Origin of the sequence: Marinobacter sp. LQ44 (assembly GCF_001447155.2) — a bacterium.
Classification (GTDB): domain Bacteria; phylum Pseudomonadota; class Gammaproteobacteria; order Pseudomonadales; family Oleiphilaceae; genus Marinobacter.
Genome location: NZ_CP014754.1, coordinates 2,403,235 through 2,517,252 on the forward strand (window position 1 = coordinate 2,403,235; position 114,018 = coordinate 2,517,252).

Consider the following 114,018-nt stretch of genomic DNA (forward strand, 5'->3'; position numbering starts at 1 on the left):
GAGTCCGAAGACCTGCCAGGGATCAGAAGCCCCCCATGGGTTTCTGGACTGCACCTTCGCGATTCAAGGGTGAGCAGATTGGTCAGGCCTGCCTGTATTCGGGGCAAGGTGTGCCACTGCGTTCGCGAGGGTGAAACGGAACCAACGCGAATTCAGGAGAGCACCATGACAGCCACTGCCATTGCCGAACCCCCGGCCCCCGCTACCGATACCCAATCCCTTCAAGTTATTAAACGCAACGGCACCCTGGTTGGATTCAATCCCGCCAAAATCAGTGTGGCGGTGACCAAAGCGTTCCTGGCCGTGGAAGGCGATAAAGCCGCCGGCTCTGCCCGCATCAACGACGCCGTGCATCGGGTAACCGAACAGGTGGTGCAGGCCATCAGCCGGCGCCTGAAAGCCGGTGGCAAAGTGCATATTGAAGACATTCAGGACCAGGTGGAACTGGCCCTGATGCGGGCCGAAGAGCAAAAGGTGGCCCGGGCTTACGTGCTCTACCGGGAAGAACACGCCCGCAAGCGCGCCAGTGAAGAACCGGTGGAAGCGCACCCGCACCTGACCGTGAAAAAGAGCGACGGTAGCATCGCGCCGCTGGATCTGGGACTGATGAAACAGCAGGTAGAGCAGGCCGCCACCGGGCTGGACGGCATTGACGGCGAATCCCTGGTGGAAGACGCCCTGCGCAACCTGTACGACGGTATCGAGGGCACCGAAGTGCTGACCGCGCTGATCATGACCGCCCGGGGCCGCATTGAGCGGGAACCGGACTACAGCGCCGTGACCGCCCGCCTGCTGCTGGAACAGCTGCGGCTGGAAGCCGCCGAGGCCCTGGGCCTGCCCCGCAACCAGACGCTGGCGGAGACTTATCCACAGGCGCTGACAGCGTTTATCCACGCCGGTATCCGCTACGAATTGTTGGACGAAGCCCTGGCGGCCTTTGATCTGGAACGCCTGGCCGAAGCCCTGAAGCCCGAGCGGGATCTGCAATTTGGCTTCCTCGGCCTGCAAACCCTGTACGACCGCTACTTCCTGCACTGGAACAAAGCCCGCCTGGAACTGCCCCAGGTGTTCTTCATGCGTGTGGCCATGGGCCTGGCCCTGCGGGAAGACGATCCCAACGCCCGCGCCATCGAATTCTACAACCTGCTGTCCAGCTTTGATTACATGGCCAGCACGCCCACCCTGTTCAACAGCGGCACCCGCCATTCCCAGTTGTCCTCCTGCTACCTGACCACCGTGCAAGACGACCTGGAAGGCATCTACGGCGCCATCAAGGATAACGCGCTGCTCTCCAAATGGGCCGGCGGCCTGGGCAACGACTGGACGCCAGTACGTGCGCTGGGCTCCCACATCAAAGGCACCAACGGCCAGAGCCAGGGCGTGGTGCCCTTCCTGAAAGTGGTCAACGACACCGCGGTGGCGGTGAACCAGGGCGGCAAGCGCAAAGGCGCCGTGTGTGCCTACCTGGAAAGCTGGCACCTGGACATCGAAGAATTCCTGGAACTGCGCAAAAACACCGGCGACGAACGCCGCCGCACCCACGACATGAACACCGCCAACTGGGTGCCGGATTTGCTGATTGAGCGCATGCGCGAAGACCGCGACTGGACCCTGTTTTCCCCAAGCGATGCGCCAGACCTGCATGACCTGTACGGCAACGCCTTCCGGGAACGCTACGAGCATTACGAAGCGCTGGCGGAGCAAGGCAAGATCAAGCTGTTCAAGAAAATCCCCGCCAAGCAGCTGTGGCGCAAAATGCTCACCGTGCTGTTTGAAACCGGCCACCCCTGGATCACCTTCAAAGACCCCTGCAACCTGCGTTCCCCGCAGCAGCACCAGGGCGTAGTGCACAGCTCCAACCTGTGCACCGAAATCACCCTGAACACCAGCGCCGACGAAATCGCCGTATGCAACCTGGGCTCGGTCAACCTGGCCGCCCACATCGCCAACGGCGAGCTGGACGTACAGCGCCTTGAACGCACCGTGACCACCGCCGTGCGCATGCTCGATAACGTCATCGATATCAACTTCTACGCCGTACCCCAGGCGAAGAACTCCAACCTCAAACACCGCCCCGTGGGCCTGGGCCTGATGGGCTTTCAGGACGCCCTCTACCAACTGGGCCTGCCATACACCAGCCCGGAAGCCGTCGAGTTTGCTGATGTGGCCATGGAACAACTGAGCTACTTCGCCATCCGCGCCTCCGCCACCCTGGCCGGCGAACGGGGTGCCTATGAAACCTACGAAGGCTCCCTCTGGCAGCAAGGCATCCTACCCATCGATTCCATCAACCTGTTAAAGGAGAACCGTCGGGAAGGGGACCTGTCGCTCAATACCAACAGCCGCCTGGACTGGACCCCGGTGCGCGAGCTGATTGCCAAACACGGCATGCGCAACAGCAACGTCATGGCCATCGCCCCCACCGCCACCATCTCCAACATCGTCGGCGTGTCCCAGTCCATTGAACCGGCGTACCAGAACCTGTTCGTCAAATCGAACCTCTCTGGCGAATTCACCGTAGTGAACCCCTCCCTGGTGCGCGACCTTAAAGCCGAAGGCCTGTGGGACAACGTGATGGTCAACGACCTCAAATACTTCGACGGCAGTGTGCAACAGATCGACCGCATTCCACCGGTACTGAAAGCCCGCTACGCCACTGCCTTCGAAATCGACCCAAGATGGCTGGTAGAGGCTGCCGCAAGACGCCAGAAATGGCTCGACCAGGCCCAGAGCCTGAACCTGTACATGGCCGAACCCAGCGGCAAGAAACTGGATGCTCTGTACCAGTTGGCCTGGGAACGCGGTTTGAAAACCACCTACTACCTGCGTTCCCTGGGTGCTACCGGCGCCGAAAAAAGCGCCCCGGTGGCTGCACCCCAGCCGCAAGTGTGCAGTATTGACGAGCCAGACTGCGAAGCCTGTCAGTAACTATAGGCTTTGCCGAATAAGCAGCGATTACTCCACAGCCTGAAGAACCGGGCTGGTCTGGCTTCCCAAAAATGTCTGTAGCCATGGATGGCTACAGCCAAGCCCCCCAGGGATGGGTTCACGGGCGGTTTTTGGGAAGCCAGACCAGAGCGGTTCCACCACCAAGCAAAGCAGGCTAAGCGACCAAGAACTCCGAGGTAAAAGACATGCTAGATTGGGACGACGAACCAAAAACCGAAAACAAGCCGACGGCCAGCGCCGGCCCGGCGCCGGTGAACGTAGACGACAAACGCGTGATCAACGGCGAAACCGACATCAACCAGTTGGCGCCGTTCAAGTACCCCTGGGCCTGGGAATACTTCATGAACGCCAACAAAAACCACTGGACCCCGCTAGACGTCAACATGGCCCAGGACGTCCACGACTACCACCACCGCCTGAGCCCGGCGGAAAAGCACGTGTACGAAAACGTACTGGCCTACCTCACCACCTCCGACATCCTCGCCATGCGCAACATCGGCCTGGCCGTGATGGAGAAAATGAGCGCGCCCGAGCTGCAAATCTACCAGGCCCGCCAGGTGTATGAAGAAGCCCTGCACACCTGGACCTACCAGCACTGCATCGAAACCCTCAACCTGGACCAGAGCGAAATCTACAACCGCTACCGCGTGGTACCGGAAATCAACGGCAAGATCCAGGTAGCCAACCGACGGCTGGACGCCGCCATGCGCTCCGACATGAACCTGCGCAACCCGGATGACCTGCAGGAATTCATCATGTCGTACCTGTTCTTCGCCGCCGTGTTTGAGGGCTGCTGGTTCTACAACGGCTTCAGCCCCATCTTCGCCCTGCAGCGCCGGGGCCTGATGCGCGGCACCGGGGAGCAACTGCAGTACATCCTGCGGGACGAAGCCATGCACTTCTCCTTCGGCCTGAAAGTGGTGAACCAGATTCTGGAGGAAGAAAACATCACCTTCGACCCCAAAGCCGTGCGCGACATGTGGGACGAATCCGAAGCCGCCGAAATGGCCTACGCCAACTACATCCTGCGTGACCCCATCCTCGGCTATTCTGCGGAATACCACACCGAACAATTCCGCTTCGTGGCCAACCGCCGCGCCAGAACCGTCGGCCTGGAAGAACCTTTCCCGGGGGCCAAGAACGTCTCGCCCTGGTTGGATGAGCAAGCCACCATGCGCAAAGAGAAGAACTTCTTTGAAACCCGGGTGATTGAATACCAGACCGGGGCGCAGTTGGAGTGGTAATACGCTAAAACCGCCGGTGCCAAAGACAACAGAGGTTGATCTACGGCACCGGCGGGAGTGTAATGGCAGCACAGTGACGTTGCGCACGGCGCCCGGTTTTAGGCGCTCTCCACGGAAGAGGCCAAGCCCATGAAAGTGGCTGTTTTCAGCACCAAACCCTACGACGAACAATTCCTTGGTCAGGCCAGCCGGGACAGCCAAGAGCATGAACTGGTGTTTCTGGAACCCCGTTTGAATACAACCACGGCAGCGCTCGCCAAAGGCTTTGATGCGGTGTGTGTTTTCGTGAACGACCAGTTGGACGACGAGGTGCTGGAGCAGTTGTCCGAAGGCGGCATCCGTGCAGTCGCCCTGCGCTGTGCGGGCTTCAATAACGTAGACCTGAAAGCCGCCGAGCGCCTGGGAATCAGCGTGGTGCGAGTACCTGCTTACTCACCCTATGCCGTGGCCGAACACACCGTCGCCCTGATTCTGACCCTTAACCGACAGATTCACCGGGCGTACCACCGCATCCGCGATGGTAACTTTGCGCTGGATGGTTTGCTGGGCTTCGACCTGCGGGGGCGCACCGTGGGCGTGGTGGGTACCGGCCAGATAGGCCTGGAGGTAGTGCGCATCATGCGTGGCTTTGGCTGCCGTGTGCTCTGCTACGACCTTCATACCAACCCGGAAGCCCAACAACTGGGCGGTGAATATGTGGCACTGGACGACCTGTTCAGCCAGGCCGATATTGTCAGCCTGCATTGCCCGTTAACCCCCGGCACCCACCACCTGATCAACGCGGATGCCGTGGCCAAGATGAAGCCGGGCGTGATGCTGATCAACACCAGCCGGGGCGCCATGGTCGATACCGCCGCGATCATCGAGGGCCTTAAATCCGGCCAGATTGGCTACCTGGGCCTCGATGTGTACGAGGAAGAAAGTGACCTGTTTTTCGAAGACCTGTCCAACATCGTGCTGAAAGACGATGTGTTTGCGCGCTTGCTGACCTTCCCCAACGTAGTGATCACCGGCCACCAGGCCTTCTTCACCCGCAACGCCCTTGAGAGCATTGCGCGCACCACCCTGGGAAATCTGACCGAGCTGGAATCGAGCGGGCAATGCGCAAACCGGTTAACCGCGCACTGAGACAAGCGGGCCCCGTACTCGTACAATCCGACCATGCCCAGACAGTTTTATCGAGCGGGCCCTGACCATCGTGCCGGGGCGCCTGTTACCTTCCTTGATGTACGCCGCCGCTTCCAGTTCCGAACCGTGGAGATTGGCCGATGGGTAACCGAACCGGAAAAGCAGCGCAGCGCCGCACTGTTTTACGACGCCCTGTGCGACTTGATGACCATCCTCGGCGGCACCGAAAGCCTGATCTCCCTGCGCGGCAGCCTGGCCCTGCAGTACGGCATCGGCGGCCGGCCCGGCGTATCTGCCCATTACACCCCCGCCACCCGCAGCTTCGCCCTGGCCAAAAACGCCGGCCCCGGCAGCATTGCCCATGAATGGTTTCATGCCTTCGACCACTACATAGCGGACAAATTGTTCCCAAACACTTCCAACGCGGAGTTTGGCTCCACACTCTGGCTAACCCGTGAAGATGCCATCGCCCACCCCCTGAACGACCGACTGCAAGCCTGCTACCGCACCATCCTGCTGGATAACGCAGGCGAGCAGCCCAGCGACCTGTTCCGGCAATCCGCCAAGGCCGACAAAGCCGCCGGTGTGCATTACTACAGCCGGCCCGAAGAACTTTGCGCCCGAGCCTTCGAAGCCTACGTTCAGGACGCCCCCGTAAAAAATGCCTTCCTGGTGAAAGGTACGAAAGAAAGCGAAGAAGCCCAGTTGGGGCTTTATCCGCAGGGGCCACAGCGGGAGCGCATCAATCGGGCGTTTCTTGCTTACTTTCAATCCTTGGGTAGGGCCTTGCAGCGAACAGACGCATGACAGCCGGAGTTATACGAACGCGTTCGCAAAAGTCCGGAAAAATGCATGGGAAATATTCGTAACCTTCTGATATGGTTGGAAAGTAGAATTTTAGGGGCGGAATTACACGCCCCAGGTAGGAGCAGGGGTGGCTCGATTCAGGGCGTATAACTCCGGCGGTAGCCGTGATGAAATGCTTTTATCCTTTTGTTTTGGTTTGGAAAAACAGGAGGTTTTGGGCGCGTTTGGTGTGGAGTTATACGAACGCGGGATATACGAACGGGTTCGTATAATTCACTGTTAACTGTCACGGAAGATCTCAGTGAAATTTGAAGTATCGAGCAATCTTAAAATCAGTCCCGAAGATGTTGCTGGGCTACTCACCATGAAGGGCGTAAATAGGGAATTGAGCCCTCTCATCCGTATGACGGCTCCCTCAGAATGGTCAAGCAAGCCGATCTTCGAATGGCCCTCCGGTAGGGTGCTCTTTTCGAGCTGGATACTCCTTTTCGGTATCCTTCCCATTGATCGGCACACGTTCTTTTTTCAATCCATTGATCGCCAACGGGGTTTTGTGGAGGTGTCCAGTACTTTAACCAATAAGCTGTGGCACCATCGGCGGGACATCAATCGGAACGGGGCATTATGCTGGGTCACCGATACCGTCGAGTTTCAGTGTAGGTTGCCAGTGTTGGCAGACGTTCTGGCACCTGTCTACCGACTCATCTTCAAGCACCGTCATCAGGTGCTAAGATCATACTATGGTGGCAGCGCCAGTTAACCAGTCAATTAAGTTCGTTCCGGCCTGCGGCCTCCACCGGACGCCCCTGTCGGGCCGCCGCTTATTTCAGCGTTAGTGGCTGTGGCTTCGGTCCTTTTGGGCTGCGGTGTGCCAGTGGCCTTGGTGCCGTGCTTGGTTGCCAAACCCGCATATTCTGGTGAGCACCAAGGCCGTCCGAATCCGCGTTCGGTTTGGTTGCATCAGTAAGCAAGAGTTTTGGCGGGAAATTCGGTGTTCACCGTGTGGGGTCGTCCGCCGAAAATTGGGTCTGGATCTGCTACCTCTGAGTTCAGGTTCATTCACCGCATCATTGGCGGTGTTTCAAACAGAGTGCATCGGCTCATGTCGGTGCCGGGTTACGGAGTAGGCCGTCAAGGTCAGTGCCAGGGAGCCGGCAGTGTCATTACCTGCCACTAACCAGTCGCTGTAGTACGCGGCCGATGGCCGCCGGACGCCCTTTTCATTGCGGCTTCGCCTCCATTACAAGGGCGCCGCTAAGCTTCGCGTTATGCCCCATTAACCCTCAAGAAGGAGCGAATATAAAAAGTTAAAATCAGCGGCTATCGTTGGAACCTTTGGAATCGGGGTGGTTCTTACAAACACGGCGAGCGCATTCGAGGATTTAGGCAAAGACTGTAAGCCTATGCAAGAGCTGTTTTTGCAGCTGCAGAAGTGTCCACGCACCGGGGTGAGGCACAAGCCACGATGAATCAATACACTGGATTTCCAGATCAAGAGAATAATCAACCAAACAGGTGGTTAAAGAAAGATGACATACTCATCAGGTAGTTTAATCAATCAAAAAAAATGGATCTTACTTTTTCATTTTATTATTGGTGCAATAATAGGCGTGCTTCTATTACATCCGTTGACGACAATGGTATTCTGGTACGAATACAAGGGCTTAATCGAATTTCCGGGTAACAGCCCGATAGAGTTTTTGATTCAGCGTTTAATTACTGAATTCAAGTTTGAATTAATACCTATGAGCTTTGTGTTTGCACTGCTTGGCGGTATTGTTGGTCTATTGTTCGGTCTGTACCATATAAGACTGTCTGGCCAAAAAAATCTTGTCCGCTATCTGGAACACGAGCTTGCTGAAGAATTACCCTTATTGATTGCCAGAGGCGAAAGTGAGCATCTTGAATTCAAATCCACGTATCGTTGGGATGTAAGACAACAGCGAACGAATCGCGCACTTGAGTTGATTGTCATCAAAGCCATCGCCGGTTTTTTAAATCGCGAAGGCGGTACATTGCTGATCGGCGTTGAGGACAACGGCAATATCATTGGCATCGACTCTGACTTCCAGACATTGAAGCACAAAAATAGAGACGGCTTCGAACGTGCACTGATGGATACGGTTAAAACCAGTCTGGGAGGAAACGCTTGCGCATTACTTCATTGCCGGTTCCACGATATCGAAAATAAAACCATCTGTCGCGTCATTGTCGAGAGCGCTGTTGAACCTGTTTATTATCATGAGGACAGCGTAGCACGGCTTATGGTACGCACAGGTAATAGTACACGAGAGCTGGATGCGCGGGAAGCACATGCCTATCTTTCCAGTCGAACGACAAAATCTTTTTCTTTATAGGTACACAATGAATACGCATTCGCATAACCACGACACTGAATCAATAGGTGATCGCCGCCTGGGATTCGCCATCGCTATCAATATGCTCCTGACATTAGCCCAGGTCGTCGGTGGTATTCTATCGGGCAGCCTTTCACTGATTGCTGATGCACTGCATAACTTCAGTGATGCCGCCTCACTGCTCATTGCCTGGGTCGCCAGAAAGATCGGTCGTCAACCGGCCGATCATTTCAGAACCTTTGGTTATAAACGCGCTGAAATCATTGCTACATTAATTAATTTAGTCACACTTGTCCTGATTGGGCTGTACCTGATCTATGAAGCGCTATGGCGAATCTACGAACCACAGATTATTGAAGGCTGGATGGTTGTGATTGTGGCGTCGATTGCGCTGGTGATTGATCTGGCAACCGCGTTTCTTACCTTTACTATGTCTAAGCACAGTATGAATATCCGTGCCGCTTTTTTGCACAATGTATCGGATGCGCTGGCCTCAGCGGGTGTTATTGTTGCCGGTACACTGATCCTTCTTTATGAGTGGTACTGGAGTGATACCTTAATAACATTATTGATAGCCGCGTATGTTTTGTACCAGGCAGCCACGATGTTACCAAAAACCATTCATATCCTGATGCAGGGAACACCGGAGGGCATTGTTATTGATGATGTCATCACAGCCATGCAGCAGGTAACAAATGTTATCAATGTTCATCACGTACATATCTGGCAACTTGACGAGCATCAGAATGCATTAGAAGCTCATGTTCTACTTTCTGATTATTCACAACTGGATAAAGTGAAGGGTGAATTAAAAACAGCGCTTGCACAAAAATTCTCCATCGGGCATTCAACACTCGAGTTTGAGATTAAAGAATGCAAATATGATCAGTGTTAACTTTTTTATATCGAAGCAAGTTTTAAATGAGTAATTGTGGAAGTGAAGAGTCTGTAATCATTCTTCATGACAGATTGCGTTATGTTCTAGGCATCGTATTTTAATGGTCAATTGTTATCTGATTATAAGAAACAAAAACGTCAGCAGCTCTTAAGGCTGTGATTGCAAAGAAGGACAAGGCATAACAAGGCGCTGCACTCGGACAAAATAAAGCTGCGCCGCTTCGCTTTGCATCTTTATTTTTCCGGTGAGCTTGGTCGTTATAAATCAGGGAGTAGCCATCGATGGAATGGCGCAAGGACGATTACCTAATCACTGACGACGTATCCAAGGTGCAACTGGATGTCGTCCACCGCTTGCTTGCTGCAACCTATTGGGGTGGTCGCCGCCCCAGGGAAATCGTAGAGCGCATGGTTGCAGGCTCCATCTGCTTCAGTCTTTACCGTGGTCCCACACAGATCGGTTTTGGGCGGGCAGTCACCGATAGTGCTACTTTTACCTGGGTGGCGGATATTGTGGTTGAACCCGAATTTCGCGGTAGCGGTCTCGGTAAGTGGATCATGGAGTGTTTGCTAGTGCACCCGGCCATAAAGGGAACCCAGATGGTGTTGCAAACCCGAGATGCACAAGGGCTCTACGAGCAGTTTGGGTTCTCTGGTAACAGTGCTCTCATGAGCACCAAAGTCACTGATTTATAACAAGTCGCAGCAGTACGCGGCCGATGGCCGCCGGACGCCCTTTCCATGGCTCCTTCGTCGCCATTCCAAGGTCGCCGCTGTGCTCAGCGTTATGAATATCTCGGAGGGATCCAGTGAAGTTCATCAAAGAGTCGCTTGTTCAGCAGAAAATAAGAAATGGAACCATTCGAATCTATCAAATTAACGTCGATCTGGATACCAGAACCGAAGATGTTGGAGGTCACAAGCGCGATCTTCCGGCGCATGAGATAGAGGCGTATCAACGAGTCGATATGCGGGATTGCTACGATGATATGCGTGGATTTTGTGAAACTAAGGTCTATGCAATTTTCGATAAAGGTGTGGACACCAAAATTCGATTCTCTTGGGGGCGGCATATGGATGGTATGGCGAATTCAACGTCATCTCATATTGTCAGACTGGATTCGGGCTTTTCGTTCTGGTCAGATATGTCGAACAAAGTTGTTCAGACGGTAGATGACGTGGCTGCGTTTATTTTGGCTAGACCGGAATGCTGGCGTGCAGACCGAATATGAGCGAACTTTTCATAACAAGGCCAGGCACGGCGACGCCTACTACATTGCGGCTTCGCCTCCATTCCGTAGCCGCGCATGCTGGCTGGCGTTAGGCATTACTAAGGAACTCGGTATGGTCCTCACCAAGGAGAAAGGTGGGCTAAAGCTCTTGATGACTATCTGTGTCGTTTTACCGATCTATGCTCATGGTTATTCCGCGTGGAAAGGCGGCTTCACTGAGGCTGGGTTTCAAGTACATCTCTATATTTTGCCGTTCTCCGTTCTTTTCTGCCTATTTGCTCTGTCAATTCAACGGTCGTTGAGAAATAGGTTGGTAGTCACAGATTCCGGCCTTTTGGTTGAGGACTTTTCGAAAGTTGAGTTTCCGTGGGAGGTGATCGAGCGAGTCTCCACGAGACCGCAACTTTTACCACGAGGTGGCGCATGCCTGTGGCTAGTGTTAAAAACGGAGTGTGATAGCAAGTACACAAACCGGAAAGTACGAAAACTCAATCGCCTGATCGGCATCGACGGGATACCTGTCTGCAATCTATCAACATACTCTGGCGACGTTGAAAAATTCCTAGGGATTATTGAACAGCGTGCGGCCAGTGCCTAACCAGTGCAGGCACGGCGACGCCCATTACATTGCGCCTTTGGCTCCATTCCACGGGCGCGCATGCTGCAAGCGTTAGGCAGGGAGAAAAAAGTGAGTCGTGCTCCTCATTCTGACGGTGCAGTGAAGGTTTGGGCATTTCTGATGATCCCCCAGTTTGCCATTCCTTTTTATCTAGTCTTGATCTGGCTGACACCTGCTGAATATCGTCCATACTGGGCTGGCGTGTGGTTTGGGGGAACTGTTCTTTTGCATCTTTTAAATCCCGTCGGTGGAACAGGGTACCAAGGGGGTGATCTTGAGCCGGATAGTGATTGGCAGTTTCTGCTTTTGGTGCTCAGGGATTCGCTGATGCTCATGCTACCCATAGCCGGGATTATTTTTGCAGTTGGCTTGAAGATATTTGGTTGAGCATGTTGGCAATGCCTAACCAACAGTTCCAGTTCGTTCCGGGCCTGACGGCCCTCCACCGGACAGCCTTGTCGCCGCTTCGCTCTGCCAAGGCTGCCGCTGAACAATGGCGTTAACCAGCCCTCAGGCCTCTTCGTAAACACTCACCAATAACTTGCGTAAACTCCCGAATTCGTTTCACCCGCCTCAGATCAGGATGAATAAGAATCCAGAGAGGAATGGCCAGCTCCCCGATTGAATCCGTCAGGCGGCAGAGTTCTGGATCAGAATCCCCCAGATAGTCCGGAAGTACGGCCACGGCGGGGCCTGATCGCGTGGCGGCTTGCATGCCTAGCATTGAGTCGACCCGGTAGTGGCAGAGCTCGTTAAGTCCATTCTGGGCCATCCAGGTTTCGAGCGCACGGTTGCCCATATGGTTGTCCGGGCCAATCCATGGGTGCCCGGTTAACCTGTGCAAGGGCACCCGCTCGTTCTGCCAGTACTGCCGCTTCCCGTTTGCTCAAACTGTGCACCTGGTTAGAGATGACCACCTCCAGCGTGATATCGGGATAGTCCGCACGGAACGTTTCGAACGGCTTAGCCAGCAGTCCCGCAAACAGGGTGTCGGTGGTGGTGACTCGGATGGTGCCGGACAGTTTCAGGTCTTTTCCCGCCAGTCGGCGTTCGGCGCCGGTGATATCGGCTTGTACCCTTCTTGCGACCGCGAAAAGGTCCTCACCAGACGTGCTTGGGGTGTATCCCGTGCGCGAGCGTTCAAACAGTGTGACTCCCAGCTGATTTTCCAGATTTGTCAGCCGTCGGAAGACGGTCGCATGGCTGACTCCCAATAGCCTCCCAGCGCCTGACAGGGTGCCCGTGTCGGCAATAGCCGAGATAATCTGCAGGTCATCCCACCGGATTTTCTGTTCGTTCATGCAAGCTCAGTTATCAGATATTGGGCATTTATGTGTAATAAAGAACAGCATAAGCTACTGCTAGCTGAATTCAAAAAATAGGGGTCAAGATTTGTGAATGTGTTGATTGTATTAGCGCACCCGGAGCGAGCATCGTTCAACGGCGGGCTGGCAGATGTGGCGAAACAGTCCCTTCAGGTTGCGGGGCACACTGTTGAACTGGATGACCTCTATCAGGAGGGGTTCGATCCGGTTGAACGTGCCAGCCACTATGCCGAGAGGGTCGATGACCACTATTTTGCACCCTTGACCGAGCAGCGGGCCCATTATGAACGAGGTGCACTGGCGCCTGACGTTCAGCGGGAAATTGGTCGTCTGGAGTGGGCGGACCTGGTGATTTTCCAGTTTCCGTTGTGGTGGCATGCACAGCCAGCAATCCTCAAAGGCTGGTTTGACCGGGTGCTGGTTTACGGCGGGCTCTACTCCGGTAGCAGGCGATACAATCGGGGGCATCTGCGGGGTAGAAAAGCCCTGTGTTCGGTGACCACCGGGTCGCCGGAGCAGGCGTTCATGCCATTCGGCCGCGCGGGCAATATGGCGGAATGGCTCTGGCCGATTCATTCTTCGCTTTACTACGTGGGGTTTGAGGTGCTGGCGCCACAAGTCAGCTATGGCATTCAGGGCGGTGGGATCCGTTATCAGGACGAGTCCGAATTCAGGGACCAGTTGGAACGGAATAAAACGGCTTGGGGGGGCCGGTTGTCAGGGCTGTTTGACGAGCCTTCCATTCCTTTTACTGGGTGGGAAGACTGGGATAAAAACGGTATTCTTCAACAGACTCATCCTATGCGTTGGCGACTTTAGAAAATAAGGTGGCTGCGGTTTTATATTAAGGCAAAGAACGCCGACACCCTGAGGTCACCCGGGAAGATCTCACGCTCAGGGGTTAACAATCGGCTGTTGTCGGACGCGCCTGCGCTGACGCTCTGGCACGCCGCAAAGCCGGGCGTTATAAGAGGGAGATATGAGCTTTCTGAAGAGCCTTTTTGGAAGAGCTGATAAAGATGAGCTGGTGTTAAAGGCTCTGAAGAAGAATGGCTCTGATCTATCAAAGCCTCACAAAATTGATTTCTGGTTCGATTTTCCCACGGAAGAAGCTGCGAGAGCTGTTGCTCAAGAAGTGTCGGAAAGAGGCTTTGAGGTTGAGCTCCATCGAAACAATGGCGGTGAGGACTATTCCTGCAAAGCCGTTAAAAACATGGTTCCTCACCTATCCGCTATGCAGGGCTTAACTCGCCAATTTGAGTCAATCGCCGAAAAACATGGCGGTGTCTACGATGGCTGGGGCGCAGAGGTTGAGACTTGAGAGTATCTTATAACCAGTGGGTGAAGCTGACCGGTACTACGCTGCGCTCCGTCCCGGCAGCTTACCCAGGGCGTTAACCCTTCCATCCGCCACCTTGCAAAACTCCGTCAATGACGTATATTAATCGTCATGTTTACCATCATCGAAACCCCTACATTCGAAGCAGATGCCAGAAAGATCTGGACTGAGGAGGAACGGAATTCGTTCTTTGCCTGGCTGGCAGCCAATCCTGAAATTGGCGACCCCATTCCAGGTAGCGGCGGATGTAGAAAGGTTCGGTGGTCGGTGGCGGGTTCAGGGAAGCGTGGTGGGGTGCGAGTCATTTACTTCACCAGATTGGCAAATGGCGAGGTCTGGCTGTTGGTGATCTACAAGAAGGCCGTCAAGGAGAACATACCCGCGCATATCCTGAAGTCGATTCGTGAGGTACTGGAAAATGAGTAATGAGACTCTGAGTGCTGAGGAGCTTGGCAACAAGCTGCTCCAATCCATTAAAGAAATGAAAGCGGGCAAAGCCGCACGAGTCAGTCGTGTGGAGCCAAACGAGGTCGCAGAAGCGCGTGGCAAAACTGGCCTCACGCAGCGAGAATTTGCAGAGGTACTCCATATTTCTCCGCGCACGCTACAGGAATGGGAGCAGGGGCGACGTAAACCTTCTGGGCCGGCAAAGGCGCTCATTGAGATTGCGTTTCGCCATCCGGAGGTTATTCGGGAAGACCTCGAGCTCAGGGGTTAACACATATGAGCCTTCTCGGAATCAATAGGCAAGAGTCATTTTTTTGGCCGCGCTAGCGGCCAACCTAAATCCATGAGCGAGAACGCCTGCTTCGTCAGTCTCGCGGAGCTGTCAGGCACTTACAGCAAACACATATAGGGGCTCTCTTACGTGGCTTTAGGCCACTGCCTGACCGGTCGTTCCATCAGTGGGTCAGGGGCACCAGACATTCATCGGTTAACCGGTCACTGGCACTATTCAAACGGCGGGCTGCATGGCTCCAGTTAGTGCCAGGCTCAGGACCGGTGTAAGCGCACTGGCTCATGGTATTAAGGCACGCCCACGGGCTGGCTAATCAAGTCGCTCTGGCTTCAACATCGGTGACAGAAAACCGCTTGGGTATCGGTGTACTAGTCAGCAGACTTGCGGTTTTCGGTGTCATCCTTTCTGATCCAGTTAGACGTCTTGCTCAGCCCGTGGCGTGACTAACCTCTCAAGAACCGTTGTTCATCGAACACCCTCTTGTCTTTGAGCATGAAGTACACAGCTCTACCCAACTTGTGTGCCAAGGCGGATAGGGCCTTGGGTTTGTTCATGCGCTTCTGCAATTTTTCGACGTAGCGTTTGGCCTTGTCGTTGTTACGAATGAACAGCACCGCCGCTTCTGAGAACGCCCACTTCAAATGAGCATTGCCGATCTTGTTGCCCTGAGTGCCGTAGATCTTGCCGGCGGATTCGGCTTTGCACTTCACCAGGCGAGCGTAGGACGCGAACTTCTGAACGGATTCGAAACGTTGGATATCGCCGACTTCGTAGAGAATGGTTAGGGCCAGAATGCGACCAACTCCAGGAGTGGTCTTCAGTACGTTGAGTGATGCCGGGTCGTGTTGCTTGGCTTGCTGCTCCAGGTGCCACTCAAGCTTTTTGAGTTCGTGCTGATAGCAGTCGACGATGGCCAGGTCCAGATCGATATTGCGCTGAACGTCTGGATCGCTAAAAGCGGCGGTCAGTTGTGATCGGCCACCAGGGTTGTTGAGGTTGGCTTTGCTGGGCGGCAGATTGTACTGGCCCAGAGTGTTCACTGCGTGGGCCTTGAGCATGGCACCATGCCGGACAATGCGGGTACGGCGGCGCAATAGATCGCGGGTAGTCCGCATCTCCCTGGGGTAGACGTAAGCCAATGGGAAATTGCCACCGCGCATGAGCATGGCGATCTTGAAGGAATCAATACGGTCGTTCTTGGTTTTGCCGCCATGGATCGCCTTCATGTACAGCGCATGGCCCAGAATGAAGTTGATGCCGTGTTCTTCGCACAGGTCTGATATCCAGTACCAGCAGTGCATGCATTCGACACCCACGACCAGGTCATCACGGAAAGGTTCGAGCAGGGCGAGTAAAAGTTCAGGCTGGGCTTTGATTTCCTTGTGCAGAAGGACCTCGCCCTGTTGGTCGATGATGCAGACGTACAGACTACGGGCGTGCAGATCGATTCCACAATAATGGCGGTGGGTGCTATGGTAAAAGTTCATTGAGTCTTCTCCCTTGTAGAGCTTGGTCGCCTTCCAGCTTAGCGGGCAACCGCTGGGCTGGGGAGAAGGCTCAATCAGTATCAAGGCCAATCACGGCGACGCCTACTACATTGCGGCTTCGCCTTCATTTCGTAGCCGCGCATGTTGGCGGGCGTTATGTTTCTCTCAGAGCCGGCTCAAGTCCAAGATGATCAACAAAAGGGATAAAGTCACGATCCAGGAACAACAGGGGTAGCTCCTTCTCTATGCAAAATGTCGCGATGATTACATCGGCAGTCTTTCTGATCGTGATGCCCTTTTTACGAAGCGCTCGATAATTGTCGGCACATTTGGCTGCCATATCTTTGCCAAACATTTCATATTGATCTAGCGCCATCAGGCTTTGTTTGGTCTGACGATACTGTTTGTCGTTGCGGATGCCTTGGAGGATTTCCAGAAATATGAGGTCCCCGATAGCGACAGATCCTTGGACTATCGAGGCATCCAACAGGTCAGTATGTGGGTTAGTGACTCCGTTGAAATAGTCGATCCAGACGCTGGTATCCACCAGTATCATCCGGCGCTCCGCATTTCATTCAGGTCGCCTTCCCACTTGACCTTGCCGCGCAGTTTTCGAATTTCCTGCTGCTTGCTCAACTGGACCAGAAGTTTCAGGCCTTGCTCAACGGCTTCTTTTTTGGTTTTGTAGCCAGAGGCTTTGAGGGCTTCGGCCATCAACTGGTCGTCAATGACAATGTTCGTTCTCATGGTGCACCTATGTGTATGGTTTGAAGTTTCTATACACAATCTAGCACTTCGGGGAAAACATAACAATCGGCTGCACAGGGACCGATTTTCCACCGCTTCGCGGCTCCAACCCGGCGCGTGAGCCGGGCGTTAAACTCTGTTGTTGCATGATGCGCAACATGCTATCATTGCCTCATGATTAAATCATTCCGTCACAAAGGACTGAAACGGTTCTACTCGACTGGCAACACGTCAGGCATACAGCCTGACCACGCCAAGAAGCTGCGCATGCAGCTGGCTGCCCTGGATACGGCGACTTCTGTGGAAGACATGGAGATCCCCGGTTTTCGGCTCCACCCATTGAAGGGTAAAGACAAAGGGCGGTGGTCGATACGGGTTAACGGAAACTGGCGCATGACGTTCGAATTCCAGGACGGCAACGCCTACATTCTTGATTATGAGGATTATCACTAATGGCTATGCATAATCCGCCGCATCCGGGTGAATTCATTCGCGAGGTGTACCTTGAGCCTTTCGGTATCAGCTCCCGTCAGCTTGCTTCCAGTCTGGGCGTATCACCTTCGACTTTGTCTCGGCTGCTCAAAGGAGATAGTGGTATTAGCCCGGAAATGTCATTGCGGCTATCCAAGGTTCTCGGGCGCACTCCTGAGAGCTGGTTGGCTATGCAGGATATGTACGATCTTTGGGTGGCCCGCAATAAGGTCAATCTGGATGGTATTCATCCCCTGGACTTCGAAGCAGCTTAACCAGTGGCTGTTGTCGGACACGCCTACGCTGGCGCTCCGGCACGCCGCAAAGCTGGGCGTTAGCTGTGATTGTCCCACCCGAAAAGTGATACTATAGTGCCACTAACAGTCTGATTCAGGGTGAGCCCATGAAAGTCGAGCTTGTTACGAACCTCAAGCGCCAAGCCACAAAAATTCTGGCCGATCTGCACCTGTCTAAAGAACCGGTACTGATCACGGAGCATGGCCAGCCATCCGCATACCTTGTCGATGTGCAGGATTACGAGTTTATGCAGCGCCGGCTTGAGCTGCTTGAGGGGCTCTCACGAGGAGAGCGTGCTGTACTTGAGGGAAGAACGTACAGCCAAAGTGAGGCTAGGGAGAAAATGAGTAAATGGCTGAAGTAATCTGGACGGAGCCTGCCCTTCAAGAACTGGATGCCGTCGCTGAGTACATCGCTCTGGATAATCCTGCTGCCGCAAGTCATCTGATTAAAGAAGTTTTCGATAAGACCGAGCGATTGGAAGATTTTCCCCAATCCGGACGGATTCCTCCCGAACTCCCCAATTCGGTATACAGAGAGGTAGTGGTTCCACCGTGTCGTATTTTTTATCGTGAGGATGAGAAGCGGGTTCTCATCCTCTATGTCATGCGAGAGGAGCGGCAGCTTCGTGCGTTCATGCTTGGAAGCAGCTAACCCGGCGCAGTTCACTCGGATGCCTTTGTCTGCGCTTCGCTATGCCAAAGTCAGCGGTGCGCTTCGGCGCTAAAACGAAAACACAGGAGGTCACATGCAACGGATTGCATCGCAAATTACTCTGCTTCTTCTATCTTTGATCCCCAGCATTGCCCTTGCCGAAAACTCGACTCCTGAGGGCTATCTCGCTAATAATCCGCTGGTATTGGAGGTTCGGTAATGTGAGTGCCTGGCCATCAAAACCGATGGCACACCCTCCTACCTGTTGCCAAGTTTTCTATGGGAGTCCAGTCTCTTAAAGGTTAGTGTGTCGAGCACAGATAATGGCTTTGCTTCTTCAGGCGAGTTGGCCATAGGTTACGAACTCAAGCCAGTTACAGGCTCGCCCGACCAATTTCAATTCAACTATGCTGGCAATCACACTACGAGTAATGGGGACAGTGCTGGCAACGGCGGGTTGCTGTTGGTTCAGGGTCAGTGGGTCAATCTTTTCGGCTCACAGCATGAGACCCAAACTGGATCGCAACACAGCAGTGTTGCGGTGCGGCTGGCTAAGCCCGATGGTTCCTGATGGCAGTTTTTCATAAGTTGATTAAGTCCACTCCCTGCGCTCGCAAGCTCGCGCCGTTATGCGTAGAAATGGAGGATTGAATGCTCAAAGAGTTATTTTTTCCCTGTCATTGAAACAGAACGATTAACAGTGAAGCCTTTAGCAATTGATGACTCGGATAGCCTATTGGAGACTTTTTTCTGATCCTGAGGTTATGCGGTATTGGAATACTGTTCGCGTCGATCCGCGGCTTCAGTTTTCAGCACATCTACCCGGCGTTTCCGGCTGTTCATGCCCAGGTGCTGATGCTGTCCATCCCGTTCCTGGCGATGTTCTCCATCTTGTTCTGTATGGAATTCTTGCGGGTGCGTTCCCACAGCCCCCGGCTCCGCGCGGCTTTGATCGGGATGTTGATTTTCGAGATTCTGTACTTTCTGGCGGTACCGTTTCTGGACTACAAAACGGGGATACTGCTGGCGGCTGTCTCGGCGTTTGTGTTCTTTTCCCTGTTGATGATTGCCGGGCCCGTGAGCTGGGCTGCCGGCGTTCGGGCCGGGATCTTTTTTACCGTGGCGTGGTCTCCGCTGACCGTGGGGGTCATGGCCACGGCAGGGCGGGCTTTGGGTGTGTTTCCTGAGAACTTCTTTACCAATTACGCCATGCAGATTGGTTCGGGGCTGGAGGCGTTTATTCTTACCCTGGCCCTGGCGGACCGCTTGTACCGGGAAAGGGAGCAGAAGATTAAGGCCCAGGCCGATATCCTGCGCCAGGAGAAGGCACGCCGTGATGCCCAGGACCGCCTGACTTACGCCATGACCCATGACCCGGCCACCGGCCTGCCGAACCGAAATCGCTTTGAATGGATGGTAGATGAACAGCTGCAACTGAACCCGGGTGGTTCCTATATGGTGGGTGTGGCTCGGGTAACCGGCCTGGAGGAGATTAACCGGACCCTGGGCCTTGAGCGCAGTGAGCGGCTGCTTAAGCGGCTGGAAGAACAGATGACCATGCTGGCAGGGCATGAACTGTTTGCGACGGCCCTGGAGACCTATGGCTTGCAGGCCGGCGATGTCATCGTGGAGCTTACGGAAACAGCAGCGATGGACGACCCCGAAAAAGGTTTGCAGGCGCTGGAACGGCTTGCCAGTTCGGGCCTGAAGGTGTCCATCGATGATTTCGGGGCCGGCTATTCGTCGTTATCGTACCTCAAGCGCCTGCCGGCCAATGAAATCAAGCTGGACCGGTCACTGCTGCAGGATATCTGTACCAGTGACAGCTCAAGGACCATCGCTGAAACCGCCATTACCATGGGCCGAAGCCTGGGTTTTCTGGTGGTGGCGGAAGGCGTGGAAGGCGAGGCCTCCGCCCAACTGTTGGCAACCCTGGGGGCCGATATGTTGCAGGGCTTCTGGCTATGCCGGCCAGCCCCGCTGGAGTCGATAAAAGACTGGCTGCTTACATCCAGTTCCGTCGTTTGAAGAACCAGATCAGGCCGGCGGTAACGGCAATGATCAGCCCCCACACCATCGGGTAACCATAGTACCAGCCAAGCTCTGGCATTGCCCAGGGGCTGTCCGGGTGCTCAAAGTTCATCCCGTACACGCCCACAATAAACGTCAGCGGGATGAAGATGGTGGCGATGATGGTCAGTACCCGCATGGTGTCGTTGGTTTTCTGGCTGATGCTGGAGAGGTAGATATCCAGCATGCTGGTGGCCATGTCCCGGAAGCTTTCCAGGAGTTCGATAATCTGGATGCTGTGATCCTGGCAATCCCGGAAGTAAATCAGGGTGTCCTGGTGTATCAATGAATTTTCCATGCGCATCAGGGTGGTGAGCGCTTCCCGTTGGGGCCAGAGAACCCGCCTGAGCATCAGCAGCTCCCGCTTCAGGTGGTGCAGGGCCGTGAGGGTTTGCTTGCGGGGGTGCTCCAGCAGTTCGATTTCCATTTCCTCCAGCTTATCGCCAAAGGTTTCCAGCACCGGGAACGCGGAGTCGGTAATCAGGTCCAGCATGGCGTAAAGCAGGTAGTCGATGCCCCGAGAGGAAAACCGGCGGTTGTTGGGCTGGCGAATGCGCTTGCGGACTGGCTCGAACGGGTCCTCTTCCAGCGGGCACAGGCAGATCAGGTAATCGGCACCGGCGAACAGGCTGACCTGAACCACTTCCAGGCGCTCGCCATCGAACATGGGCATGGCGGCGATGAGAAACACCTGGTCGTCATACAGTTCCATTTTGGGGCGTTGGCCGCTGTTAAGCACGTCTTCCAGCGCCAGGTCGTGCAGGTCGAACATATCGCCCAGGGCGCGCAGGGTGTTGGCGTCGACGGGGCCGTTGATCTGAATCCAGGTTTTGGAGTCCCGCTCCAGGTAGTCCTGGCACTCCTCCGCCGTGGCCAGCCGTTGTTCTTCGACATGGTCACCCGAGTAGTCGATCAGGTGAATGGACATCTTATGGTCGGAGTCAGAGGATACCAGGGTGCCAGGGGCGGTGCCGGGCGCATGGTAGTGCTTGCTGAAGTAGGCCATGTAAAGCGTGTCCTGCGATAACGGTTCAAATTAAAACGTAGCACAACGCCAGGAAAAACAACGTGAAAACCGTTGGTTACTCAATGTTAATGCATTAATGGTCAGTTTTTTCGGAATACCTTCGCTGCCCACCCGTCTTCCTGATGAAAGCAACCCGAAAGGGCAAAACACAGGAGGATGTTTCCATGAAAAAGCATGTACTGACACTCGCAATCTGTTCCCTGGTTTCCACCGGCGTGTTCGCCCAACAAGGTGCCGCCAATGCGAACGTGGAGGCTGAGGCCAACATGAGCGCCCAGGCCAGTGCCCGCGATGGTGCGTCGGCTCAGGGCAGCGGCTCAGCCAATGCGCAGGCGCAGGTTGATGGCGATGCGGCCCGTGACGAAGCCACCGACCACGGTGAGGCGGTCAGCACGGAGGCTCGTGAGAGCGCCAGCCAGGCGGCCAGCATGGGCGTTGAAGTGGGTGAGCGGGTCAGCGGTACGGCCCGGGCCCAGGGCGAGGCCGCTGTAGACAGCGCGGCCCAGCGCCGTGAGCAGGCTCGCGAACGGGTGAATGAGGCCCGAAATGCCGAGATTCGCGCTGAAACCAACAAGCAGATTGAAACGTCTGTTTCTGACACGGTCCGTGGCGAGGTACAGAGCACTGTGCGTGGTGCCGTGCAGGGCACTGTCCGCAACGGTGGCCAGTAATCACTGATGCGACCATGGCCGGGCCCTGTGCCCGGCCTATGTTTGTGAGCGAACAAGGAGCAGACATGCGTAAGCGTCAACGAATGTCGATCTGGTTTGTAACGCTGGGGCTTGCGGTGCCGGCGGTACAAGCGAATTCCGAAATGAACGGCTACCTGGCCGGCGGCCTGGAACACGACAGCAACGTGACGGTAGACGAGCTGAATGCCTCGTCGGATCAGAGCGACGAAGCCTGGGTGTTTGAGGCCGGGCTGGAAGGCATTCTGAAGCCCACTGAAGGGCTGAACCTGACCCTGGGATACGACCTGTCCGGGCGCCGGTATCACAATCTGGACCGGTTTGATCAGGACATTCACCTGCTTTCTGCAGATCTGAGCTACGATTTTGATCCGGTCACCGTGGGCGCCAGTTATCACTATTCCTACGCCACCCTGGATTCTGACCGGTTCCTGGATTTCCGGCGCACCAGCCTGTATCTGGGCAGTCTGATTGGCGAGAACGTGTACCTGCGGGCCAGTGTTCAGGACAAATCGAAGGATTTCAACGAGGGTACCGCCCGGGATTCCGATATCCGGGGTGGCAGTTTTGATGCGTTCTTCTTTTTCAATCAGGCCCGCAGTAACCTGGTGTTCGGGGTTGACCTGGACGATGAAGATGCCCGTTCCGATGCCTACGACAACCAGCTGCTGCGGTTACGGGTGGCGTTGGTGCATCGATTTACCGTTGGTGGCCAGGACAGCCGCTTTCGGTTGGGCTGGCGTTATGAAGATCAGGAATACGATGAGGTGGTGATCACGGAGGAGACCGGCCGAGGGTTAAATGATTTTCTGACCCGGGATCTGGCCGAGCGAACCAGCCAGAGGGTGGACAAGGCCCGGGTGGTGGAGGCCAGCTGGCAGCTGGGCCTGAACGAGGTGTTCAGCCTGGAACCGAAGCTGTCCTACGGCCACTACACCTCCACCATCGATTCCGCGGATTACGACCGGTTTGTGGCAGGTGTGTCGCTGCGAGCGGGTTTCTAGTAATCCAGCAAACCATGGCCGAACCGGGTATCGCGGCCCGGTTCGCCGAGATCCCGGGCATTGCTCTTCAATGCTTGTATGGCCCCGGACAAATCAACCCGGTTGAGCTCGCAGGCCAGTGCAGAGGTCACCACCGGAGCGGCCAGAGAGGTGCCGCTGTCCAGCGCCATGCCACCCTCGGGTTTGGCGACCGGCACAGCAACACCGGGGGCGGCAAAGAGCACCTGCTCGCCCTGGTTGGCCCAGCGGTATAGTTCACCAGAGGCATTCACCGCCGTGACACCGATGACCGGCCCATAAGCGGCCGGGTACAGCGGAGGCGCAGCCGGCCCTTCGTTACCGACAGCGGCAACTAAACCGATTCCCCGCTCATCCAGGCGTTCGATGGCTGTTTTCAGCAGCCGGTTGTCGGGTCCGGTTAGGCTGATATTGATCACTGAAACCTCCTGGGCCGCCAGCCAGCTCAGGCCATCCAGCAAGTGCCCCAGCGTTGCTCCGGACAGCGCCTGATCCCGCCCATAGAAGACCGAGGCATTGAACAGCGTGGCTCCCGGTAATCGGGCCGGCCACTGCGGTGCCCGGCGGCCGATCATCAGGCTGGCTATTGCCGTACCGTGGGCGGTAGGCGCGGCAAGTTCGCCCTTTGCCTCTGCCAGTTCCAGAAAGCTTTCCTGAACAATCTGTGCGCCTTCAAACACCGGGTGATCCAGCGCAATGGCGGTGTCCACCATGCCTACCCGCACGGGCGCGGAGCACAGGCTTTGCCACTGGGGCCGGGCCACGTCGCTGCTTTCGGGGGCGTTGTCACTTTGTGGCGCATAAATGTGGTTCCGGTCCAGTTGATCTGCCAGCCCCGGCAGTTGCGCTTGCAGGGCGTCCAGCGAATCCAGTGCCGGGGCTACCCGAAACCGTACCAGAATCATGCCCAGGCCGGTCAGTTCACGGCGCTCCAGAATGGTGATGCCAGGGCGGTCCAGTTCGGCGACTTCAGCGGCGGTGCCGGTGGCCAGCCACTGGCGCTCCACGGCCCGGAAGCCGTCATCCAGCATCACATCATTGAACGCTTTGCCGCCTTGCTGCGTGTGAATAGGGAGAGAGCGCGGTAACCGGGGCAACTGGCCCCTGGCCTGATCAACGCGGGCTTCAATGAGTTGTTCCACGGCGTCCAGCCGGCGGTCCACGGAGCGTTCGATGGCTCGCTCGGTTTTTTGCTCGACCTTGCGGGACACAGAGTCCAGTTGCCTGTCCAGTGCCTGGCTGCCAATGGCCAGCGCCATGGTAGACACGGAACACAGGGTAAGCACGCTGATCAGGCCAAGGGTGGTATCGAGTTTCATAAACGCCTTTCGGTTGAGCCAAGGGTGTAGGGCTTTCTGGTTATTTAACGGCCGGGGGCGAAAAAAATTCCCTTTGGCCGGGAATAACGTTCGGCCTGAGCCGTTCTACGGATAACACTCACGAAAAGACAATGCCATGCAACAGGAATTGACTGAACTGTTACCCGGGCTGCGGCGATTTGCCTATTCGCTGACCGGCTCGATGCCGGATGCCGACGACCTGCTTCAGAGCACGGTGGAGCGGTTGCTGGCACGGGACCGGCCGGATGACGCAGACCTGACCAAATGGGCGTTCCGGGTGTGCCGTAATGTGTGGATAGACGAATGCCGGGCCAGAAAGGTTCGCCGGGAAGCGGCCGAAAAGCCGGAACTGTCGGATGGCCAGGTGGTCAATGGCGAACACCACACCACCCAGCAGATCGAATGGAGCAGGGTGGATGCGGCCATGGCGGAGCTGCCCCAGGACCAGCGCCAGATTATCTCACTGGTGGCCATTCAGGGCCTGCCCTACAAAGTAGTGGCCGATATTCTGGAAGTCCCCAAGGGCACCGTCATGAGCCGCCTGGCTCGAGCAAGAGCCGCATTAAGTGAGGCATTGGCGCCGGCGGCGGGTATGAGGACTGAATCATGAACATCACAGACGAAGTACTGTCCGCGTTTCTCGATAACGAACTGAGCGAGCCGGAAATGAACGCGGTGCGCGATCAGATCGCCCTGGACCCGGCACTGGCGGACCGGCTGGCGGAACTGGCCTCGGTGGATGCCGAGTTGCAGCGGCATTACGGGGCCATTGATCAACAGCCCATGCCGGATGGGGTAACGCGATTGCTGGCGCAGGCCGCCCCCGAGAACCGCCCGGACAACGTGGTGGCCTTTCCCTGGTGGCGCCGACTGAAGGAACATTCTGGAAAAGCTGTGGCTGCGGCGTTTGTGGCCGGCTTTGCCATGACCCAGTGGCTGGGCTCACCGGCGGTGGACGATCCCGCATGGCCGTCCATCGCCCAGGCTTTGGAGCAGCAGCCCAGCGGTCAGGCCTATGAGGTTAATTCCGATGCCACCGTTATGCCGAGACTGACCTTCCGGAACCAGGCTGGCGACTGGTGCCGTCAGTTCCGCGTTGACCAACCAGGGGCATCTTCTGAAAACGTTGCTTGCCGGGATGCCAGCGGCACCTGGCAGGCCGTGGCCCGCGCCGAGGTTGAACCGCACCAGCCCGGCCAAACCTACCAGACAGCCAGTGGTGGTCAGGCCATGGACGATACCCTGGATCAACTGATGGCTGGGCCTGCACTGAGCCCGCAAGACGAGCAACAGCTGCTGCAAGATGGCTGGGACAACCCCTGAGCCCTGCCAATGGTCTAAGCTTTTGGTAGACAAAGGAGGCCGTTATGTTTGTGGCAGAGAGATCCACCGGGCGCTTGATTGAAGTGCTGGACCGATTCGGATTACCGCCTGAAACCGTAGCCGGAAACGGAATATTTGAATCCTTCCTCTCATTTCTGTAACCTTTTTATTAATTGAACGTTCAATTAATGAAAAATACGGAAAAGCGCACGCCTGCCATGCCAAAAGTCGGAATCAAAGACACCCGTCGCCAACAGTTGATCGACGCCACCATGGAGTCCATCGCCGAGCTGGGGATGCAGAACACCACCATTGTCAGCATCAGCAAGCGGGCGGGGATGTCCTCCGGGATTATCAGCCACTACTTCGGGGGCAAGCAGGGGCTGATCGAGGCGGCCTTGCGTTATCTGCTGGACCAGCTCGGCAAGGAGCTGCGGGAGCGCATGGCGAAAACCGATCGCTCCCCGGCCCAGCGGCTGGATTGCATCATTGAGTCCAACTTTTCCGAGTTCCAGCGTTCGGCGCTGGCGGCGAAAACCTGGCTCAGCTTCTGGGCCCGTTCCATGCACGAGCCGGGGCTGAAGCGGCTGCAGCAGATCAACAACGCCCGGCTGTACAGCAACCTGCGCTACTCATTTGCCCAGGTGTTGCCGCCGGATCAGGCCACGGAAGCGGCCCGGCAAACGGCGGCGATGATTGACGGCTTCTGGCTGCGCAGCGCCCTGAGCCTGGACCCGGCCGAAAGCTTTGAAGCCGGCGAGCGGCTTTGCAAGCAGTTTGTTCACGAGACACTGGCCCGGGCAAGCGCCTGAGCCAACGCGAATTCCATGGCCCACAAGGCCTGAAGACACCGAATTGAGGTTATCAACCGCTTATGTCTGCATCTGTTCCTGTTGTTCAGAACTTTGTCCACGGCCGGTTTCTGGCCAACCGTTCCGGTGAGACCTTCCCGGTGGTGAATCCGGCCACCGGCCAGGTGATCTACCAGGTGGAAGTAGCGGATGAGGCGGTGCAGCAGGCCGCCATTGAAAGTGCCCGCGCCGGCTTTTCCCAGTGGGCGGCCACCCCGGCTATCGAGCGCAGCCGGATTCTGCTGAAAGCGGTAGCGCTGCTGCGCGAGCGCAATGACGAACTGGCAGCGGTGGAAGTACGCGACACCGGCAAACCCTGGCAGGAAGCGGAAGCGGTGGATGTGGTGACCGGTGCCGATGCCATCGAGTTCTTTGCCGGCCTGGCGCCGTCCATCGAGGGCAATCAGCAAGACCTGGGCGGTGATTTTTACTACACCCGTCGGGAGCCGCTGGGGATCTGTGCCGGTATTGGCGCCTGGAACTACCCGATCCAGATTGCCTGCTGGAAATCCGCGCCGGCCCTGGCCTGTGGCAACGCCATGATCTTCAAACCGTCGGAAGAAACACCCATGGGCGCAGTGAAGCTGGCGGAAATCTTCATCGAGGCCGGCGTGCCAGCGGGCGTGTTCAACGTGGTGCAGGGCGCGGCCGAGGTGGGCCAGTGGCTGACCCATCATCCGGAGATCGCCAAGGTATCGTTCACCGGCGAAGTGGCCACCGGCAAGAAGGTGATGGCGGCGTCTGCTTCGTCCCTGAAAGACGTGACCATGGAGCTGGGTGGCAAATCCCCGCTGATCATCTTTGACGATGCGGATCTGGAGAACGCCATCTCTGCAGCCATGGTGGGCAACTTCTACACCCAGGGCGAAATCTGCACCAACGGCACCCGGGTGTTTGTGCACGAAGACATCTACCCGCGCTTTATTGAGCGGCTGCTGGAACGCACCCGCAAGAACATCAAAGCCGGTGACCCGATGAACCCGGCCACCAACTTCGGTGCCCTGATCTCCAAAAAGCATCAGGATCTGGTTATGGGCTACATCGGTAAAGGCATCGCAGAAGGTGCCACGCTCAGCCACGGGGGCCGGGCGTTTGAGCCGGAGGATGCCAAAGGCGGCTACTTCGTGGAGCCCACCATTTTCACCGACTGCACCGACGACATGGCCATCGTGCGGGAAGAAATCTTCGGGCCGGTGATGTCGGTGCTGACCTTCCGCGATGAAGACGAGGTGATTGCCCGGGCCAACAATACCGATACCGGTCTGGCTGCCGGGGTGTTCACCAACGACATCCGCCGGGCGCACCGGGTGATTCACCAGATCCAGGCCGGTATTTGCTGGATCAACAGCTACGGCGCCTCGCCGGCGGAAATGCCGGTAGGCGGCTACAAACTCTCTGGCATTGGCCGGGAAAACGGGCGCGAGACCATTGCCCACTACACCCAGATCAAATCGGTGTATGTGGGAATGAACGACATCGACGCCCCGTTTTGAGCAGCCACCACAAAGGCCCTGCTGCACTGAACTGCAGCGTTGCGCGGTACTCGAAAGCTCACCTACCTACAGGTAAGCCTCGCTTTCTGCGTTCCGGGCGCCTTGCATTTCAGCACATCAGAACCTTTCTGGCGGCTGCTGAGTGAAAAGAGGATTGCGTATGACAGAAAACCGATACGACTACATCATTGTGGGCGCGGGCTCGGCCGGCTGTGTGCTGGCCAACCGCCTCACCGAAGACGCCCGCCACAAGGTGCTGCTGCTGGAAACCGGCGGCAGAGACAAAAGCATCTTCATCCAGATGCCCACAGCCCTGTCCATTCCTATGAACACCAGGAAGTACGCCTGGCAGTTCGAGACCGAGCCGGAGCCGTATCTGGATAACCGCCGCATGCACTGCCCCCGGGGCAAGGTGCTCGGTGGCTCCTCGTCCATCAACGGCATGGTGTATGTGCGTGGCCACGCCCGGGATTTTGACGAATGGGATTCCGAGGGTGCCACAGGCTGGCATTACCAGAACGTGCTGCCGTATTTCAAAAAGGCGGAGACCTGGGCCTTTGGCGGCGATGACTACCGGGGCGACACCGGCCCGCTGGGGGTCAACAACGGCAACAACATGCGTAACCCGCTGTACAAGGCGTTCATCAAGGCGGGCGTGGATGCCGGCTACCTGGAAACGGCCGATTACAACGGCGCCCAGCAGGAAGGCTTTGGTGCCATGCACATGACCGTGAAGAACGGTCGCCGCTGGTCCACGGCCAACGCCTACCTGCGCCCGGCCATGGCGCGACCAAACCTGACGGTGGTTACCCACGCCCTTGTGCACAAGGTGGTGCTCGGTGGCGCGGATGGCAAAACCGCCACCGGTGTGTGTTACGAGCAGGGCGGCAAGATGCACGAGGCCAATGCCGCTGAGGAAGTGATTTTGTCTGCCGGTTCCATAGGTTCACCCCATCTGCTGCAGTTGTCCGGCATCGGCAAACGAGAGGTTCTGGAACAGGCCGGTATTGAGGTCAAGCACGATCTGCCCGGCGTGGGTGAGAACCTGCAGGACCACCTGGAATTCTACTTCCAGTTCCGCTGCAAACAGCCGGTGTCGCTCAACGGCAAACTGGACTGGTGGAACAAGCTCAAGATCGGCGTGCGCTGGATTCTGCGCAAAGACGGGCTGGGCGCCACCAACCACTTCGAGTCCTGCGGTTTTATCCGCTCCAAGGCGGGTGTTGAGTGGCCGGACCTGCAGTACCACTTCCTGCCGGCGGCCATGCGCTATGACGGCAAAGAAGCCTTTGATGGCGACGGCTTCCAGCTGCACATTGGCCACAACAAGCCGAAAAGCCGGGGCTATGTGCGGGTTCAATCCGCCGATCCAAGACAGGCACCGACCATCCGCTTTAATTATCTGGAGCACGAAGCCGACCGGGAGGGTTTCCGGGACTGCGTGCGCCTGACCCGCGAGATCATCAACCAGCCCGCCATGGACGATTACCGGGGTGCGGAAATCCAGCCCGGCGTGGATGTACAGACCGATGACGAGATCGATGCCTTTGTGCGCCAGGCGGTGGAGAGCGCCTACCACCCATCCTGCTCCTGCAAGATGGGCACCGACGCAATGGCGGTAGTCGGGCCAGACACCCGTGTACACGGGCTCAAGAATTTGCGGGTAGTGGATTCGTCCATCTTCCCCACCATACCCAACGGCAACCTGAATGCGCCCACCATCATGGTGGCCGAGCGGGCAGCCGACCTGATCCGGGGCAAGGAGCCCCTGCAACCTGAGGATGTGCCGGTCCATATGGATGACCAGTGGCAGGCACACCAACGACCGGGGCAAGCGAAACGGGTGCTGATCTAGCGCCCGAAGCCCCGGCCCCGGGGGCGCAAGGCCTCCGGGGTTAGCAAACCATCAGGATTTCCCTATCAACGCGACGGCTGTGCTGGTCGTTTCCTGGGCGTCAGATAGGCAAGTCCTGGCCCGTAACGAGAAGAAAACGCGGGGGTTTGTGTCCGATTCGAATTAAGCAGCGCTTAAAAAGTAGAGGAGGAACACCCATGCTGTGCATTAAACTGAAAACAACCAACCGGAGGCTCAGCGCATGACACTCTGGTTATCCACAGGCCTGATCTTCACCTTCGCCGCCATTGCCCTGATTCTGTACAAATGGTGGGACGTACAGTGTATCGGCGTGACGCCGGTTCGCACCCTGACGTTCATTGCCATTCTGTTCACCTCGGGCCTGGATGTGGGGCTGATCATGTTCCCGCTGACGGAGTTTGGCAGTTATGCCGATCTTTCTGCCAGCCCGGAATACGGGTTCGCCAATCCCCTGGCCATTGAGTTTGGCTTCTGGGCGTTCCTGATCTGGGGCTTCTATTTCCTGACCTGTTTTTACTTCGCCATCATCGAGCCGAGGGTGAAGTTCTTCGAGGTTCCGGTGGTGAAAATCATCAATAATGTGGTGATCATCGGTACCTGTGCCTTCACGGCGTACCTGTTGCTGGTGAACCTGCCCTGGTATCTGCCGCAGTTGGGCGACGGTGAAACCGTGATGCCAGCGTTCTATGTGATCGTGTTTGCGGCCATTGCCCTGGCCGTGTACTCCAGTTCCAAGATCAAGTATGTGCGGATTCTGAGTATCGGTTCCAGTGTGCTGTTCATTGCCCTGATTGCCGGCATGTGGCTGCGGGCCTTTGCCATGGGTAAGGGCTCACCGGCGGATTTCTTCGGCACCGCAGGCATGCTGGGGGAATACTTTACCAACATTCACCGATTTGCCCAGCCGATCAACGAGTACCATGAGTTCTACCTGTTCTGGTGGTTCTCCTGGAGCATCATGATTGGCCAGTTTACGGCTCGCTTCGTCAGCGGTATCAAAACCTGGCAGTTGCTGATTGCCATGCTGGTGGTGCCGTCCATCGCTATCGGTGTGTGGTTCTCGGTGCTGTTCCACTACCACGCCGAGGGTCTGAAGATTGCGGCGATGACCAACCTGGCCATGATTTCGGTGGGGGTTCTGATGGTGGTGAACTCACTGGATTCGCTGATTCGGCTGTACACCGATAACCTGAACCTGACCGCCCGGCGTATGGGCCGAATGAACTACGTGATCGTGAATTTTGGCGTTATGGTGCTGCTGACCATGCTGTTCCAGCTGGATTTTTTGCGTATTCAATGGGTTGGAGCGCTGGTGATCGGCCTTTACTTCGCCTGTTTTGCCTACATTCTGGCGAACAAGCGGGCCGAGGTGGCGGCCATCAAATCGTCACCAAAAGAAAATATTCTGGATTTCCGAAAGATTGAACTTGCGGGATAAGGCCCCATTGATAGGTTAAGCCTATTCCGGGTTTGGAAATAATCAATTTTCACCCAGTGGGCCAAAGCCGTATCTTATGCACCGTTTTCAAGCCTAAACCCAAATGAACCAACAGGAGTTATTCTGAGATGGGTATCATTAACAGCGAAATCAAACCGTTCAACGCCACCGCATTCAAGCAGGGCGAGTTTGTTGAAATCTCTGAAGCAGACGTAAAAGGCAAGTGGGCCATTTTCTTCTTCTACCCGGCCGACTTCACCTTCGTTTGCCCGACCGAACTGGGCGATGTCGCTGACAAGTACGAAGAGCTGCAGAAGCTGGGCGTTGAAGTGTTCTCTGTGTCTACCGACACCCACTTCACCCACAAAGCATGGCACGACACTTCCGAGACCATCGGCAAGATCAACTATTACATGGTAGGCGACCAGACCGGCACCATCACCAACAACTTCGGTGTGATGCGTGAAGGCCAGGGCCTGGCAGACCGCGCTACTTTCCTGATCGATCCGGATGGCGTTATCCAGGCGATGGAAATCACTGCTGAAGGCATCGGCCGTGACGCAGACGACCTGCTGCGCAAGGTTAAGGCTGCCCAGTATGTTCGCAACCATCCTGGCGAAGTTTGCCCGGCCAAGTGGAAAGAAGGCGAAGAAACTCTGGCTCCGTCTCTGGACCTGGTTGGCAAGATTTAAGTTTCCCTTTTCGGGTGAAACTTGCAAAAAGGCCCGCACAGCGGGCCTTTTTGGTATCTATCAATCGACTTCATGGAATCTTATAGGTCTGAGCTATCAGATGGGTTGGGTCAATCAATTTGAGAAGGCCCCGGCTTGCCCTTATCGTACCTGCAACTTCAGATAACGATTCATTTTTGAATTCAGACAGTTAGTTTCACGACATAAAGGGGAATACCGAACATGTTGGACGCCAATATCAAAGGACAGTTGAAGGCCTACATGGAAAAGCTGCAGCAGCCTATTGAGCTGGTGGCAGCCTACGACGACAGCAAAAAGTCCCAGGAGCTGAAGCAGCTGCTGGAAGAAATCGAGCCGATGTCCGAGAAAATCAGCCTGCGGACTGAAGATTCGGCTGATGTGCGCCGTCCGTCGTTTGCCATCAACCGTGTGGGCACTGACATTGGCGTGCGTTTCGCCGGTATTCCCATGGGCCACGAGTTTACCTCTCTGGTCCTTGCGCTGTTGCAGGTGGGCGGCCACCCGTCCAAGGCTTCTCAGGAAGTGATTCAGCAAATCCAGGAACTGGACGGTGAGTTCGAGTTTGAAACCTATTTCTCCCTGTCCTGCCAGAACTGCCCGGACGTGGTGCAGGCTTTTAACCTGATGAGTGTGCTGAACCCGAACATCAAGCACACCTCCATCGACGGCGCCCTGTTCCAGAACGAAGTCGAGCAGCGTGAGGTAATGGCGGTGCCGAGCGTGTACCTGAATGGCCAGCCCTGGGGCCAGGGCCGGATGACGCTGGAAGAAGTTGTGGCCAAGCTGGACACCAACTCGGCGGAGAAAGAAGCCAAGAAGATCAACCAGAAAGACGCCTTTGAGGTGCTGGTGATCGGCGGTGGCCCGGCGGGTTCTGCAGCGGCCATCTACGCCGCCCGTAAGGGGATTTCAACCGGTATTGCGGCCGAGCGCTTTGGTGGCCAGGTAGCAGACACCATGGGTATCGAAAACCTGATCTCCGTGCCTTACACCGAAGGCCCGAAGCTGGTGGCGGCCATGGAACAGCACGTTAACGAATACGAAGTCGACATCATGAACATGCAGCGCGCCGAGAAGCTGATTCCGGCGGCGCAAACTGGTGGCCTGCATGAAGTGAAGCTGGCGAACGGCGGTTCCCTGAAAGCCCGCACGGTGATTCTGTCTACCGGTGCCCGCTGGCGCCAGATGGGTGTGCCGGGTGAGGAAGAGTACCGCAACAAGGGCGTGGCCTACTGCCCGCACTGCGACGGCCCGCTGTTCAAAGGCAAGCGCGTGGCGGTGATTGGTGGTGGTAACTCCGGCGTGGAAGCGGCGATCGACCTGGCCGGTATTGTTGGCCACGTAACCCTGATTGAGTTCGGTGAGCAGATGCGTGCCGACGAAGTGCTGCAGAAGAAACTGCGCAGCCTGAACAACGTGAAGATCATTACCTCCGGCCAGACCACGGAAGTGGTGGGTACCGATGGCAAGGTCAGCGGCCTGAACTACACCGACCGTACCACCGGTGAGTCGCATCACGTTGAGCTGGAAGGCGTGTTTGTTCAGATCGGCCTGGTGCCGAACACCGAGTGGCTGAAAGGTGATATTGAGCTGAGCCAGCACGGTGAGATCATCGTAAATGATCGTAACGAGACCTCGATTCCGGGTGTGTTCGCCGCTGGCGATGCCACCACGGTTCCGTACAAGCAGATCGTGATTTCGATGGGCGAAGGTTCCAAAGCCGCCTTGAGTGCCTTTGATTTCCTGATTCGCAACTCCGCCGAGTAAGTTGTTCACGCAAGCCTGAATTCAGGCTGACCCCTGTAGCCGGCGCCCACGGGAAGTGGGTGGCCGGTTTTTTTATGGGTTGCTGGTGACGTCTTGCTCCAGGCTGCCGTCAACGCGGGCGGGCTTTCCGTCTGCCTCAAACAGATGGCCGTACGCTGAACGCACCCCATCAACGATAAAGTCAAAGGGCACGTCATCGAACACGCCGTGGTCGTTGATGTATTCCATATGGGCCTGGCCGTCTTCGGTGAACTCCTGGAACACGGAATCGTTCACGCCATCAAACTCCAGCGGTTCTACTTTCATCAGCGCGCAAAGCTGCTTGTTAAAGGCGGGTGTGGCTTTAACCCATTGGCCGTTCAGGTACAGCTCGATAAAACCGTGCATGCGGAAAATATCGGAGCGCAGCCACTCGATCAGCTTGGGGCTGGACAGGTGATTGCGCACATCGGCCAGGCCCAGACGGCTGGGAATGCCGATGTATCGTGCGGCTGCGCCGAGCAGCACCGCTTTGGGAATGCAGTAGCTCTCGCGGGATTCCAGCGCGTAGCTGGCAGACAGGGTGTTTGGGTCGGTCTGGAACACATAAGGATTGTACTGGACGCTGTCACGGACCGCCAGGTACAACGCCTTGACCTGCTCTACCGGTTCATTGGGCACACCCTCAAGTTGCTGGTCAATCCAGGCTTTGACTTCCGGCTTGTCGTAATCGAAGAATGCGGTGGGCTTGAGGTAGTTTTCCATGGTGATCTTCCGGCATTGGCGCATGATTGACCGATGATCTCTCGGTTAGCAAGCTATGGGCAATGACTTTATCCGCCAATTCGGCTGACCTTCCGTACCGGTTGTGATCGAGTTGGTGTTCTCCGGGGCTCGTATGTTGGAATGTTCGTTATACTGAACGACCAGAAACGCCAATGGTTAGGGAATTACATGGCATTACGCGCAGTCCTGCTGATCAGTCTCATTGTTTGCTCTTTTATGCGGGTTGCCGATGCCGGCACAACGCCAAGTGTGGCGTTCCTGTCACCAGACGATTCCCGTTTCTGGCAGATGGTGGCGGGGTTTATGGAGCAGGTGGCGGTTGATCTGGATGTTGACCTTGAGGTTCAGTTCGATACCGACCGGCACCGGTTCAGTTACTTGCGCATGGCCCAGCAAATCGTCACCGCTGAGGAGAAGCCGGATTATCTGATCATCATGTGCAAAGAGCTTGTCACCACTCAGATACTGGAGCAGGCCCATGGGCAGGGTGTGAAAGTGTTTTCTTTCAACACGGATGTGCCCGAGGCTACACGGGCCGCAGTGGGAATGCCCAGGGAGACGCTGGATAGCTGGATTGGCCATGTGGTGCCTGACAACGTGGAGGCTGGCCGAACCTTGGCCAGGCTGTTGGAGCGCCGGGCGGTGGAGCGTGGTTTGGTTGAGGCCGGGGAGCCGGTGCCGATGGTGGCGTTGACCGGAACGCAGGATTCTTCCGCTGCCAGGGATCGAAACCAGGGTTTGCTGAACGCCACCAGTATCGGTAATGGCCAGCTCTTGCAGTTGGTGCCCGCTGAGTGGAGTGAGCAGCAGGCCAGCGAAAAAATGTCGGTGTTGTTCCGGCGCTATCCGCAAACCACCGTGATCTGGAATGCCAGTGATGGAATGGCGCTTGGCGCCATTGAAGCCGCCAGAAACGCTGGCCGGACGCCCGGCGAGGATGTGATTGTTGGCGGTGTGGATTGGGAGCCCAGGGCGTTGGCAGCCATTCACCGGGGTGATCTGATGGTGAGCCTTGGTCGCCATTTTATGGGCGGAGGCCTCGCGCTGTTGCTCATTCACGATTACCACCATGGTTACGACTTTGCTGAGGGCCGGCGATCTGCGGCCTTGCGCTACCAGTTTGAGCCAGCGACAGCCGACAATGTGCATTTGGTCGAACGAATGCTGGCGCCGGAAAACTGGAAGGCCCTCGATTTCAGGCAATTCAGCCGTGCGCTCAATCCGCAGCTGAGAGAACAGGACTTCAGCGCTGAGCAATTAATGGATCAGTTTTCGTCCGGGCTTATCCAGCTGGGTGGCGGTAACCAGCTGGTTCGCCAATAGGGCCCTCCCTCCTTGTTCTGGGCTACACGGAATTCCTATGCCGGAATTTATGACCTCACTCAGCCTTACCGATAGCCTCGGCCAGTTGTTTGGTCTGGTCGCTCTGGCCTTCTGCATTGCCGGCTTCGCCAACAAGAACGACGACCGGCTGATGGTGCTGCTGATCTCCGCCAACGTCGCTTTTGCCCTGATGTTTGCCTTCTTTGAGAGCTGGACGGCAGCGGCCCTGACCGTACTGGTGATTGTGCGCATTTCCCTGGCGCGTAAGTATCAGGGCAGCTGGCCAATCATGCTGGCGATGCTGGGGGTTAACCTGCTGGTCGCCTGGGCCACCTGGAAGTCGGCCACTGATGTGTTTCCGCTGGCGGCGGCCATCCTGGGAACCATTGGCATGTTCATGCTCCGGGGTATCCCGCTGCGCATTGTGCTGGGGCTGGCGGCGTTCTGCTGGATGCTGAACAACATCGTGATCGGTTCAGTGGGCGGGATTCTGGCCGAGGCCATGGTGCTGGTGACCAATGTGATCACCATCTATCGGCTGTATCGTATCCGGCAAAAATATCCGGGTGTTGAGCCATAGGTATTGGCTGACGAGCTCTCCTTTGGCTATTCAAACGGCCTTTTGGAGGGATTAAGGCCAATTGCAGCCGTCAGTGACGGGCGTACCTTAGAGGGTATTGATAATAAGGATAAGCCCGGGAGATACCTGACATGAGCCACCAACATTACGACGTTCTGATTATCGGCGCCGGCGTTTCCGGCATTGGCATGGCCTGCCACCTGAAACGGGAATGTCCCGGCAAACGCTTCGCTATTCTGGAGCGCAGACAGTCTCTGGGCGGTACCTGGGACCTGTTCCGTTACCCCGGCATTCGCTCCGATTCCGACATGTTCACCTTTGGCTACAACTTCCGGCCCTGGACCGGCGGCAAGGTGCTGGCGGATGGTGCTTCTATCAAGCAGTACGTGGCCGACACCGCCCGGGAAAACGATGTGGAAAGGAACATCCGCTACGGTGTGGCGGTAAAGACAGCGGACTGGTCCTGTGAGGAAAAATGCTGGAAGCTGACGGCGGTGAACGAAAAAACCGGCGAGGCGGAGACCTACACGGCCAGCTTCCTGGTGGGCTGCACCGGTTACTACAACTACGATCAGGGCTACAAGCCCGATTTCCCCGGCGAGAAAGACTTCAAAGGCCAGGTGGTGCACCCGCAGCACTGGCCGGAGAACCTGGATTACACCGGCAAGAAGGTGGTGGTGATTGGCAGTGGGGCGACCGCCATTACTCTGGTGCCCACCATGGCGGAAAAAGCGGCCCATGTCACCATGCTGCAGCGTTCGCCCACCTATCTGATGCCGTTGCCGTCGACCGATAAGGTCACCCTGGCGCTGCAGAAGGTACTGCCGGAGAAAGCCGCCTATCGGCTGACCCGGGCCCGAAATATCTCGATTTCGCGCCTGCTCTACGAGCGTTCCCGCAAGAGCCCGAAGGCCATGCGCCGGCTGTTCCTGTCGGTGATCAAACGCCAGTTGAAGGGCAAGGCGGATATGCGCCACTTTACCCCCGACTACAACCCTTGGGATCAGCGCCTGTGTGTGGTTAAAGACGGCGACCTGTTTGATGCCATCAAGGCGGGTACCGCCTCGATCAAAACCGACCATATTGAACGTTTCACCGAAACCGGCATTCGCCTCAAATCCGGTGAAGAGCTGGAAGCAGACATCATCATTCCGGCCACCGGCCTGGATATCCAGATGCTGGGTGGCATCCAGCCCACGGTGGACGGCCAGGGTGTGGTCTTGAAGGAAAAGGTGATCTACAAGAACGTGATGGTGGAAGGCATGCCCAATTCCGCCATGATCTTCGGGTACACCAACATCTCCTGGACCCTCAAGGCCGATATTGCCAGTGAATACCTGTGCCGTTTGATCAACCATATGGATCGCAAGGGTTATCAGGTGGTGGTGCCGCGAGACACGGAAAACAGCCTGGGCAACGACACCATTCTGGGCTCGCTGGATGCCGGTTACATCAAGCGTGCCGAAGACCGGTTGCCGCGCCAGGGCACTCACGGGCCCTGGAAAGCCAGCCAGAACTACCTGCAAGATGTGAAGATTCTGCGTTTCGAGCCCATTGAAGACGGTTATCTGGAGTTTGATGGCCGGCGCAGCCAGCAGGCCAGCCCGGAGAAGGCGGGCTTCCTGAAACCGCTGCGCTCGGCGCTGTTTGGGGCCTGAGCGGACAGGCATTGGTGAAGGGTATCCCCATAATTGCGGATAGCGCTGTGTAGATAGGTTCCTTAATATGGCAAGTCATCATGCTACCTGACTGATCTGCCGGGAACCTTGCTGTGTCCACACTCCGATCCGCGCTGGCCTATGTGGCCCTGATTGCCGCTGTACTGGCGACCCTGCCGGGTATGGCGTATTTGGGTGCGGTGGCGGTGAGCCTGGCGGTCAGTCTTGGCTGGCAGGACATGCGCCGGGTGCCTCGTGCGGTATTTGCGGTGGCGGTGCTGGCGATGGCCTTTGCGTTTGGCCGTGACCCCGGATTGGTGGAAGGGGCGGCCGGGAACATGACCCGTTTGGCCGGGCTGATTCTGTCGGTGATGTTGTTGTCGTCGGTATTGGCCGGTTCCCGGGATCTGCAGCGAATCTCCAGTAGCCTGTTCAGCGGCAAGCCGGGTACCCGGTATGCGAGCCTGGCGTTCGGCACGGCGCTGGTGTCGGTGCCTCTCAACTTCGGTTCGGTGGCGGTGGTTGGTAGCCTGATCTCCGAGCGAATCCGCCGTTCCGGCGATTCTGCGGCTACCCGCAACAGCACCCGGGCGGTGCTCCGAGGCTTTGGCGTATCGCCAATCTGGTCGCCGTTATCCATCTCTGTAGCGCTGACATTGACGCTTCTGCCAAGCCTTGGTGGCGCTCAGCTCATTGGCCTTTCACTGCCGTTTGCCATGCTGGTGCTTCTGGCGGGCTTTCTCTGGCGTGAGCCAGAATCGCAGCTTGCAACCGGGTCAGCAGACAGTGCCGGTGCTGCAGCCTGGTTGCGGTTTGGCGGCATTATCCTGGGTATCTGTATCGGGGTGTTCCTGTTCAGCCATGTTTACCAACTCAGCTACGCCCGTTCGGTTACCCTGAGCTGCCTGGCGGCGGTCATTATTGGCTGGGCCCTGTCCTTGTTTACGGGTAACACCCCTAGACCACCTACTATGGCCAACGTCAGTAATGAACTGGCCATTGTGGGTGGTTCCGCTTTTATTGGTTCGGTGATCAGTGCGGTGGTGCTAGGGCAGGTGAACGGCGATATGGGCTTGCCGGGCTGGGCGTGGCCGGTCCTGGCGGCACTGGTGCCCTGGAGTTTCTTTCTGGCTGGGCTGGCCGGTGCCAACCCGATCCTCACAGGTACCTTGATTGGCGGTATCCTTGGGCCAGCGTGGCCACCTGGCGCCGTGCTGGGGCTGGGCTTTGCCATGGTCACCGGCTGGGGTATCACGGCATTCGGCACCCCGTTTGCGGCCAACGCCCTGATCATGGAGCGGCTGACCGGTTATCCCGCCCGGGATGCTTCTTTACGGTGGAGCCTGGTGTTGTCGTTAATCGCGTTGTCCGCCGCCAGCGCTATTGCCGTTGGCCTGACTGTCTGGCTGGCCTGACCAACGGCAGCAAATCAGGGCCTCGGGCCCATCATGCGCTGCAGGGCTTGCGGGTTAGGCAGGCCCTGAACCATCTTCACGTTGCCTTCACCATCCTTGTACAGGGTGCTGGGTGTTGCCTGTAAACCCAGATCCTGCATCAGCCGGTCGTTGGCTTTCACATCCATATGGGCGGCGCTGACCCGCTTCCGGTCTACCTCGATACCACCTTGCTCATAGGTGTCCATATGCTGGTGCAGTGCGGCTTCCGGGTCATCGCTGCCGAGGATCGTCGCGGCCTTGGTCAGGCTGTCTTCCCGCAGAATACCCACGATAATATGCCGTAGCTGTACCTTACCGGCGTCAATCCAGGGCTCCGCCTGCTGGCGGAAGCGGTAGCAGTAGGGGCAGTTGGGGTCGGTAAAGGTGTACACCACGGTTTCGGCATCGGCAGAGCCATCCCTTACCCAGTGGCTTTCCTCAAGCTGCGACCAGGCTTCGGCGAATTTGGGGCCGGTGACCAGTTCATCGATACTGGCGGCGCTGAGGTTGTCGCCTTGGGCATCCAGCAGGGTGCCGACAATCACATGGTCGCCGTCTGGCGTCAGGTAAAACGCCAGCGAGCGGCCCTGCATTTCGCCCACGTAGCCAGTCATTCCGCCGGGTGCGTCAAAGCTTTCAACGACCCGAACTCCCTGCTGTTCCAGCGATTGAATGGCGGCGGGGTAAGTCTGGGCCTGGGCTGCGCCGGCCAGAATGGTTGCCGGTACAAGAGCGACCTGGAACAGGCGTTTCGGGATTTGCTCAATCATTGGATGAAACCTCGGTTGCGGGTGTCAGAAAGCGGGAGTCAAAGCGTTCCAGCCCCCGGAACAGGCTGGCACGGGACAATTCGCCCATATGGCTATCCACCAGGTTTCCTTCAGCGTTATAGAACAGGGTGGTAGGCAGGCCGTGGCTGCCGGTCACTCGGCCAAACTGGCCCTGTCGGTCGCTCAGCACGTGGTGTAAATCCAGGTTCTGCTCAGACAGGAACCGCTGTATGGTTTCCGGGTGCTCGCCCTGGTTGGCGAAAACGAAATTGATGCCGGGGTAACGCTTTTGGGCTTCTTCGAGCACTGGCATTTCCCGGATGCAGGGCGGGCACCAGGTGGCCCAAAGGTTCACGACCGTGGGCTGGCCATTGGCGATGGCGCTCAAATCGACCGGTTGCTCGTTGAGATCGGTCAGCGCAACTTCCGGCAGGCCTTTGAGTTGCTGGTTGATCAGCTGAATGGCCCCGCCGGTCAGGCCCCAGGTCAGCAGACCGGCCGCCATGGCCGTACCCAGCGCCCGGCGGCTGCTGGCCCGTCGCCACATCAGGAAGCCGGCAAACACCAGGGCAGCGACCAGGCCTGCGACCATATCAAAGCCACCGTCCCGGATATCAATCATGCCCAGCCAGTCGCCCTGGTAGTGCTCGTAATAGCGAATCACGAAGCCGATGCGGGCACTGAGCATAGCGACCACGAAGATATCCGCCAATGTGCCGGCGATGGGTGTTCCATGTTTGCGGCCGGTGATGCCCCCGACAATCAGGGCAACAATAAAAGCCAGGACCAGCAACAGGTGCCCGATGGAAAAACTGACAGGGCCAACGCCAACACTGAGCATGGTATCTCCGGATTATGAATGGGTTTTTCAAGCATCTATGGCGGCTAATGACCGGCGGGCCGTGTCAGAGTTCCATTTATGGCCTGGAAAATGAAAGCCTGCTAATCAAAACCACCTATAGCTATTTCACCAGCCCTCTGTTACCGTGCATGCATCCTGCCTCTAGGGATTCCGCAGTTTCTGGCTCTTTGCCGCTTTGCGAACCTCCATACGACCTGTCAGAGGACGTCACCCCGATATCGGCGCGTGACCGTAGTCGTCTTTTATTCCATGAATGTTCATGGCATCTGCCCGCATTCGCCGCATCCGGTGTTCGTGGAGGCAGAATCAATCAAGAGTATATTTTATATGAGTTTTTCTTCCCTCGGTTTGTCCGAGCAGCTGGTCCGTGCCACCGCCGATCAGGGTTATGAAACCCCGTCTCCCATCCAGCAGCAGGCCATTCCTGCCGTGTTGTCTGGCAAGGACGTCATGGCTGCGGCCCAGACCGGCACCGGTAAAACCGCTGGTTTTACCCTGCCTTTGTTGCAGCGCCTGGCGGAAAACCCCCGCACTGGCAAAGGCCCACGCGCCCTGATTCTTACACCCACTCGGGAGCTGGCCGCGCAGGTACACGACAGTGTTAACCTCTACAGCAAATACGTGCCCACCAAGGCCGCCGTGGTGTTCGGTGGCGTAAAGATCAACCCGCAGATGATGAAGCTGCGCAAGGGCCTGGACGTGCTGGTGGCCACACCGGGCCGTTTGATGGACCTGTACCAGCAGAACGCGGTGCGCTTCAACGAAGTGGAAATCCTGGTGCTGGACGAAGCCGACCGCATGCTGGACATGGGCTTTATTCGCGATATCCGCAAGATCCTGGCGTTGCTGCCGGCCAAGCGCCAGAACCTGCTGTTCTCAGCTACCTTCTCTAACGAAATCCGCACCCTGGCCCAGGGCCTGCTGGATAACCCGGTGCAGGTAGAAGTCGCTGCCCGTAACACCACCGCCGAGAAGGTGAAACAGTCGGTGTACCCGGTCGACCAGAGCCAGAAGACGGCGTTGCTGAGCAAGTTGGTGCGTGACAATGCCTGGGAACAGGTGCTGGTGTTCACGCGCACCAAGCACGGCGCCAACCGCCTGACCCAGAAATTGGAAAAAGACGGCATTACCGCCGCGGCCATCCACGGCAACAAGTCCCAGGGTGCCCGCACCCGTGCGCTGGCGGACTTCAAGGCCGGCGAAGTGCGTGTGCTGGTTGCTACCGATATCGCCGCCCGCGGCCTGGATATCAAGCAGTTGCCCCAGGTGGTGAACTTCGAACTGCCGAATGTGCCGGAAGACTACGTTCACCGCATCGGCCGTACTGGCCGTGCCGGCGAAAGTGGCCATGCCCTGTCGCTGGTGAGCGCCGATGAAGGCAAGATGCTGGCAGGCATTGAGCGGTTGATCAAAAAGCAGCTGCCGCGCAAGGAAATCGAAGGCTTTGAGCCGAAGAACAACCTGCCGCTGAAGCCCAAAGCCAAGGCGGACCCGAGCAAGGCTCGCAATCGTCGCCCTCAGGGTGGCGCTGGCAAGAGCTTTGGCCCGAAACCGGCTGGTCGCAGCGGCGGTCGTGGCCGTGGTGGTCAGGGCGACGGCCAAGGCCGTGGCCAGGGGCAGGGTAGAAGTGGCCGCCCGGCTCAGCGCCAGAGCGCCTGAGCACTCCGGTTCTCCAGACATAAAAAAGCGGGGCTGAAAAGCCCCGCACAGGAGAACGCACCAGCTGGCAGCCCACAGACCAGAAGGCTGCCAGGGGTACGTGGGATCAGAACTTGTAGGTGAAACCGACCATGTAGACCATGGGGTCGATTTCTACTTCGAACTTGTCTGTCTGTGCGGCGAAGTCACCGTTCGCATCGTAAACCTTCACACGGGCATCGGTATTGATGTCTGCCCACCAGATTGCCGCGTTAAGACCAAAATTCTCACTCAGCATGTAGTCCATGCCCACTTCCACGGCCACGCCAACACTGTCGTCCAGGTCCAGCGACGTGCGGGCTCCGGGGTTGCCGTATTCTGCAGCAACCACGCTATCCAGAGTTCCGGTGGTCTTCTCTTCAAAGAAAGTGGTGTAGTTCACGCCCACGCCCACGAATGGCTGGAAGGCTGAAGAGCTTGCCAGCGGAAAGTATTGCAGGGTCAGGGTTGGCGGCAGGTGTTTGGTTTCGCCCAGCTTGACGTCACTCGGAATATCGCCGCCACCGTTGATGTTGTGCTTGAACGGGGTTGCACCCAGCAGGCCGACACCGAGGTTGTTGGTAAACATATAGGTGGCACGCAGGCCCAGCTGTGTATTGGAATCGACAGTGACTTTTGAATCTGCACCGGAAAGCAGCGGTGCGCCACCCACAGTAATAGAATCACTGGAATCATCCGGTGCCACATGCACAACACCCGCACGCAGAATGAAATCACCCGCTTCGAAAGCCTGAACGGCCGGTGCAGTTGCCATCACAGCCGCTGCCAGAACACCCATTTTGAAACCACGAGACATAGCCATCTCCTTATCCATTAAAAGTCGATGGACTCAATGTAATGGAGCGGGGCCGGGGAAACTTGATTTAGCGCAAGAAATGGCGGGCAGCGGATCTGGTTTGGTGTGGCTCTTGATTCAGCTCAAAAAAATCGGGGTGATTCCTGAGAATGCGGTTTGCCCTTATGGTCAGGCCGTTTTGCTGTCGCTTTCAGCATTGTCTGGAACGAACACATCACGGATTGACAGTGGTTGGCCTTCGGCATTGCGCACGGTAACCGGTTGCACCGGCTTACCGGTATCGCGATCGCGCAGGTCCAGGGGCTGGCCGTCCGGGGCGGGGTTCCACTTGTCGCCCCACTGGCGCAGAGCCACCACTACCGGAAACAGGTCGCGGCCTTTCTCCGTGAGCCGGTACTCAAAGCGTGAGCCGTGCTCGCCCACATCCACTTTACGCAAAACTTCGTTGTCGACCAGTTTAGCCAGTCGGTCGCACAGAATGTTCTTGGCAATCCCCAGCTGCTGCTGAAAATCCACAAACCGGCGGGTGCCGTACATGGCATGCAGCACAATCAGCAGCGACCACCAGTCCCCCACTTCATTCAGGGCGCGGGCGACGGAGCAGTTGGAGTCATCAAAACGTTTTCTGGCCATGTGGGGGAGTGTACCGAATAGGGTTGCATTTTGAAACCGGATTTAATAGGGTTGCTTTAAGAAACCAAATTGATGAGGTTGCATACTGTTTATGAGCATGAATCTAGGACCGTTGTTTGAACCGTTTGAACTTCACAACCTCAAGCTGCGCAACCGCGTAGCCATGGCCCCGATGACCCGCAATTTCTCGCCCAAGGGTGTTCCGGGCCAGGATGTGGTGGACTACTATCGCCGCCGCGCCGAGGCCGGTGTTGGCCTGATCATTACCGAAGGCACGGTAGTGAATCACGCGGCTGCCAACGGTTACCCGAACGTACCGGCCTTTTATGGCGACGAAGCCCTGGCGGGCTGGAAGAAGGTGGTGGATGCCGTGCACGAAGCCGGCGGCGCCATTTTCCCGCAACTGTGGCACGTGGGCGCGGTACGCAAGGAAGGTATCGAGCCGGATCCGTCGGTTCCCGGTTATAGCCCGTCCGGCCTGTTCGCTCCGGGCAAGCCCAACGGCAAGGCCATGACCAAAGAAGACATTCAGGACGTGATCAAAGCCTTCGGCGATGCCGCTCAGGATGCCAAGGCTCTGGGCTTTGACGGCGTGGAAATCCACGGCGCCCATGGTTACCTGCTGGACCAGTTCCTATGGGAAGGCACCAATCAGCGTGACGACGAATACGGCGGCAGCATGGAAAACCGCCTGCGCTTTGTGGTGGAACTCGTCGAAGAAGTCCGCCATCGCGTTGGCCCGGATTACCCGATCATGCTGCGCTTCTCTCAGTGGAAGCAGCAGGACTACGAAGCAAGACTGGTGAATAGCCCCGAGGAACTGGAACGCTTCCTGAAGCCTCTGGTGGAGGCCGGTGTCGACATCTTCCACGCTTCCACCCGCCGCTTCTGGGAGCCGGAATTTGAAGGTTCCAACCTGAATCTGGCCGGGTGGACCCAGAAGCTCACTGGCAAGCCAACCATGTCTGTCGGCAGCGTGGGCCTGACCGAAGACTTCATCAGCGGCACCTTCGCCAGCCAGAAAGAAGCCGTGGAGCAGTCCGGTATTGATGAGCTGGTTGAGCGCATGACCAACGGCGAATTCGACCTGATCGCTGTTGGCCGCGCCCTGCTGCAAGATCCGGAATGGCTGGTGAAAGTGAAAGAAGGCCGATTGAATGAAGTGGAAGCCTTTGCCAAGAAATCCCTGGCCAAGCTTTACTGATCGAACTACTCCTTCGATCCTGCTTGCCGCGGCGCCTTCTAAGGCCCCGCGGCTTTTTTGTGGGTGAAAGTTATCCGGTTGTTAATCGCACAGTTTTACAGAATCGCTATGCTGTGTTCAGTAATGATTCAACCATCGAAAAAGGAGTTGTATATGGCAGTGGCTCGACATCTGAAACTGGCTGGCATGGCCTTGTTGTTGGCGACCCTGGTGGGCTGCGCGACGGTAGGCCGCGATTTTGCGACCCACAATGTGGACCAGATCCGCATTGGTGAAACCACCCGGGCGGACATTCAGGACATGTTCGGCGAGCCCTGGCGCACCGGGGTGGAAGACGGCAAGCGTACCTGGACTTATGGCAAGTATCGCTGGTCTGCCTTTGGTGATGCAGAAACGACGGACCTGGTGGTGCGGTTCAACAGCGATGGTACGGTGTCATCCTACGTTTTTAATACCACCGAGTAAGGCTGTTCAGTGCCGGGGCGGGCTTCAGGTTTGCCCCGGTGCAGCTTTCAACGCCAGCACCTCTTCCTCGTTTAGCCCCTCAATCATGGCCCCCCGGAACTGCCGGTTGATAAACCGTTCGGTTTCCTGCTGGATCTTTTCCCGCTGCTCGGGCTTCTCAATGTAATCCATGGCCCGGAACAGGATATAGCGGATGGTCATGTGGGAAACTTCATGCACCACAGCGGCCTCCACACCTGGCACCAATCCCCGCTCAAGAATGTCCTCCGCCATCTCCCGGGCACTGGCATCCAGCTGCGCCTCCAGCGCCCGGCGTAACACCGGCGAGGGCCCGTGCAGCTCGCGGACGGCGACCGTGGTGGCGGCGGGATTGGCGAGGAAGTAGTGGTACACAAAGGTGACGGTGTCGTGGGATGCCTGCTCGGATGAATCCGCCATCTGCCGCAGTTGTCGCACGCCGGTTTTCATGTCCTCGGCGATATACCCCAGTACTTGCAGCCCGAATTCGTCCAGGCTCTTGAAGTGCCGGTAAAAGGTATTCGGATTCAACCCAGCCTCACGGGCCAGCTCCCGCAGCCCGAGTGATGTCAGGCTCCGTGTTTCGGTAATCAACCGCAATGCGGCCTGCACCAGTTTCAGTTTTCCGCCGGCCAGTGTGTTCATCTAAGCCTCGTGTTTTTGGAGTCAGGCTGGTTCGGTGCCCGCTTCCGTTTCTGGAGTTAGTCCACTCTGGTGGAGCTTTCGAGAACCGCTGTAAATACGTCCCTGTACGCTTGCTTTCCGCCATCCATGGCTCCAAGCATTTTCGAAAGCTCCACCAGAGCGGACTCTCGAACATTGGCGTATGGATTCCTTCCCAAAAGTTCAATTTGGGAGACGGCTATCACAATAGTTTAACGGTTGGTTTGGGGGGGGGCTTCAAAAACTGTGCGGAGCCATGGATGGCGGAGCCCAAGCGTCACATGGATGTGCCGAAGGAGCGTGTTTTGGAAAGCCATCCCCAAATCAACCAAACACCATAAGCCAAAGGCCAGCCGGTGCTATCTACCCAAGCAAGCGGCGAACCGAGCACCCAATCTAAAGGCCGCACAGGCCAACAATCTGTCACCCAGGGCCAAACACCCGAACCAGAGTATACAAGTGTCTACCCGTGGGAGTATACATGTGTCTACCGGTCATGATGACCACCGAAACAACAACAGGCAAGGCCAAACAGGCCACACAGGAGTGCAGCAATGACACAAACCGCACAGATCGCCATCATCGGCACCGGCTTCTCCGGCCTCGGCATGGCCATCAAACTCAAAGAAGCCGGCTTCAACGACTTCGTTATCCTCGAACAAAGCGACGACATCGGCGGCACCTGGCACGAAAACCACTACCCCGGTTGCGCCTGCGACGTGCAATCTGCGCTGTACTCCTTCTCCTTCGAACAGAATCCCAACTGGAGCCGGATGTTCGCGCCCCAGCCGGAAATCAAAGCCTACCTGCGCCACTGCGCGGAAAAGTACGGTCTGCTCGAACATATCCAGCTCAATACCCACGTGGCCGGTGCCCGCTGGAATGACAAAACCGGTGCCTGGACCATCGAAACCTGCGACAGCCCCAAGCTCTGGGCCTACATGCAAACCAACAACCTGAAGCCCGGGGATGTCCTGGATCGCAGCGACAAAACCCTGCCCAGGTTCCGCAAGCTGCACGCCCAAGTGCTGGTATCCGGTATGGGTGGCCTGAGTACTCCTGCCTACCCGGATATCAAGGGCATGGACACCTTCACCGGTACCAGCTTCCACTCCCAGAACTGGGACCACGACTATGATTTTCGCGGCAAGCGAGTGGCGGTGATCGGCACCGGAGCCTCGGCCATCCAGTTTGTTCCGGAGATCGCCAAGGATGCCGCCCACCTGGATCTGTACCAGCGCACGCCACCGTGGATTATGCCCAAGCCGGACCGGGAAATCCGCCCGCTGGAGCGGATGATGTTCCGTAAGGTGCCGCAGACCCTGAATGCGTTTCGTCAGAGCATCTACTGGACGCTGGAAGCCCGGGTGCTGGGCTTTGTCGGTAACCCGCGCATCCTGAAAATCGGTGAGCTGCAGGCCCGCCGCCACATCCGCAACCAGATCAAGGACAAGGACCTGCGCAAGAAAGTCACGCCGGATTTCCATTTCGGCTGCAAGCGGGTGCTGATTTCCAACAACTACTACCCGGCGCTCGACCAGGAACACGTGGATGTGCTCACCGATGGCATCCGTGAGGTGAAAGGCAACACCATCGTGGATAGCAATGGCACCGAGCGCCAGGTGGACTGCATCGTTTATGGCACCGGCTTCAGGGCCCAGGAGCCGATTCCCCGGGGCATGATCTACGGCCGTGGCGGCCAGGACCTGCTCGATGCCTGGCGCGAAGGGGCGGAAGCCTACAAGGGCACCACGGTGGCCGGCTTCCCCAATTTCTTCATGCTGATGGGCCCCAACACCGGCCTCGGCCACAGCTCCATGGTGTACATGATCGAATCCCAGGTTCAGTACGTGCTGGATGCCCTGAAAAAAATGCAGCACCGGGGCTGGAAGACGGTGGAAGTGAAGGAAGACGCCGTCAGCCAGTACAACGCCTCGATTCACGCCAAACTCGGCGATTCGGTGTGGCAGACCGGCTGCAAGAGCTGGTACGTGAACGAGAATGGTAAGAACACCACCCTGTGGCCGGGCTTTACCTGGCAGTTCCGGCAGCAGACCAAGCGTTTTGATGCCGAGCAGTATGTGTGTGAAGCTACGGAGGTGATGGAGCAGGGTGGGGAGCCGGCATTGGTTGGCTAGGTCCGGAGAAACGACAGAGTCCGAGCCTGGGTGGGCCGGGCTCTGTGGCCTTTTTTGGTTTGATCTTGGATAGGCGCCAGCTTTCCGGTACATTTGTCCACACTTCAGGCATGGATTGTGCCGATTAATACTTTGTGGAAACACGGACGTGACCAAAATAGCAGACCCGCACTCGCTTGCGCTTCACGAAGCGTTGATGATCGAGGGTGGCTGGGACCAATACTCCGATAAGGAACTGGCCAGCTACCTTTCGAGTTCCAGTTCTACCCCTGCCCGATTAAGAGACCAGCTTGCCAGTGGCGAGTTGGTGTTGCTGAAAGAGATCCCGGCGGCTCCCGTTTTCAGGCTGGTATCCGGGCGCATTGTTCCCACGGAAAGCACCTATGCAGCCATTGCAGAGAATGCCGTCACGGCCTTCGAAAAACGCTTCGGTGACCGGCAAGCGTTTCCTTCCAGAGGCACCGCCTACGCTCATTCCGATAGCCTGCCACCACCGCCCAAGCTCGACTACACGCCGGAACCCCCGGTGATTGAGCCACCACCTGAGCCTCTACACCCGCCGGTGGTGATCTCGGAAAACTTTGGGCTTCCGCCCCTGGGGCCCAAGGTATTCGCCAAGTCTTGCACCCGGCCCTCCGGGGATACCGACAGTAATGAGGGCGAGGAAAAGGCCAGCAATTTCGGCACCCTTGCGATGCTTGCCCCCGCCACGGTCACCAGCCCTGGGGCAAACGGCTTGCGGCCGCTGGGCCTGATCTCTGGTTCGGCAATGAGACTGGCAAAAGGCTGGGCCATGGCCGCGCGCATTGGTGCCGGAGTACTCAGCACCGCCGGCAGTGCAGTGCTGTTGGCACTCTGGCCATCCAAATTGGGCGACAGCACCCTGTACACCGAGGAAGAACTGCTTGAGATGGCTGAGGCGGCCATTCGGGTGCGTTTTCATCTGCACGTGGATGCCACCGGAAACCTCCGGGTGGCCGGCTATCACGTCAACGACAGCACCGGATACAAAGACCGGGTTCCGGTTGCTCACGCAGAGCTCAAGGGCGAGAATTTTGAAGTGGTGGTTGATGACGACTTCACCCTCGTGTGGTACCCGGATGACAGCGGCCACCGCCCGGTAGTGAGCACCGAATACCCGGCGGATTCCGGTATTGATCCCTACAGCATTCTGGTGACCCCCATCCAGGAGGATGGCCAGGAACACTCGCCACCCGGCTACCAGCGGCCGTTTGAGGATCAGGTCGAGCTGATTGTCAGGTTTCCGGCGGACAGTGGAATCGAGCCGTTATATCTGGTTTTCCGGAAGACAGCCCGGGATGAACGAGGGGTGGTCACTGGAGGCGGAGAAGAAATTACTGGAACTTGGTTAGAGAGCGCTTCAAGAGATCTTGGAGCGCCGATACCTGCTCAGATTGCAGATCGGCTTAGGGGGCGTGAGTTCGCGAGTTTTGATCGGTTTCGAGAGGCATTTTGGCTAGAAGTTTCCGGAGACCATACGTTGCTCTCCCAATTTAAAGGCTCAAACCAAGAGCTAATAAAACAAGGTTATGCTCCTTTCCCTAGATTCAGAGATCAGGCTGGCGGGCGTGAGAAGTATGAGATACACCACCTGGAAGAAATTCAAAATGGCGGGGCAGTCTATGACCTCGACAACATGACGATCACTACCCCAAGAAACCACATTCGAATTCATTCAAAGGGCAATCTATGAAAGATAGGATTGAAGAATACACCGAAGCCGAGTTCAAAAAGCTCGTTCAGGACATTTGCTCTGTCAATGTAGCCAGTGAGGATGAGCACACGCAACTAGTTAGACTGTTCTGCCGTTTGACACAGCACCCTGATGGCTCAGACCTGATCTACTACCCTGACGATGAGGCTGATGCCACTCCTGAACGGATTACTGAAATTGTAAAGAATTGGAGAGCAGATCAAGGATTACCTGGATTCAAGCGATAGCTTTTTCCGCAACACAAATATCGCAAAGGGAAAACCGGGACGGATCTATATTTGCAGGGAACGCATGAACACGGAACACGATACAGATTACCAATACCGCGAGCGGGTGGTGGTACCTCGTCCGGAAAAAGAGCTTCGCTTTCGGAACGGACGAATCCCCGGATATTTTTCGATATTTCTCGGCGGCTTGAGCCTGGCGGCGGTGCTTGCCTACCTGTTCCCCTCCTACCTGACCACCACTGATCTTCGTGCTGCGTATGATGCCGAGGCGCTTCAGGATGTCTTGAAGTACGGCATGTGGTTCTCCCTGTTTTTTGGCATCACCACCTTTGTGCTTGATCGGCGCAAACGGCTTGGCGCTGCGGGCATTGCCATGACGCTGATCGCGTTTGCCCTGGGGGGTTACAATGTTCCTGTTGGGCCGGTGGAGCCGAAACCGCTGTCGCTCGGTGTAGACTGGCTGATTCTGGCCTTTCTGGGTTCCACTATTGTCTTCACCAGCCTGGAGAAGCTCTTTCCGAAGTATCGGGAGCAGGTCATCTTGCGGGATGAATGGGGGCTGGATTTCTTTTACTTCTGCTTGAATCACCTGCTGATCTCAGCGGTTCTGCTGTTTGGCAACTTCCTGGTAACGCACTTTGAATGGGTGGCCAGCGACAGCCTGCAGGCGGCGATTCAGAGCACGCCGTTATGGCTGCAGGTCGTACTGCTGATTCTGGTTGCCGATTTCGTGCTGTATTGGGAACACCGGGTCTTCCATGAAGTCCGTCGGCTGTGGCCTTTTCATGCGGTCCATCATTCGGTGGAAACCATGGACTGGCTGGCAGGCTCCCGTGCCCATGTGGTTCAGATTTTCATTGAACGTGGATTGGTTATGCTGGCTCTGTATCTGCTTGGTGCCAGCAAGGAAGCACTGGATATCTACGTGACGTTCGCCGCGCTGCAGGCCATTATTATCCACAGCAATCTTACCGTGCCCTGGGGGCCGATTAAGTACCTGTTGGTAACGCCGCAGTTTCACCACTGGCACCACAGTTCGGAGAAGCCGGCCATCGATACCAATTACTCGGCACACACGGTGCTCTTTGACCGGCTGTTTGGCACGTACCATTTCCCGAAAGCGCACTGGCCGGCGGAGTATGGTACCACCCAGAAACTGCCGGGTTCCTACCTGGGGCAGCTGTTCTATCCGTTCCGTAGGCGCTGACGGACCCTGAACCTGGCAGTTGCCGTCAGGGTGATGCAATGGGATGATGCGCGGGTTGTGTGCTGCCCGCGCATTTACCCATCATTTGAAACCGGCAGGATGTCATGGCCAACCGAACCTCCACCCGTTTGAACAAATACATCAGCGAGAGCGGCATGTGTTCGCGCCGGGATGCTGACCGTTACATCGAGCAGGGCAACGTGCACATCAACGGTCGGCGGGCCCAGGTGGGCGATCAGGTGTTGCCGGGCGATGTGGTGAAGGTGAACGGCCAGGTGGTGGAGCCCCGGGACGAGGCAGATCTGGTCTTCATTGCCCTGAACAAACCGGTGGGTATTGTCAGCACCACCGACAGCGCGGAGAAAGACAACATCCAGCGTTTTGTCGGCCACAGCGAGCGCATTTTCCCCATTGGCCGCCTCGATAAGGATTCCCAGGGACTGATCTTCCTCACCAGCAATGGTGACCTGGTGAACAAGATCCTGCGGGCCGGCAATAACCACGAGAAAGAATACCTGGTGACCGTCGACAAGCCGGTGACCCGGGAGTTTGTGGAAGGCATGAGCAACGGCGTGCCGATTCTGGGGACGATGACCAAGCGTTGCAAGGTGGAGAGAGTCTCCCGGTTTGTCTTCCGGATCATATTGGTGCAGGGCCTGAACCGCCAGATCCGCCGGATGGCGGAATACTTTGGCTATGAGGTGACGAAGCTGGAGCGGGTGCGGATTATGAACGTCAGCCTGCAAGGTTTGCCGGTGGGCGCCTGGCGGGATCTGACGGAGAAGGAACTGGCGGTGCTGTTTGATGCCATCCGGGATTCGTCCTCGGAAGCGACGCACCCGGCGGCCAGCAAGCCCCGCAAGAAACCCGCCGGTCCCAAAGGTGCCCGCCCGGGTGCCGGTGGTAAACCGGCCAGGGCTGGCGCAAAACCGTCAGGTAAACCTTCCCCCGGTCGAGGTGGAAAGGGAACTGGCAAAGGCACCGGCAAACCGCCCGCAGGTAAACCTGGCCGTGGCCCGAAGGCCGGTGGGCGCACGACCGGCCCGAAGGGCAAACCCGGCAAGCCGCGCAAGCCCTCCATCAAGAAGCGTTGATCCGCTCCGCCGGCCAATAGGTTCTCTTCCTTACGGCAGAATCTGCCCACAGGCGCTATGCTTACCGGCTTTAACCCCTGGCCGGATTTGCTTTAATGTTTGAAACGTTTTTTGCCACTTACCTCAGCAGTACCATCCGTTTCCTGTTCCTGCTGGCACCGTTCTTTGTGGTCACCATGTTCCTGGCGCTGACCCGCGGCCTGCCGGCGGCGGAGAAGGCGTCGATCATTCGCCGGGCCTGTGTTTCGGCGTTCATTTTGGGCGTGGTGCTGTTCTTTGCCGGGCCGCTGTTGTTCAGCGCTATCGGTATTACCCTGAACTCGTTCCGTATTGGCGCCGGCAGCCTGCTGTTCCTCACGGCTATCAGTCTGGTGACCAGCGGCACCCGCAACCATGCCACTGGCCTGCCAGAGGAAGACCGCGACGATATCGCCGTGGTGCCTCTGGCCATTCCGGTGATGATCGGCCCGGCCACCATCGGTGCCATCATGGTCTACGGTGCTGAGCTGAAAGCCGTGCACGAAGTGGCTGGCGGCTTGCTGGGTCTGGTCTCCGGCTTGCTGATTCTGGCGGTGTTGTTGCGGTTGTCTGGCTACCTGGAAAAAGTATTGGGTAAAACCGGCCTGAACATCATGTCGAAAATCAGTGGCCTGATTCTTTCCGCCATGGCGGCGGAAATCGTGCTGACCGGTATCGCCGGTTTTATTGCAAGCACTCAAGGCGCCTGACAGAATCAGGCTTTTGTATCCTCTGCAGGTTTGTTATGCCCGCCAACACCATTGATCACAATCGCACCCGCTACAACTTTGACGGCATCGACTCGGTTTGGTTGTTCGGTTATGGCTCTTTGATCTACAAGGTGGATTTCCCGTTCCTGGAACAACGGCCGGCCTCCATTCGCGGTTGGGCACGCCGGTTCTGGCAAGGGTCCCATGACCATCGTGGTACGCCCGAGGCTCCTGGCCGGGTGGTCACGCTGATCGAGCAACCCGGAGCGGTCTGCCGGGGCATGGCGTTCCGGGTTTCACCGAATGTTTTCGAGTATCTGGATGTACGGGAAAAGAACGGCTACCTCCGCTTCAGCACCACCATGACGTTTGATGATGGCAGCCATGCCGAGGGCTTGGTGTATATCGCCACCGAGGATAACGAGGCGTTTCTGGGCGAGGCCCCGGAAGCCGACATTGCCGCCCAGATTGCCGCAGCGGTTGGCCCCAGTGGGCCCAATTCCGAATATCTGCTCAGGCTGGCGGAGTCCCTGCGGGCGTTGGGGGATGACTGCCGCCATACCTTTTCAATTGAATCTCACCTCACTCGTTCCGGGCCTGTCGAGGCTTCAGACAGTTAAACGTCAACCCATGTAAAGCTTGTGCAAAACAGGCCCTTGGGCACTGACATCTCCCTTCTTATCATTAATCTGGTGGCAAGGCTTCACGGAATGTTTCCGTTTAGCATGGTTCCAGTCGGTATGGACGGGAGAGTCACTATGAAACGATTTCTGATCAGCAGTACCCTGATTGTCGCTCTGGGCTTTGCCGGTATTGCCCAGGCAGACGGCTACCGTGGTCACGGACATCCGCCGGGTATTCAGAAGCAATTGGATCGGGGCAAGGCGCTGCCACCGGGGCATCAAAAGAAAATGCTGCGGGCCGAGCACCGCCGGTCGTACCATGATCGCCACCGCGACAACCGTTATCGGGATAATCGCCACAAGCATCGGTATGACCGCCGGGACTATGGCAAAAAGCACTCCCATTACCGGTACAAACCGAAGTACCACAATCATCGCAGCGGATACCGGTCATCCCTGGGCTATAACGACCGGATGCCGCCAGAGTATCGGGCAGCCCGGATCATTCGTGATACCCAGATTCTTATTGACCAGACCCGCCGGTAGGTTCGGCAATCAGCCTTTCCGAAGTTGATTCCCGGGTCGCGGGGTTGAAGCCCCGTGCCGGGGAGCGGCGCCGGTGCCGCAGGCCAATCAGTACCAGCGGCACCACAATCATCAGACTGCCGGCCAGGAACCACAGGTCCGGCACCTCACCAAACCAGATCCAGCCAATGGCAACCGCCCAGATCAGCCCGGTGTATTCGGCGCTGGTGACTTGGTTGGCATCCACCTGCCGGTAGGCCAGCAATACCGTGATGTTGTACCCCAGGATGAACAGGGCTGAGCCGGCGGCGCTGATCAGGATCTGCGGGTTCCACGCGGCGCCTTCCCAGAACGCCAGGGCCGCTGCGGCCGGCATAATCAGCAGGTAGTTCAGGAACAGTTTGTGGACGGTGGTCTGTTCCCTGGGCAGCTGGCGTACCATCACGGCGTTGATGGCGAGGGCGAAGGCAGAGCCCAGGGCCGCAATCACTGCCCAGTTGAATTCCACCGGGCGCAGAATGACGATGATGCCGGCAAAGCCACTGAAGACGGCGGTGACGCTCAGGGGTGTGAGTTGTTCCCGGAAGAAGAAGGCGGAGAGCACCATCACTAGTATCGGGGCGGCGTAAAACAGGGCGTTGGCGGTGGCCAGCGGTAAATTGGTGAGGGCGATCACCATGCACACGATGCCGACCAGGTGGATGTGGGCGCGGATGGCGTGGATTTTCAGGCCGCCGAAGAGGTTCTGGCGGTCGAGTTTGCGGGCCAGGGGGATCAGGAAGGCCAGGGTCAGGAGGCAGCGCAGGAAGGCGAACTGGAAGACGGGGGCGCCGGGTTCCAGCATTTTGATAAACACATCGGAGAGGATGGCCATGGCGTTGCCGATGACCAGCAGCAGAATGGCGCTGTTGACGGTTTTGCCTGACACGTTGGTGCTCCTTTTCCTACCTGAATTTCGCTGTTTTAGTGCAGGAGTGGGTAGGCGGTAGGGCTTCCGAAAACCGCTGCGAGTACGTCCATGTACGCTTGCTTTCCGCCATCCGTGGCTACAAGCATTTTCGGAAGCCCTACCGCCTACCCACTCTCGTACCTTGGAAGTGGATTCTAGGCGTGCTTAACTATCCGATAAAATGATCAATATTCTCCATCTATTAGAAAATTCGATAGTGAGCCACAATGAGACTCCCGCCCCTCAAAGCCCTCCCTGTATTCGAAGCCGCCGCTCGCCTTAACAGCTTTTCGGCGGCTGCCGAGGAACTGTCGATCACGCAAAGTGCAGTCAGTCACCAGATCAAACAGCTGGAAACCTATTTGGGGGAGCGGCTGTTCTGGCGTTCGGGCCGGAAGGTAACGTTGACGGATGAGGGGCGGCAGTATCTGGATGCGATTGGTTCGGCACTGTTGCAGATTGAACGGGCCAGTGAGCAGCTGTTGGGGCATGAGGAGTCGCGGTTGCGGTTGTCGGTGTTCAGTTCGTTTGCGGTGCGCTGGCTGGCGCCGAGGTTGCCGGATTTGCAGCGGCTGCATCCGCAGATTGATCTGGCTCTGGAGATGAGTAGTGAGAATCCGGTGTTGTCGGATCGGGTGGCGGATTGTTTTATTACGATTCACCGGGATTCGCGGGCCTACAGTTACGATCTGCTGTACGAGGAGCGGTTGTTTCCGGTGTGCAGTCAGGATTATTGGCAGCGTATACGGCGGGAGTTGGGGCGGGATGCGGAGCCCGAGCGGCGGGATGAGCCGCCGGTAGCGCCGGCAGAGATGGCCCGGTTTCCGTTGCTGTCGACTCACAGTATTTATGACAGGCAGGGCGGTGACTGGGAGGCCTGGTATCAGGAAGCCGGTATGAAGCTGCCTGAATCCAGTCGGCTGCTGCATTCCAGCCATATGCTGTTGTCGCTGGAGGCGGCGCGTTTTCATCAGGGCATTGCGTTGACCAACGATTACATGCTCAGTACTCGCAAGGATTCGGCGGATTTTGTTCGGTTGCCCGCCCATTCGGTGGTGACAGGAGACAAGTTCTACTTTGCCTGGAAGACCAGTCGCCGGCGGGAGCGTGGGATTCAGACGCTGCGCCGCTGGCTGGTGGATGAGGCTATTCGGGGTGGTTTGCGATCGGGTAGCGCCGGGAGTCGGCATCCAGAGCTCTGACTCTCAGCCGCTCAGGGCCTTCAAAGAGACGCTGTTGTAACTCGCTGACTGCTTTTTGCTGATCTTCAGGGCTGAGGCTGGCATTGGTGATCCGGGCTTTCTGTTGCCGGTAATGGTCAAGCCGGCTTTGCCATGCCTGTTGCTGTAAATCGAGTTCCGCCAGGTTGGCTGCGGCGGTTTCGCCCAGGTTTTGTGCCCTTAGCTGGAAAATGTCGGCGTCTGTGGCGCCGTTGCTTCTCATGGCTTCGGTCTTTTCGAACAGGTTGCTGTTGATGGTGGCCCGGGCTCGGGTTCGTTGAATGTGTTCAGGCAGCGCGTGTTCCAGTTGTGCCAGTTGTTGGGCTTTTTGTTGTTCGGTGAGCGCTTCGTTGCGTTCAATCGTCAGTCTTTCGAGAGTGTAGTTGTCGAGTTGCTCGTCTTCGCCGAAAAAGGCCGCGTGGGTCTGTGGTGTGAAATGCTCGGCGCGGGCCGCCAGTAGTGCTTTCTGACGCAGTGTCAGGGCGTTGAGGTCGAAGCCATCGTGGTCGAAACCCGGTGGCAGGTTCTGGTCAATGCGGGTAAGTGCCAGCCGGTAGTTAACGTAATCGTTGAGCAATGCCAGGGCCTGGCTTCGAGCCGGCTCGCCTAGCCGGTTCGCCAGCGTTGCTCTGATACGGTTGAGAACCAGGTCCATGGGTTCACGATCCAGGTTGGCCAGGTGAAAATCAAACAGCTTGCGCAGGTTTTCATCCGGGACCAGGTGGTGGTTGGCATCGACTGAAAGCGCACCCTTCGGTTCCAGGCCAAAGAGTTCAGGAGGTAGCTCCGGGACGTTTTGCTGGCTGAGGTTGTGCGCAGGTAGTCCGGGGGTACCTGCCTTGTCGGTGGAGATTTTCGGTGCCTGAACAACGGTGTCTGGACCCTCGGTGGTTCCCCGTTGGGTCAGAGTCAGGGTGCCGGCTATGGTGATAATGCCGGCCACCAGAAGGAAACGGCTGCGGTGGTTCATAAATATAGGCCCCTGAAGGCACCCCACCGGACTGGCCAGTGGGGTGTTGGTTTTACAGCCCGGCGTTAGCGAGGCGCCTGGCGTGGTTGCGCATCAGGGTCAGCGGCGAGGTTTCAAACAGCGACACCATACCCAGAACCTGGTTGGTCACATCGAGGTGGTTCATGAAGTAGTCGTCGCGAATCACCTGGCCAAAGTGGCTGGAGCACCGGCCGGTGACCCCGTCGTCGGGCCCTGGAATGGCCAGGCTGGTGATGCCGAACAGGGCATCTGAGGGATCAAGGCCTGTGGTGAACTGGGCGGTCCCGCTCCAGGAATACAGGCGGATGGCGTGGCCACCAAGGTTGACGCTTGATGGCCCCTGGCCGCACTCAGACGCTGGCAAGCCGGCTGGGAACAGGTTGTTAAAGGCGGCGGCGCCGGGCTTGTTGAATTCGGCGAGCATGGCGTAGATGTCGGAGCGGTCTGCTTTGTTGGCAGACAGAAGATTAACGAGATTGCCTATGGTATTTGCCAGCGCTTCAAAGCCGATGCCGGTCAGCGACCCCTCTGGAGCGACGCCGGTCACTACATCTGCCAGGGGCGAACCCTTGTGAGGAGAGTGCAGGGTGGTCACCGAGGCCACGAGGTCGGGCCGAACGTTCATGACATAGCGGGAGGTCACCCCGCCCTGGCTATGGCCAATCAGGTTAAACCGGGTGATGGCACCGTTGGAAGCGGCGCGGATGGCGTCCAGTTGCTGGATCAACCGTTCGCCGCGCATGGCTGAGCTGTCAAAGGCATTGATCTTCGGTACGAATACCGTGGCGCCCTCATTTTCGAGGGCGTTGGGAATGCGGTACCAGTAGTCAACGCCGGCAATGGTGTCGAAGGCAAAAATGCCCGGTACCAGGACGATCGGGTGCTTCGTTGCACCCTGTTTATTTGATCCCCATAACCAGTCGAAAAGACCGGCCTGTGCAGGCAGGGATAGACTCAATATCAGCGCTGCTACCGCGCTTTTTATCCACGAGTTCATGGTGTCGTTCCTTTTTGTGTTTGTTGTCAGGATGACTGCATGGTGTTGCCCTCCGAATCTACTCATGGATGGGTGCACTGCGCTTGTAAGAACTGACGAGTTCGCAGGCCAACAACAAAAAGACCGGAATTGATCACGTAACCGGCATCTTTCGTGGGTGATTGTTGAGAAATGCATATACACTCGGGCAGACATACAACAACAAGAAACCGTTTGCCCGGCGCAAAAATGCAGCGGGCATGCGTTGATGCCCATGGATAATTCACGTTCCAACCTGTTGTATCTCTGGCCCCGGCGCACCCTGTTCGTCGGGCGCTTGCGGCATCCGATTGAGTTCAGCCAAGCGGCCGCTTCGCTGGTCATCGGAGTCGAAGGGCCCGTGCAACTGGTGTTGCCGGGATCAGACGTTGTCTGGCATGAGCATTCGCTGCTGTTGGCGCCGGGCCAAAGCGCCAGGATTGATCCCCAGGGCCAGCTGGTCGCGGCGTGTTACCTGGATGCCCTGGGGCAGGATTTCCGTCTGTTGTCTCACAGCATGGCCAGGCATCAGGACGGGGTGTACGCCGGCTTTCATGGTGAGCACTCACTTCAACGTTGGCTCAAAGCGCTCTACAACGTTCCCGTGCAGGCGGGGGAAGCCTTCGATGCACTGGAATCGGGGATCAACCCGGCGGCCCAGCCCTATCCTGAAACCGACCCGCGGGTGGCGCGGGTGGTGGAACGGATTCAGTCGGAGATCGGCAGAAATGTCTCGGTGGAGGAACTGGCGAACTCGGTCAACCTCTCGGTTTCCCGTCTGGTAGAGCTATTTCGTGCCCAGGTAGGGGTGCCTGTGCGTCGCTATCGGCAGTGGCACCGGTTATTTGTGACCTTTACCGGCGTAGAGCGTGGCGCATCACTCACTGACGCCGCGATCGCAGCGGGCTTTGCGGATTCCGCTCACTTCTCCCATACCTTCCGGATGACGCTGGGTATGACACCGTCAGACATCGTCACGATGCTTTCTGGCAGTATCTTTGTGGGTCATGGTGCACCTGTCGGTGGCCTGGCTGGCCATAACGCCGGAGCAGGATTACCCACTCCGACGTGTCAGACGGGACACTAGCCCTTCGCAGGGCGCTCAACCACTTTGCGCTTGCCCTTGGCACCCTTGGCCAGGGCTTTCAGGCCATCGGCGTCGAAAGCATCCACCCGGATAACGTCATACAGGGCTGTCAGCGCTTCTTCCATTTTGGGGCATTCGTCCGCCTTGATGATGCCCTGGGCGCAGGCCCAGTCCACCAGCTCTTTGCGTTGATGCCCCATCAGCAGGGCAATGCCGTCCAGTTCGTCTTCGTCACGATTGCGGATGGCTTCGTGCAGGCGCTGGCGCATCTCGGCGGTTTCGTTGGCCAGGTTATAGGCATTCAGTACGCGGCCCAGCGGGTCGTCGGGATCCATGTTGATAAAGGTGCCGCGGCTGATGCGTTGGCGCACCGGGGTGTCGTTCACGATGGTCGCGGCCACTTTCGCGCCCAGCTTGTCGTCCGGGCCGTTCAGGCCGGTGGCGCCGAGGGGGAATACCAGCAAACGCAGCGGCCAGCGCAGGGCCGGGACCGGGAAGTTGATGATGGCTTCGCGCATGGAACCTTGCAGGTCGTGCAGGCAGGTTTGCAGGCACCATTCCACCAGGTCTCGCTGGTCGTCCGGGTAGCCTTCCTCATGCCATTGCTTGATTACGGCGGTAGCGTAATAGAGTTGGACCAGGCAGTCGGCCATGCGGCCAGACAAGCGCTGGCGGGCTTTCAGGCCACCGCCGACGGTGAGCAGGGTGACGTCGGTCATCAGGGCAAAGGCGGCTGAGAAACGGCCCAGCTGGCGGTAGTATTTCTGGATGTCGCCCTGGCGTGGTGCGGTTTCCAGCCAGCCTTTACTCAGGCCCAGTACGAACGCCCGCAGGGCATTGCGGGTGGTGTGGGCCAGGTGGCGGTAGAAGATGCCATCGAATTGTTTTGCGGCCTTGTCCTGGTCTTCCATGCCGGCGGCTTCGATTTCTTCCACGATAAACGGATGACAGCGAATGGCGCCCTGGCCGAAGATCATCAGGCTGCGGGTCAGGATGTTGGCGCCTTCCACGGTAATGCCGATGGGCACTGCCTGGTAGGCCCGGGCCAGGAAGTTGCGGGGGCCGGTGATCACGCCCCGGCCGGCCACTACATCCATGGCGTGGTTGATGACTTCCCGCATCAGGTCGGTGTTGCGGTATTTCAGTACCGCCGAGGGCACGGATGGGCGAACGCCCCGGTCCAGCATGCCGGCGGTGAGCAGTCGGGCGGCGTCCATCATGTAGGTGTAGCCGGCGATGGGCTCCAGGGCTTCCTGAACGCCTTCAAACTGGCTGATGGTGCGGCCGAACTGTTCCCGGGTATAGGCGTAGGAGCCGGTGGCCAGGCTGGCCAGTTTGCCTGCGCCGGTGCCCAGAGCCGGCAGGGAGATGGAGCGGCCGATGGACAGGCATTCCAGCAGCATTTTCCAGCCTTTGCCGAGCATGTCCTGCCCACCAATCACCTGTTCCATGGGGATGAACACTTCGGTGCCCCAGGTGGGACCATTCATGAATACGGTGTTCATGGGCAGGTGGCGGGCGCCAGCGTTCACGCCCTCGGTCTCCCGGGGCACCATCACACAGGTCACGCCGATGTCGTCCTGATCGCCGATCAGGTGTTCAGGGTCATAGACCTTGATGGCCAGGCCTATCAGGGTCGCTACCGGGGCGAGTGTGATATAGCGTTTGTTCCAGGTGACCTTCAGGCCCAGCACTTCCTTGCCGTTCCATTCGCCCTTGCAGACGATGCCTTTGTCCGGAATGGCACCGGCGTCGGAGCCGGCCACCGGCGAGGTTAGGGCAAAACAGGGGATTTCCTTGCCCTTGGCCAGGCGCGGCAGGTAGTGATGTTTCTGGTCGTCGGTGCCGTAGTGCATCAGCAGCTCACCCGGGCCCAGAGAATTGGGCACCATAACGGTCACCGCTGCCGATACGCTGCGGGTGGAGATTTTCATCACGATTTCGGAGTGGGCAGTGTTGGAGAAACCCAGGCCCCCGTCTTCCTTGGGAATGACCAGGCCGAAGAAGCCCTTGTCACGGATGAATTTCCACACTTTGTCTGGCAGGTCGTAGTGTTCGTGGGTAATCTGCCAGTCATCCAGCATCTTGCACAGTTCTTCCACCGGGCCGTCGAGAAACGCTTGCTCCTCGCTGGTCAGATGCGCCGGAGCGGCGTCCAGCAGCTTGTTCCATTCCGGTTTGCCGGAAAACAGTTCGCCATCCCAGTCTACGGAACCGGAGTTCAGGGCTTCCTGCTCGGTTGGCGAGAGCTTGGGCAGGCGGCTGCGGACCCAGCCCAGTAAGGGCCGGCTGAATTTGTCCAGGCGCAGGTCGCCGGGCAGGGTGATCAGTAACGCCAACGCTAACAGCAGGCCGCCGATGACAAAACTGAGAAGGTGCCAGCCGTCGTTGGCGACCCCGACTAGGGTGGCCACGGACATCACAATCGCGGCGGTTTTACCGCCGATGCTGAAATAGATCAGCACCAGGGCGCTGAGAACCAGAAGCAAAACACTCATGGACAGACCTCCATATCGTTACCAGATCAGGCAGATTTGCCTCTAACCATCGGCCAAAGTCCAGGCAGTTGCAAGGAAAACGGACGGTTCGATAGGGGACAATATGTGGAGTGCTTATATGACGGCCCGCTCACGGGTCAGCGTGTTCCGGTTCAGGGGCTGAGCCCTGTTACCAGTGTACGTGTAGAGCGAATTGGAGGTCAGGCGTAGCCCGCGGCGAACACCAGGCCCAGGACAATGGGCATGACTACCAGGCTGCCGAGGTTGCTCAATAATACCAGCGATGCCACCGCGTGGGGTTCCTGCTGATACTGCTCCGCCACCATGTAGTTGAGCACCGCAGGCGGGAGCGCCGCAAACACCCACAGGCAGGCTACCTGAAGGCCCGGTAGGTCGAGTAAGGCAATCATGGGCCAGGCCAGCAGCAAGCCACTGACCGGGCAGGCAATGGCGCCAATCAGCCCCAGTTTCCAGTCCCGGAAATCGACATCCAGCATCCGCACCCCCAGGGCAAACAGCATCAAGGGGATACACACGCCACCCAGCATGTTCAGGGTTTCCAGCAGCCAGCCAGGCAGGGCAACACCGCTGAAGTTAACCGTTAGCCCGGCGATGCTGGCGAACACGATCGGTAGCCGCAATCGCCGGATGATCGACGTGTGCGGGTCCAGCATGTACAGGCCAACGGAGAAGTGCAGCAGCATCTCGACAATGAACAGTACGATCGCCGCCGGTAGTGCCGCCTCACCAAACGCCAGTACCAGCAACGGAATGCCCATGTTGCCGGAATTGTTGAACATCATCGGCGGCAGGAACGTTTTCAGGTTCAGGTTCAGAACGCGGGCCACCGGGTACAGAATGATGCCAGAACCGAGCACCACCACCGTAGCCGCCAGCGCCAGCCAGCCATAGTCCTGCAGGGGCGCCTGCTGGTCGGCCAGTACGGCAAACACCAGCATGGGCACGAACAGTTCCATGTTCAGAACATTCAGGCCTTGAATGTCTGGCGAGCGGTAGCGGCCATACAGGGCGCCGCAACCTGCAATCAGGAATACCGGCAGCATGGTAGCTAGGATCTGGCCGATCATGGGGAGAGCTCCGACAAACGTTCGGGACGACAACCATTAACAAACTGTTAGGTTCGCAAGTATCGGCCCGTTTCGGCAAGCAAAAATTGCCCATGTTCGACCAAAGCGGGAGGCGCCTGCCAGGGTTGGTTGCGGTCGCTGGCCGGGGCTACCACAATAGCCTTCGGCAGCCTTTCAACCAGTTGGGGAGTTCGTTTGTGGCCAGTGTGTTTGATCAGCCTGTTCGACGTGACAATACCTGCTCGGTCAAATTTGATGCCCGCCAGGCAGTGTTTGGCCGGGAGGATGTCATTCCGGTGTGGGTGGCGGATATGGACTTTGCTGCGCCCGAGGCGGTCACCCGCGCTCTGACGGAACGGGCTCAGCACCCGGTTTACGGCTATACCCTGTTTCCTGACAGCCTGTACCAGGCAATGATCGACTGGTTTGCGGAGCGCCATGGCTGGCACATTCGCCGGGAGTGGATATTGATGGCGCCGGGGGTGGTGCCATCCCTGAATGCCGCCTGTATGGCCTATGCCGGGCCCGGCGAGGGCGTGATTATACAGCCGCCGGTGTATCCGCCTTTTTTCAGCTCGGTGCGCCAGAGTGGTCGTAACGTGATTGAAAACCCGCTGGTTCAGGATCCGCAGACCGGGCAGTACCGAATGGATCTGGAGCATCTTGAGCAATGCGCTGCCCGGCCCGATGCCAGGGTGCTGTTATTGTGTTCCCCCCACAACCCGGTCGGCCGGGTCTGGACGGACGCGGAGCTGAAAGAGCTGCTGGCCATTGCCCGGCGCCACAACCTGGTGGTGCTCTCGGACGAAATCCATTGCGACCTGACCTATCCGGACGCACCACCGCACACCGTCCTGGCCAGCTTGGCCGGAGAGGATGATGCGTTGGTGACGGCGGTGGCTCCGAGCAAGAGTTTCAACATGCCCGGTCTTGGTTTGTCCGCCCTGGTGATCCCAGACCCGGAACGGCGCAAGGCCATGAAAGCGGTGTTTGAGTCCATGCACCTGCCCCAGTGCAACCCGTTCTGCATTGCCGGCTTTGAAGCGGGGTATCGCCACGGCGCCGCCTGGCTGGACGAACTGCTCGGCTATCTGCAGGCCAATCGGGATTTTGTGGCCAACGCGGTGTTCCGGCGATTGCCAGGCATTGACGTTGCAGCGCCGGAAGGCACCTATCTGATGTGGCTCGACTGCCGGAGCCTGGGGCTGGATGATGCCGGCCTCAAACAATTTTTCGTGGAGGAGGCCGGCGTGGGCATGAACCCGGGTTTGTCCTTCGGGCAACCTGGCAGTGGCTTCATGCGCCTGAACATCGGCTGCCCGCGATCCGTGCTGGAACAGGTCATTGCCCGGATCGAGGCAGCGCTGGTTGGCTTATAGTGCCGGTTGCGACTGAATGGCGCAGTGGTCTTCCACCAGCTTCCAGTGTGGTGGCTCCTTGATACCCGGCATGTCGCCCTTGGTATCCCGGATGGCTTCCCAGATCTTGCCACCATGGCTTACCTGGCTGCCGACGGAGTAACTCTCAGCAAACAGCCATTGTTCCGGGCGTTCGCAGAATTCGGTGTCGCTGTCAGTCTGGGTTACGCCTTCTTCCACATCAGACGGATCTATGGGGTCGGGCGGCGCGTTGTCACCTCCGCACTCCGGCACGGAGAACAGACGTTTCCAGTCAAACGTAATGCCTGGCTCCTTGCCTTCGTGGATTTCACGGGACTCGTACCAGTTGTCGTTGTGAAACACCACGGACCCCGCCGGGTAATAGCGGCTGGGCACCCATTCATGGTCTTCCGGATCACAGGCCTCGGCAGACGCCAATGCAGGCATGCCAAGTGCCAGGGTCATCAACAACAGACCATAAAGTGTGCGGGCTCGCCTGATGCTGGTGGTGGCTTTCATCATGTGTCTCTCCCGTTTTGTTCCTGACTCCGAAGTGAATACGCAGGCTGTTGGCGACCGGTTCGCGTGGCCAACACCAGGCCTGCGAGAATCAGCAGACCGCCAATCATGTGAAACGCGCCAAGCGACTCACCCAGAAAAATGCCGGCCAGTATCGATGCGAAGACCGGGGTCAGGTACATGAATATCGCGGCCCTGGCCGGGCCGATCGCATGCACGCCGTGATTCCAGAATGCGTAGGCTAGGATACCGGGGAATATGGCGAAATACAGTAGCGACATGGCCGTATTTCGGGTCAGCTCGAAGCCTCCGGCGAAGAAAAACAGGTCGACCAGGTAAAACGGCAGGATCACCAGCGTCCCCAGCAGAATCTGGGTAGTCAGGAAAGTAAGGGCCGGTAACGGCACCGCCTGCCGTCTGAGCAAGACCGAGAACAACCCCCAACTGAAGACGGCCGCCACCATGATCAGGTCACCGGGTTGTGCCTGAAGGCCGGTCAGAACCGAGAGCTCGCCACGGGCCACCACGGTCAGGATGCCTCCGATGGCCAGGGCGATGCCCAATGCCTGAATTGGCCGGGTGCGGTCGCCCAGAAGCATCCACGCCAGCAGGGCCACGAAAATAGGGATGGTGGCATTGATCAGGGCAATGTTGGTGGCGGTGGTGGTGATGGCGGCGTAGTAGAGCAGTGAATTGAACGCGGCCACGCTGAAGGTGGCCAGTGCCAGCATCGAACCCAGGCGGGCACGGATGACCCGGCGATGATGCCACATGCCAGGGAAACCGAAGGGCAGCAATATGGCGAGGGCAATCACCCAACGCCAGAAAGACATCGACAGGGGCGGGACATGCTCAACCGTGCCTCGCGCGACCACGGCATTGCCGGCCCAGAACAGCGGCGTAAGCACCAGGCCCACATAGGCCAGGCCGGGAATTCGGGATAATATGCCAGAGTTTGCCGAAGACACATGAACTCCTGTGGGTCATAGGCTGTCGGGTAAAACCCCTAGCATACTACTCTCCTGGAACTTCTGCCTCCGTACCAATGTGGTAGGCGGCAAAGCCGGCCATCACCACCTGATCCACCGCCATGCCGATGATCCTGCCGTTGGAGGTGGAGCGTATCGGGTGTTGTTCATTGGTAATCGGATCAGCCACATAGCCCAAGACCTCCCCTTCGGAGACATTGGCACCCAGGTTAATCTCGCTGAACAGAATGCCGCCGTGCTCGGCGCGCACCCAGGTGGAATCATAATAGACCGGTTCCGGATCGCCCCAGACAAACATCCTGGAGATCATACCGTGTTTCTCCAGCAGGCTGTTGAGGCTATTTACCCCGGCTTCGATCTGATGCTCCTGAATTCGCAAGGACTCCCCGGCTTCCATGGTCACGGCACGGATACCTGCCTGGACGGCTGCCGTGCGCAGCATGCCCGGGGAGCCGGAGCTGTGCACCACCGCCATGCGGTCAAACCCACGGGTGAATTCCGCCACGTCCGGGTTATTCATGTCGGCCCGCAGCTGGGGCAGGTTGGTGCGCTTGAGGGAACCGGTGTGAATGTCCACCAGCATGTCGCAGTGCCGAATGACATTCTCAAACAACGAGTAGGCCACCCGGTCGGCAAGGTTGCCGTCCTTGCGGCCCGGGAAAAAGCGGTTCAGATCCCGACGGTCCGGCAGGTACCGACTGCCCTGCTGGAAGCCGGTTAGATTGACAATGGGCACGCCGATCACCCGGCCACTGAGTTTCTCCGGATTGAGGTCGTACATGGTGCGGCGAATAATCTCGATGCCGTTAAGCTCATCGCCATGTACAGCGCCAGTCAGGCACAGGGTTGGCCCAGCATTCACGCCGTTGACCACCAGAACAGGGGTAATTTGTGACAGGCCGGCAATCTGGATCTGGGGGGACCAGGCCAGCCGCGTCGAGGTGCCGGGCAGCACTTCCTTGCCAAGCAGGGTGAAACTTTCGGCCGGCAGGGGTTCTACCGGCGCGTCGGCGTCGTCCTCGGCGGCAGACGTTTCCCCTTGTGCAGTATCCTGAACTACCTGAAGTTCCTCTGCAGACAGTTCCGCCCCCGGCAGGGTTTCCGGTTCCGGCTCGGGTTCCGGCAGGGGGGCCACCTCTTTCAGGTCGATGTTGGGGGCAATCTTGCGGGTAACGGGCACCACCACGGTGTTGACCGTTTGTGTTTGCTGGTCGGTGTCTGGCGCCGATGGTTCCTGTTCGTCGTCGCTGGCGTCGCCATCTTCGCCTGGACTGCGGCGGGGTTCAGAGCGCACCACATCCTCAACGTTTTCATCCTCTGCGAGTTGGGCTACCACCAGCACAGACGAATCGTTGGTGTCGGCCAAGGTGACCATTGGCAGGGCGGCAGCGAAAAGCCAGATCGGAAAATGTCGGATTGTGGAGTGTCTGGGCCTTTGAAACAGCATAAGTCCTCGAGTACCTGTCCAGTGGCCCCAAGGATAGGGCCCTGTATGGTTCATGAATACCGCTGTGACAGAGGTTTAATGCCACTTTCATGATCACGGGCCCATCTGTAATGGCCCAATGTGGTTGAATGTAATAACACTGCTATCTTTCAGAGATATGACTGTTATACGTGCCACGGGGAGAGAACTAAATGGACCTTTTGCGAATTCTGGTTGCGATTCTGTTACCGCCATTAGGTGTTTTTTTACAGGTGGGACTGGGCAAGCATTTCTGGATCAACATACTGCTGACCATCCTGGGCTACATTCCTGGCATCGTGCACGCGGTGTGGATCATCGCCAAGAAGTAGCCCGGTAGCAGGCTTAGTGAGTATGCCAGAGGTTGTCTGACTGGTATGCCCGTTGTTCTGCCTCAAGTTTGAGGAGGTGTGCCAGGGCTGATCGTGCTGCCAATCCATGAATGGCCGCAGGCACATCGTCGTAGGCTTTCGCCGTCAGATCTTTCAGGGACACCGGCGCCAGGGCCTGAAGTGACCGGAAGATCTTGTGCTCCCGCGATAACCGATGGGTGATCAGGTAATCAATCACCGCCTCCGGTTGCCCCATCAGAAAGCCGTGGGCGGGGGCGATGAAGCGAATGGCCTCATCCAGCAGTTCATACAGCGATTCCACGTAGGCTTTCATGTCGCCGTCCGGTGGATTAATCACCACCGTTGAGCCCTGCATGATGTGATCACCTGAGAACAGCAGCTCCTGGTCCATCAGCAGGAAACACAGGTGGTTGGATGCATGCCCGGGGGTATGAATTACCTTCAGGATGCCCGCCTCGCTGACAATCAGGTCGCCATGCTCCGGCTCATCGTCCGCCTTGAAGGACTGGTCCTGCCCCGCGCCCTCCGGGGCCGGCCAGCCAAATACCCGGCACCCTGTCCGTTGCTTCAGCTCCAATACCGCCGGCGAATGATCCAGATGGGTATGGGTTACCAGCACCTGGTCCACCACCCCGCCGGTCACTTCCAGAATCTTTTCGATGTGGGCCGCGTTTGCGGGCCCGGGGTCAATCACTGTAAACCGCTCAAAACCCAGAATATAGGTATTGGTGCCGGGCCCGGTCATCATCCCCGGGTTCGGTGCCGTCAACCGTACTACACCGGCCGCCACCTCCACCGGCTCACCGGGCACAATCTCCGCCCGGGTGGTGCCTTCCCCCTCCGGGTCCAGCTTGACCGCCTCATCGTAAGCCGGCGCGTTTGGCTCCAGCATCACCGGCTTGCCCTTGCGAAGCGCCGGCCAGGGATCGGTCGGAAACGCCTCGGGTGGATTGGCATGGGCATGGCGCATCAGCTCGGCGGTGGAACTGAAATCACACAACACCCGCAAGGTACGGATCGTCGGCAACCCCAACAAACGCTGGCCTGCCCGATGCTCCTCTAACGCCTGCGCAGGCGACATCCACACATGATCAATCGTCTCCTGACCATCATGCCCGGCCCGTTGCCCTTCCGGCGCCACCGCCACAAAAAACCGCGTGTCAAACCGCCGCGGCGGCCCCGGCGGTGTCACCCAATGGCTCAGATACGCCAACCGGTCCAGCGGCACCACCAGCCCATGCTTCTCACACAACTGCGCCAGCGACACCTCTTCCCGAAACAACGCCTGCCGCTCACCAAGTACCGGATGGTCCGCACCGATGAGCTGACCGCTGCCGTCCTGAGCCAGCAGAACCCCCGCCTCCTCAAAACACTCCCGTACTGCAGCCAGCATATAGTCGGCACCGCCTTCGTCCAGACTCATGGTCTGACTGATATCCGCGTCTTCAACACCCACAACATGCGGCTGCGCCTCCGACTCCTGCTCGTTCACCGCTCCGCCGGGAAACACATAGTAACCAGGCAGGAAAATGGCCTCCCATGTTCGTTGCAGCAGAAGCACTTCAATGCCGTTTTCGGTATCGCGGGTAAGAACCAGGGTGGCAGCCGGGCGAATATCCATAAGTAACTCTTATTATGACGTTTTATTGGGCACATGCAGGAAGTCCCAAGCGCCGCTTACTCCGAAACAAAAAGCGCAGGAACAAGAAGCAAGATACCCGATAGCACCATAAGATGAGAAGTCACAACCGGAAGCGTATGATTCAGCCCAATCCAATGTTGAACCAGATCAGGACACCCCCGTGGCAAGAATCAAACTCGAATTCCCGGACAACGCCTTCAGCTTCGAAACGCGAATGCCCGTCAGAATCACCGACATCAACGGCGCCAACCACCTGGGCAACGACGCCCTCATCTCCATGCTCTCCGAAGCCCGCGCCCAGTTCCTGGTCGAACACGGCATCGAAGAAGCCGACCAGAACGGCACCGGCATTATCGTCACCGACCTGGCCACCATGTACCAGGGCGAATCCTTCTACCCGGACATGCTCCGCTTCGAAGTAGGCCTGATGGATTTCAACAAATACGGCGGGGATTTCGTGTTCCGGGTCACCAAAGCCGACACCGGCCAATCGGTGGCCATGGCCAAATACGGTTTTGTGTTCTTCAACTACAAAACCCGGGAAGTCACCCCCATGCCCGAGAGCTTCCGGGCCAGGTTTGCCGGCTAACGGTCCGGGTAATTCCGGCTCGGGCCGCCCTTATCCACACCCCGGAACAGGGCGGCCTTGGCCATCATATGGGCGCTGACTGGCGCCGTCACAAACAGGAAAACGGTCACAATCGCCTCATGCACGGACAGCGCGCCGCGCTGGAAACTGAAAAACAGCAACGAGCCGATCAGCAAACAGCCCAGGCCCAGGGTGCTGGCCTTGGTGGGCCCATGCAGACGCATGAAAAAATCCCGCAACCTTGCAAGGCCAATAGAGCCAATCAGCGCAAACAAGGCACCGGCCACCAGGAACAGCGAAATCACCAACTCAAGAACGAACGGCATGGTTGACGCAGTCATTCGATCACATCCCCCCGCAACAGGTACTTGGTCATTGCCACGGTTCCGACAAACCCCATCAGCGCAATCAGCATGGCAGCTTCAAACAGGATGCCCAGCGACAACCGGATATCAAACAGCACAATCAACGCAATACTGTTGATCATCAGTGTGTCCAGCGCCAGGATCCGGTCAACGATGTCGGGCCCGATGGCCAGCCGGTAAAGGTTCAGCAGGATGGCAATCGCAAACACAGTGATCGCCAGGTTAACCGCCCATTCAATCATCGAAAATCTCCTGTAACGGCTTCTCGTAGTGCTCGCGAATGTCTTTGATCAGTGCTACTTCATCCTCAAGATGCAGGCAGTGGATCAACAGGCACCGGCCCTCGCGATCGTAGTGGGCGCTCACCGTGCCCGGGGTCAGCGAAATGGTGCTGGCCAGAATGGTCACGGCAAAATCGTCGGTCAGGGTCAGAGGGTAAGTGAAGAACCCCGGTTCCAGCTGCCGGGAATAGAACACAATGCGCCGGGCGACAATCAGGTTGGATTTCAGAATATCCATCAATAACCGGCCAAGGTAGCGCAGCAACTTACCCGGATGCTTGACCTTTGAATGCTCCGGCCAGAACGGCTGGGTGACCCGGGAAATCACCACCGCCAGCACCGCACCCAGCAACAGGTGAGCAAAGCTGAACTCATTCATCAACAGCCATAACAGCAGCAGAAAGCCGGCGAACAGGGGGTGTGGCACCCAGCGCTGTAACCAGTTCATGGGGTGAGCCCTCCCGTTATCGTGGCGGGCTCACCGAGCACCGCCTCAACATAGGCGGACGGATGATAGAGTTGGCCTGCGGTTGCAGTCATATACTCCATCACCGGCGCGGCAAACAGGGCCAGGGCGCCACTGATACCAATAAGCACTGACACCGTGGCCACGCGCGCCGGGTCCAGCTTGCGGCGCTGGCGGCCGCTGAACGGCTCCGGTTTCCAGAACCAGCCGGAGCCGGCTCGGCTGAGTGCGGCAATCATGAATAACCCGGCAATCAGGGTAATGCCCCAGAGCCACAGGTAGTGCGGGTGCGTGATGGCGTTCTGCAGCAGCCAGGCTTTACTAACAAACCCTGAGAACGGCGGCAGCCCCGCCATACTGACTGCCGCTACCAGGAACAGCGTGCCCAGGGTCCAGCGATGGGTCAGAGGTGCGGTTACCGAGAGCAAGTCGTAGCCGTCGGCCCGCTGCCGGCCGATGAGGTCAGCCAGCAGGAAAAATACCGCGGCCAGGCAGGTGCTGTGCAGCAGATAGAACAGGCTAGCGGCCAGCACGGTGGCTTCGGCCATGGCAAAACTGGCCATCAGCAAGCCGCTGGACATAATCACCAGGTACGCCGCCATGGTACGCAGGCTGGCGGCCCCCAACACGCCAATGGCACCAAGGCCCAGGGTGGCCAGCGCCAGGGGCCAGAGCCACAGGAACACCCCGGCATTGAGGGGCTGCGTCGGGTCGAGCCCGAACACAACCAGAAGCACCCGCACCATGGCGTAAAAGCCTACCTTGGTCATGATGGCAAACAGCGCCGCCACCGGAGCGCTGGAGGCCGAATAGGCCCTGGGTAGCCAGAACAGCAGTGGCAGGATTGCGGCCTTGATACCGAACACCACCATCAGCAGCAGGGCGGCACCTTTGAGCAGGGTCTGGTCATCGGGGCTGGCGGCGGCAATCCGCACCGCCAGGTCGGCCATGTTCAGGGTGCCGGTCAGGCCGTAAAGAATGCCAAGGGCCAGCAGGAACAGGGCAGAGCCGAGCAGGTTGATGATCACATAGTGCAAGCCCGCCCGGCTTCTGGCCCGGCCGCCGCCGTGCAGCAACAGGGCGTAGGAAGCCAGCAGCAGGATCTCGAAAAACACGAACAGGTTGAACAGATCACCGGTCAGGAAGGCGCCGTTAATGCCCATCAGCTGGAACTGGAACAGGGCATGAAAGTGGGAACCCTCCCGGTCGCTGCCCCGGCTGGCATAGAGCACGCAGAACAGGGCCAGTAAGGCGGCCAGTAGCAGCATCATTGCACTCAGCCGGTCCAGCACCAGCACAATGCCGAACGGCGGCTGCCAGTTGCCCAGCCAGTAGGTGTGGTAATCGGTTTGCGCCGCAATAACCGCCCACACGCCCAGCGCCACCAGCAAACTGGTGGACAGAATACTCCACACCCGTTGCCGGCCGATACTGGCCCGGTGGTTTACCAGCAACCAGGCGGCGGCCAGCATGGGGATGACGACCGGCAGAATCATCAGGTGGGTCATGGCCGGTCCTCGTTCGGGTTTTCACCGTCTACGTGATCGTTTCGCAACTCCACTGCGGCTTTCAGCGACAGCACTACCACAAAGGCGGTCATGGCGAAGCTGATCACAATGGCGGTTAACACCAGCGCCTGGGGCAGCGGGTCTGCGCTGGTTTCAGTGAGCCCGACGATGGCCGGGGCGCCGGTTGTCAGCCGGCCCATGCTGAACAGGAACAAGTTGACTGCGTGCGACAACAAGGTCAGGCCCAGCACCACGGAAAAGGTGCGCGCACGCAGAATAAGAAACACCCCACAAGTGGTAAGCACGCCCAGAGCCACTGCGATCAGCAATTCCATCAGCCTACCTCCTTGCCGGGGCCGGCTATGGTCATCAGTTTGCCCAGGTTTGCCAGAATCAACAGGGTTGCCCCGACCACAGTGGTGTAAACGCCCAGATCAAACAGCAGCGCACTGGCCAATTCGAACTCGCCGATCAATGGCCAGTGCAGATGAGCAAAGGTGGTGGTCAGGAACGGATACCCGAACACCCAACTGGCAACCCCGGTGAACATGGCGATCAGCAGCCCCGCACCAATGAGCGAGCGGAAGTGCGTACGCATGCGCGCCTGGGCCCAGACCAGGCCACCGGCCATGTATTGCAGGGTCAGCGCGACGGCCGTGACCAATCCCGCAATGAAACCGCCCCCAGGCATGTTGTGGCCGCGCAGGAAAATATACGCCGACACCAGCAGGGCAATGGGCAAAGCCATGTGCGCCACCATCTGCAGGATGACCGGATGGGGCTCTGCTACCCAATGGGAGTGGCCGGATTCCGCCACCCGTTTTTTCAGATTCAGGTTGCGGGTAAAGGCGAACACCGCCACGGCGGCAATGCCCAGTACCGTGATCTCACCTAGGGTATCGAACCCCCGGAAATCCACCAGGATCACATTCACCACGTTGGTGCCGCCGCCTCCGGGCACACTGTTGGCCAGGAAAAAGTCGGAAATGGAGTTTACCGGTCGGGTCAGCACGGCAAAGGTGAATGCAGCCACACCGCCGCCGGCGGCCAGGGCCACGAACAGATCACGGGCAATTCTGGGAAAGCGGGATTCCTTGGGTGAGCTCTGGGGTAAGAACGACAGGGCCAGCATCATGATCACCACCGCCATCACTTCAACTGACAGTTGCGTCAGGGCGAGGTCCGGCGCGGAGAACCAGGCAAAGGTGAGGGTGACAAACAGGCCGGTGACCGACAACAGCAACAGGGCCGGCAAGCGGTGGCGGTGGAACAGTGTCACGCCAATGGCCGACAGACACAGGATGCTGATGCCAAACACCACTAGCGGATCGAGACTGCTCAATGGCACCGGCCCGCGCCACCGCTCCAGCCCGAGCAGGCTCCAGGCCACAAGGGCGACGGTGGTTAACAGGATCAGGGCCAGGTATCGCTGGAGCGAGCCATTCTCCAGGCGATAAACCAGCGTTTGGGAGAAGCGGATGGTGCGCTGCATGGCGGTTTCAAAAATGTCCTTGGCGTCCACTTCCGGTAGTCGTGCATGGATGGCAAAAAGCGGCTTGCGGGCGCTGTAAACCGCCAGCCCGCCCAGCATGGCCGCCAGACTCATCATCGCTGGGGTGTGGGCGTCGGACAGGGCACTGAAATCATACGCCGGTAAATGAGACACGGTGGTCTGCAGCACCGCCAGATGCACCAGGTGGTCGTAGATCCACTGGGGAGCCAAGCCAACCAGCAACGATAACGTCGCCAGAATGGCCAGCGGCAACAATGCGGCGGCCGGCTTACGCTTTGGCGGCCACACCGGCAGATCCCGTGGCTGGCCATTGAAGAAAACGTTGTGGAAGATGCGCACCGAATAGGCCACCGAGAACAGACCGGCCACGGTGACCCAGGCCGGGATCACCACATCCGCCCAGTGGGGTGCCGTCACCAGCAGGCTTTCGGAGAACAGCATCTTCTTGCTCAGGTAGCCGCTCATCAGCGGCAGCCCCGCCATGGCGGCCGCCGGCACCAGGGTGACGATCATCAGAGCAGGCATCCAGCGCCACAGGCCATTGATCAGCTGCATATCCCGGCTGCCCGTGGCCTGATCCACATAGCCTGCCATCATGAACAGCGGGGCCTTGAACAGGGCGTGGCAGACCAGGTGGAACAGGGCCGCCGCCATGGCCATCTCACTGCCCATGCCGATCAGCAGGGTGATCAGGCCCAGGTGAGAAATGGTGGAATAGGCCAGCAGGCCTTTGATGTCATGCATGAACATGGCCACAAAGGCGCCCACCATCAGGGTCACCATGCCGGTGACGGTGATCAGGGCAAACCAGAGCTCGGTATCGCCCAGGGCCGGGTGCAAACGCGCCATCAGGAACAGCCCGGCCTTGACCATGGTGGCTGAATGCAGATACGCGGAGACCGGCGTGGGGGCGGCCATGGCGTGGGGCAACCACAGGTGGAAAGGCGCCTGGGCGGATTTGGTGAATGCGCCCAGTAGCACCAGGCTCAGCATCAGCGGGTACAGGCTGTGATGCTTGAGGGCCTCGCCCTGAGAGAGGATGTCGGACAACTGGAAGCTGCCGGCCATGTTGCCCAGCAACAGAATGCCGGCCAGCAGGGCCAGCCCGCCACCCCCGGTAATCACCAGTGACATCCGGGCACCCCGGCGGGCGCCCCGGCTGGACCAGTTAAAGCCGATCAGCAGGAACGACACCAGGCTGGTCAGTTCCCAGAACACCAGCATGAACAGCAGGTTTTCAGACAGCACAATGCCGAGCATGGCGGTCATGAACAGCTGGATCAGGATAAAGAAGCGCGGCGCGTTGGCTTTGCCGTCAAAGTAATAGCGGGCGTACAGGATGATCAGGCAGCCAATACCAGTGATCAGGGTGGCAAACAGCCAGCTCAGGCCGTCTAGCCGGAACGACAGGTCCAGCCCCAGTTGAGGAATCCACTGTACAGTGGTGATCAGCGCGTTCTGGTCTGAAGCCTGCGGCCAATGGCTTGCCAGCAAAAGGACGCCGGTAAAAGGTGCAACGGCAGCCAGAAGTGCATGAGCACGGATGCTGGTGCCGTCAGAGCGGCGGCTCAGTAACCAGGAAGCAAACGCTCCCAGCACCGGCAGCAAAATGATGAGTCCTGGTACCATAGCGAGGCCGGTAGCCCGGAAGGAATATTTGGGTTAATTGTTCATCCGCCCGGAGCGATCAGGCTCGGGCGTGATAGCTAAAACAGATTACCGAAGACTAGCACATTAATTCATTGTTAACCGTCAAGTGGCCGGGTACTTTTGTCGCAAACGGGTCATTCCTTGGCGGTACAGACTGTATGCCAACAGTCCGGCTGCCAGGTTGCCGATCAGGGCCCCGGTCATCAATCCGGTGAGCCCGGACAACTGAGCGCCCAGCCAAAGCATTGGCAGGTAACAGGCGAATAGCCGCAGGGTTGAGATCAGCAGTGCCCGCATGGGTAATCCCAGGGCATTGTTGATCGAGACCATCAGCATACAGACCCCCAGGCCGCTATAACTCAGGGGCACCCGCAGCAGGTAGCTCAGCAGGATGTCCTGGACATCACCATCACGGCTGAACAGGGTGGCGACCAGCCCGGAGGCCACCAGCCACACCAGCCCCAGCAACAGTTGCCAGACCACCACAAAACGCACGGCAATGCGCACCAGTTTGCGGATGTTGTCCAGCTCGCCGGCTCCCAGCATGCGCCCGATCATTGGCGGCATGGACATGGTCAGTGCCAATACGACCACGATGGAGAAAAACTCGAGCCGGGTACCCAGCCCCCAGGCGGCGACGGCGGCGGAGCCAAAACCGGCCACCAGCGAGGTGGCCAGCATGGCGGAAAGGGGCGGCATCAGCTGGCTGACCATGGCCGGTGCCATGATGCCGCCGAGTTGTCGGATTGCTTTGGACAGTTGCAGTTGCAGCAGGTCAAAGCGCAGCCATTGGCGCTTTACCAATGCCGGGAAAACCACCAGAGCACCGATCCCGAAGGCGGTGATGGTGGCCCAGGCGGCCCCGGGCAGGCCCCAGCCGAAGACAAAGATATACAGTGGGTCCAGGGCAATGTTGAGCAGGCTGGTGGCGATCATCATGTAGCCGGGTAACTTGGTGTCGCCGTTGGCCCGGCAGACGGCGTAGCCGAAGTAGAGCAAGGCGCCAAGCCAGGCGGACATAAGCCAGGGCACCCAGTATTCCCGGATGGCTGGCCGGAGTTGGTCTTCGGCGCCGAGGAAGTTGAGTATCCCGGTTTGTAATAGCCAGACTGAGAGGCACAGGATCAGCGCCAGGCTGGCGCCGATGGTGACGACGAGGCCGCCGAGACGTTGGGCGCGGAGGTTGTCGCCCTGGCCCAGGGTTCTGGAAATAATGGCGGTGGTGGCGATGCCGAGGCCCACGTACATGCCGCTGACCAGTTGTTGCATGGGCACGGTGAAGCCCAGGGCGGCGAGGGGGTCGCGGCCTAGCTGGCCGACGAAGGCGCTGTCGGTGAGCTGGAAGGTCATCAGGGAGAGCACGCCGAACAGCATGGGCCAGGTCATTTGGTAGAGCTGGCGGGCCAGGCTTGGGCTTTTCGGTTGGTTCTGCACTTGGGGGTCGGTGCCTTGGGTTCTGAGGGCTTGGCGTGGATTCTAACAGGTCTGGCTTCGGAGGAAGCACCCGGTTGGGGTGGGCTTTCCAAAACACGCTCCTTCGGCACATCCATGTGGCGCTTGGGCTCCGCCATCCATGGCTCCGCACAGTTTTGGAAAGCCCACCCCAACCGGCTGCCCTAACGCCGGAGTCTTGCCGGCGCAGCCCAAGCTCGGAACGGGTAGTCCAAAACAATATCAACGCTGCGTAAATGCTCTGACCACCCGGTTGGGGGTGTTTTACAGCACCTTCAGCGCCGCTTCGTAATCCGGCTCGTTTTTGATTTCGTTGACCAGTTCGCTGTGCAGCACTTTGTTGTTCTCGTCGAGGACCACGACCGCACGGGCGCACAGACCGGCAAGGGGGCCGTCCTGGATGGCGACGCCGTAGTCTTGCTGGAAGCTGTAGTTGCGGAAGGTGGAGAGGGTTTCAACGTTGTTCAGGCCTTCGGCTCCGCAGAAGCGGGCGGCGGCGAAGGGGAGGTCGGCGGAGATGACGAGGACGACGGTGTTGTCGAGGCTGCCGGCTTTTTCGTTGAATTTTCGGGTGCTGGCGGCGCAGACGCCGGTATCGATGCTGGGGATGATGTTAAGAATCTTGCGTTTGCCGGGCCAGTTGTCGAGTTTTACTTCTTCTAGGCCGCTGTTGGTTAGGGTGAATGGGGCGGCGTTTTCGCCGGGCTGGGGGAATTTGCCGCTGACGTCGATGGGGTTGCCGTCCAGGGTGACGTTGCTCATGGTGTGCTCCTTGTCTTGTGGTTTTGGATCTCTGCAATCTACTCTATGTAGCTTACTTTGGATGAGTTTTCATCCCCTTTCAGTAATCCGTGGATAGCTTTCTAGAAAGCTCCGTAGCCTTTTCCGGGATTCTTTGGGTGATTATGTTGTGGCTAGTGGGAAGCGCCTTGGGCCTCAAAACCCGGTGCCGGGTATCGCTGCACTAGAAACAGGTAACCAATCAGGCCGAGCCCTGCGCATATCGCAATAATCATGGCCATCACCAGTGGGGTGCCGTCGTGGAGAATGCCGACGAGGGCGCCGGCGGCGGCAGCGGCGGCCATTTGGATGAAGCCGAGCAGGGCGGAGGCGGAGCCGGCCATGGTGGGGTGGTTGGCTAACGCGCCGGCCATGGTTTGGGGCAGGACCATGCCGGTGCCGGCCATGAACAGGGCTTGCGGTAGCACCACGGCCCAGGGGCTGTAGATGTTGTGGTAGGCAAGCAATGTCATGGTGGCGCCGGCGGTGAGGGTGGTGGCCAGGCCGTAGAGTAGGATTTGGTCTGGGAGGTAGCGCCCGGCGAGGCGGATGGAGGCCATGTTGCCGATCAGGTAGCCACCGGCGGTGATGGCGGTGTACAGGCCGAAGTGTTCCGGTGCAACGCCCAGGACGTCGATCAGTACGAAGGCGGAGCCAGACAGGAAGGCGAACAGGCCGCCGTAGATGGCGGCGCTGGTAAAGGTGTAGCCGATGAAGGTCATGTCGGTGCTGATTCGGCGGTAGTTGCTCATGAGCTGGCAGAATCTGAACGGTTGCCGGTGTTCCGGGCGCAGGGGTTCTGGGATGCCGAAGGCGATGACGGCCATCATGATCAAGGCGTAGCCCGCCATGACGATGAAGATCCAGTGCCAGTCCATGGTGGCTACGATGAAGCCGCCGAGCGTCGGTGCCACTGCCGGTGCCAAAGCCATCATGCCGGCCAGCAGGGCGAGAATTTTTGCCGCTTCCCGGGGCGTATAAACGTCCCGCACCACGGCTCTGCCGAGGACTGGTCCTGCGGAACCGCCGAGTGCTTGCAGGAACCGGAACAGTTGCAGGGTTTCAATGTTACTGGCCAGGGCGCAGCCGATGCTTGCAAGGGTAAACAGCAGCATGCCGCCGATCATCACAGGCTTTCGGCCAAAACGATCAGCCAACGGCCCACAAACTAGCTGGGCAAGGGCAAAACCAATCAGATAGATGCTTAGAGTGAACTGAACCTGATCGGTACCGGCGTTAAAGTCAGCCCCAATCTGCGGCAGCGCAGGCAGGTACATATCAATGGCCATCGGCCCGAGGGCGACCGCGGCGGCGAGTAAAATGGTGGTCCAGATGCTGGTGAGTGCGAGCACGGTTATTCCTGACCCCGGAGTTGGGTGAGAGTGGGGTAGTGCCTCCCAAAACACGCTCCTTGCGGCACATCCATGTGACGCTTGGGCTCCGCCCCTCAGCGCTAATTGCTCCTGCGTCGCGCTGAGGGTCCTGGGCAGGCCATCCATGGCCAGCCCGTGAAGCGCTTCCGCGCTCCACCCCTGGCTCCGCACAGTTTTGGGAGGTACTACCCCACTCTCACCAGCGAACATATGGAGGGGGAGTCTAGGGCGGCCGGCCCAGAAAAATAACGGCTTAACCTTTCATGTAATACATGAACAATATTGATTGATTAATCGTGCAAGCCGTTCATGGTGGCCGCCACGGAGTTTACCTGGTTGCGAACCCATCGGTGGGCGGGGTCTGCCTGGTGGCGGCGGTGCCAGAGCATGAGCAAGGTGAAGGGGTTGTATTCAAAGGGTAAAGGTACGTAGTCGAAGTCTTGCATCAGCTGCGTGCTCATCCGTTCCGGGGCCGATGCCAGCAGGTTGGTACCTCTTAAAAAGGCAGGCAGTCCGGAAAAGTTTGAGACGGTCACCACGCTGCGCCGTTTCAGCCCCCGTGCCTCCATGGTGCTGTCCAGCCCGGGCTTCTCGCCAGTGGCGAATAGCACGGTGATGTGGTCGGCGTTCATGTAATCCTTCAGGTCAGCCGGCGCGTCACGGTGATTCTGGTCGTAGAACACCACCATCCGGTCCGCCATCAAACCCCGTTGCATGATATCTGTGGTTTCCGGCGCAAACGGACTGATCACCAGATCACAAGCCTCTTTGCGCAGCAGATCGGCATTGGGAATACCGGAGGGAATGACCTGCAGGTGAATACCTGGCGCTTGCTCCCTGAGGGTCTTCACCAAGCCTGGTAACAGCAAATCCCGCTGGTAATCGTTGGCGGCAATGGTAAAAGTAAACTCCGCCGTCGCCGGTTCAAACGGTGGCCCCGAGGGCAGGGTGCGCAGGTCGTCCAGTAGCTGACGGATGTGCGGCCCGGTGCGCAGGGCATAGTCGGTCGGCACAATGCCCCGTCCGGATTTCACGAACAAAGGGTCGCCGAAGGCCTGGCGCAGACGCTCCAGGGTATGGCTTACTGCCGATTGCGTCACCCCCAACCGAACGGCCGCCCGCGACACCCCGCCCTCGTCAAGAACAGCAACGAAGGTGGCGAGGGATCTCAGGTCCAGGTTCAACATATCAACGGGCTTCATGGTTGGAAGTTTAGGCGAGCGCGGGGGCCAAGTCACCAGAAAGCCGGGCCTGGTTGAGCGGTTTTGCCACTAAAGTCCGGTTGGTCTAAATTGAGTAATCGTTCAATATTGAGGCGCACTCCCCGGAACAGGAGCAAACATGAAAACCACTCTGGCGTTTGATGTTTACGGAACCCTGGTAGATCCGATGGGCATGTCCCGACTGCTTGAGCAGGATGCGGGCGAGCAGGCAGCGGCGGTTGCCGCGCTCTGGCGGGAAAAACAGCTGGAGTTTTCGTTCCGGAAGGGCCTGATGCGAGTCTACGAAGACTTCGGCGTATGCACCCGCCAGGCCCTGCGCTATGCCATGGCCGTGCACCAGTTGGAGCTGAGCAAGGCGCGGGAAGACCAACTCATGGCCGCCTACCTGTCCCTCCCCGCGTTTGACGATGCCTTGCCAGCCCTGCAGGCCCTGAAAGGCCAATACCCTCTGTTTGCCTTCTCCAACGGCAGCTACCCCGCCCTGGAAAAGGTGCTCGGCCACAACAACCTGCTGGACCAGTTCGATGGCCTGGTGTCGGTGGATGACATCAAAAGTTTCAAACCCGATCCCGCCGTCTACACCTACGCCCGCCGCGCCACCGGCGCCTGGGATAGCCCCCTGTGCCTGGTATCCAGCAACGCTTGGGATGTGATCGGTGCCAGAGCGGCCGGGTTGTCAGCGATTTGGGTAAAGCGGGATGAAAACAGGGTTTTCGAAGACTGGGGCATAGAGCCGTCAGCAGTAATCCAAAGCCTTTCTCAACTTCCCGAGAGTCTCAAGGCTCTTAATACCTGAAAGCAGCTTTCAATAGGCATATCAAACAGTCAGCGAAGGCAGGGGTTGGAGAGGGGTTCCAAAACAATCAGGAAAACCACGTTTTCCGTTTTGGAACCCCTCTCCAACCCCTGCCGACAGACTCCGATAACGGGTCAGCCAGACCGAGCATCCAGCCACTCCGCCAGCTCCAGCCAGGAAGCCTTGGGCGCCTTACTCCCGGCCAGAATTCCCATATGCCCCCCAGGCGCTACCCGAAACGTCTTGTCGGTGGAACTGACATGATCCATCACCCGCTTCGCCGCCCCCGGCGTCGCCAAGGTGTCCTCCTGGCCGGCAATCGCCAGTAAGTTGGCATTCACATTCTCCAGCCGCGCGAAATCCTCGCCGATCTGGATCTGCCCCTTAGCCAGCTGATTATCAATCCACACCCGCACCACCGTATCCTGAATCACCCCGCCGGGGTAGGCCACCATCCGGTCCAGAAACGCCGACGTGGTGGCATGGTTGGTGACAAACTCCCGGTCACCCAGGCGCACAATCAGCTCCCAGTAACCCATCACACTGCCAATCGGATTGCTCAGCTTGAAACCGATGGTGTTGGCCCAGCCAGGTGTGTGAAACCAGTGCGGCTTCATACTGTGCAACTGAAACCCCGTGCGTTTGCGTACGACACCGGCAACATCCGCAATGCGCTGGTACATCCAGCCGATGGCGCCGGAGGCGTGGCTGTCGATCGGCAGGCCCAGCACAATGGCATTGCGAATGTGCTGATCCTTGCTCAGGGCCGAGTAGAACAGTGTGAACATGCCGCCCATGCTCCAGCCATGCAGCGACAATTCCTGCTCGCCGCTGTGCTCCCGCACCCGGTTCAGATAGGCCGGCAGCAACTCCGCCACATAGGTATGCATGTTGTAGTGGGTGTGCTCCCGCTTGGGAATGCCCCAGTCAATCAGATACACCTCGAATCCCTTCGCCCTCAAAAAACGAACCAGACTGCGCTGGGGGAACAGATCGTAGATCAGCATGTTCACTGCCAGGGGCGGGATGATCACAATCGGTGTGCGATGGGTTGTGCGTTCCACCGGAATCACCTGATCGTCCAGCTCAATGAAATCCTCTTTCAGTGGCGGGTAGTAACGCAGGCTGACCAATCCGTCCGAATAGAGGGTTTCAAACGGGGTCTGGCCTGCCTGTACCAGGCTGGCGGCGCGAAACACCCGGTCAAAGGCGTTGCCGGCATAAAGGGTGCCTTGGCGAGCCAGGTCAGAGGTCAGGTTGAGGGCAGTTTTTACGGGGTTAAGCATGTGTGTTTCCGTTGGTACATCAATCACTGGTCCGGACAGGATAGGCGGGCGGTTGCTCGGGTACCATGGCAAAACCGTCACATCTGGCCGGCATAATGGTCACTTCAGGCCACTGCCCAATCCTGTATCTCATTGTTATGATATCGGCCTTCCCGTAACTACAATGAAAACAGGATCCTCATGCTCAGTTTCTTGCCTGCCCCGATCATTGGCGTGCTCAACTCCATTCTGCTGGGACTCAACACCCTGTTCTGGTGCCTGCTGCTCTATATTCCGGCGGTGCTGAAACTGATTATCCCGCACAAGGGGTTCCGGGTGCTGTGCACCAAGGTGATCATCTGGATCTCAGAATCCTGGGTGGCTTGCAACACCGGCTGGATGAAACTGACCCACGGCACCCGCTGGCAGGTGACCGGTGCAGACAACCTGAAACGGGAAAGCTGGTATCTGGTGCTCAGTAATCACCAGAGCTGGGTGGATATCTTTGCCATGCAGCGGGTGTTTAACCGCCGGGCGCCATTCCTCAAGTTCTTCCTCAAGCAGCAACTGATCTGGGTGCCGGTGATTGGCTTGGCCTGGTGGGGCCTGGATTTCCCATTCATGAAACGCTACACCCGGGAGTACCTGATCAAGCACCCGGAAAAACGCGGTGAAGACCTGAAAGCCACCCGCAAGGCCTGTGAAAAATTCCGCTACACCCCGGTAAGCGTCATGAACTTTGTCGAAGGCACCCGCTTTACCAAAGCCAAACACGACAAGCAGAAATCCCCCTACCAGAACCTGTTGCTGCCGAAAGCCGGCGGCGTCGCCTTTGTGCTGGATGCCATGGGCGATTCCATCGACACCCTGGTAGACGTAACCATTGCCTACCCCAACGGCGCGCCTACCTTCTGGGATTTCATGTGTGGCCGGGTGCCGGAGGTCCAGCTGGATATCAGCACCCAGTTAATTCCGGAGCACTTGAAAGGTCGAGACTATTCCAGCGATGCCGAACATCGTCGGAATGTGAAGGAATGGCTGGGAGAGTTGTGGCAAAGCAAGGACCAGCGCCTGAGTCAGGCGCTGGCTGAGAGCGCGTGAACGAAACGGGTCAGGACTCGTCTTCGTCTTCCACCTCATCCGGATGTTCGCGCTTGTAGCGCTCCCATTCTTCCCAATCGTGAGGCGTCCCGGCATGGGGGCGCTTCAGGTGTTTGGCGTGATCCATCGCATTTTCACGAAGACTGTGATCACGCTCTTCCTCGTCTTTGTCGAAGCCGTATTTCTTCAGAAATTCCTGGGGGCTGATGGTCATGGTGCACCTCCCTTATTCGATCCCCCTTAGATATACGTGGTGCCAACGCCCCCGGTTTTAAAGTTCTGCCAGGGTTTGCAGCGCCAGTTCCTGGCCCACATCCCTAAGGGAAACCTGTCGCTCCCGCTTCTCAAAACCCCGGTCTGTAGCAATCCACCGACGATCGGCGTCGGTAGCTGGGGGCACGCCATTAGAGCTGACCATGGCCTGGATAGCGCCGTTGGTGACGTTGAGAACGCGAATCGTGAATTCATTGCCGGCAACCTGGCTGAGCTCCATCAGATAGTCCGCATGTTGGCTGAGCGCCCGCATTTCCAGTCGTGCCTGGTCTGGGGACAGACGTGAGAAATCGCCGTTCTCCAGGGCATTGTCGCTAATGCGCATGATGGCATCGCGGTCGACAATGGTGGCGCCGGCTCGGGTCAGCTGGGAGACCAATCCGGCCTGCAGATCAAAGGCCGGTGCCATCGGGGCAGAACGCCGTGCCCCCCGGGTTTCCACCTGGGCTGCACCACGGGCTTTGCCGTCCAGGCTCACGTTGCCGTCCGGAATGCTGCCATGCAGACTGCCTTGCTCTGAGACCACCACCCGCCGCTGGCTGGCCCAGTCGCTGACCTGATCGTTAAAGGCCCGGTTCCAGAAAACAGCGATCCTCGGATTGGAATTGCCCAGACCTGCCCGGAAGCGCTCAATAATCGCCTCGGCCGATTCGGTGCGTTGGGAGGCGTTGGCCTCGGCCCGCAGATCCTGCTCGGTCAGGGGTTTCTGATGCGGCGCCTTCATGGGCGCAGCCGGGTGATCGTTAGCCGCCAGCGCCACCATAGGCATCGCCCCAAGCAACAAGCCCGCAACCAGTGAGCGGTTCATCAGTTGATCTCCCGGACTTCAATGCGATATTTCAGTGGCTGGGTCGTGGTGGACAAGGTTTTGTAGGCACTGACGCTGTTGGCCGGAATGGTCGAGCGTTGCCACGTTGGGCGGGCATCTACCGGTACGCCATAGTCGTCAAAAAACTGGGTGCGAACCTCGATCTGGTAGTCGAAATCGGTGTGGTTACGCAGCACCGCGAATACCTCGGTGGTCCCTGTTTCGGTAGGGCGTTGGCCGTGGTTTTCAACCGACAAACGGTAAACGCGCCCGGCGTCCCGAATGCCGTCGTCCCAGGTGCGGCTGAGGTTGTAATCGGTGAACACCACGGTGTTGTATTCCAGCGGTGCCGTGCGTTCCGCGATATCGGTCGAATCCGCAGGTAAGGTATTGCAGCCTGCAACGATCAAGCCGGCGGCGGCTACAGCAATCAAGTTTCGAAACATGGTCTCTCTCCTTTTGGCGGCCGGGTTATGGCCGTTGGGACGTCGCAAGGGCCAGTCCTCGCCCCCGTCCGTCGAATCTGAATTCGGTGGTATCGGTCATGCCTGGAATGGCGTTGCCATTGGCATCCAGGAAGCGCACGGTCACTTGCTGGCCGGGCTCGGCCGACACCGGGATGATGTGCAGGGTGTCGGGCAGCGACTGCCAGTAACGGATATCGGCCCGCACGTTGGCGGCAGCCGACATACCCTGTGCGGCTACGCTGACCAGGCTGATGGCGGCAAAGCCTGCGCCCAGTACGCCCCCGGCGGAGGCACTGGCGCCGGCCAACAGGCTGTTCTGGCTGATATCGCTCAGGTTGGTGCCGATATCGCGGGTGGTTTCCTTGTACTGCACCTGGCCTTCCACAATACGGTCAATGGCGCGGCCGCCCCGGGTGGATGCCTGGAAGTAAATGTCTTCCATTGGGTACACCGTTTCCCACTGATCGCCGTGCTGCCACTGTGCGCCTACATCACTGAAGTTTCGACCGCGGCGGTACACCAATTGATAGTGGCCGACGCCATCACCCAGCTTGCGGGGCGAGGTGCCGGTTTCGACAATCAGCAGTGCATTGTGCTCGCCATTGGGGACAGGCGCATCCGGGCGGAAGGCCTGCAGTTCGGTGAAGTGCTGTTGCGCCAGCTGCTGGCTGTCCATCTGCAGGGCCGCCCAGCCGGCCAGGTAAATCAGCGCTGCAAAGTCAGAGCTGAACTGCTCTTCCTCGGCAAAGGCATCCTGCAGCAGGCCACCGATGAAACTGGCCCGGGCATTGCCGTAATCCCCCTGTTCCAGGAAAATCAGCCCCAGGTACAGATACACCATGGCCCGTTCGTAGGGTTCGCCCTTGAAGTCTTTTTCCGCCTCTTCGTACCAGATACTGCGGGCTTTACGGGCAGATTCATCGTCGGCGTACACGCTCTCGATGATCACGCGGGCACGGTCCAGGCTGCGCCGGGCTTCGTCCAGGTCACCTGCCCGGTACGCCTTCAGGCCGATCTCCATCAGGTTCAGGACCTCGTTGCGGCGCCCCTCCTCATACAGGTTCTGGTAATCCTGCCGAATGACGGTCGGCTTGCTGGCGACAACGGCCGCCTGCTCGCTGGTCAGGCCGGCGCGGTCGAAGGTCTTCGGCCCGGTGGCGCAGCCGGCCAGTCCGACCGACAGCACCGCCGTGGCCAGAACGGCCGGTTTGAACTCAGCGATAAACCACATCGTCTCGGCCCGCCTTGCGCATTTCGTACAGGCCACTCCAGACAATGGTGCCCAGCTCCATATCCACCATCTCGAAACTGATCTGGCTATAGCGAGACTGGGTGCCGTCGCTGCGATCGGAGGCATCCAGGGAGGTGATGCGGCCCGCCAGGCGATAATCCGCACCGGCCTGGGCTACGGTGGAGCGAATGGTGCCACCATCCACCGCACCATCACGTTTCAGGTCACGTTCCTGCTGCACCATGCCGGCGTATTCCCGGCCAACGAAAATCATCCGGCCATTGGAGGCCCGGTTCAGCTCAATGCGCAGCCGATCGGTAAGCATATTGGTGTTGACCACCGAGGAGCTCTCGTTACGCATGTATGCGTTGTCGATGATGATCCGGGGCGGAATGTCGCGCCCGGCGAGCATGCGGTTGGCCAGCATGTCCCGCATCATCTGATCGGTAATGGCCACGATGTCCTGGCTCTCGATGCCGACACCGCCCACTCGCCCGGTGGTCGAGGCATCTTCGTAAACCGTGGCCTTACCACGGGTGTTATCAATCTGGCCCGCGCAGCCAACCAGCAACAGAGAGGCTGCTGCCATGCCGGTGAACAGTGCCTTGGTGGTTCCCTTCATCATAAAACGTCTCCGGTTAATTGGTGGAAGCCAGTACGGAACTGAACTCCGGGTAAATCTGCGTGGCGGCGCGCATCGCATCTGTAAAGTTTGCGGTGGTGCCGTATTTCTGTTTCAGGTAGCGGGCCATATTGGGGAGGGAATCGAAGCTCCGGTCTGAGGCCGACTTGATGGCTTCCCAGCCGCCGGAGGCGGAGATGGCGCTCTCCCGCCCAACTTCCTTACCCACTTCGGCACCGACGGCTCCGCCAACCAATCCGCCCAGCCCGAAAGGAACAAAGTCCAGCGCCTTGTTGGCGGCGTAGGCCCCGGCTACGGCGCCAACAGCAGAGCCGGCAGTTGCGCCCATGTTTGCATTGTTAGCCAGATTGACCCATTCGGCCAGCACTCCGTCACTCGTGTAGGGACTCATAAATCGTCCGTTGTTGTCGTTGCGCACCAGACGTTCCAGTAGCTGTTCTTCGGTAAGCATGCGGCCCTGGGAATCCTGCAATGGGCCGGTTTTTGCTGCGGCGACGAGTTCGGAGGATCGTTCTGCGTTGGTCATGTAAGCCACAATACTGTCTGGAACACCGTTTTCGATCAGTATTTGATGATGTTCTTCGGTCATATTGGCGTAATAGGGCCACTGTGCTCTTTGCTGTGACTGCGCTTCCAGCAGGTTCGAGACCAGTGCTGGGTTGGTGTGGCTGAACCATTCACGGTATCGGGCTTCGGTTTGACGGGCGGTGCGATTCCATTCGGCCAGCTCTTCCGGGTAACTGCTGACCACTTTGCGTAACATCTCAGATTCGTCCTCACCGTTGTCCAAAGCGGCTTTAATCTGCCAGCCTTTCAGACCATCCGGGCCGATCAGCCAGGCCTGCCACTCCAGGGGAAGCAGATTGACGTACCCTGACAGGTTTGCGTATTGCTGGTGATACTCCATGGGGTTGTTTGCCGGAGCCAGGGCAGCAATTCGAGCGGTTGCGCGGGGGTGGAATAACGGAGCGCTACCAGACTTCACGAAGTTAGCCAGGGCCTCTGGATCGTTCTGGGGTACTCGCTCGTACAACGGCTGCTGACGAGCAATGGCATCGGCTATATTGCGTGCATGTATGACACCAATGGTGTTCTGCGTGTCTTCCAGATCAAGGCCGCCCATGTCATACAGTGACCCCATAAACAGCATGGGGGTTGGGAAGTACAAACTCATATATTCCTTGACCGCATAGTTCGCCGAACTATTGGCCAGTGTCTCGCCTTCCCAGGCGACGGTCAGCGTATCGGTGTAGTCATAGGATCCAACGGCGGGGATCAATGTGAGCGTCAAAATGCTCGCAACGAAATTCAGCCCCGACATGTCGTTGTACTGGGTTGCCTGGGATTGCACCACCTCTACGGTTGGCAGATCGTCCGATGCCGGTGTGAGCCAAGGGGTAAGAATCGGCGATTCGGTCTGGAAAGGCGCGGGCTGCTGGTAAGCGCGGGCGTCCCTATCAAGCGAGCTTTGGTCAATCTGATACACCATGCAGCCAGGTAACGCGAACGTTGCCAGTACCAACGTTGCTGTAGTTAGCCGCCCCCGGTCGAGGAATTTCTTCATTGTTTAGGTCCCTGACTGTAATGGCGCGCCTCTTTCGGTGACGCGCCTGATCTATTGACTGTCGCCGGATGTGACGTAGTCGATATTTGTGGTTACAAATACTTCATGATGCGAACTATTGGAGTAGAGCTTTTCAGGCCAACAGGGAGATGGCAGGCAAAACGGAGGGCTATGGTGGATTATTGCTTTGAATTAATGACGAAAATCAAGAACGGGTGTCTTTGTAAAATATCGTAAATTTTTGAATCGAGCGCTGATTTTCCCTGCTGTTCAGCGCTTTTCCAGAAAAAATGCCGTGCGTCTGGATAATCTGCAACGCACGGTACGGTCTCTGATTGGATGGAATCAGTCGCCTGTGGTTTCCTGGGCGCCAGCGATTTCTTCGGCCTTGATCAGCTTGAAATTGATCTGCCGGCGCTCGTCGTCCACGCCAGCGAAGCTGACGGTAACCCGCTGCTCCAGCTGGAAGATACGGCCATTCTTGTTGTGCACCAGGCGCAGGGTGACCGGATCAAAGCCGTACTTGCCCTCCAGGTCTTTGCAGCTGACAAAGCCTTCCAGCCCGTTGCTGTCCAGGCGCACGAAGAAACCGGAGGGCATGGTGCGGCTGATGGTGCCTTCCATGGGGTCTTCCGGCAGGGTCTTGGCGTAGTCGGCCTTGAGCCAGGTTTCCAGAGTGTTGGCGGCCTGGCGGGCGCGGAACTGGGTGGCTTGCAGGGCTTCCAGTTGCTGGCTGTTCAGGGGTTTGATCGGGGTGTTCCAGAGCGCCGCTTTGATCAACCGGTGCACGTAAAAGTCCGAGAATTTGCGCAGCGGTGAGGTGAAGGTGGTGTAGGCGTCCAGCCCCATGCCCTGATGGGGCGCGGCATCAAAGCCCAGCTCCGCCCGGGCCAGCTGGCGGGACAGTATGGCTTTCACCGGCACTTCGGCTTGCAGCTGGTCACTGTGTTTCATCAGTGCCTTGAAGCCTTCAGCCGTGTTGGCGTCGTGCCCGGCCAGGTGCGGCGCATGGCTTTCCAGCAATTTTCGGATGTTGTCAGCGCGGTCGTCCCGCAGGCCCGGGTGCTGGATAAACAGGCCTTTGCCCTGCCGGGTCAGGAAGTCTGCGGCACAGCGGTTTGCGGCCACCATGCATTCCTCCACCAGCCGGTGTGCTTCGTTCTGTACCGAGGGCTCAATCACCCGGATACGCTTGTTCTCGTCCAGGCGCAGCCGGAATTCCGGACGGTCCTGGCTCAGCAGCGCGTGTTCGGCACGCCATTTACGCAGAGCGGTGGCGGCCTGGTGCAGCTGATCCAGGCTGTTGGCGACCTCGTCTGGTAAAGCCTTGATCTCGTCGTCTTCCCGGCCTTCAATCAGATGGGAAACCAGCTCGTAGCTCAGCTTGCCCTTGGAGCGGATCATGGCCTGATGGAAACTGTAATCGCCCAGGCTGCCGTCGTTATTCACCTGCAGGTCACACACCAGAGCCAGCCTGGGCACATCCGGCATGAGCGAGCACAACCGTGTGCTGATGCTGTCAGGCAGCATGGGCAGCGGCTCGCCCGGGAAATAGATAGCGGTGGCCCGGTTGAAGGCTTCTTCCTCAGCCGGGCTGCCCGGTTCGATCATCGCCGTCGGGTCGGCAATGGCAATGGACAGCGTCCAGCCAGTGGCGTTGGGCGTGGCCATCAGGGCATCGTCCATGTCCTGGGTGCCCGGGCTGTCGATGGTCACATAGGGTTGCTCGGTACGGTCTTCCCGGCCGTCGGTATGGGTCGCGACGGATTCTTCGCTCAGGGCATCGGCTTGTTTCTGAACCTCGTCCGGCCAGGCATCGGCGAGGTCGAAATTGGCCAGGGTGAACGCCCGTTCGATGCCCGGTTGGCCTGCCTTGCCAATGACTCGCAGGACTTTTGCCTGGCCTTTTCCATCCTTGAACGGGTGGCGATGGATCTGGCAGTAGATAAAGTCGTCAGGCTGGGCGCCCATGCGCTCTTTCGGTGGAATGAAGATCCAGCGGTTGATGCCCGGGGTTTCCGGTGCCACAAAATGACCCTTGCCCTTGATCAGGTAGCGACCCACGAAGGTGGTCAGGTGCGATTCCAGCAGCTCGTCTACCACGCCCTGGGTTTTGCCTTTTTCCACTTCCTGCTCGGTGACGTTCACCCGATCCCCGGGTAGCACCTTCTGCATTTCTTCCGGTGGCAGGAACACATCCCGCCCCTCATCCAGGGCCACAAAGCCGAAGCGCCCGTTGGTAGGTTTGACCGTGCCCGGGAAGACCACCTTGTTCTGCTTGATATCGGTTTTCAGCTGGCGCAACTGATTGAGAGCGTCGGCATTGAGCATGGAGAAAAGACCTGGCTGTAAAATGGATGATGCAGCGGAGTATAACGGTTATGCAGGTGGGAGTCAGATCTGTCAGGCCGGGTGTGTCTCCTCGCCGGGAGCAGCGTGGATGCAAACCCGGTTACGCCCTCCCCGCTTGGCCAGGTACAGGGCCTGATCGGCGTTACGTAGCAGGGTATCCATGTCATCGCCTGGCTGGCTGAAATAGCCGCCCACGCTGATGGTGACCGATGTACCCGTGCGCTGGCTTTCCTGCTCCACGCTGGCTCGCACCCGGTTGGCAATCTGTTCCAGGGTGTCTTTGTCGCAGGGGGACAGCAGCACCACAAATTCGTCGCCACCCCAGCGGCCCGGGTGGTCATAGGGACGAACCGTAGCTTTCAGCCAGAGCGCTACCCGGCACAGAATGTCGTCACCGGCCTGATGGCCACGGGTGTCGTTGATGGTTTTGAAGTGGTCGATGTCCAACCAGATCAGCCCGAATCCCTTGCCTTCACGTTCGGCCCGCTGGATTTCCTGTTCGATGACTTCATCCAGGCCACGGCGGTTCTTCAGGCCGGTGAGGGCATCCACCCGGGCCAGCCGGTGCAGTTCTTCCGTCCGTTTCGCGACCTTGTGCTCCAACTCGGCGGTGGTATCCCGCATCGTGCTGGTCATTTTTTCAAAGTGGTCCACCAACCGGCCGATTTCGTTATCTGGTTTGGGCAGGTAGGGCAGGTCAAACCGACCCTCCCGCAACCGCATCACCGCAGCCTCCAGGCTCAATACCGGTTTGAGAATGCGTGATTGAATGATCAGATGAAAAGCGATCAGCGAGACCAGCAGCGACATAAGGAAGACGGCCACTAGCGGCCACAGGTAGCTGGTTGGCACCAGGGCGTTCAGGTCGAGCAAGGTGATTTCGAACCAGCCTATGGCCGGCAGGAAGGCCACTCCTGCCAGGTGCTTGCGGCCATCAATGGTGACAAACCCGCTTTCCACTGCGCCGTCCTCGCCGTTGCGCTGTTTGAGCATCTGCAACATGCCCAGGATCTGCTGTTTGTCCTGGCGATCCTCAAACAGCAGGTCCACCGTGTTCTTCTGACCTTCGGGTTTGATAATGCTGGCGAAGTCAATGTAATTGCGATCGCGGTACAGTTGAATGGCGCCGTTGTAGTCCACGAACAGTGTGGTTATGCCTTCCTGGCCTATGTCGACAATATCTTGCAGGAAGGTGTCGAGATTGAGACCGGTGCCGACCATGCCGAGAATCTCGTTGCGCTCATCACGCATCAGCACATCAATCCACAACTTGGTGACGCCCAGTTCCTGGTCCGGGTTTACGTTCAGGTGGAAGTCCCGGCCCTCCTCAATCAGCTGGAAAAACCAGGCATCATCCGGCTTTTCCGGATCCAGTACGTAACGGAACTGGTCATTGGCATACTGATTGTCGGAATTGTTGTAGTAATAGTGGCCATTCTCCCGCAGGGCAACAAAGTAACTGTTGTCCCGAAAGTTATTGCGGAAGCTCTCCATCTGGCGGATGGCGGCGGAGGTCAGCTCGGGATTGTCCGGGCTGGCGGCCCATTGCAGCAGGGTAGAGGATTGCGCCATTTGCCGGGCCAGGCCGATTTCCCGTTCCAGGGACTGCAACAGTCGGGCGCTGTCGTAGCGCACCTGAATTTCAGTAACCTGCTTGCCCCAGCGTTCGATGATGTCTTCTGACAGCTCCCGGTAGGCCAGCCAGGAGGCAGACGCCGCGAGAATGATCAGTATTGATGCGAGGCCGAGAAGGCGGGTTTTAAGGCTCAAGCTAAGTCCCTGCGAGTATGTGTTTTGTTTCCAACACTGAGGTTCATAATAGAACAGCCCGGAACGACAGTGTAGAAAAAACAGACAGACCCGCAAACTTCATGAGCGCGCAGCCCTGGCCGGCTGCACGCGGAAATCCTGACCTGAGTGCAAAACGGTCAGTTGTGCTCGGCAAACACCCGGGTCTGACCTTCCTTGTTAAACAGGATGACCTTGTAGTGGTCCTTGCGATCACCCATCTCCATGCCGGGCGAGCCTATGGGCATACCCGGAACACTGATGCCGGTGGCTTTCGGGGCCTCGCTCAACAGGCGTTTGATATCATCCGCCGGCACATGGCCTTCCACCACATAGTCACCCACAAAGGCGGTGTGGCAGCTGCCCAGGCCTGGAATCAGGCCGGCGTCGGCCTTGATCTTGCCCATGTCATCGGTGTCGGTGGCGGTGACGTCGAACCCGTTTTCTTCCAGGTGGTCGATCCAGTCGCCACAGCAACCGCAGGTGGGCGATTTATACACGTGAATGCTTTGGGCGGCTCCGCCGGCGACGGCCGTGGTGCTGAACCCCAGGGCGGCCACCAGGCCAAGGGCTAAGGTGTGTTTTTTCATGGCGGTTACCTCGGTAATGCGTGTGTGAACAGGATTATTGGTTCTGCCCGGATTTGTTGCCGGATAACCAGAACCACCAAACCACGGCGGCCATCAGGGCCAGCCCTGCTGCGTTGACCAGAATCGTCTCCATCAGTTCCGCTCCTCTTGCCTTGCCGGGGTGTGGCTGCTTTTGAACAGGCGCAGCCGGTTGGCATTGGATACCACCGTCACCGACGACAACGACATGGCGGCACCCGCCAGAATCGGACTCATCAGGATGCCCCACACAGGGTAGAGCAGGCCGGCGGCCACGGGAATACCCATTGTGTTGTATACAAACGCTCCGAACAGGTTCTGTTTGATGTTGGTGACGGTTGCCCGGGAAATCTCGATGGCATCCGGCACCCCGTGCAGGGACCCGCGCATCAGGGTTATGGCTGCGCTTTCAATGGCGACATCGGTGCCGGTGCCAATGGCAAAACCGACATCCGCGGCTGCCAGGGCCGGGGCGTCGTTGATGCCATCGCCCACCATGGCCACGGTGTAGCCTTTACCGCGCATTTCGCTGACCACTTCGGCCTTGTTTTCGGGCAGTACCTCGGCCCGGTAGTCATCAATGCCGGCTTTCAAGGCGATGGCCCTGGCGGTGGCATCAACGTCCCCTGTGACCATCATCACCTTGATACCCGCGTCATGCAGGCGGCGGATGGCGGCTTCGGAATCCGGCTTGATGGCATCGGCTACACCGATAACGCCCTGTACCTGATCACCCAGCGCCAGAAATAACGGCGTGCCGGCCTCCTCGGTAATGGTGTTGGCGGCCGAATCCAGGTTTGTTACGTTGATGCCTTCGGCCTCCAGCCAGCGCCGGTTGCCGAGGCGCACCCTCTGGCCATCGAACTGACCTTGCACGCCCTTACCGTTGAGTGCTTCAAAGTCTGTCACTGTCTCAGGCTCTACGCCATCTTCACGGGCCCGGTTCAGCACCGCTTCTGCCAGTGGGTGTTCGGAATGGCGCTCCAGCCCGGCTGCCAGCGCCAACAGCGTGGCATTGCTATCAACGGCAGTTATCCGTGTGACGGCCGGGTGGCCCTCGGTGATGGTGCCGGTCTTGTCCAGAATCACCAGATCGATTTTGCCTGCGGTCTGCAAAGCATCCCCCTGACGAATCAGCGCGCCATACTCGGCGGCCTTGCCTACGCCCACCATCACCGACATCGGCGTGGCCAGGCCCAAAGCACAGGGGCAGGCAATGATCAGAACCGTGGTGGCTGCAATCATCATGTGAACCACCGCCGGCTCCGGCCCCACGTTGTACCACACCAGTGCCGCGGCAATGGCAACGAGCATGACTGTGGGCACAAATACCGAGGAAATCCTGTCGGCCAGCCGGCCAATGGCCGGTTTCGAGCCCTGGGCTTTCTTCACAAGCTTGATGATCTGTGCCAGCGCCGTCTCGCTGCCGACCCGGGTAGCTTCGTAAATGATCGAACCATGGGTGTTCAGGGTACCGGCTGACACCTCATCATCCTTCGCCTTGCTCACCGGCATGGGTTCGCCAGTCAGCATGCTTTCGTCGATGCGGGTGCTGCCTTCGATAATGACACCATCCACCGGCAGTTTTTCACCGGGTCGAACACGGATGTGGTCGCCTTTGCGAACCTGCTCAACGGGAAGGTCCTGCTCCTCGCCGTTGCGAATCACCCGGGCGGTCTTGGCCCGCAGGTCGAGCAACCGCCGCACCGCCTCAGAGGTTTTGCCCTTGGCCCGCAGCTCCAATGCCTGGCCCAGGTTGATCAGGCCGATGATCATGGCGGAAGCTTCAAAATACACATGCCGCGCCATCTCCGGCAGCAGCTCCGGCATGCTCGACACCACCATGGAATACAGCCAGGCGGTACCGGTACCCAGGGCAATCAAGGTGTCCATGTTGGCGTTATGGTGTTTGAAGGCCTTCCAGGCCCCGGTGAAGAAATGCCCACCGGTAGCGATCATCACACCCAGGGTCAGAACGCCGAAATTGATCCAGGTAAGCTGATTGGCCTCCGTCACCATCATGGTGTCGAAACCCATACCCCAGACCATCAACACCAAGCCGAGGCCCAGACTGATGGCCATCTTCACCAGCAGCACTTTGTACTGCTTTTTATCCTCCGCTTGCCGGCGATCATCAGCCGCGTCGGCATCCTCAATTACGCTGGCACCATAGCCGGCACTTTCCACCGCTTTAATCAGCGCATCCGGTTCCGCCTTGCCGCTGGCCGTGGCTGTGTTATCCGCCAGATTCATATGAGCATGGGTCACCCCCGGCACCGACAGCAACGCCTTCTCGATACTGGCAACACAGGACGCACAAGTAGCCCCGGAAACCGACAGCACAACCTGGTCATCGTCTGCTGCTTCGTATGCTTGTGCGTGTTCTTTGGCCGACTTGGCTGGTGCACCGGTATTGTCGGATTGGCTATTGCAGGACGAAGCCTTCCTCGAAGCACAACACGATGCCGGCTCTGACGTCGCCACAGGCTCCGCCGGATACCCTGCCTCGGTCACCACCCGCGTCGCCTCGGCCAGATCCACCCCGTCAGGCAAAGCCACCGTTTGTGCCTCGATATCCACCCCAACCAGCTCGGTACTGCCGGTCAACGGCTCCAGAGCATTGCGAATCTTCTTCGCACAGCCCTGACACGAGGCTCCGGAAATCGACAACGCCGGTTTAAGCTCAGGTGCATCACTCATGCTTTGGCTCCTCGCAACAAGACTCGGCCGAGGGATCGTCCCAGTGCTCAATCAACCGACAAATCGTATGCCCATCCGGCGTCCCGTCCGGCATCTCCTGCCAGGCAGCCAGCGCCGAAATCATCCTCTTGCGCAACTGCTGCAACTCCGCAATTTCCTGCTCAACCACCACCAACCGCTGCTGAAACACGTCCCGAACCATCGGGCACGGCGAATGATGATCATCCGCCCGGGCCAGAATCTGCCGAATCTCCGGCAGTGAAAACCCCAACTGCCGGGCTTTACGGGCAAACCGCAACCGGCGCAGATCTTCGGCATCGTACTGCTGGTAGTTGTTGTCCGGGTTGCGGGTGGGTTGTAACAGACCCTCCCGGGTGTAGAACCGGACGGTATCGGGGTTCACCCCGGCGGCGGTGGCGATCTCTTTGACTTTCATGACGGCGTACTCACCCATGTTCACGGATTTACAAAGAATCCACGACTAAAGTTGGCGGAGTGACGGGGCTGGGGTAGCTTCCGAAAATGCTTGTAGCCACGGATGGCGGAAAGCAAGCGTACACGGACGTACTTGCAGCGGTTTTCGGAAGCTACCCCAGCCACGGCACGTCCATCTCCAACAAACAGAGATCAGACTAAAACCTGTGACCAACTCACAGGTCAAAGGTTTTCAGGCAGGATATCAGGAAGAGGAGTTTTTAGAGCGAAGAAACACACCACAAGACTTACACTGATCAGGCGCCATCAGCTTCGCCTGCCAGCCAATCTTCACGCCACAGGCCGGGCATTGAAGCCGCAACTGCAACACCACAATCGGAGCCACCAGCAACACCAGCAAAAACCCGAGCGAACCCCAATCATCGCCGCTGGAAATGCCCAGTTGACTGCTGAACACCAACACCACAATCAGTGCGACAAACGCAAAGATAAAATAATTCTTGTTCCAACGCTCCCAGCGGCGCAGCCTGGCATCCTGCTCCGGAGTCAGATATCTGGCAGACATAAACATCACTCAAAGAAAAAGTTACAGAGAAGTTTGGGGATCAGAAACCGCCATTACAAACCCGAATTGATCGATTGACCGGTAAACAGGATGCCTTCCGCCAACGCTGTCTCCAGGTCTTCCGCTGGAATCGGCCGGCTGATCAGATAACCCTGGGCCAGATTGCAACGGTGCGCTTTCAGGAAATTCAGTTGCTCCTCGGTTTCCACGCCCTCGGCCACCACCTGAATGCCGAGGTTGTGGGCAAGATTGATCACGGCCCGAGTGATGACCGCGTCGTCATGGCGCTCGGTCACATCGGTGATAAACGACCGGTCAATTTTCAGCAGATCTACCGGGAAATCCCGCAAATAGCCGAGAGACGAATAGCCCACGCCGAAATCATCAATGGCCAGGTGAACCCCCAGCTGATGCAGACGCGACAACTGATTCAGGTTGTGTTCAATGTTCTGGATGAAGATCTCTTCCGTCAGCTCCACTTCCAGCATGCTCGGATCCACTTCTTCCGATAGCAGGGCATCCCGTACATGTTCCACCAATGATTCATCATCCAGCTCCCGGCCCGAAAGATTCACCGCGATCCTGAGTTGCTCGCAAGCCGTGCCGCGCCAATTGGCGAGCTGGCGACAGGCGGCAAGCACCACCCATCGGCCGATCTCGGTAATCCGACCGCTCTCTTCCGCCAGGGGGATGAACTCGATGGGTGCCAAAAGCCCGCGGCGGGGGTGCTGCCAGCGGATCAGGGCTTCCACACTGTTGATCTCACCGGTTTGCAGGTTCAGCTGGGGTTGATAAAACAGCACAAACTCGTCGTTGGCCAGGACCTGGCTCAGATCCTTGTCCAGCTCCAGGCGCATCACCTCACGGTCCTGCATGCCTTCGGTGTAGAACTGGTAAGTATTGCGGCCCTGCTCCTTGGCACGGTAAAGGGCAATATCGGCATTCCGGAGCAGGGTGTCGGCGTCCAGTCCGCTCTGGGGATACACGGCGACACCCATGGTGGCGGTAACGCTGTGGGCATCGCCCTGAACCTCGAATGGTTCGGCAAAGCACTGCTTGATCTGGCCAAGCAGGTGAATCACATCATCAATGTCGTCGACGTGTTGCTGGCAGATCATGAACTCGTCGCCGCCTGAGTAGGCCACCAGAATCCGCTCATTACTCAGGCTGTTCAGCCGCTCAGAGACCTTGATCAACAATTCGTCGCCAAACTGATGGCCGAGGGAATCGTTGAGCATCTGGAACCGGTCCAGGTCAATCATGACCAGCCCCACCTGGCGCATTTGCCGGTCGGCGATGTTCAGGGTGTGAGCCAGGTCTTCCATGAAGAACCGGCGATTGGCCAGGCCAGTGAGGGTATCGGTGGATTCCAGTCGCTCCAGGTCCACCTGCATGGCGATACGCTGATCAATCTCCCGCTCCAGCTCCCGGCGGGTTTTCAAAAGCGCCTGGTTACGCTTGAGGATCAACTGGACAAGCAAAGTGGTCAGGCTGGTAAGCAGGCCCATAAAGACCAGGCTTGCGAAAGTAAGCATCGGCCAGGAACTGCGTTGGCTGTCGACCCAGGATTGATTGGGGCGTAACGTCAGGGTCCAATCCAGAGTGGGGAACTGCACGGGCACAGTGAAGCTGAAGTTCCTGGCAATCTCGGTGTCTGAGTTGAGAACGTAGGCAGGCTCTCCGGAGTCCCGGATTTCAATCTGAAAGTGTTCCAGTACCCGGCTGGTCAGTAACTGCTCGGCCAGAACTTCCATCCTGAACACACCGGCCATGTAGCCGTTATTGGTGTCTCCGGCGCCCACGGGGTAATAAATCACCATGCCCTTGCCGCCCTGGCGAAGATCGATGATACCGGACAGATCATAATCACCGGTGGCTGCTGCTTTATCCAGTGCTTCGCGGCGCTGGTCGTTGAACGCCACGTTATAACCCACCACGTCCTGATTGCCAGCCAGCGGTTCCAGCCATCGGATGATGTAGTTGGAATCAATCCACTCGATGGCCTGGTAAACACCAAAATCTTCCAGGTAGTTGCGTGCGTCCACACGCCATTGCGATTCCGGGGTGTCGGGCTGGGTATACAGTCGATAGGCCATGCGCCCGATGGCCTGAACGTGCACCAGGAATTCCCGCTCCAGGTTATCCGTCAGCGCCCTGGCTTCATTACGGAGGTTGGCTTCGATCTGACGGTTATCCTGCTGGATAAGCCCTTCCCGGAGGCCTGCGGCAATGGCAAGAAAAACCAGAAAAATGACCAGTACAAACACCGGGCTCATAAGCCATCGGACAACAAGGCTGGTACCGGTTTCGGGTTTTGCCACAGTGTACTCCAGATCGTTAAAAGACAGGCTGAACAGGTTTAACGGCCAATCGCGCTTGATTATGAGCCATAGTTATCCTGTTTGGCCATGCCCCATTGGGTCTGGTACTCCGGAAGCGGGTTGGAGCAGTGATGGTTGCAGGTACACGGAGTCAGGCCTGTTCAACGATGGGCCCAATACCGAGCTTCGGGATCTCCTGTTTCGGGCAGTGGTCCATGACCACCTTCAGCCCGGCGGCTTCGGCGCGGGCGGCACCGGGCTCGTTAATCACGCCGATCTGCAGCCAGAGTACCGGAATCTTCTCTTCAATAGCCTGGTCGATCACAGCATCGGTCCGTTCCGGGGCCAGGAACAGCTCAGCCATGTCTACGGGTTCCGGGAGTGATGCCAGGTCAGCATACACTGTCTCACCGAGCACTTGCTGGCCGGCCAGGCGCGGATTTACCGGGATCACACGGTAGCCCTGGCGCTGCAGGTATTCCATCACTTCGTGGGAGGGGCGGTTGGTTTTCTCGCTGGCACCAACCAACGCAATGGTACGCACAGATTCGAGAATATCCCGGATCTGGTCAGGGGCATTGCTGGGCATCGGGGCAGACCTCGAAGAATTAACGGTGGGCCTCAAGGCAGACAGAGACCGATTCCGCATAGCGTAACGCGTGCGGCTTGTCGATTTCTACCTGTGCCCACTGCACGGCCTGATGTTCCATCACAATGTCGAGAACTTCGTGGGTCAGCCGTTCCAGTAGAGCAAAACTGTTGCCGTCCACATGCCCGATGATTTGCTTGGTGATGGTGCGGTAATTCAGGGCAGCGGAGATTTTGTTCCGGTCAATGGCGGCGGAGGCATCGTAGCGAAGGGTGACGTTGATCACCAGTCATGGTTGTCATGATGCCTCCGTTTTCGGCGTCTGGTTCAGCGATTGTTGCCAATCAGGGTAAGAAATTCGGTACGTGTGGCCTGTGATTTCCGGAACTGTCCCAGCATCATCGAGGTTTTCATCCGGGAGTTCTGTTTCTCCACGCCCCGCATCATCATGCACATGTGCTGGGCCTCGATAACCACGGCGACACCTTTGGCATTGGTAACGCTTTCCACCGCTTCCGCGATCTGGCGGGTCAGGTTCTCCTGAATCTGCAGGCGGCGAGCATACATGTCCACAATGCGAGCAAACTTGGACAGGCCCAGTACCCTGCCCTGGGGCAGATAGGCGATGTGGCATTTTCCGATGAAGGGCAGCATGTGATGTTCACACATGCTGTACAGCTCGATGTCCTGGACCACCACCATTTCATCCATGGCGGATTCAAACACAGCATTATTGACCAGGTCGGCAAGATCCTGCTGGTAACCCCGGGTCAGGAACTGCATGGCCTTGGCGGCCCGCATCGGAGTGTCCTGAAGACCTTCGCGGTCGGCATTTTCGCCGAGGCCTTCAATGATGGCGCGGTAGTGACCAGCAAGGTCGTCCAGAGGTAAGGTCATAATCGTTTCCGGTTTGTGTCTGATAAAGGGCGCAAGCTTAAGGGAATTTTCGGGCCATCTCCACGGTTTACGCCGGTTTGCCCATTATGGACCAGTTCACGGGCAGCGTTTAGTGATATGGCAGCCTGTACGGCTTTGGACTAAAGTGGAGGTTCCGCAGGTATGTCGGGACGAACAAATGGAGCAGGTAATACCCGGTTCACAAATCAGGGCAGACAGCCGCCAGGATACCTATACCCTCGAGGCCTGGCAGCAGGCCGGTAAATGGTTCAGCTACGATGGCCACGCCATCTTCAGTCGCATGGCCGGCAAAGGCTCGCCACTGGTGCTTCTGCACGGTTTTCCGACCGCCAGCTGGGACTGGAGCCGGTTATGGCCGATGCTGGCGTCCGGCCACCAACTACTGGCTGTCGATATGCTCGGCTTCGGGTTTTCTGACAAGCCCCGCAACTATGTTTACAGCATTGAGGACCAGGCGGATCTGATCCAGGGCTGGATCGAAGGTCTGGGGTTGGATTCGGTGCACTTGTTCGCCCACGACTACGGCTCTTCGGTTGCCCAGGAGCTGTTGGCCAGGGACCAGGAAGGGTCTTTGTCTTTCGACATCACCAGTGTGTGTTTGCTGAACGGTGGCCTGTTTCCCGAGGTGCACAGCCCGCTGTTTATCCAGAAAGTTCTGAAGAGTCCCCTTGGTGGACTGATCAGCCGGGGGCTTACCCGGGGTAGTTTCGAACGGAATTTCCGCCGGTTGTTTGGTGACCGGAATCCTCCTGCCCAGCAGGATCTGGAGGACTTCTGGCATCTTCTCACTTACAACAATGGCCGTGGGATCCTGCATGAACTGATCCAGTTTATGGAGGAACGCCGTTGCCATCGTTATCGCTGGGTGGGGGCCTTGCAGAATGCCCAACAGCCGATGCGCCTGATCTCCGGCGCTGCGGATCCGGTCTCGGGCGCGGCCACGGCACGGCGCTACCGGGAATTGATCCGGAACCCGGACGTCATCAGCCTCCGGAACATCGGCCACTACCCGCACTTCGAATCGCCCTGGGATGTATTCAGTGCTTACCGGGATTTCCGCGCCGGGCTTGAGTCCTGATCTTGTTCAAATCGCCGCGCTGGTATCACTGGCCGGAGTTGATGGCCCCGCGGTGTGCGCTGGTTCATTGGATGGCCGAGCCGCATTGACCACCTGATTGCGGCCCTTTGCCTTGGCGTCGTACAGCGCCTGATCTGCACGGTTCAGCCAAACCGACCAGGTCTCGCCGCGGCACACTTCCGCCACGCTGGCACTGGCGGTCAGCTTTATGTCATCCAGGAACGGCCTGGCACTGATGCTGGTCAGTAACTGATGGGCGAGGGTGTCGGCATCTTTCTGGCGGGTTTCCGGCAACACCACCATGAACTCTTCGCCGCCAATACGGAACAGCTGATCACTTTCCCGCAGTCGCTTCCGCAGCCGGATGGTCATTTCCTTAAGCACCCGGTCGCCGGCCAGGTGCCCCCAGCGGTCATTGATGGTCTTGAAATAATCCAGATCAATCAGCACCAGGCTGGACACCCTCTCATAGCGCTCCCGCAGCTGAATCTGGCTGTTCAGAATGTCGGCCAGCTGAGACCGGTTCAGGCAGCCGGTGAGCGGGTCAGTCGTGGCCAGCCGGGTCAGCTCCTGTTGGAGCCGGCCCACCAGCCAGGCGAAGATCATGGCAAACAGGCAACTCAGCCCCAGGGAGAAGGTGATCCGCCAGAAATCGGCTTCGGGAAACTGAAGGAATGACACCACGGCCATGACGCTGACAAAAATGATGTTGCAGACAATGGCTTCTTTCAGCGGTAACAGGAAAAACAGTGCGATAGCCGCTGGATAGGCCCAGTAAAGACCGGCGTGACCGTTAATGGAGGTCGAGTAGGCCGCGCAGACCACGGCCAGAATCGGAAACAGGCGCCCTTTCAGGAAATAGACACTGCGCAACCGCAGGAACAGGATTACCAGGGCTGCGTTGACACAGAACAGAATCAAAAGGGCAGACAGCAGAAAGTTACCGTGTTGCCATTGCACCATCACCAGAGGTGCCACGGCGATAAAGGCCCAGATATGCAGGTGGTACACCAGCTGACGTTTGAAACCCAATACTGCAAGGGTTGGATTGGTCGCCATGGTATCCGGCGAGGCAAAAAGGTTCACAGCCTACTCCTGCAGCTCATGGCTGGCATACTTCCCTGAAACACTGATGGCTCAAGTCTAGCACGGAGTTATTGGCTGGCCACTGCAGGTTTCGATAAACTCCCGGGACTTTGACCAGAACCGTAAGCAGGAACACGTGATGACCGCAATCCAGATCCGAACACCGGCGCTGACCATCCGGGCTGGGCGACGGGCCCTTCAGCGCCTGAGGGACAAGCCGTTAACACCGGCGGACGTCCACGTGATACCCGGCGCCGCCGGTGGCCCGAAAGCCCTGGGAATCAGCGGTCTGGACAAGGCCATCTTCGGTGACTGGTTGCCCCGGGCACCGCAAGAGCGGGTGCTGATCGGCTCGTCCATCGGCAGCTGGCGGTTCGCGGCGATTGCCTCATCCAACGATCCGAAAGGCCAACTGGCCAGGCTGGCGGAACTCTATACCAGCCAGCGTTTTGCCAAGGGGGTCAGTGCCGCCGAGGTATCTCGAAAAAGCGTTCTGTTTCTGGAAGAGTTGCTGGGCGGTCGGGAGGAGTTCATCCTCAACCACCCCTGGTACCGGCTTAATGTGGTGGTTGTGCGCAGCCTGGGCTTGCTGGAACACGACGCCAGGGGCCGCCTGGGTCTGGGCCTGATGAGTGCAATCAGCGCCAACATGGTCAGTCGTCGCCACCTTGGCCGATTCATGGAGCGGGGTATCGTGCATGATGCCCGTATCAGGACGCCGGTGTCCAAACTGGTGGATTTTCCCAGCCATGAAGTGGCGCTGTCCGCAGACAATCTGCTGCCTGCGCTACTGGCCTCCGCTTCGATTCCGCTGGTTATGTCCGGTGTTCGGAATATTCCCGGAGCCCCGGATGGCGTCTACCGGGATGGCGGGCTGCTGGACTACCACCTGGATCTGCCCTACGAGCAACCGGGCATCATCCTGTACCCGCACTTTACCGATAAGGTAGTGCCGGGTTGGTTTGACAAGACCTTGCCGTGGCGCCGGGGCGATGCCACCCGATTACAGGATGTGCTGCTGGTCTCCCCGTCCCGGGCGTATCTGGACAGCCTGCCGGACCGCAAACTGCCAGACCGGAAAGACTTCGAGAAGTACCTTGGCGACGACTCAGGCCGTGAACGATCCTGGCGCGCATCCATTGCCGAGAGTGACCGGCTGGGGGACGAGTTCCTCGAACTTGTGGAGAGCGGGCGCCTGCTGGATCAGGTTCAGCCATTGTAGCCATTGGCAATCTTGAGTGCGCTCAGTCTGAAGCCTGTGACTCCGTGGATCGGGTCCTTCAGTACCATCACCCGCACCACCGCCGGGACCGTCCGCTCGGCGCTGCGGTGCAACAGATTCACATCTACCCTGGCCAGGGTGGCCTCTTGCCGGGCTGCGGCCAGGCACTGGTCGAAGCGTGCACGGTCGGGCTCGGCGACCAGTTCGCTGAACGGCCGGTTGACAAGGTCTGACGGCGCCAGTCCCAGCACATCCGCTACCTGTGCCGATACGAATCCTATCTGCCCCTGTTCATCCAGTTCGCTGACAATGGCTCCCGACAGCGCGACCAGGTCCCGACTGCGGGATTCGCTGTCATTCAGTGCCTGGCGCAGCACGTTCTTCTCGACCTGCAAGTTGGTGATCCGTTGGTCAGCGATCCTGTTCAGCCTGGCCAACCGATGACCGTTGTCGTCTTTCCGTGCAGCCTGCCGGCATAGGGCGAGGGCGAGCAGCGTTGCCACGGCGGTAATCACCCCGCCACTGGCGCCAACGAGCCACCCCACACGCCGGGCCGGCGACGCCAGCAACCGGGTATCCGGCAAGGTGGTCACCATCCAGTGCCGGCCGTTGGTCTGCAACTCGGTTCTCAGGGCGTCATTACCGGCCGGATGGCGTGAGCTGCCCAGCTGTATCAGTGGTTTCTTGGTGTGGCGTTCCAGGGTATCGATCCTGAGACTGATGCCATCCTGAAGTCCGGTTGCCAGGGAAGCCCGGAGCTCTTGAAGCTGTTCGTCTTCCTGCGATAGCCGGGCAAGATGGATGACAACCTGGCTGACCAGGGATTGATGCAGGGCCTGATAACGCTGGTGGGCAAGCTGATGAGCCATGTCTGAGGCGAGGCGGGCCGTCAGGAGGCTCAGAATGACGCCGCAGACCAGAATGACGGCCGGACCCCAGAGCCCCGGCCAGAGGCCAGGCCGGCGCGGGCCCGGATAAGGGATGTCAGAGAGGTCGCTATCCATGCTGAAAGCCTCTGGAGCTGTTACGGAAAGTGTGTCCAGATTACTCTAGACCAGCTCCGGCACTTTCGAAAGACGGAAGCAGTTATCGGCTGGCGTTCCGGGCGGTACCGTACACCAGCAGAAAAGCCAGGAAGGCGGTCACTACCACCGACGGCCCGGCTGGAGAATCCAGGTGCCAGGACAGCGTCAGGCCGCCGGTCACGGCGATAAAGCCGAACACCACCGCCAGTGCCATCATGTGTTCTGGATTTTTGGCCAGGCGCCTGGCGGTGGCCGCAGGAATGATCAACAGGGCGGTAATCAGCAGGACCCCGACAATCTTCATCGCCACGGCAATCACCAGGGAGAACATCAGCATCAGCGCCAACCGCAAACGCTCCACAGGTATTCCCTCCACCCGGGCCAGCTCCTCGTGGATGGTGCTCATCAACAGCCCGCGCCAGAGCATCGCCAGCAGTGTCAACACGAAAGCCGCGCCGCCGTAGATCCAAAGCAGGTCCTGGCGGCTCATGGCCAGCAGGTCACCGAACAGCAGGCCAGTCAGGTCAACCCGCACATCCGGCATGAAGCTCAGGGAGACCAGGCCGATGGCCAGGGCGCTGTGGGCGAGAATGCCCAGCAAGGTGTCGGTGGCCAAAGCCCGGGTGCGCGAGAGCAACACCAGAGCGACAGCAATGGTGACGCAGGTAATGATCACGCCCAGGTTCAGTGGAACACTGATCAGGAAACTCAGGGCGATGCCGAGTAACGCGGAATGGGCAAGGGTGTCGCCAAAATACGCCATTCGCCGCCAGACCACGAAGCAGCCCAGGGGGCCAGCCACCAGTGCAACACCCAGTCCACCCAGCAGTGCCCGCCAGAAAAAATCCCCGAGCACAGAATCAATGATGCTCATGGTCACAGGCTCCCTGAACGTCTGTGCTGGTCACAATGTCACCGTGCAGGTTATGACGGTGGTTGTGATTGTGATGATAGACTGCGAGAGATTCTGCCACCTGGTGGCCAAAGGTCTCGATGAACGCGGGGTCGTGAGAAATGTCGGCCGGGTAACCGCTGCAACACACGTGCTGGTTCAGGCATATGACCTTGTCGGTGGCGGCCATGACCAGGTGCAAGTCGTGGGAAATCATGATCACACCGCAATTCAGCTCATCACGGAGTTGGCGGATCAGGTCATACAGGGCCGCCTGGCCGTTGATATCCACACCCTGGGCGGGTTCGTCCAGCACCAGAAGGTCCGGTCGCCGTGCCAGTGCCCGAGCCAGCAACAAACGCTGTTTTTCGCCGCCTGACAGGTGATGCACCGAGGCATCCAGCAGGTGCCGGACACCGGTGCGCTCCAGCGCGGCTTCGCATTCTGCGCCGGAGCGGCCGCTCAACAGCATGAACCGGCGTACGCTCAGGGGCAGCGTCGCTTCCAGGGACAGGTGCTGGGGCACATAGCCAATGACCAGGCTGTTGGCCAGCGAGACCTTGCCAGAGCTGGGCTTCTGGATACCCAGAACGGCTTTGATCAGGGTGGTCTTCCCGGCACCATTGGGACCGATAATGGTGATGATGTCGCCCCTGCGAACCGCCATCTCAACACGGTCCACCACCGGGCGGTCGTCGAACTGTACGGTCAGCTGATGCAGGCGCACCAGGGCATCAGGCATGGCCGGGTTCTCCCTGGCACCGGGGGCAACGACCGGCCACTTCCATGGTGATTTCTTCGGGCCGGAAGGCTACGTCAGCCGCCGCGGCTTCTACCGCGCGAGTGACGTCCGGTGCGTCCAGCTCAAGTACGTTTCCGCATTCCCGGCAGATCAGGAAAGTGCCCCGGTGGTGTTCACCGGCATGGGTGCAGCCGGTAAATGCGTTCAGGGAGGCAATCCGGTGCACCAGACCGTATTGCAACAGGAAATCCAGGGCCCGGTAGACGGTGGGTGGGGCGGCGTTATGGCCCTCGGTGCCCAGCATGGCGAGAATGTCGTAGGCCCCGAGGGGCTTGTGAGATTGCCAGATCAATTCCAGAACCCGTTCACGGATGGGGGTGAGGCGGGCATTCTGTTGTCGGCAAATGGCCCGGGCATCCGCCAGGGCCTGGCTGACACAGGCCTCGTGGTTGTGCGGGCGATAAGGAAGCGCGCGTTCGGGCATAGTCTGGATCCTGCAAAGTTTGCAACATTATAACATTTGCAGGCTGTACTGCTACGGCTGTGACCAGGTGGTCATCAGTGTCTGGCGGTTAGCGCCAGTGACTCCAGGTACTCGAGGTTGGGAATCCAGGCGGCTTCGCCGTCGACTTCCACCTGCATGAGGTCGGCCGGTCCGGCTTCGCCGTCCAGTTTCCGGATCTGCTCTTCCACCAGTCGGGCCTGGCTGGGAATGCCCTGGGTGACTAACGCCATGAACGGGGCCTGCTGATGGCCATCACCGATGGTGTTGAGCACAATGATTCTGCCCCGGTTGTCTCCGGGTACGGTCAGGATCCCGCCGTTGGCCGCGTCATAGGATATGACCGGCAGGGTAAGGCCACGCCAGTCCAGAAAGCCTACCAGCCATTCCGGGGTACTGGCGCCGGCGTCGGTGCTGTTAAAATCCACCACTTCCGCGATCGACACGTTGGGTAGCAATAGTTGCCGGTCACTGACCGGAATCATGACACAGGAGAGGGATTGGCTGTTCTCTTTCATGGCGTGTTACCTCAGGCGGAATCCCGTTTCTGCCGGCTTTTGAGCAGACAGTTGTTCTCAATGGTTTTCACCAGTTCCTTCGCCAGTTGCTCCGGTGTGCCGCAGAAGCTGCTGCAGCCGGTAGCGGCGACCGAATCCGGCATCGAACTGTTGCCGCAACTCTTGCTTTCCTGCACCCAGATGCGACTGCCGTAGGCTTTAAGCATGGGCGCTGCAATGGCGCCATCGTTGCCCATGCCGGAAAACAGGATGGCGTGGCAACGCTTGCCGTAGTAATCGGCGACGTTAAGCAAGACCTGGTCAATGGACGGGCCATAGGGACCAGGCCAGGGAGTGTTGCGTTCTGTCAGTTGGCCCTGGGTGTCGAACGTCCATTCCCGCTCAACCGGCATCAGCACCACATCACCGTTTCGTACCCGGTAGCCTTCTTCCGCTCGTTTGAGCTGGTAGTGGGCATGTCGGCCAAGAACCCGGGTCAGTACCTCGGTGAAGTTGCCATCAATATGCTGCGCGTACACAAAGCCCACCGGCAATCCCGGTGGCAGATTGTCCAGAAACGTTTTGACGGCAGCGGGTCCGCCCAGGGAAGCGCCCAGCACCCAGACGTCCTCTGCCAATGAGCCTGGCGCTGCCGGGGCAATCCAACGAGGCAGTTCCGGTGCCGAATGAAGCGCCGGTGTGGTCTCCACCAATTCTTCCAGATCGCTGGCGGTGTCCAGGGCCTCCAGGTGGCCAAGTTGCTGCTCCAGCTTGTCCACAAGCCGTCGTTCCCAACGGAAATAGTCTGTACTGCCGGGTTTGGGCGCCTGATCAACCCCGAAAAGTACCGGGGCGTCGGTATTTTCCAGCAAATGATCAAACAGCGCTGGATGGTCAGCCTCGTCTTCCAGGGTGACCAGCCACAGGCATGCATCCGGGAATTCCGGATAGTCCATCAGTCGGGACGGATCGCCTGAAAACGACACTTCCAGGCCGAATTTACCGGTGGCGGCCTGCAACCGGTGGCGTTGCAGGACCACATCGGAAACAATCCCGACCCCGGGCCGGCCAGATTGGCCGGCCATCACTGATTCCCGGTCAACCGCTTGATGGTGTCAAGCAGCTCGGCTTCCTGGAACGGTTTGCCCAGATACTCGTTGACCCCGATCGACAGTGCCCGTTCGCGGTGTTTCTCTCCGGTTCGGGAGGTGATCATACAGATCGGTGTTTCCTTCAGGTTGTCGTCGTGGCGCACGAAACTGGCCACCTCGAAACCGTCCATCCGGGGCATTTCGATGTCCAGCAGAATGATGTCCGGGCGATGATCCTGAAGCTGGGCCACCGCATCCAGGCCGTCCTTCGCGGTGATGACTTCCATGCCGTTTCGTTCCAGCAATCGAGAGGTAACCTTGCGCACGGTTACCGAGTCGTCCACCACCATAACGGTGGTGATTTTCTCTTCGTAGCGGCTGGTTTCCCGGGCTTTTTCGAGGTTCGCCAGGCGTTGCCGTTCGGACAGGATGTCGGAACGGATCATCGCTGGCAGGTCAAGAATCACCACCACGTTACCGTCACCCAGAATGGTGGCACCGGACACACCGCGCACGGTACTGAACTGCGGCCCCAGGGATTTAACAACGATTTCCCGGCTGCCCATCAGGTGGTCCACCTGCAAGGCCATGGGCTGTTCGGCACCTCGCACCAGAATTACCGGTAATGGCAATGCCTGACCCTGCAGTTTCGGATGATGGTCACTGTTCAGCAGGCTGCCCAGATACTGCAGGCGGTATTGCTGGCCGGCGTATTCGTACATGGGGGCATCCGGCTTGTAATACTCTTCCAGCTCGTAGGTGCTGACCCGCACGATACCTTCAATGGTGTTGAGCGGGATGGCATAGAAGTCTTCGCCGGTAGCCACCATCAGGGCGCGGTTCACCGACACGGTAAACGGCAGGCGCACGGTAAAGGTGGTGCCGCGGCCCAGGGCCGAGTCAATATCCAGGCTGCCGCCCAGTTGCTTGATCTCGCTGCCGACCACATCCATACCCACACCACGGCCAGAGATCTGGGTAACTTGTTGGGCGGTGGAGAAGCCGGGCTGCAGGATAAACTGCAGGATTTCCCGCTCTGACAGGTCTTCATCGGCCCGCATCAGCCCCTGACGGACGGCTTTGTCGCGGATCACATCGGCCGGGATACCCTTGCCGTCATCGATCATCCGCAGAACCACATCGCCGCCTTCCCGGGTCAGTGACAACGTCACTTCACCGGTGGCAGGCTTGCCGGCTTTCTTGCGCTCTTCCGGGGTCTCGATGCCGTGGTCCAGGGCGTTACGCAGCATGTGCTCCAGGGGCGCGATCATGCGCTCCAGAATATTGCGGTCCATTTCGCCTTCGGCGTTGCGAACGTCAAAGTCCACTTTTTTGCCCAGCTCGCCGCTGATCTGGCGCACGATACGGCGCAGGCGTGGCACCATCGAGGCGAACGGAATCATCCGGGTCTTCATCAGACCTTCCTGGAGTTCCGTGTTGATCCGGGACTGCTGCACCAGCAGGGTTTCGGTATCCCGTACCCGGTCGGCCAGGGTTTCCCTCAGGTCGGCAAGGTCAGAGGATGACTCGGACAGTGCCCGGGACAGCTGTTGGATGGATGAGTAACGGTCCATCTCCAGCGGATCGAAGTCGTCGCCGTAGTCTGGGCCGTGTTCCTGTTCGGCCCGGAACAGAATCTGGGCCTCGGTTTCGATATCCATCCGGCGCAGCTGTTCACGCAAACGTTCGATGGTGGCGGCCATTTCATCCAGGGTGTGGCTGAAATCGCTGGTCTGCTGCTCCAGGCGGCCCCGGGTAATACTGGTCTCGCCGGCCAGGTTAACCAGTTCGTCCAGCAATGGCGCAGACACCCGGATGGTTTCCTGGGCCGCTCGCTGGGTTTCGGCCGCCTTGTTACGGATCTTGGCCGCTGCTTTTGCTGGCTTGGGCTGCTCCGGGGTCGGTTTGGCCGGCGTTTCTGGTTGCGGGGCCGGTACCTCGGCTGGCCGCTCAGATGTCGGCTCAGGCTGCGTTGAATCAGGCTGCGCCTGTGACGGTGCAATAACCGGTGCACCCGACTCAAAGCGAGTGCGGATAGCCGACACCAAACCAATAATAGCGTCGTGGTCTTCGGTAATCGCCTGCCACTGGCTGTCGTCCGGAGCGTTTCCACCCAAATCAATCAAGCGGGTTTCAAAGGCGTGGGCTTTGTCACCCAGTTCGCTAAGTTGCGACAACCGTGCGCCACCCTTGAGGGTGTGCAGGGCCCGTTGGGCCTCCTGGTTGAAATGATGGTTGGCTGGCTCTTTGCGCCAGTCATCCAGCAGCTGCTCGAGCTGGTCCATGATCTCGCCGGCTTCCTCCAGGAAGATCTCCAGCACTTCTGGATCGACCACATCCGAGTCGGCCTCGGCGGATGCCTCCGGGGCCTCCGCCAGGTCGTCGGACACCTGGCCGGTGGCCTGGAAGTCGGCAATCAGGTCGCTGTCAGACTTAGGTTTCTGGCCTGCTTCAATGGTATCCAGCATGGACTTGAGGCTAGCCAGGGCCCGGTCGCTGAGCGTCAGCAGACCTTGCTGATCGTTACCGCCGGAGACCAGAGTATCCAGCGCGTCCGACCAGGCCTCGGCAAGGTCGGCAATCGGGTCGACATCGGACAGGCGGGCGCCACCCTTAAGGGTATGCAGTTCCTGCTGCAATCGGGTGATGCCGGCCAGTTCGTCCGGTTCTTCACGCCACTGGTCGAGGCATTCGGTGATGGCTTCATGGATCTCCAGGCCTTCGTCCAGGAAGATGCCAATCAGGTCGTCATCGGAGGCAGCTGCCAGAGTTCCGGTAGGTTTTTCATGGACATCAGTGCCGGGCTCGGCGATGGTCTCCGGGCTCTGATCCTCGGCGCTTGGCTCTTCCGCCTCCTCCACCTCTGCGGCAGGCAAGGTTTGCACTGGCGCCGGGGTCTCGCCCCGCAGAATCGCTTCCACCTGCTGAACCAATTCATCGGCCGGCGGGCAGGGCTTCTGGGTGGCGACCTGTTCAACCATCTGAGCCAGACGGTCGTGGCAGGCAAACAGCAGGTCAGTCATTTCGCCGCTGGCGTCGAGCTGGCCTTCCGCCACTTTCTCGAAAAGATCTTCCAGCACGTGAGTCAGGTCGCCGATGGCGTCGACACCGGCCATGCGGGCGCCACCCTTGAGGGTGTGTACTTCCCGCTGAAGGACAGCTGCAACCTCACGATCCGATGGATCTTCGCTCCAGGCATGTAACGAGCTGCCGGTGGAGTTGATCAGGTCATAGGCTTCCTCGAGGAAAATGCCTACCAATTCAGGATCAAGGTGTGAAAGGTCTGTGGCCTGTAATTCGTCTTCCGCAGTGGTCTCTTCTGGTGCCTCGTCAGCCTCGGGCAGCGGCAGCTCCTGGTCTTCGGACACGTCTACGGTGTCAGAGGGGCTGACGTCGGTGACCGGCCGTGAGCCCCGTGCGGTATCGATGTAGGCGTGGATCTCGGCAATCAGATCCGGTGCCGGCCTTGGTGGCTCCTGGGTTTCCAGGGCCTCTACCATGCCTGCCAGACGGTCATGGCAGCGGAACAGCAGATCAGACAGGGTGTCGGTGACGGCAAACTTCTGCTCGGTCAGTCCCTCGAACAGGTTTTCAAGTTCATGGGACAGGTCGCCCACCGAGGGGATGTCGGCAAGCCGTGCACCGCCCTTAAGGGTATGCAGGTCACGCTGCAGCAGGCGCAGGATGTCCAGGTTGCCGGTATCTTCGCTCCAGCTCTGCAAGGCATCGGCGGTGCTGTTGATCAGGTCGCGGGCTTCCTCGAGGAAGATTTCCGCCAGTTCCTCGTCAATATCGCTGTCATCCGAGGACAGTTCCGGCAGCGGTGGCTGCTCGCTCTCGGCGGGTTCGGGCGCACCCTGGTCCAGTTCTTCCAGTTCGAGGCTGAGGTCGATTTCTTCCAGATCCTCGGTGAACTGCTGGTCGAACTCGCTCGGTTCCTCACTGGCTTGCGATGATGCGCTGGCCAGTTCGTCGAGCTCTTCGATCAAACCGTCGCTGGGTTCGGTGGCGAGAC

Annotated in this window: 110 protein-coding genes, 1 pseudogene and 1 riboswitch (2 of these 112 cut by a window edge); of the genes and pseudogenes, 53 read left to right on the forward strand and 58 right to left on the reverse strand. The window is 58.4% G+C overall.

Features of this window, described 5'->3' with window-relative positions; translation table 11 throughout:
• A riboswitch (cobalamin riboswitch) is annotated at positions 1-35 on the forward strand; it begins 163 nt to the left of the window's first position.
• A 130-nt stretch (positions 36-165) separates the two neighbouring features.
• The 10 genes from ASQ50_RS11075 (at position 166) to ASQ50_RS11125 (ending at position 11,620) form a co-directional block, all read left to right on the forward strand.
• Positions 166-2,928, forward strand: coding sequence for a ribonucleoside-diphosphate reductase subunit alpha (locus ASQ50_RS11075; protein WP_058090878.1), 2,763 nt, complete (start codon positions 166-168; stop codon positions 2,926-2,928).
• A 206-nt stretch (positions 2,929-3,134) separates the two neighbouring features.
• The gene (locus tag ASQ50_RS11080) at positions 3,135-4,193 is read left to right on the forward strand and encodes a ribonucleotide-diphosphate reductase subunit beta (RefSeq protein WP_058090877.1); all 1,059 of its coding nucleotides are present in this window, start codon (positions 3,135-3,137) and stop codon (positions 4,191-4,193) included.
• Positions 4,194-4,322: 129 nt separating this feature from the next.
• Positions 4,323-5,321 carry a 2-hydroxyacid dehydrogenase gene (locus ASQ50_RS11085; RefSeq protein ID WP_058090876.1) on the forward strand — a complete coding sequence of 333 codons (999 nt, stop codon included), beginning with the start codon at positions 4,323-4,325 and terminating at the stop codon, positions 5,319-5,321.
• Between the two features lie 33 nt (positions 5,322-5,354).
• The gene (locus ASQ50_RS11090; protein ID WP_058090875.1) at positions 5,355-6,128 is read left to right on the forward strand and encodes a CLCA_X family protein; all 774 of its coding nucleotides are present in this window, start codon (positions 5,355-5,357) and stop codon (positions 6,126-6,128) included.
• Between the two features lie 1,529 nt (positions 6,129-7,657).
• Positions 7,658-8,485, forward strand: coding sequence for a helix-turn-helix domain-containing protein (locus ASQ50_RS11100; RefSeq protein ID WP_197492679.1), 828 nt, complete (start codon positions 7,658-7,660; stop codon positions 8,483-8,485).
• A 7-nt stretch (positions 8,486-8,492) separates the two neighbouring features.
• Positions 8,493-9,380, forward strand: a complete 888-nt coding sequence (locus ASQ50_RS11105; RefSeq protein ID WP_058090873.1) for a cation diffusion facilitator family transporter — start codon at positions 8,493-8,495, stop codon at positions 9,378-9,380.
• A gap of 284 nt (positions 9,381-9,664) precedes the next feature.
• On the forward strand, positions 9,665-10,078 hold the full coding sequence (locus ASQ50_RS11110; protein WP_058090872.1) for a GNAT family N-acetyltransferase: 414 nt from the start codon (positions 9,665-9,667) through the stop codon (positions 10,076-10,078).
• A gap of 113 nt (positions 10,079-10,191) precedes the next feature.
• Complete coding sequence (locus tag ASQ50_RS11115) at positions 10,192-10,614, forward strand: hypothetical protein (protein ID WP_058090871.1); 423 nt, start codon at positions 10,192-10,194, stop codon at positions 10,612-10,614.
• Positions 10,598-11,212 (forward strand): PH domain-containing protein, encoded by a 615-nt coding sequence (locus ASQ50_RS11120; RefSeq protein ID WP_058090870.1) that lies wholly within the window; start codon positions 10,598-10,600, stop codon positions 11,210-11,212. The genes ASQ50_RS11115 and ASQ50_RS11120 overlap by 17 nt, the downstream gene beginning before the upstream one ends.
• A 60-nt stretch (positions 11,213-11,272) precedes the next feature.
• Positions 11,273-11,620 carry a hypothetical protein gene (locus ASQ50_RS11125; RefSeq protein ID WP_058090869.1) on the forward strand — a complete coding sequence of 116 codons (348 nt, stop codon included), beginning with the start codon at positions 11,273-11,275 and terminating at the stop codon, positions 11,618-11,620.
• Positions 11,621-11,732: 112 nt separating this feature from the next.
• Here ASQ50_RS11125 and ASQ50_RS21805 read toward each other — a convergent pair whose 3' ends face one another.
• Together ASQ50_RS21805 and ASQ50_RS11130 are read right to left on the reverse strand one after the other, a co-directional pair.
• Positions 11,733-12,083, reverse strand: a complete 351-nt coding sequence (locus ASQ50_RS21805) for a LysR substrate-binding domain-containing protein (RefSeq protein ID WP_227513142.1) — start codon at positions 12,081-12,083, stop codon at positions 11,733-11,735.
• Positions 11,986-12,534, reverse strand: coding sequence for a LysR family transcriptional regulator (locus tag ASQ50_RS11130; RefSeq protein WP_197492681.1), 549 nt, complete (start codon positions 12,532-12,534; stop codon positions 11,986-11,988). Before ASQ50_RS11130 ends, ASQ50_RS21805 begins: the two co-directional genes overlap by 98 nt.
• Before the next feature lie 93 nt (positions 12,535-12,627).
• Here ASQ50_RS11130 and ASQ50_RS11135 point away from each other — a divergent pair, with 93 nt between their 5' ends.
• The 4 genes from ASQ50_RS11135 (at position 12,628) to ASQ50_RS11150 (ending at position 14,615) form a co-directional block, all read left to right on the forward strand.
• Positions 12,628-13,377, forward strand: a complete 750-nt coding sequence (locus ASQ50_RS11135) for an NAD(P)H-dependent oxidoreductase (RefSeq protein ID WP_058090868.1) — start codon at positions 12,628-12,630, stop codon at positions 13,375-13,377.
• A 160-nt stretch (positions 13,378-13,537) separates the two neighbouring features.
• Positions 13,538-13,879, forward strand: coding sequence for a ribonuclease E inhibitor RraB (locus ASQ50_RS11140; RefSeq protein WP_058090867.1), 342 nt, complete (start codon positions 13,538-13,540; stop codon positions 13,877-13,879).
• A 129-nt stretch (positions 13,880-14,008) separates the two neighbouring features.
• Positions 14,009-14,323, forward strand: a complete 315-nt coding sequence (locus ASQ50_RS11145) for a hypothetical protein (protein WP_058090866.1) — start codon at positions 14,009-14,011, stop codon at positions 14,321-14,323.
• A complete protein-coding gene (locus tag ASQ50_RS11150) occupies positions 14,316-14,615 on the forward strand; it encodes a helix-turn-helix domain-containing protein (protein ID WP_058090865.1) in 300 nt (99 codons plus the stop codon). Before ASQ50_RS11145 ends, ASQ50_RS11150 begins: the two co-directional genes overlap by 8 nt.
• A 464-nt stretch (positions 14,616-15,079) precedes the next feature.
• Here the strand turns inward: ASQ50_RS11150 and ASQ50_RS11155 are convergent, their stop codons facing one another.
• The 3 genes from ASQ50_RS11155 to ASQ50_RS11165 all read right to left on the reverse strand — a co-directional run bounded on the left by ASQ50_RS11155 (position 15,080) and on the right by ASQ50_RS11165 (position 16,870).
• Complete coding sequence (locus ASQ50_RS11155) at positions 15,080-16,123, reverse strand: IS110 family transposase (RefSeq protein ID WP_058090864.1); 1,044 nt, start codon at positions 16,121-16,123, stop codon at positions 15,080-15,082.
• Positions 16,124-16,277: 154 nt separating this feature from the next.
• Positions 16,278-16,679: a PIN domain nuclease gene (locus ASQ50_RS11160; protein WP_054641852.1), complete on the reverse strand. Its 402-nt coding sequence runs from the start codon at positions 16,677-16,679 to the stop codon at positions 16,278-16,280.
• A complete protein-coding gene (locus tag ASQ50_RS11165) occupies positions 16,676-16,870 on the reverse strand; it encodes a type II toxin-antitoxin system VapB family antitoxin (RefSeq protein WP_058090863.1) in 195 nt (64 codons plus the stop codon). Before ASQ50_RS11165 ends, ASQ50_RS11160 begins: the two co-directional genes overlap by 4 nt.
• Positions 16,871-17,044: 174 nt before the next feature.
• Here ASQ50_RS11165 and ASQ50_RS11170 point away from each other — a divergent pair, with 174 nt between their 5' ends.
• The 5 genes from ASQ50_RS11170 to ASQ50_RS20815 all read left to right on the forward strand — a co-directional run bounded on the left by ASQ50_RS11170 (position 17,045) and on the right by ASQ50_RS20815 (position 20,320).
• Positions 17,045-17,323 (forward strand): type II toxin-antitoxin system RelE/ParE family toxin, encoded by a 279-nt coding sequence (locus ASQ50_RS11170; protein WP_058090862.1) that lies wholly within the window; start codon positions 17,045-17,047, stop codon positions 17,321-17,323.
• Positions 17,323-17,616: a HigA family addiction module antitoxin gene (locus tag ASQ50_RS11175; protein ID WP_058090861.1), complete on the forward strand. Its 294-nt coding sequence runs from the start codon at positions 17,323-17,325 to the stop codon at positions 17,614-17,616. Before ASQ50_RS11170 ends, ASQ50_RS11175 begins: the two co-directional genes overlap by 1 nt.
• A gap of 128 nt (positions 17,617-17,744) precedes the next feature.
• Positions 17,745-18,002, forward strand: coding sequence for a type II toxin-antitoxin system Phd/YefM family antitoxin (locus ASQ50_RS11180; protein WP_022990189.1), 258 nt, complete (start codon positions 17,745-17,747; stop codon positions 18,000-18,002).
• Positions 17,990-18,292 (forward strand): type II toxin-antitoxin system RelE/ParE family toxin, encoded by a 303-nt coding sequence (locus ASQ50_RS11185; RefSeq protein WP_058090860.1) that lies wholly within the window; start codon positions 17,990-17,992, stop codon positions 18,290-18,292. The genes ASQ50_RS11180 and ASQ50_RS11185 overlap by 13 nt, the downstream gene beginning before the upstream one ends.
• Before the next feature lie 756 nt (positions 18,293-19,048).
• A complete protein-coding gene (locus ASQ50_RS20815; RefSeq protein ID WP_227513352.1) occupies positions 19,049-20,320 on the forward strand; it encodes an EAL domain-containing protein in 1,272 nt (423 codons plus the stop codon).
• Here the strand turns inward: ASQ50_RS20815 and corA are convergent.
• Entirely contained in the window at positions 20,298-21,368 is a 1,071-nt protein-coding gene (gene corA, locus ASQ50_RS11195) for a magnesium/cobalt transporter CorA (protein WP_058090858.1), read from the reverse strand. The genes ASQ50_RS20815 and corA overlap by 23 nt on opposite strands.
• Before the next feature lie 185 nt (positions 21,369-21,553).
• Between corA and ASQ50_RS11200 the strand changes: the two genes are divergently transcribed.
• Positions 21,554-22,060, forward strand: coding sequence for a hypothetical protein (locus tag ASQ50_RS11200; protein WP_058090857.1), 507 nt, complete (start codon positions 21,554-21,556; stop codon positions 22,058-22,060).
• Positions 22,061-22,125: 65 nt separating this feature from the next.
• Positions 22,126-23,082 (forward strand): surface lipoprotein assembly modifier, encoded by a 957-nt coding sequence (locus ASQ50_RS11205; protein ID WP_197492682.1) that lies wholly within the window; start codon positions 22,126-22,128, stop codon positions 23,080-23,082.
• Here the strand turns inward: ASQ50_RS11205 and ASQ50_RS11210 are convergent.
• Entirely contained in the window at positions 23,079-24,419 is a 1,341-nt protein-coding gene (locus tag ASQ50_RS11210; RefSeq protein WP_058090855.1) for a S8 family serine peptidase, read from the reverse strand. The two genes, ASQ50_RS11205 and ASQ50_RS11210, sit on opposite strands and share 4 nt — an antisense overlap.
• Positions 24,420-24,555: 136 nt before the next feature.
• On the opposite strand from ASQ50_RS11210, the gene ASQ50_RS11215 reads away from it, so the two are divergent.
• The 8 genes from ASQ50_RS11215 to ahpF all read left to right on the forward strand — a co-directional run bounded on the left by ASQ50_RS11215 (position 24,556) and on the right by ahpF (position 33,901).
• The gene (locus ASQ50_RS11215; RefSeq protein WP_058090854.1) at positions 24,556-25,050 is read left to right on the forward strand and encodes an RNA polymerase sigma factor; all 495 of its coding nucleotides are present in this window, start codon (positions 24,556-24,558) and stop codon (positions 25,048-25,050) included.
• Complete coding sequence (locus ASQ50_RS11220) at positions 25,047-25,763, forward strand: hypothetical protein (protein ID WP_058090853.1); 717 nt, start codon at positions 25,047-25,049, stop codon at positions 25,761-25,763. Before ASQ50_RS11215 ends, ASQ50_RS11220 begins: the two co-directional genes overlap by 4 nt.
• A 218-nt stretch (positions 25,764-25,981) precedes the next feature.
• Positions 25,982-26,575, forward strand: coding sequence for a transcriptional regulator BetI (gene betI, locus ASQ50_RS11225; protein ID WP_058090852.1), 594 nt, complete (start codon positions 25,982-25,984; stop codon positions 26,573-26,575).
• Between the two features lie 62 nt (positions 26,576-26,637).
• A complete protein-coding gene (gene betB, locus ASQ50_RS11230) occupies positions 26,638-28,107 on the forward strand; it encodes a betaine-aldehyde dehydrogenase (protein WP_058090851.1) in 1,470 nt (489 codons plus the stop codon).
• 160 nt (positions 28,108-28,267) lie between these two features.
• Positions 28,268-29,962: a choline dehydrogenase gene (gene betA, locus ASQ50_RS11235; RefSeq protein ID WP_058090850.1), complete on the forward strand. Its 1,695-nt coding sequence runs from the start codon at positions 28,268-28,270 to the stop codon at positions 29,960-29,962.
• A gap of 241 nt (positions 29,963-30,203) precedes the next feature.
• Entirely contained in the window at positions 30,204-31,421 is a 1,218-nt protein-coding gene (locus ASQ50_RS11240; protein ID WP_058090849.1) for a choline transporter, read from the forward strand.
• Positions 31,422-31,549: 128 nt separating this feature from the next.
• Positions 31,550-32,113, forward strand: coding sequence for an alkyl hydroperoxide reductase subunit C (gene ahpC, locus ASQ50_RS11245; protein ID WP_082780548.1), 564 nt, complete (start codon positions 31,550-31,552; stop codon positions 32,111-32,113).
• A 222-nt stretch (positions 32,114-32,335) separates the two neighbouring features.
• Positions 32,336-33,901, forward strand: a complete 1,566-nt coding sequence (gene ahpF / locus ASQ50_RS11250; RefSeq protein ID WP_058090848.1) for an alkyl hydroperoxide reductase subunit F — start codon at positions 32,336-32,338, stop codon at positions 33,899-33,901.
• A 72-nt stretch (positions 33,902-33,973) separates the two neighbouring features.
• Here the strand turns inward: ahpF and ASQ50_RS11255 are convergent, their stop codons facing one another.
• The gene (locus tag ASQ50_RS11255; RefSeq protein ID WP_058090847.1) at positions 33,974-34,645 is read right to left on the reverse strand and encodes a transglutaminase-like domain-containing protein; all 672 of its coding nucleotides are present in this window, start codon (positions 34,643-34,645) and stop codon (positions 33,974-33,976) included.
• 189 nt (positions 34,646-34,834) lie between these two features.
• Between ASQ50_RS11255 and ASQ50_RS11260 the strand changes: the two genes are divergently transcribed.
• From ASQ50_RS11260 to ASQ50_RS11275, 4 genes are all read left to right on the forward strand, one after another.
• Positions 34,835-35,989 carry an ABC transporter substrate-binding protein gene (locus tag ASQ50_RS11260; RefSeq protein WP_082888477.1) on the forward strand — a complete coding sequence of 385 codons (1,155 nt, stop codon included), beginning with the start codon at positions 34,835-34,837 and terminating at the stop codon, positions 35,987-35,989.
• 37 nt (positions 35,990-36,026) lie between these two features.
• A complete protein-coding gene (locus ASQ50_RS11265) occupies positions 36,027-36,569 on the forward strand; it encodes a YgjV family protein (RefSeq protein WP_058090845.1) in 543 nt (180 codons plus the stop codon).
• Positions 36,570-36,700: 131 nt separating this feature from the next.
• The gene (locus ASQ50_RS11270; protein ID WP_058090844.1) at positions 36,701-38,227 is read left to right on the forward strand and encodes a flavin-containing monooxygenase; all 1,527 of its coding nucleotides are present in this window, start codon (positions 36,701-36,703) and stop codon (positions 38,225-38,227) included.
• Positions 38,228-38,340: 113 nt separating this feature from the next.
• Positions 38,341-39,642, forward strand: a complete 1,302-nt coding sequence (locus tag ASQ50_RS11275) for a hypothetical protein (protein WP_058090843.1) — start codon at positions 38,341-38,343, stop codon at positions 39,640-39,642.
• 14 nt (positions 39,643-39,656) lie between these two features.
• Here the strand turns inward: ASQ50_RS11275 and dsbG are convergent, their stop codons facing one another.
• Positions 39,657-40,433, reverse strand: coding sequence for a thiol:disulfide interchange protein DsbG (dsbG, locus tag ASQ50_RS11280; protein WP_058090842.1), 777 nt, complete (start codon positions 40,431-40,433; stop codon positions 39,657-39,659).
• On the reverse strand, positions 40,426-41,274 hold the full coding sequence (locus ASQ50_RS11285; RefSeq protein WP_058090841.1) for a TlpA disulfide reductase family protein: 849 nt from the start codon (positions 41,272-41,274) through the stop codon (positions 40,426-40,428). Before ASQ50_RS11285 ends, dsbG begins: the two co-directional genes overlap by 8 nt.
• Positions 41,275-41,622: 348 nt before the next feature.
• On the opposite strand from ASQ50_RS11285, the gene ASQ50_RS11290 reads away from it, so the two are divergent.
• Positions 41,623-42,954, forward strand: coding sequence for a DEAD/DEAH box helicase (locus tag ASQ50_RS11290; RefSeq protein WP_058090840.1), 1,332 nt, complete (start codon positions 41,623-41,625; stop codon positions 42,952-42,954).
• A gap of 106 nt (positions 42,955-43,060) precedes the next feature.
• On the opposite strand, the gene ASQ50_RS11295 is transcribed toward ASQ50_RS11290, so the two are convergent.
• Both ASQ50_RS11295 and ASQ50_RS11300 read right to left on the reverse strand, forming a co-directional pair.
• On the reverse strand, positions 43,061-43,789 hold the full coding sequence (locus ASQ50_RS11295; RefSeq protein WP_058090839.1) for an OmpW/AlkL family protein: 729 nt from the start codon (positions 43,787-43,789) through the stop codon (positions 43,061-43,063).
• Positions 43,790-43,957: 168 nt separating this feature from the next.
• Positions 43,958-44,422, reverse strand: coding sequence for a winged helix-turn-helix transcriptional regulator (locus ASQ50_RS11300; RefSeq protein WP_058090838.1), 465 nt, complete (start codon positions 44,420-44,422; stop codon positions 43,958-43,960).
• Positions 44,423-44,513: 91 nt separating this feature from the next.
• Here ASQ50_RS11300 and ASQ50_RS11305 point away from each other — a divergent pair, with 91 nt between their 5' ends.
• The gene (locus tag ASQ50_RS11305) at positions 44,514-45,626 is read left to right on the forward strand and encodes an NADH:flavin oxidoreductase (RefSeq protein ID WP_058090837.1); all 1,113 of its coding nucleotides are present in this window, start codon (positions 44,514-44,516) and stop codon (positions 45,624-45,626) included.
• A 153-nt stretch (positions 45,627-45,779) separates the two neighbouring features.
• Positions 45,780-46,091: an outer membrane protein assembly factor BamE gene (gene bamE, locus ASQ50_RS11310; protein ID WP_052009733.1), complete on the forward strand. Its 312-nt coding sequence runs from the start codon at positions 45,780-45,782 to the stop codon at positions 46,089-46,091.
• 24 nt (positions 46,092-46,115) lie between these two features.
• On the opposite strand, the gene ASQ50_RS11315 is transcribed toward bamE, so the two are convergent.
• Positions 46,116-46,754, reverse strand: a complete 639-nt coding sequence (locus ASQ50_RS11315; protein WP_058090836.1) for a TetR family transcriptional regulator — start codon at positions 46,752-46,754, stop codon at positions 46,116-46,118.
• Positions 46,755-47,326: 572 nt separating this feature from the next.
• Here ASQ50_RS11315 and ASQ50_RS11320 point away from each other — a divergent pair.
• The 8 genes from ASQ50_RS11320 to ASQ50_RS11355 all read left to right on the forward strand — a co-directional run bounded on the left by ASQ50_RS11320 (position 47,327) and on the right by ASQ50_RS11355 (position 55,070).
• Positions 47,327-48,910 (forward strand): flavin-containing monooxygenase, encoded by a 1,584-nt coding sequence (locus ASQ50_RS11320; RefSeq protein WP_058090835.1) that lies wholly within the window; start codon positions 47,327-47,329, stop codon positions 48,908-48,910.
• Positions 48,911-49,058: 148 nt separating this feature from the next.
• Positions 49,059-50,624, forward strand: coding sequence for an S-type pyocin domain-containing protein (locus tag ASQ50_RS11325; protein ID WP_156510004.1), 1,566 nt, complete (start codon positions 49,059-49,061; stop codon positions 50,622-50,624).
• A complete protein-coding gene (locus ASQ50_RS11330; protein WP_058090833.1) occupies positions 50,621-50,872 on the forward strand; it encodes a bacteriocin immunity protein in 252 nt (83 codons plus the stop codon). The genes ASQ50_RS11325 and ASQ50_RS11330 overlap by 4 nt, the downstream gene beginning before the upstream one ends.
• A 64-nt stretch (positions 50,873-50,936) precedes the next feature.
• On the forward strand, positions 50,937-52,079 hold the full coding sequence (locus ASQ50_RS11335) for a sterol desaturase family protein (protein ID WP_058090832.1): 1,143 nt from the start codon (positions 50,937-50,939) through the stop codon (positions 52,077-52,079).
• Positions 52,080-52,183: 104 nt separating this feature from the next.
• Complete coding sequence (gene rluF / locus ASQ50_RS11340) at positions 52,184-53,173, forward strand: 23S rRNA pseudouridine(2604) synthase RluF (RefSeq protein WP_058090831.1); 990 nt, start codon at positions 52,184-52,186, stop codon at positions 53,171-53,173.
• A 95-nt stretch (positions 53,174-53,268) separates the two neighbouring features.
• Complete coding sequence (locus ASQ50_RS11345) at positions 53,269-53,901, forward strand: MarC family protein (RefSeq protein WP_058090830.1); 633 nt, start codon at positions 53,269-53,271, stop codon at positions 53,899-53,901.
• Between the two features lie 35 nt (positions 53,902-53,936).
• Complete coding sequence (locus tag ASQ50_RS11350; protein ID WP_058090829.1) at positions 53,937-54,521, forward strand: gamma-glutamylcyclotransferase; 585 nt, start codon at positions 53,937-53,939, stop codon at positions 54,519-54,521.
• 138 nt (positions 54,522-54,659) lie between these two features.
• Positions 54,660-55,070 carry a hypothetical protein gene (locus ASQ50_RS11355; protein ID WP_058090828.1) on the forward strand — a complete coding sequence of 137 codons (411 nt, stop codon included), beginning with the start codon at positions 54,660-54,662 and terminating at the stop codon, positions 55,068-55,070.
• On the opposite strand, the gene ASQ50_RS11360 is transcribed toward ASQ50_RS11355, so the two are convergent.
• On the reverse strand, positions 55,048-55,977 hold the full coding sequence (locus ASQ50_RS11360) for a DMT family transporter (protein ID WP_058090827.1): 930 nt from the start codon (positions 55,975-55,977) through the stop codon (positions 55,048-55,050). The genes ASQ50_RS11355 and ASQ50_RS11360 overlap by 23 nt on opposite strands.
• A 248-nt stretch (positions 55,978-56,225) precedes the next feature.
• Here ASQ50_RS11360 and ASQ50_RS11365 point away from each other — a divergent pair, with 248 nt between their 5' ends.
• Positions 56,226-57,200: a LysR family transcriptional regulator gene (locus ASQ50_RS11365; RefSeq protein ID WP_058090826.1), complete on the forward strand. Its 975-nt coding sequence runs from the start codon at positions 56,226-56,228 to the stop codon at positions 57,198-57,200.
• On the opposite strand, the gene ASQ50_RS11370 is transcribed toward ASQ50_RS11365, so the two are convergent.
• Both ASQ50_RS11370 and ASQ50_RS11375 read right to left on the reverse strand, forming a co-directional pair.
• Positions 57,145-58,188, reverse strand: coding sequence for a lipase secretion chaperone (locus ASQ50_RS11370; RefSeq protein WP_058090825.1), 1,044 nt, complete (start codon positions 58,186-58,188; stop codon positions 57,145-57,147). The two genes, ASQ50_RS11365 and ASQ50_RS11370, sit on opposite strands and share 56 nt — an antisense overlap.
• Before the next feature lie 52 nt (positions 58,189-58,240).
• Positions 58,241-59,206 carry an esterase/lipase family protein gene (locus ASQ50_RS11375; protein ID WP_058090824.1) on the reverse strand — a complete coding sequence of 322 codons (966 nt, stop codon included), beginning with the start codon at positions 59,204-59,206 and terminating at the stop codon, positions 58,241-58,243.
• Positions 59,207-59,459: 253 nt separating this feature from the next.
• On the opposite strand from ASQ50_RS11375, the gene ASQ50_RS11380 reads away from it, so the two are divergent.
• A complete protein-coding gene (locus ASQ50_RS11380) occupies positions 59,460-60,311 on the forward strand; it encodes a helix-turn-helix domain-containing protein (RefSeq protein ID WP_197492683.1) in 852 nt (283 codons plus the stop codon).
• Here ASQ50_RS11380 and ASQ50_RS11385 read toward each other — a convergent pair.
• The gene (locus ASQ50_RS11385; RefSeq protein WP_058090822.1) at positions 60,308-62,809 is read right to left on the reverse strand and encodes an acyl-CoA dehydrogenase; all 2,502 of its coding nucleotides are present in this window, start codon (positions 62,807-62,809) and stop codon (positions 60,308-60,310) included. The two genes, ASQ50_RS11380 and ASQ50_RS11385, sit on opposite strands and share 4 nt — an antisense overlap.
• A gap of 200 nt (positions 62,810-63,009) precedes the next feature.
• Entirely contained in the window at positions 63,010-63,897 is an 888-nt protein-coding gene (locus ASQ50_RS11390; RefSeq protein WP_058090821.1) for an AEC family transporter, read from the reverse strand.
• A 197-nt stretch (positions 63,898-64,094) separates the two neighbouring features.
• Between ASQ50_RS11390 and ASQ50_RS11395 the strand changes: the two genes are divergently transcribed.
• Positions 64,095-65,276, forward strand: a complete 1,182-nt coding sequence (locus ASQ50_RS11395) for a MalY/PatB family protein (protein WP_058090950.1) — start codon at positions 64,095-64,097, stop codon at positions 65,274-65,276.
• On the opposite strand, the gene ASQ50_RS11400 is transcribed toward ASQ50_RS11395, so the two are convergent.
• Genes ASQ50_RS11400 through ASQ50_RS11410 form a run of 3 tightly spaced genes read right to left on the reverse strand, consistent with a single transcriptional unit; the run spans position 65,271 to position 68,231 of the window.
• Positions 65,271-65,798, reverse strand: a complete 528-nt coding sequence (locus tag ASQ50_RS11400) for a carbohydrate-binding protein (protein ID WP_058090820.1) — start codon at positions 65,796-65,798, stop codon at positions 65,271-65,273. The genes ASQ50_RS11395 and ASQ50_RS11400 overlap by 6 nt on opposite strands.
• A complete protein-coding gene (locus ASQ50_RS11405) occupies positions 65,795-66,763 on the reverse strand; it encodes a DMT family transporter (RefSeq protein WP_058090819.1) in 969 nt (322 codons plus the stop codon). Before ASQ50_RS11405 ends, ASQ50_RS11400 begins: the two co-directional genes overlap by 4 nt.
• A gap of 46 nt (positions 66,764-66,809) precedes the next feature.
• Entirely contained in the window at positions 66,810-68,231 is a 1,422-nt protein-coding gene (locus tag ASQ50_RS11410; RefSeq protein ID WP_058090818.1) for a succinylglutamate desuccinylase/aspartoacylase family protein, read from the reverse strand.
• 191 nt (positions 68,232-68,422) lie between these two features.
• On the opposite strand from ASQ50_RS11410, the gene ASQ50_RS11415 reads away from it, so the two are divergent.
• The gene (locus tag ASQ50_RS11415; RefSeq protein ID WP_068351496.1) at positions 68,423-68,581 is read left to right on the forward strand and encodes a YqaE/Pmp3 family membrane protein; all 159 of its coding nucleotides are present in this window, start codon (positions 68,423-68,425) and stop codon (positions 68,579-68,581) included.
• A gap of 13 nt (positions 68,582-68,594) precedes the next feature.
• On the opposite strand, the gene ASQ50_RS11420 is transcribed toward ASQ50_RS11415, so the two are convergent.
• A complete protein-coding gene (locus ASQ50_RS11420; RefSeq protein ID WP_058090817.1) occupies positions 68,595-70,223 on the reverse strand; it encodes an MBL fold metallo-hydrolase in 1,629 nt (542 codons plus the stop codon).
• A gap of 181 nt (positions 70,224-70,404) precedes the next feature.
• Between ASQ50_RS11420 and ASQ50_RS11425 the strand changes: the two genes are divergently transcribed.
• Positions 70,405-70,833 (forward strand): thioesterase family protein, encoded by a 429-nt coding sequence (locus ASQ50_RS11425; RefSeq protein WP_058090816.1) that lies wholly within the window; start codon positions 70,405-70,407, stop codon positions 70,831-70,833.
• Here the strand turns inward: ASQ50_RS11425 and ASQ50_RS11430 are convergent.
• From ASQ50_RS11430 to ASQ50_RS11475, 10 genes are all read right to left on the reverse strand, one after another.
• Positions 70,830-71,159, reverse strand: a complete 330-nt coding sequence (locus tag ASQ50_RS11430; protein ID WP_058090949.1) for a Na+/H+ antiporter subunit G — start codon at positions 71,157-71,159, stop codon at positions 70,830-70,832. The two genes, ASQ50_RS11425 and ASQ50_RS11430, sit on opposite strands and share 4 nt — an antisense overlap.
• Positions 71,160-71,170: 11 nt before the next feature.
• Entirely contained in the window at positions 71,171-71,440 is a 270-nt protein-coding gene (locus tag ASQ50_RS11435; RefSeq protein ID WP_058090815.1) for a K+/H+ antiporter subunit F, read from the reverse strand.
• A complete protein-coding gene (locus ASQ50_RS11440) occupies positions 71,433-71,927 on the reverse strand; it encodes a Na+/H+ antiporter subunit E (RefSeq protein ID WP_058090814.1) in 495 nt (164 codons plus the stop codon). Before ASQ50_RS11440 ends, ASQ50_RS11435 begins: the two co-directional genes overlap by 8 nt.
• The gene (locus ASQ50_RS11445) at positions 71,924-73,453 is read right to left on the reverse strand and encodes a monovalent cation/H+ antiporter subunit D (protein WP_058090813.1); all 1,530 of its coding nucleotides are present in this window, start codon (positions 73,451-73,453) and stop codon (positions 71,924-71,926) included. Before ASQ50_RS11445 ends, ASQ50_RS11440 begins: the two co-directional genes overlap by 4 nt.
• Positions 73,450-73,788, reverse strand: a complete 339-nt coding sequence (locus ASQ50_RS11450; RefSeq protein ID WP_058090812.1) for a Na+/H+ antiporter subunit C — start codon at positions 73,786-73,788, stop codon at positions 73,450-73,452. The genes ASQ50_RS11445 and ASQ50_RS11450 overlap by 4 nt, the downstream gene beginning before the upstream one ends.
• Positions 73,788-76,595 carry a monovalent cation/H+ antiporter subunit A gene (locus ASQ50_RS11455; protein ID WP_058090811.1) on the reverse strand — a complete coding sequence of 936 codons (2,808 nt, stop codon included), beginning with the start codon at positions 76,593-76,595 and terminating at the stop codon, positions 73,788-73,790. The genes ASQ50_RS11450 and ASQ50_RS11455 overlap by 1 nt, the downstream gene beginning before the upstream one ends.
• 123 nt (positions 76,596-76,718) lie before the next feature.
• Complete coding sequence (locus ASQ50_RS11460; protein WP_058090948.1) at positions 76,719-78,002, reverse strand: MATE family efflux transporter; 1,284 nt, start codon at positions 78,000-78,002, stop codon at positions 76,719-76,721.
• 330 nt (positions 78,003-78,332) lie between these two features.
• Entirely contained in the window at positions 78,333-78,830 is a 498-nt protein-coding gene (gene tpx / locus ASQ50_RS11465; RefSeq protein ID WP_058090810.1) for a thiol peroxidase, read from the reverse strand.
• A gap of 152 nt (positions 78,831-78,982) precedes the next feature.
• The gene (locus tag ASQ50_RS11470; RefSeq protein ID WP_058090809.1) at positions 78,983-80,200 is read right to left on the reverse strand and encodes a multidrug effflux MFS transporter; all 1,218 of its coding nucleotides are present in this window, start codon (positions 80,198-80,200) and stop codon (positions 78,983-78,985) included.
• A 311-nt stretch (positions 80,201-80,511) separates the two neighbouring features.
• On the reverse strand, positions 80,512-81,423 hold the full coding sequence (locus tag ASQ50_RS11475; protein ID WP_058090808.1) for a LysR family transcriptional regulator: 912 nt from the start codon (positions 81,421-81,423) through the stop codon (positions 80,512-80,514).
• 139 nt (positions 81,424-81,562) lie between these two features.
• Here ASQ50_RS11475 and ASQ50_RS11480 point away from each other — a divergent pair, with 139 nt between their 5' ends.
• Complete coding sequence (locus ASQ50_RS11480; RefSeq protein ID WP_058090807.1) at positions 81,563-82,240, forward strand: haloacid dehalogenase type II; 678 nt, start codon at positions 81,563-81,565, stop codon at positions 82,238-82,240.
• A 134-nt stretch (positions 82,241-82,374) separates the two neighbouring features.
• On the opposite strand, the gene ASQ50_RS11485 is transcribed toward ASQ50_RS11480, so the two are convergent.
• Positions 82,375-83,526 (reverse strand): alpha/beta fold hydrolase, encoded by a 1,152-nt coding sequence (locus tag ASQ50_RS11485; RefSeq protein WP_058090806.1) that lies wholly within the window; start codon positions 83,524-83,526, stop codon positions 82,375-82,377.
• Positions 83,527-83,706: 180 nt separating this feature from the next.
• Between ASQ50_RS11485 and ASQ50_RS11490 the strand changes: the two genes are divergently transcribed.
• The gene (locus ASQ50_RS11490) at positions 83,707-84,606 is read left to right on the forward strand and encodes an acyltransferase (protein ID WP_058090805.1); all 900 of its coding nucleotides are present in this window, start codon (positions 83,707-83,709) and stop codon (positions 84,604-84,606) included.
• Positions 84,607-84,616: 10 nt separating this feature from the next.
• Here the strand turns inward: ASQ50_RS11490 and ASQ50_RS11495 are convergent, their stop codons facing one another.
• From ASQ50_RS11495 to folE, 17 genes and pseudogenes are all read right to left on the reverse strand, one after another.
• Positions 84,617-84,820, reverse strand: a complete 204-nt coding sequence (locus ASQ50_RS11495) for a hypothetical protein (protein ID WP_058090804.1) — start codon at positions 84,818-84,820, stop codon at positions 84,617-84,619.
• Between the two features lie 57 nt (positions 84,821-84,877).
• A complete protein-coding gene (locus tag ASQ50_RS11500) occupies positions 84,878-85,687 on the reverse strand; it encodes a hypothetical protein (RefSeq protein WP_058090803.1) in 810 nt (269 codons plus the stop codon).
• Positions 85,687-86,133, reverse strand: a complete 447-nt coding sequence (locus tag ASQ50_RS11505; protein WP_058090802.1) for a YcfL family protein — start codon at positions 86,131-86,133, stop codon at positions 85,687-85,689. Before ASQ50_RS11505 ends, ASQ50_RS11500 begins: the two co-directional genes overlap by 1 nt.
• 25 nt (positions 86,134-86,158) lie before the next feature.
• Positions 86,159-87,385, reverse strand: coding sequence for a hypothetical protein (locus ASQ50_RS11510; protein ID WP_058090801.1), 1,227 nt, complete (start codon positions 87,383-87,385; stop codon positions 86,159-86,161).
• Positions 87,369-88,010 carry a CsgG/HfaB family protein gene (locus tag ASQ50_RS11515; RefSeq protein ID WP_058090800.1) on the reverse strand — a complete coding sequence of 214 codons (642 nt, stop codon included), beginning with the start codon at positions 88,008-88,010 and terminating at the stop codon, positions 87,369-87,371. Before ASQ50_RS11515 ends, ASQ50_RS11510 begins: the two co-directional genes overlap by 17 nt.
• 13 nt (positions 88,011-88,023) lie before the next feature.
• Positions 88,024-89,592: a hypothetical protein gene (locus tag ASQ50_RS11520; RefSeq protein WP_058090799.1), complete on the reverse strand. Its 1,569-nt coding sequence runs from the start codon at positions 89,590-89,592 to the stop codon at positions 88,024-88,026.
• Complete coding sequence (locus ASQ50_RS21810; RefSeq protein ID WP_152439709.1) at positions 89,501-89,692, reverse strand: hypothetical protein; 192 nt, start codon at positions 89,690-89,692, stop codon at positions 89,501-89,503. Before ASQ50_RS21810 ends, ASQ50_RS11520 begins: the two co-directional genes overlap by 92 nt.
• Positions 89,693-89,937: 245 nt before the next feature.
• Entirely contained in the window at positions 89,938-91,923 is a 1,986-nt protein-coding gene (locus ASQ50_RS11525) for a ribonuclease R family protein (protein ID WP_058090798.1), read from the reverse strand.
• Positions 91,924-91,995: 72 nt separating this feature from the next.
• Positions 91,996-93,714, reverse strand: a complete 1,719-nt coding sequence (locus ASQ50_RS11530; RefSeq protein WP_058090797.1) for a diguanylate cyclase domain-containing protein — start codon at positions 93,712-93,714, stop codon at positions 91,996-91,998.
• Positions 93,715-93,872: 158 nt separating this feature from the next.
• Positions 93,873-94,322: a DUF411 domain-containing protein gene (locus ASQ50_RS11535; RefSeq protein ID WP_058090796.1), complete on the reverse strand. Its 450-nt coding sequence runs from the start codon at positions 94,320-94,322 to the stop codon at positions 93,873-93,875.
• Positions 94,323-94,454: 132 nt separating this feature from the next.
• Positions 94,455-97,040, reverse strand: a complete 2,586-nt coding sequence (locus tag ASQ50_RS11540; RefSeq protein WP_058090795.1) for a heavy metal translocating P-type ATPase — start codon at positions 97,038-97,040, stop codon at positions 94,455-94,457.
• On the reverse strand, positions 97,033-97,476 hold the full coding sequence (locus tag ASQ50_RS11545; protein ID WP_058090947.1) for a MerR family transcriptional regulator: 444 nt from the start codon (positions 97,474-97,476) through the stop codon (positions 97,033-97,035). The genes ASQ50_RS11540 and ASQ50_RS11545 overlap by 8 nt, the downstream gene beginning before the upstream one ends.
• A 243-nt stretch (positions 97,477-97,719) precedes the next feature.
• Positions 97,720-98,040, reverse strand: coding sequence for a hypothetical protein (locus ASQ50_RS11550; protein ID WP_058090794.1), 321 nt, complete (start codon positions 98,038-98,040; stop codon positions 97,720-97,722).
• Positions 98,041-98,093: 53 nt separating this feature from the next.
• A complete protein-coding gene (locus ASQ50_RS11555) occupies positions 98,094-100,316 on the reverse strand; it encodes an EAL domain-containing protein (RefSeq protein ID WP_058090946.1) in 2,223 nt (740 codons plus the stop codon).
• A gap of 196 nt (positions 100,317-100,512) precedes the next feature.
• Positions 100,513-100,950 (reverse strand): CoA-binding protein, encoded by a 438-nt coding sequence (locus ASQ50_RS11560; protein WP_058090793.1) that lies wholly within the window; start codon positions 100,948-100,950, stop codon positions 100,513-100,515.
• A gap of 19 nt (positions 100,951-100,969) precedes the next feature.
• Positions 100,970-101,239 (reverse strand): annotated as a pseudogene (locus ASQ50_RS11565) (FolB domain-containing protein); the annotation flags it as partial.
• A gap of 38 nt (positions 101,240-101,277) precedes the next feature.
• Positions 101,278-101,847 carry a GTP cyclohydrolase I FolE gene (gene folE / locus ASQ50_RS11570; protein WP_058090792.1) on the reverse strand — a complete coding sequence of 190 codons (570 nt, stop codon included), beginning with the start codon at positions 101,845-101,847 and terminating at the stop codon, positions 101,278-101,280.
• 178 nt (positions 101,848-102,025) lie between these two features.
• On the opposite strand from folE, the gene ASQ50_RS11575 reads away from it, so the two are divergent.
• The gene (locus tag ASQ50_RS11575; RefSeq protein ID WP_082888480.1) at positions 102,026-102,946 is read left to right on the forward strand and encodes an alpha/beta fold hydrolase; all 921 of its coding nucleotides are present in this window, start codon (positions 102,026-102,028) and stop codon (positions 102,944-102,946) included.
• 6 nt (positions 102,947-102,952) lie between these two features.
• Here the strand turns inward: ASQ50_RS11575 and ASQ50_RS11580 are convergent, their stop codons facing one another.
• Entirely contained in the window at positions 102,953-104,032 is a 1,080-nt protein-coding gene (locus tag ASQ50_RS11580; protein WP_227513146.1) for a GGDEF domain-containing protein, read from the reverse strand.
• A gap of 139 nt (positions 104,033-104,171) precedes the next feature.
• Between ASQ50_RS11580 and ASQ50_RS11585 the strand changes: the two genes are divergently transcribed.
• Positions 104,172-105,254, forward strand: a complete 1,083-nt coding sequence (locus ASQ50_RS11585) for a patatin-like phospholipase family protein (RefSeq protein ID WP_058090791.1) — start codon at positions 104,172-104,174, stop codon at positions 105,252-105,254.
• On the opposite strand, the gene ASQ50_RS11590 is transcribed toward ASQ50_RS11585, so the two are convergent.
• The 7 genes from ASQ50_RS11590 to ASQ50_RS11620 form a co-directional block, all read right to left on the reverse strand.
• On the reverse strand, positions 105,242-106,258 hold the full coding sequence (locus ASQ50_RS11590) for a PAS domain-containing protein (protein ID WP_058090790.1): 1,017 nt from the start codon (positions 106,256-106,258) through the stop codon (positions 105,242-105,244). The two genes, ASQ50_RS11585 and ASQ50_RS11590, sit on opposite strands and share 13 nt — an antisense overlap.
• Positions 106,259-106,340: 82 nt before the next feature.
• Positions 106,341-107,153 carry an iron chelate uptake ABC transporter family permease subunit gene (locus ASQ50_RS11595; RefSeq protein ID WP_058090789.1) on the reverse strand — a complete coding sequence of 271 codons (813 nt, stop codon included), beginning with the start codon at positions 107,151-107,153 and terminating at the stop codon, positions 106,341-106,343.
• Positions 107,140-107,913 carry a zinc ABC transporter ATP-binding protein ZnuC gene (gene znuC / locus ASQ50_RS11600; RefSeq protein WP_058090788.1) on the reverse strand — a complete coding sequence of 258 codons (774 nt, stop codon included), beginning with the start codon at positions 107,911-107,913 and terminating at the stop codon, positions 107,140-107,142. The genes ASQ50_RS11595 and znuC overlap by 14 nt, the downstream gene beginning before the upstream one ends.
• Complete coding sequence (locus ASQ50_RS11605) at positions 107,906-108,397, reverse strand: Fur family transcriptional regulator (RefSeq protein ID WP_058090787.1); 492 nt, start codon at positions 108,395-108,397, stop codon at positions 107,906-107,908. The genes znuC and ASQ50_RS11605 overlap by 8 nt, the downstream gene beginning before the upstream one ends.
• Positions 108,398-108,471: 74 nt before the next feature.
• Positions 108,472-108,933, reverse strand: coding sequence for a chemotaxis protein CheW (locus ASQ50_RS11610; RefSeq protein ID WP_058090786.1), 462 nt, complete (start codon positions 108,931-108,933; stop codon positions 108,472-108,474).
• 11 nt (positions 108,934-108,944) lie between these two features.
• Entirely contained in the window at positions 108,945-109,997 is a 1,053-nt protein-coding gene (locus tag ASQ50_RS11615; protein ID WP_058090785.1) for a chemotaxis protein CheB, read from the reverse strand.
• On the reverse strand, positions 109,997-114,018 hold the 3' portion of the coding sequence (locus ASQ50_RS11620; RefSeq protein ID WP_058090784.1) for an Hpt domain-containing protein. 3,577 nt of this gene lie beyond the right edge of the window; 4,022 of the gene's 7,599 nt are visible here — the last part of the coding sequence; its start codon lies off the right edge, out of view; it ends in the stop codon at positions 109,997-109,999. Before ASQ50_RS11620 ends, ASQ50_RS11615 begins: the two co-directional genes overlap by 1 nt.

Coding starts and splice junctions, on each gene's coding strand:
- betB (WP_058090851.1), top strand. CDS start 26,638: ATGTCTGCATCTGTTCCTGTTGTTCAGAACTTTGTCCACGGCCGGTTT.
- ASQ50_RS11610 (WP_058090786.1), bottom strand. CDS start 108,933: ATGAAAGAGAACAGCCAATCCCTCTCCTGTGTCATGATTCCGGTCAGT.
- ahpC (WP_082780548.1), top strand. CDS start 31,550: ATGGGTATCATTAACAGCGAAATCAAACCGTTCAACGCCACCGCATTC.
- ASQ50_RS11150 (WP_058090865.1), top strand. CDS start 14,316: ATGAGTAATGAGACTCTGAGTGCTGAGGAGCTTGGCAACAAGCTGCTC.
- ASQ50_RS11365 (WP_058090826.1), top strand. CDS start 56,226: ATGAGACTCCCGCCCCTCAAAGCCCTCCCTGTATTCGAAGCCGCCGCT.
- ASQ50_RS11445 (WP_058090813.1), bottom strand. CDS start 73,453: ATGACCCACCTGATGATTCTGCCGGTCGTCATCCCCATGCTGGCCGCC.
- ASQ50_RS11375 (WP_058090824.1), bottom strand. CDS start 59,206: ATGAACTCGTGGATAAAAAGCGCGGTAGCAGCGCTGATATTGAGTCTA.
- ASQ50_RS11180 (WP_022990189.1), top strand. CDS start 17,745: ATGAAAGTCGAGCTTGTTACGAACCTCAAGCGCCAAGCCACAAAAATT.
- ASQ50_RS11315 (WP_058090836.1), bottom strand. CDS start 46,754: ATGAACACACTGGCCGGCGGAAAACTGAAACTGGTGCAGGCCGCATTG.
- ASQ50_RS11345 (WP_058090830.1), top strand. CDS start 53,269: ATGTTTGAAACGTTTTTTGCCACTTACCTCAGCAGTACCATCCGTTTC.
- ASQ50_RS11435 (WP_058090815.1), bottom strand. CDS start 71,440: ATGATTGAATGGGCGGTTAACCTGGCGATCACTGTGTTTGCGATTGCC.
- ASQ50_RS11145 (WP_058090866.1), top strand. CDS start 14,009: ATGTTTACCATCATCGAAACCCCTACATTCGAAGCAGATGCCAGAAAG.
- ASQ50_RS11270 (WP_058090844.1), top strand. CDS start 36,701: ATGAGCCACCAACATTACGACGTTCTGATTATCGGCGCCGGCGTTTCC.
- ASQ50_RS11460 (WP_058090948.1), bottom strand. CDS start 78,002: ATGACCTGGCCCATGCTGTTCGGCGTGCTCTCCCTGATGACCTTCCAG.
- ASQ50_RS11155 (WP_058090864.1), bottom strand. CDS start 16,123: ATGAACTTTTACCATAGCACCCACCGCCATTATTGTGGAATCGATCTG.
- ASQ50_RS11170 (WP_058090862.1), top strand. CDS start 17,045: ATGATTAAATCATTCCGTCACAAAGGACTGAAACGGTTCTACTCGACT.
- ASQ50_RS11220 (WP_058090853.1), top strand. CDS start 25,047: ATGAACATCACAGACGAAGTACTGTCCGCGTTTCTCGATAACGAACTG.
- ASQ50_RS11305 (WP_058090837.1), top strand. CDS start 44,514: ATGAGCATGAATCTAGGACCGTTGTTTGAACCGTTTGAACTTCACAAC.
- ASQ50_RS11420 (WP_058090817.1), bottom strand. CDS start 70,223: ATGGATATTCGCCCGGCTGCCACCCTGGTTCTTACCCGCGATACCGAA.
- ASQ50_RS11255 (WP_058090847.1), bottom strand. CDS start 34,645: ATGGAAAACTACCTCAAGCCCACCGCATTCTTCGATTACGACAAGCCG.
- folE (WP_058090792.1), bottom strand. CDS start 101,847: ATGACCTTACCTCTGGACGACCTTGCTGGTCACTACCGCGCCATCATT.
- ASQ50_RS11555 (WP_058090946.1), bottom strand. CDS start 100,316: ATGAGCCCGGTGTTTGTACTGGTCATTTTTCTGGTTTTTCTTGCCATT.
- ASQ50_RS11415 (WP_068351496.1), top strand. CDS start 68,423: ATGGACCTTTTGCGAATTCTGGTTGCGATTCTGTTACCGCCATTAGGT.
- ASQ50_RS11480 (WP_058090807.1), top strand. CDS start 81,563: ATGAAAACCACTCTGGCGTTTGATGTTTACGGAACCCTGGTAGATCCG.
- ASQ50_RS11130 (WP_197492681.1), bottom strand. CDS start 12,534: ATGAACGAACAGAAAATCCGGTGGGATGACCTGCAGATTATCTCGGCT.
- ASQ50_RS11535 (WP_058090796.1), bottom strand. CDS start 94,322: ATGAAAAAACACACCTTAGCCCTTGGCCTGGTGGCCGCCCTGGGGTTC.
- ASQ50_RS11590 (WP_058090790.1), bottom strand. CDS start 106,258: ATGGATAGCGACCTCTCTGACATCCCTTATCCGGGCCCGCGCCGGCCT.
- ASQ50_RS11450 (WP_058090812.1), bottom strand. CDS start 73,788: ATGGAATTGCTGATCGCAGTGGCTCTGGGCGTGCTTACCACTTGTGGG.
- ASQ50_RS11560 (WP_058090793.1), bottom strand. CDS start 100,950: ATGCCCAGCAATGCCCCTGACCAGATCCGGGATATTCTCGAATCTGTG.
- ASQ50_RS11545 (WP_058090947.1), bottom strand. CDS start 97,476: ATGAAAGTCAAAGAGATCGCCACCGCCGCCGGGGTGAACCCCGATACC.
- ASQ50_RS11215 (WP_058090854.1), top strand. CDS start 24,556: ATGCAACAGGAATTGACTGAACTGTTACCCGGGCTGCGGCGATTTGCC.
- ASQ50_RS11475 (WP_058090808.1), bottom strand. CDS start 81,423: ATGAAGCCCGTTGATATGTTGAACCTGGACCTGAGATCCCTCGCCACC.
- ASQ50_RS11410 (WP_058090818.1), bottom strand. CDS start 68,231: ATGCTGTTTCAAAGGCCCAGACACTCCACAATCCGACATTTTCCGATC.
- ASQ50_RS11440 (WP_058090814.1), bottom strand. CDS start 71,927: ATGAACTGGTTACAGCGCTGGGTGCCACACCCCCTGTTCGCCGGCTTT.
- betA (WP_058090850.1), top strand. CDS start 28,268: ATGACAGAAAACCGATACGACTACATCATTGTGGGCGCGGGCTCGGCC.
- ASQ50_RS11080 (WP_058090877.1), top strand. CDS start 3,135: ATGCTAGATTGGGACGACGAACCAAAAACCGAAAACAAGCCGACGGCC.
- ASQ50_RS11240 (WP_058090849.1), top strand. CDS start 30,204: ATGACACTCTGGTTATCCACAGGCCTGATCTTCACCTTCGCCGCCATT.
- ASQ50_RS11615 (WP_058090785.1), bottom strand. CDS start 109,997: ATGGCCGGCCAATCTGGCCGGCCCGGGGTCGGGATTGTTTCCGATGTG.
- corA (WP_058090858.1), bottom strand. CDS start 21,368: ATGGCCTACTTCAGCAAGCACTACCATGCGCCCGGCACCGCCCCTGGC.
- ASQ50_RS11175 (WP_058090861.1), top strand. CDS start 17,323: ATGGCTATGCATAATCCGCCGCATCCGGGTGAATTCATTCGCGAGGTG.
- ASQ50_RS11265 (WP_058090845.1), top strand. CDS start 36,027: ATGCCGGAATTTATGACCTCACTCAGCCTTACCGATAGCCTCGGCCAG.
- ASQ50_RS11515 (WP_058090800.1), bottom strand. CDS start 88,010: ATGATGAAGGGAACCACCAAGGCACTGTTCACCGGCATGGCAGCAGCC.
- ASQ50_RS11285 (WP_058090841.1), bottom strand. CDS start 41,274: ATGCTCAGTGTTGGCGTTGGCCCTGTCAGTTTTTCCATCGGGCACCTG.
- ASQ50_RS11510 (WP_058090801.1), bottom strand. CDS start 87,385: ATGTGGTTTATCGCTGAGTTCAAACCGGCCGTTCTGGCCACGGCGGTG.
- ASQ50_RS11500 (WP_058090803.1), bottom strand. CDS start 85,687: ATGAACCGCTCACTGGTTGCGGGCTTGTTGCTTGGGGCGATGCCTATG.
- ASQ50_RS11100 (WP_197492679.1), top strand. CDS start 7,658: ATGACATACTCATCAGGTAGTTTAATCAATCAAAAAAAATGGATCTTA.
- ASQ50_RS11260 (WP_082888477.1), top strand. CDS start 34,835: ATGGCATTACGCGCAGTCCTGCTGATCAGTCTCATTGTTTGCTCTTTT.
- ASQ50_RS11505 (WP_058090802.1), bottom strand. CDS start 86,133: ATGTTTCGAAACTTGATTGCTGTAGCCGCCGCCGGCTTGATCGTTGCA.
- ASQ50_RS11075 (WP_058090878.1), top strand. CDS start 166: ATGACAGCCACTGCCATTGCCGAACCCCCGGCCCCCGCTACCGATACC.
- ASQ50_RS11295 (WP_058090839.1), bottom strand. CDS start 43,789: ATGTCTCGTGGTTTCAAAATGGGTGTTCTGGCAGCGGCTGTGATGGCA.
- ASQ50_RS11210 (WP_058090855.1), bottom strand. CDS start 24,419: ATGAAACTCGATACCACCCTTGGCCTGATCAGCGTGCTTACCCTGTGT.
- ASQ50_RS11330 (WP_058090833.1), top strand. CDS start 50,621: ATGAAAGATAGGATTGAAGAATACACCGAAGCCGAGTTCAAAAAGCTC.
- ASQ50_RS11520 (WP_058090799.1), bottom strand. CDS start 89,592: ATGAAGAAATTCCTCGACCGGGGGCGGCTAACTACAGCAACGTTGGTA.
- ASQ50_RS11090 (WP_058090875.1), top strand. CDS start 5,355: ATGCCCAGACAGTTTTATCGAGCGGGCCCTGACCATCGTGCCGGGGCG.
- znuC (WP_058090788.1), bottom strand. CDS start 107,913: ATGCCTGATGCCCTGGTGCGCCTGCATCAGCTGACCGTACAGTTCGAC.
- ASQ50_RS11455 (WP_058090811.1), bottom strand. CDS start 76,595: ATGGTACCAGGACTCATCATTTTGCTGCCGGTGCTGGGAGCGTTTGCT.
- ASQ50_RS11595 (WP_058090789.1), bottom strand. CDS start 107,153: ATGAGCATCATTGATTCTGTGCTCGGGGATTTTTTCTGGCGGGCACTG.
- ASQ50_RS11335 (WP_058090832.1), top strand. CDS start 50,937: ATGAACACGGAACACGATACAGATTACCAATACCGCGAGCGGGTGGTG.
- ASQ50_RS11430 (WP_058090949.1), bottom strand. CDS start 71,159: ATGCCGTTCGTTCTTGAGTTGGTGATTTCGCTGTTCCTGGTGGCCGGT.
- rluF (WP_058090831.1), top strand. CDS start 52,184: ATGGCCAACCGAACCTCCACCCGTTTGAACAAATACATCAGCGAGAGC.
- ASQ50_RS11605 (WP_058090787.1), bottom strand. CDS start 108,397: ATGCCCGAACGCGCGCTTCCTTATCGCCCGCACAACCACGAGGCCTGT.
- ASQ50_RS11490 (WP_058090805.1), top strand. CDS start 83,707: ATGCTCAGTTTCTTGCCTGCCCCGATCATTGGCGTGCTCAACTCCATT.
- ASQ50_RS11385 (WP_058090822.1), bottom strand. CDS start 62,809: ATGAGTGTTTTGCTTCTGGTTCTCAGCGCCCTGGTGCTGATCTATTTC.
- tpx (WP_058090810.1), bottom strand. CDS start 78,830: ATGAGCAACGTCACCCTGGACGGCAACCCCATCGACGTCAGCGGCAAA.
- ASQ50_RS11165 (WP_058090863.1), bottom strand. CDS start 16,870: ATGAGAACGAACATTGTCATTGACGACCAGTTGATGGCCGAAGCCCTC.
- ASQ50_RS11550 (WP_058090794.1), bottom strand. CDS start 98,040: ATGTCTGCCAGATATCTGACTCCGGAGCAGGATGCCAGGCTGCGCCGC.
- ASQ50_RS11400 (WP_058090820.1), bottom strand. CDS start 65,798: ATGATGAAAGCCACCACCAGCATCAGGCGAGCCCGCACACTTTATGGT.
- ASQ50_RS11320 (WP_058090835.1), top strand. CDS start 47,327: ATGACACAAACCGCACAGATCGCCATCATCGGCACCGGCTTCTCCGGC.
- ASQ50_RS11540 (WP_058090795.1), bottom strand. CDS start 97,040: ATGAGTGATGCACCTGAGCTTAAACCGGCGTTGTCGATTTCCGGAGCC.
- ASQ50_RS11575 (WP_082888480.1), top strand. CDS start 102,026: ATGGAGCAGGTAATACCCGGTTCACAAATCAGGGCAGACAGCCGCCAG.
- bamE (WP_052009733.1), top strand. CDS start 45,780: ATGGCAGTGGCTCGACATCTGAAACTGGCTGGCATGGCCTTGTTGTTG.
- ASQ50_RS11110 (WP_058090872.1), top strand. CDS start 9,665: ATGGAATGGCGCAAGGACGATTACCTAATCACTGACGACGTATCCAAG.
- ASQ50_RS11105 (WP_058090873.1), top strand. CDS start 8,493: ATGAATACGCATTCGCATAACCACGACACTGAATCAATAGGTGATCGC.
- ASQ50_RS11300 (WP_058090838.1), bottom strand. CDS start 44,422: ATGGCCAGAAAACGTTTTGATGACTCCAACTGCTCCGTCGCCCGCGCC.
- ASQ50_RS11370 (WP_058090825.1), bottom strand. CDS start 58,188: ATGAACCACCGCAGCCGTTTCCTTCTGGTGGCCGGCATTATCACCATA.
- dsbG (WP_058090842.1), bottom strand. CDS start 40,433: ATGATTGAGCAAATCCCGAAACGCCTGTTCCAGGTCGCTCTTGTACCG.
- ASQ50_RS11390 (WP_058090821.1), bottom strand. CDS start 63,897: ATGATCGGCCAGATCCTAGCTACCATGCTGCCGGTATTCCTGATTGCA.
- ASQ50_RS11380 (WP_197492683.1), top strand. CDS start 59,460: ATGGATAATTCACGTTCCAACCTGTTGTATCTCTGGCCCCGGCGCACC.
- ASQ50_RS11495 (WP_058090804.1), bottom strand. CDS start 84,820: ATGACCATCAGCCCCCAGGAATTTCTGAAGAAATACGGCTTCGACAAA.
- ASQ50_RS11290 (WP_058090840.1), top strand. CDS start 41,623: ATGAGTTTTTCTTCCCTCGGTTTGTCCGAGCAGCTGGTCCGTGCCACC.
- ASQ50_RS11085 (WP_058090876.1), top strand. CDS start 4,323: ATGAAAGTGGCTGTTTTCAGCACCAAACCCTACGACGAACAATTCCTT.
- ASQ50_RS11140 (WP_058090867.1), top strand. CDS start 13,538: ATGAGCTTTCTGAAGAGCCTTTTTGGAAGAGCTGATAAAGATGAGCTG.
- ASQ50_RS11205 (WP_197492682.1), top strand. CDS start 22,126: ATGCGTAAGCGTCAACGAATGTCGATCTGGTTTGTAACGCTGGGGCTT.
- ASQ50_RS11525 (WP_058090798.1), bottom strand. CDS start 91,923: ATGCTCAATGCCGACGCTCTCAATCAGTTGCGCCAGCTGAAAACCGAT.
- ahpF (WP_058090848.1), top strand. CDS start 32,336: ATGTTGGACGCCAATATCAAAGGACAGTTGAAGGCCTACATGGAAAAG.
- ASQ50_RS11350 (WP_058090829.1), top strand. CDS start 53,937: ATGCCCGCCAACACCATTGATCACAATCGCACCCGCTACAACTTTGAC.
- ASQ50_RS11200 (WP_058090857.1), top strand. CDS start 21,554: ATGAAAAAGCATGTACTGACACTCGCAATCTGTTCCCTGGTTTCCACC.
- ASQ50_RS11485 (WP_058090806.1), bottom strand. CDS start 83,526: ATGCTTAACCCCGTAAAAACTGCCCTCAACCTGACCTCTGACCTGGCT.
- betI (WP_058090852.1), top strand. CDS start 25,982: ATGCCAAAAGTCGGAATCAAAGACACCCGTCGCCAACAGTTGATCGAC.
- ASQ50_RS11160 (WP_054641852.1), bottom strand. CDS start 16,679: ATGATACTGGTGGATACCAGCGTCTGGATCGACTATTTCAACGGAGTC.
- ASQ50_RS11355 (WP_058090828.1), top strand. CDS start 54,660: ATGAAACGATTTCTGATCAGCAGTACCCTGATTGTCGCTCTGGGCTTT.
- ASQ50_RS11585 (WP_058090791.1), top strand. CDS start 104,172: ATGACCGCAATCCAGATCCGAACACCGGCGCTGACCATCCGGGCTGGG.
- ASQ50_RS11185 (WP_058090860.1), top strand. CDS start 17,990: ATGGCTGAAGTAATCTGGACGGAGCCTGCCCTTCAAGAACTGGATGCC.
- ASQ50_RS11125 (WP_058090869.1), top strand. CDS start 11,273: ATGCTGCAAGCGTTAGGCAGGGAGAAAAAAGTGAGTCGTGCTCCTCAT.